The 115,343-nt window shown below is 71.8% G+C and carries 96 protein-coding genes, 3 rRNA genes and 2 pseudogenes (2 of these 101 cut by a window edge); 68 read left to right on the forward strand and 33 right to left on the reverse strand.

The window, feature by feature from the left end; genetic code table 11:
• The 6 genes from CRYAR_RS12230 to CRYAR_RS12255 all read left to right on the forward strand — a co-directional run.
• Positions 1 to 876 (forward strand): 16S ribosomal RNA (locus CRYAR_RS12230); it begins 639 nt to the left of the window's first position.
• 400 nt (positions 877 to 1,276) lie between these two features.
• Positions 1,277 to 4,395: ribosomal RNA gene (locus tag CRYAR_RS12235) — 23S ribosomal RNA — on the forward strand.
• Positions 4,396 to 4,487: 92 nt separating this feature from the next.
• Positions 4,488 to 4,604 (forward strand): 5S ribosomal RNA (gene rrf, locus CRYAR_RS12240).
• The 16S, 23S and 5S rRNA genes sit together here, the layout of an rRNA operon.
• A gap of 2,007 nt (positions 4,605 to 6,611) precedes the next feature.
• The gene (locus tag CRYAR_RS42990; protein ID WP_157017606.1) at positions 6,612 to 7,973 is read left to right on the forward strand and encodes a hypothetical protein; all 1,362 of its coding nucleotides are present in this window, start codon (positions 6,612 to 6,614) and stop codon (positions 7,971 to 7,973) included.
• 49 nt (positions 7,974 to 8,022) lie between these two features.
• A complete protein-coding gene (locus tag CRYAR_RS12250; protein WP_063725704.1) occupies positions 8,023 to 8,580 on the forward strand; it encodes a tetratricopeptide repeat protein in 558 nt (185 codons plus the stop codon).
• Positions 8,577 to 9,602, forward strand: a complete 1,026-nt coding sequence (locus CRYAR_RS12255) for an HAD-IIA family hydrolase (RefSeq protein WP_035850691.1) — start codon at positions 8,577 to 8,579, stop codon at positions 9,600 to 9,602. The genes CRYAR_RS12250 and CRYAR_RS12255 overlap by 4 nt, the downstream gene beginning before the upstream one ends.
• A gap of 59 nt (positions 9,603 to 9,661) precedes the next feature.
• Here CRYAR_RS12255 and CRYAR_RS12260 read toward each other — a convergent pair whose 3' ends face one another.
• Positions 9,662 to 10,000, reverse strand: coding sequence for an SCP2 sterol-binding domain-containing protein (locus tag CRYAR_RS12260; protein ID WP_035850692.1), 339 nt, complete (start codon positions 9,998 to 10,000; stop codon positions 9,662 to 9,664).
• Positions 10,001 to 10,283: 283 nt separating this feature from the next.
• A complete protein-coding gene (locus tag CRYAR_RS42995; protein WP_157017608.1) occupies positions 10,284 to 12,023 on the reverse strand; it encodes a hypothetical protein in 1,740 nt (579 codons plus the stop codon).
• A gap of 483 nt (positions 12,024 to 12,506) precedes the next feature.
• On the opposite strand from CRYAR_RS42995, the gene CRYAR_RS12280 reads away from it, so the two are divergent.
• From CRYAR_RS12280 to CRYAR_RS12340, 13 genes and pseudogenes are all read left to right on the forward strand, one after another.
• The gene (locus CRYAR_RS12280) at positions 12,507 to 13,316 is read left to right on the forward strand and encodes a TlyA family RNA methyltransferase (RefSeq protein ID WP_035850693.1); all 810 of its coding nucleotides are present in this window, start codon (positions 12,507 to 12,509) and stop codon (positions 13,314 to 13,316) included.
• A gap of 1 nt (position 13,317) precedes the next feature.
• Entirely contained in the window at positions 13,318 to 14,238 is a 921-nt protein-coding gene (locus CRYAR_RS12285; protein ID WP_051570074.1) for an NAD kinase, read from the forward strand.
• 10 nt (positions 14,239 to 14,248) lie between these two features.
• Positions 14,249 to 16,018 carry a DNA repair protein RecN gene (gene recN, locus CRYAR_RS12290; protein ID WP_035861983.1) on the forward strand — a complete coding sequence of 590 codons (1,770 nt, stop codon included), beginning with the start codon at positions 14,249 to 14,251 and terminating at the stop codon, positions 16,016 to 16,018.
• Positions 16,015 to 17,238 (forward strand): GNAT family N-acetyltransferase, encoded by a 1,224-nt coding sequence (locus CRYAR_RS12295; protein ID WP_035850694.1) that lies wholly within the window; start codon positions 16,015 to 16,017, stop codon positions 17,236 to 17,238. The genes recN and CRYAR_RS12295 overlap by 4 nt, the downstream gene beginning before the upstream one ends.
• 88 nt (positions 17,239 to 17,326) lie before the next feature.
• Entirely contained in the window at positions 17,327 to 18,511 is a 1,185-nt protein-coding gene (gene steA / locus CRYAR_RS12300) for a putative cytokinetic ring protein SteA (protein WP_035850696.1), read from the forward strand.
• Positions 18,508 to 19,440, forward strand: a complete 933-nt coding sequence (locus CRYAR_RS12305; protein WP_035850697.1) for a copper transporter — start codon at positions 18,508 to 18,510, stop codon at positions 19,438 to 19,440. The genes steA and CRYAR_RS12305 overlap by 4 nt, the downstream gene beginning before the upstream one ends.
• A 32-nt stretch (positions 19,441 to 19,472) precedes the next feature.
• On the forward strand, positions 19,473 to 20,447 hold the full coding sequence (locus CRYAR_RS12310) for a hypothetical protein (RefSeq protein WP_211247404.1): 975 nt from the start codon (positions 19,473 to 19,475) through the stop codon (positions 20,445 to 20,447).
• Positions 20,444 to 22,153: a murein biosynthesis integral membrane protein MurJ gene (gene murJ, locus CRYAR_RS12315; RefSeq protein ID WP_211247405.1), complete on the forward strand. Its 1,710-nt coding sequence runs from the start codon at positions 20,444 to 20,446 to the stop codon at positions 22,151 to 22,153. The genes CRYAR_RS12310 and murJ overlap by 4 nt, the downstream gene beginning before the upstream one ends.
• Positions 22,150 to 23,255 (forward strand): annotated as a pseudogene (locus tag CRYAR_RS12320) (glycosyltransferase family 4 protein); the annotation flags it as partial. The gene murJ and the pseudogene CRYAR_RS12320, both read left to right, overlap by 4 nt.
• Positions 23,241 to 25,808: a hypothetical protein gene (locus tag CRYAR_RS12325; protein ID WP_051570075.1), complete on the forward strand. Its 2,568-nt coding sequence runs from the start codon at positions 23,241 to 23,243 to the stop codon at positions 25,806 to 25,808. The pseudogene CRYAR_RS12320 and the gene CRYAR_RS12325, both read left to right, overlap by 15 nt.
• A complete protein-coding gene (locus CRYAR_RS12330; RefSeq protein WP_051570076.1) occupies positions 25,805 to 27,979 on the forward strand; it encodes a hypothetical protein in 2,175 nt (724 codons plus the stop codon). The genes CRYAR_RS12325 and CRYAR_RS12330 overlap by 4 nt, the downstream gene beginning before the upstream one ends.
• A 52-nt stretch (positions 27,980 to 28,031) precedes the next feature.
• Positions 28,032 to 29,741, forward strand: a complete 1,710-nt coding sequence (locus CRYAR_RS12335; RefSeq protein WP_035850699.1) for a CTP synthase — start codon at positions 28,032 to 28,034, stop codon at positions 29,739 to 29,741.
• Positions 29,738 to 30,346, forward strand: a complete 609-nt coding sequence (locus CRYAR_RS12340) for an NUDIX domain-containing protein (protein WP_035850702.1) — start codon at positions 29,738 to 29,740, stop codon at positions 30,344 to 30,346. The genes CRYAR_RS12335 and CRYAR_RS12340 overlap by 4 nt, the downstream gene beginning before the upstream one ends.
• Positions 30,347 to 30,459: 113 nt before the next feature.
• Here CRYAR_RS12340 and CRYAR_RS12345 read toward each other — a convergent pair whose 3' ends face one another.
• Positions 30,460 to 30,786: an NINE protein gene (locus tag CRYAR_RS12345; protein WP_084700387.1), complete on the reverse strand. Its 327-nt coding sequence runs from the start codon at positions 30,784 to 30,786 to the stop codon at positions 30,460 to 30,462.
• Between the two features lie 196 nt (positions 30,787 to 30,982).
• Here CRYAR_RS12345 and ald point away from each other — a divergent pair, with 196 nt between their 5' ends.
• The 8 genes from ald (at position 30,983) to scpB (ending at position 37,598) form a co-directional block, all read left to right on the forward strand.
• The gene (gene ald, locus CRYAR_RS12350) at positions 30,983 to 32,098 is read left to right on the forward strand and encodes an alanine dehydrogenase (protein ID WP_035850704.1); all 1,116 of its coding nucleotides are present in this window, start codon (positions 30,983 to 30,985) and stop codon (positions 32,096 to 32,098) included.
• Between the two features lie 22 nt (positions 32,099 to 32,120).
• The gene (locus CRYAR_RS12355) at positions 32,121 to 33,047 is read left to right on the forward strand and encodes a site-specific tyrosine recombinase XerD (RefSeq protein ID WP_035850707.1); all 927 of its coding nucleotides are present in this window, start codon (positions 32,121 to 32,123) and stop codon (positions 33,045 to 33,047) included.
• 121 nt (positions 33,048 to 33,168) lie between these two features.
• Positions 33,169 to 33,861 (forward strand): DUF4097 family beta strand repeat-containing protein, encoded by a 693-nt coding sequence (locus CRYAR_RS12360; RefSeq protein WP_157017610.1) that lies wholly within the window; start codon positions 33,169 to 33,171, stop codon positions 33,859 to 33,861.
• A 167-nt stretch (positions 33,862 to 34,028) separates the two neighbouring features.
• Positions 34,029 to 34,916, forward strand: coding sequence for a ParA family protein (locus CRYAR_RS12365; RefSeq protein WP_211247960.1), 888 nt, complete (start codon positions 34,029 to 34,031; stop codon positions 34,914 to 34,916).
• Positions 34,917 to 34,957: 41 nt separating this feature from the next.
• A complete protein-coding gene (locus CRYAR_RS45190) occupies positions 34,958 to 35,353 on the forward strand; it encodes a hypothetical protein (RefSeq protein WP_245620444.1) in 396 nt (131 codons plus the stop codon).
• 1 nt (position 35,354) lies between these two features.
• Entirely contained in the window at positions 35,355 to 36,035 is a 681-nt protein-coding gene (locus CRYAR_RS12375) for a hypothetical protein (protein WP_035850711.1), read from the forward strand.
• Positions 36,036 to 36,060: 25 nt separating this feature from the next.
• Positions 36,061 to 36,999, forward strand: a complete 939-nt coding sequence (locus CRYAR_RS12380; RefSeq protein WP_051570077.1) for a segregation and condensation protein A — start codon at positions 36,061 to 36,063, stop codon at positions 36,997 to 36,999.
• A complete protein-coding gene (gene scpB / locus CRYAR_RS12385; RefSeq protein WP_084700393.1) occupies positions 36,996 to 37,598 on the forward strand; it encodes an SMC-Scp complex subunit ScpB in 603 nt (200 codons plus the stop codon). The genes CRYAR_RS12380 and scpB overlap by 4 nt, the downstream gene beginning before the upstream one ends.
• On the opposite strand, the gene CRYAR_RS49520 is transcribed toward scpB, so the two are convergent.
• Entirely contained in the window at positions 37,582 to 38,292 is a 711-nt protein-coding gene (locus tag CRYAR_RS49520; RefSeq protein WP_051570078.1) for a hypothetical protein, read from the reverse strand. The genes scpB and CRYAR_RS49520 overlap by 17 nt on opposite strands.
• Before the next feature lie 3 nt (positions 38,293 to 38,295).
• Here CRYAR_RS49520 and CRYAR_RS49525 point away from each other — a divergent pair, with 3 nt between their 5' ends.
• The 4 genes from CRYAR_RS49525 to CRYAR_RS12410 all read left to right on the forward strand — a co-directional run bounded on the left by CRYAR_RS49525 (position 38,296) and on the right by CRYAR_RS12410 (position 41,378).
• The gene (locus tag CRYAR_RS49525; RefSeq protein ID WP_035862016.1) at positions 38,296 to 38,997 is read left to right on the forward strand and encodes a pseudouridine synthase; all 702 of its coding nucleotides are present in this window, start codon (positions 38,296 to 38,298) and stop codon (positions 38,995 to 38,997) included.
• Positions 38,998 to 39,053: 56 nt separating this feature from the next.
• Positions 39,054 to 39,416 (forward strand): chorismate mutase, encoded by a 363-nt coding sequence (aroH, locus tag CRYAR_RS12400; protein WP_035850714.1) that lies wholly within the window; start codon positions 39,054 to 39,056, stop codon positions 39,414 to 39,416.
• Positions 39,413 to 40,120, forward strand: coding sequence for a TVP38/TMEM64 family protein (locus CRYAR_RS12405; protein WP_051570079.1), 708 nt, complete (start codon positions 39,413 to 39,415; stop codon positions 40,118 to 40,120). Before aroH ends, CRYAR_RS12405 begins: the two co-directional genes overlap by 4 nt.
• A gap of 445 nt (positions 40,121 to 40,565) precedes the next feature.
• The gene (locus tag CRYAR_RS12410) at positions 40,566 to 41,378 is read left to right on the forward strand and encodes a class I SAM-dependent methyltransferase (protein ID WP_035850716.1); all 813 of its coding nucleotides are present in this window, start codon (positions 40,566 to 40,568) and stop codon (positions 41,376 to 41,378) included.
• A 4-nt stretch (positions 41,379 to 41,382) separates the two neighbouring features.
• Here CRYAR_RS12410 and CRYAR_RS12415 read toward each other — a convergent pair whose 3' ends face one another.
• The 3 genes from CRYAR_RS12415 to CRYAR_RS12425 all read right to left on the reverse strand — a co-directional run bounded on the left by CRYAR_RS12415 (position 41,383) and on the right by CRYAR_RS12425 (position 44,097).
• Positions 41,383 to 42,405, reverse strand: a complete 1,023-nt coding sequence (locus CRYAR_RS12415) for an alpha/beta fold hydrolase (protein ID WP_035850718.1) — start codon at positions 42,403 to 42,405, stop codon at positions 41,383 to 41,385.
• Positions 42,402 to 42,866 carry an NUDIX hydrolase gene (locus CRYAR_RS12420; protein WP_035850720.1) on the reverse strand — a complete coding sequence of 155 codons (465 nt, stop codon included), beginning with the start codon at positions 42,864 to 42,866 and terminating at the stop codon, positions 42,402 to 42,404. Before CRYAR_RS12420 ends, CRYAR_RS12415 begins: the two co-directional genes overlap by 4 nt.
• 73 nt (positions 42,867 to 42,939) lie before the next feature.
• Positions 42,940 to 44,097, reverse strand: a complete 1,158-nt coding sequence (locus CRYAR_RS12425) for an erythromycin esterase family protein (protein ID WP_157017614.1) — start codon at positions 44,095 to 44,097, stop codon at positions 42,940 to 42,942.
• A gap of 119 nt (positions 44,098 to 44,216) precedes the next feature.
• Here CRYAR_RS12425 and CRYAR_RS12430 point away from each other — a divergent pair, with 119 nt between their 5' ends.
• The 5 genes from CRYAR_RS12430 to arfA are packed head-to-tail and all read left to right on the forward strand — an operon-like array spanning position 44,217 to position 49,851.
• Complete coding sequence (locus tag CRYAR_RS12430; RefSeq protein WP_281174688.1) at positions 44,217 to 45,212, forward strand: LacI family DNA-binding transcriptional regulator; 996 nt, start codon at positions 44,217 to 44,219, stop codon at positions 45,210 to 45,212.
• Between the two features lie 18 nt (positions 45,213 to 45,230).
• Positions 45,231 to 46,547, forward strand: a complete 1,317-nt coding sequence (locus tag CRYAR_RS12435; RefSeq protein WP_035850724.1) for an extracellular solute-binding protein — start codon at positions 45,231 to 45,233, stop codon at positions 46,545 to 46,547.
• Between the two features lie 13 nt (positions 46,548 to 46,560).
• Positions 46,561 to 47,463 (forward strand): carbohydrate ABC transporter permease, encoded by a 903-nt coding sequence (locus tag CRYAR_RS12440; RefSeq protein ID WP_035850726.1) that lies wholly within the window; start codon positions 46,561 to 46,563, stop codon positions 47,461 to 47,463.
• Between the two features lie 2 nt (positions 47,464 to 47,465).
• Positions 47,466 to 48,347, forward strand: a complete 882-nt coding sequence (locus tag CRYAR_RS12445; RefSeq protein ID WP_035850728.1) for a carbohydrate ABC transporter permease — start codon at positions 47,466 to 47,468, stop codon at positions 48,345 to 48,347.
• 4 nt (positions 48,348 to 48,351) lie between these two features.
• Positions 48,352 to 49,851: an arabinosylfuranosidase ArfA gene (gene arfA, locus CRYAR_RS12450; RefSeq protein ID WP_035850730.1), complete on the forward strand. Its 1,500-nt coding sequence runs from the start codon at positions 48,352 to 48,354 to the stop codon at positions 49,849 to 49,851.
• Positions 49,852 to 49,920: 69 nt separating this feature from the next.
• Here arfA and CRYAR_RS12455 read toward each other — a convergent pair whose 3' ends face one another.
• Genes CRYAR_RS12455 through CRYAR_RS12470 form a run of 4 tightly spaced genes read right to left on the reverse strand, consistent with a single transcriptional unit; the run spans position 49,921 to position 54,618 of the window.
• Positions 49,921 to 51,228: an AAA domain-containing protein gene (locus CRYAR_RS12455; protein WP_035850732.1), complete on the reverse strand. Its 1,308-nt coding sequence runs from the start codon at positions 51,226 to 51,228 to the stop codon at positions 49,921 to 49,923.
• Positions 51,225 to 52,667: a hypothetical protein gene (locus tag CRYAR_RS12460; RefSeq protein WP_035850735.1), complete on the reverse strand. Its 1,443-nt coding sequence runs from the start codon at positions 52,665 to 52,667 to the stop codon at positions 51,225 to 51,227. The genes CRYAR_RS12455 and CRYAR_RS12460 overlap by 4 nt, the downstream gene beginning before the upstream one ends.
• On the reverse strand, positions 52,664 to 53,761 hold the full coding sequence (locus CRYAR_RS12465; protein WP_035850738.1) for a hypothetical protein: 1,098 nt from the start codon (positions 53,759 to 53,761) through the stop codon (positions 52,664 to 52,666). Before CRYAR_RS12465 ends, CRYAR_RS12460 begins: the two co-directional genes overlap by 4 nt.
• 41 nt (positions 53,762 to 53,802) lie before the next feature.
• A complete protein-coding gene (locus tag CRYAR_RS12470) occupies positions 53,803 to 54,618 on the reverse strand; it encodes a hypothetical protein (RefSeq protein WP_035850742.1) in 816 nt (271 codons plus the stop codon).
• A gap of 104 nt (positions 54,619 to 54,722) precedes the next feature.
• On the opposite strand from CRYAR_RS12470, the gene cmk reads away from it, so the two are divergent.
• The 5 genes from cmk to CRYAR_RS12495 all read left to right on the forward strand — a co-directional run bounded on the left by cmk (position 54,723) and on the right by CRYAR_RS12495 (position 61,155).
• Entirely contained in the window at positions 54,723 to 55,445 is a 723-nt protein-coding gene (gene cmk / locus CRYAR_RS12475; protein ID WP_245620445.1) for a (d)CMP kinase, read from the forward strand.
• Complete coding sequence (gene der / locus CRYAR_RS12480) at positions 55,442 to 56,860, forward strand: ribosome biogenesis GTPase Der (protein WP_035850745.1); 1,419 nt, start codon at positions 55,442 to 55,444, stop codon at positions 56,858 to 56,860. The genes cmk and der overlap by 4 nt, the downstream gene beginning before the upstream one ends.
• A complete protein-coding gene (locus tag CRYAR_RS12485; protein ID WP_035850748.1) occupies positions 56,857 to 57,453 on the forward strand; it encodes a sulfite oxidase-like oxidoreductase in 597 nt (198 codons plus the stop codon). Before der ends, CRYAR_RS12485 begins: the two co-directional genes overlap by 4 nt.
• 43 nt (positions 57,454 to 57,496) lie before the next feature.
• On the forward strand, positions 57,497 to 58,192 hold the full coding sequence (locus tag CRYAR_RS12490; RefSeq protein WP_211247406.1) for a ferredoxin reductase: 696 nt from the start codon (positions 57,497 to 57,499) through the stop codon (positions 58,190 to 58,192).
• A gap of 65 nt (positions 58,193 to 58,257) precedes the next feature.
• Positions 58,258 to 61,155 (forward strand): YfhO family protein, encoded by a 2,898-nt coding sequence (locus tag CRYAR_RS12495; protein ID WP_157017616.1) that lies wholly within the window; start codon positions 58,258 to 58,260, stop codon positions 61,153 to 61,155.
• On the opposite strand, the gene CRYAR_RS12500 is transcribed toward CRYAR_RS12495, so the two are convergent.
• Genes CRYAR_RS12500 through CRYAR_RS12510 form a run of 3 tightly spaced genes read right to left on the reverse strand, consistent with a single transcriptional unit; the run spans position 61,096 to position 64,380 of the window.
• Positions 61,096 to 61,806: a GNAT family N-acetyltransferase gene (locus tag CRYAR_RS12500; protein WP_035862026.1), complete on the reverse strand. Its 711-nt coding sequence runs from the start codon at positions 61,804 to 61,806 to the stop codon at positions 61,096 to 61,098. The genes CRYAR_RS12495 and CRYAR_RS12500 overlap by 60 nt on opposite strands.
• A 58-nt stretch (positions 61,807 to 61,864) precedes the next feature.
• Positions 61,865 to 63,196, reverse strand: a complete 1,332-nt coding sequence (locus CRYAR_RS12505; protein WP_035850757.1) for an NtaA/DmoA family FMN-dependent monooxygenase — start codon at positions 63,194 to 63,196, stop codon at positions 61,865 to 61,867.
• Positions 63,193 to 64,380 carry an LLM class flavin-dependent oxidoreductase gene (locus CRYAR_RS12510; RefSeq protein ID WP_035850760.1) on the reverse strand — a complete coding sequence of 396 codons (1,188 nt, stop codon included), beginning with the start codon at positions 64,378 to 64,380 and terminating at the stop codon, positions 63,193 to 63,195. Before CRYAR_RS12510 ends, CRYAR_RS12505 begins: the two co-directional genes overlap by 4 nt.
• Positions 64,381 to 64,500: 120 nt before the next feature.
• Between CRYAR_RS12510 and CRYAR_RS12515 the strand changes: the two genes are divergently transcribed.
• Entirely contained in the window at positions 64,501 to 64,923 is a 423-nt protein-coding gene (locus CRYAR_RS12515) for a hypothetical protein (RefSeq protein ID WP_035850762.1), read from the forward strand.
• Between the two features lie 332 nt (positions 64,924 to 65,255).
• Here CRYAR_RS12515 and CRYAR_RS12520 read toward each other — a convergent pair whose 3' ends face one another.
• Positions 65,256 to 66,269 (reverse strand): medium chain dehydrogenase/reductase family protein, encoded by a 1,014-nt coding sequence (locus CRYAR_RS12520; RefSeq protein ID WP_035850765.1) that lies wholly within the window; start codon positions 66,267 to 66,269, stop codon positions 65,256 to 65,258.
• A 134-nt stretch (positions 66,270 to 66,403) separates the two neighbouring features.
• Between CRYAR_RS12520 and CRYAR_RS12525 the strand changes: the two genes are divergently transcribed.
• Complete coding sequence (locus CRYAR_RS12525) at positions 66,404 to 67,639, forward strand: serine hydrolase domain-containing protein (RefSeq protein WP_035850768.1); 1,236 nt, start codon at positions 66,404 to 66,406, stop codon at positions 67,637 to 67,639.
• Here CRYAR_RS12525 and CRYAR_RS12530 read toward each other — a convergent pair.
• The 4 genes from CRYAR_RS12530 to CRYAR_RS12545 form a co-directional block, all read right to left on the reverse strand.
• A complete protein-coding gene (locus tag CRYAR_RS12530; protein WP_211247407.1) occupies positions 67,615 to 68,826 on the reverse strand; it encodes an MFS transporter in 1,212 nt (403 codons plus the stop codon). The two genes, CRYAR_RS12525 and CRYAR_RS12530, sit on opposite strands and share 25 nt — an antisense overlap.
• Positions 68,827 to 68,872: 46 nt before the next feature.
• Entirely contained in the window at positions 68,873 to 69,313 is a 441-nt protein-coding gene (locus CRYAR_RS12535; RefSeq protein ID WP_051570081.1) for a hypothetical protein, read from the reverse strand.
• A gap of 182 nt (positions 69,314 to 69,495) precedes the next feature.
• Positions 69,496 to 70,275 carry an LLM class F420-dependent oxidoreductase gene (locus tag CRYAR_RS12540; protein WP_035850771.1) on the reverse strand — a complete coding sequence of 260 codons (780 nt, stop codon included), beginning with the start codon at positions 70,273 to 70,275 and terminating at the stop codon, positions 69,496 to 69,498.
• Positions 70,276 to 70,331: 56 nt separating this feature from the next.
• Positions 70,332 to 71,396, reverse strand: a complete 1,065-nt coding sequence (locus tag CRYAR_RS12545; RefSeq protein ID WP_211247408.1) for a lysylphosphatidylglycerol synthase transmembrane domain-containing protein — start codon at positions 71,394 to 71,396, stop codon at positions 70,332 to 70,334.
• Positions 71,397 to 71,574: 178 nt separating this feature from the next.
• On the opposite strand from CRYAR_RS12545, the gene CRYAR_RS12550 reads away from it, so the two are divergent.
• The 3 genes from CRYAR_RS12550 to CRYAR_RS46970 all read left to right on the forward strand — a co-directional run bounded on the left by CRYAR_RS12550 (position 71,575) and on the right by CRYAR_RS46970 (position 74,278).
• The gene (locus tag CRYAR_RS12550; protein WP_051570082.1) at positions 71,575 to 72,576 is read left to right on the forward strand and encodes a hypothetical protein; all 1,002 of its coding nucleotides are present in this window, start codon (positions 71,575 to 71,577) and stop codon (positions 72,574 to 72,576) included.
• Between the two features lie 31 nt (positions 72,577 to 72,607).
• Positions 72,608 to 73,267 carry a TetR/AcrR family transcriptional regulator gene (locus tag CRYAR_RS12555; protein WP_035850774.1) on the forward strand — a complete coding sequence of 220 codons (660 nt, stop codon included), beginning with the start codon at positions 72,608 to 72,610 and terminating at the stop codon, positions 73,265 to 73,267.
• A 219-nt stretch (positions 73,268 to 73,486) separates the two neighbouring features.
• Positions 73,487 to 74,278: a hypothetical protein gene (locus tag CRYAR_RS46970; RefSeq protein ID WP_157017618.1), complete on the forward strand. Its 792-nt coding sequence runs from the start codon at positions 73,487 to 73,489 to the stop codon at positions 74,276 to 74,278.
• A 124-nt stretch (positions 74,279 to 74,402) separates the two neighbouring features.
• Here CRYAR_RS46970 and CRYAR_RS12565 read toward each other — a convergent pair whose 3' ends face one another.
• The 7 genes from CRYAR_RS12565 to CRYAR_RS12595 all read right to left on the reverse strand — a co-directional run bounded on the left by CRYAR_RS12565 (position 74,403) and on the right by CRYAR_RS12595 (position 82,160).
• Positions 74,403 to 74,750 (reverse strand): histone-like nucleoid-structuring protein Lsr2, encoded by a 348-nt coding sequence (locus tag CRYAR_RS12565; RefSeq protein WP_035850780.1) that lies wholly within the window; start codon positions 74,748 to 74,750, stop codon positions 74,403 to 74,405.
• A gap of 125 nt (positions 74,751 to 74,875) precedes the next feature.
• Complete coding sequence (locus CRYAR_RS12570; protein WP_035850782.1) at positions 74,876 to 76,078, reverse strand: MFS transporter; 1,203 nt, start codon at positions 76,076 to 76,078, stop codon at positions 74,876 to 74,878.
• A gap of 47 nt (positions 76,079 to 76,125) precedes the next feature.
• Complete coding sequence (locus CRYAR_RS12575; protein WP_211247409.1) at positions 76,126 to 77,463, reverse strand: GH1 family beta-glucosidase; 1,338 nt, start codon at positions 77,461 to 77,463, stop codon at positions 76,126 to 76,128.
• Between the two features lie 8 nt (positions 77,464 to 77,471).
• Positions 77,472 to 78,311 carry a carbohydrate ABC transporter permease gene (locus tag CRYAR_RS12580; RefSeq protein WP_035850786.1) on the reverse strand — a complete coding sequence of 280 codons (840 nt, stop codon included), beginning with the start codon at positions 78,309 to 78,311 and terminating at the stop codon, positions 77,472 to 77,474.
• Entirely contained in the window at positions 78,304 to 79,272 is a 969-nt protein-coding gene (locus CRYAR_RS12585; protein WP_035850789.1) for a carbohydrate ABC transporter permease, read from the reverse strand. The genes CRYAR_RS12580 and CRYAR_RS12585 overlap by 8 nt, the downstream gene beginning before the upstream one ends.
• Positions 79,273 to 79,333: 61 nt before the next feature.
• A complete protein-coding gene (locus tag CRYAR_RS12590; protein ID WP_035850791.1) occupies positions 79,334 to 80,626 on the reverse strand; it encodes an ABC transporter substrate-binding protein in 1,293 nt (430 codons plus the stop codon).
• 241 nt (positions 80,627 to 80,867) lie between these two features.
• The gene (locus CRYAR_RS12595; protein ID WP_035850793.1) at positions 80,868 to 82,160 is read right to left on the reverse strand and encodes an ABC transporter substrate-binding protein; all 1,293 of its coding nucleotides are present in this window, start codon (positions 82,158 to 82,160) and stop codon (positions 80,868 to 80,870) included.
• 215 nt (positions 82,161 to 82,375) lie between these two features.
• Here CRYAR_RS12595 and CRYAR_RS12600 point away from each other — a divergent pair, with 215 nt between their 5' ends.
• Entirely contained in the window at positions 82,376 to 83,533 is a 1,158-nt protein-coding gene (locus CRYAR_RS12600; RefSeq protein ID WP_035862036.1) for an ROK family protein, read from the forward strand.
• 4 nt (positions 83,534 to 83,537) lie between these two features.
• Here the strand turns inward: CRYAR_RS12600 and CRYAR_RS12605 are convergent, their stop codons facing one another.
• Positions 83,538 to 84,881 (reverse strand): NAD(P)/FAD-dependent oxidoreductase, encoded by a 1,344-nt coding sequence (locus tag CRYAR_RS12605; protein ID WP_035850795.1) that lies wholly within the window; start codon positions 84,879 to 84,881, stop codon positions 83,538 to 83,540.
• Positions 84,882 to 84,884: 3 nt separating this feature from the next.
• Positions 84,885 to 86,519, reverse strand: a complete 1,635-nt coding sequence (locus tag CRYAR_RS12610) for an amidohydrolase (RefSeq protein ID WP_035850797.1) — start codon at positions 86,517 to 86,519, stop codon at positions 84,885 to 84,887.
• Positions 86,520 to 86,577: 58 nt separating this feature from the next.
• Between CRYAR_RS12610 and CRYAR_RS50665 the strand changes: the two are divergent.
• From CRYAR_RS50665 to CRYAR_RS49535, 3 genes and pseudogenes are all read left to right on the forward strand, one after another.
• Positions 86,578 to 86,829, forward strand: a pseudogene (locus tag CRYAR_RS50665) (nitrilase-related carbon-nitrogen hydrolase); the annotation flags it as partial.
• A gap of 556 nt (positions 86,830 to 87,385) precedes the next feature.
• Positions 87,386 to 87,532: a hypothetical protein gene (locus CRYAR_RS49530; RefSeq protein ID WP_169744968.1), complete on the forward strand. Its 147-nt coding sequence runs from the start codon at positions 87,386 to 87,388 to the stop codon at positions 87,530 to 87,532.
• Positions 87,529 to 87,975, forward strand: coding sequence for a nitrilase-related carbon-nitrogen hydrolase (locus tag CRYAR_RS49535; RefSeq protein WP_051570083.1), 447 nt, complete (start codon positions 87,529 to 87,531; stop codon positions 87,973 to 87,975). Before CRYAR_RS49530 ends, CRYAR_RS49535 begins: the two co-directional genes overlap by 4 nt.
• On the opposite strand, the gene yidC is transcribed toward CRYAR_RS49535, so the two are convergent.
• Complete coding sequence (gene yidC / locus CRYAR_RS12620; protein WP_211247413.1) at positions 87,962 to 88,672, reverse strand: membrane protein insertase YidC; 711 nt, start codon at positions 88,670 to 88,672, stop codon at positions 87,962 to 87,964. The two genes, CRYAR_RS49535 and yidC, sit on opposite strands and share 14 nt — an antisense overlap.
• A gap of 810 nt (positions 88,673 to 89,482) precedes the next feature.
• Positions 89,483 to 89,761 carry a DUF6412 domain-containing protein gene (locus tag CRYAR_RS12625; protein ID WP_051570085.1) on the reverse strand — a complete coding sequence of 93 codons (279 nt, stop codon included), beginning with the start codon at positions 89,759 to 89,761 and terminating at the stop codon, positions 89,483 to 89,485.
• A 559-nt stretch (positions 89,762 to 90,320) separates the two neighbouring features.
• Between CRYAR_RS12625 and CRYAR_RS12630 the strand changes: the two genes are divergently transcribed.
• The 3 genes from CRYAR_RS12630 to CRYAR_RS12640 are packed head-to-tail and all read left to right on the forward strand — an operon-like array spanning position 90,321 to position 93,647.
• Entirely contained in the window at positions 90,321 to 90,755 is a 435-nt protein-coding gene (locus tag CRYAR_RS12630; RefSeq protein ID WP_035862045.1) for a PPOX class F420-dependent oxidoreductase, read from the forward strand.
• 51 nt (positions 90,756 to 90,806) lie between these two features.
• The gene (locus CRYAR_RS12635; RefSeq protein WP_084700403.1) at positions 90,807 to 92,849 is read left to right on the forward strand and encodes a sensor histidine kinase; all 2,043 of its coding nucleotides are present in this window, start codon (positions 90,807 to 90,809) and stop codon (positions 92,847 to 92,849) included.
• Between the two features lie 51 nt (positions 92,850 to 92,900).
• Positions 92,901 to 93,647 carry a dienelactone hydrolase family protein gene (locus CRYAR_RS12640; RefSeq protein ID WP_035850799.1) on the forward strand — a complete coding sequence of 249 codons (747 nt, stop codon included), beginning with the start codon at positions 92,901 to 92,903 and terminating at the stop codon, positions 93,645 to 93,647.
• Here CRYAR_RS12640 and CRYAR_RS12645 read toward each other — a convergent pair.
• The gene (locus CRYAR_RS12645; RefSeq protein WP_051570087.1) at positions 93,644 to 94,636 is read right to left on the reverse strand and encodes a LacI family DNA-binding transcriptional regulator; all 993 of its coding nucleotides are present in this window, start codon (positions 94,634 to 94,636) and stop codon (positions 93,644 to 93,646) included. The two genes, CRYAR_RS12640 and CRYAR_RS12645, sit on opposite strands and share 4 nt — an antisense overlap.
• A gap of 441 nt (positions 94,637 to 95,077) precedes the next feature.
• Here CRYAR_RS12645 and CRYAR_RS12650 point away from each other — a divergent pair, with 441 nt between their 5' ends.
• The 9 genes from CRYAR_RS12650 (at position 95,078) to CRYAR_RS12690 (ending at position 108,063) form a co-directional block, all read left to right on the forward strand.
• On the forward strand, positions 95,078 to 96,058 hold the full coding sequence (locus CRYAR_RS12650) for an ABC transporter substrate-binding protein (RefSeq protein ID WP_035850801.1): 981 nt from the start codon (positions 95,078 to 95,080) through the stop codon (positions 96,056 to 96,058).
• A 62-nt stretch (positions 96,059 to 96,120) separates the two neighbouring features.
• On the forward strand, positions 96,121 to 97,671 hold the full coding sequence (locus CRYAR_RS12655; protein WP_035850802.1) for a sugar ABC transporter ATP-binding protein: 1,551 nt from the start codon (positions 96,121 to 96,123) through the stop codon (positions 97,669 to 97,671).
• Positions 97,668 to 98,735 carry an ABC transporter permease gene (locus CRYAR_RS12660; RefSeq protein ID WP_051570088.1) on the forward strand — a complete coding sequence of 356 codons (1,068 nt, stop codon included), beginning with the start codon at positions 97,668 to 97,670 and terminating at the stop codon, positions 98,733 to 98,735. The genes CRYAR_RS12655 and CRYAR_RS12660 overlap by 4 nt, the downstream gene beginning before the upstream one ends.
• Positions 98,736 to 98,740: 5 nt before the next feature.
• Entirely contained in the window at positions 98,741 to 99,751 is a 1,011-nt protein-coding gene (gene yjfF / locus CRYAR_RS12665; protein WP_051572023.1) for a galactofuranose ABC transporter, permease protein YjfF, read from the forward strand.
• Between the two features lie 74 nt (positions 99,752 to 99,825).
• Positions 99,826 to 101,304, forward strand: a complete 1,479-nt coding sequence (gene araA, locus CRYAR_RS12670; protein ID WP_035850803.1) for an L-arabinose isomerase — start codon at positions 99,826 to 99,828, stop codon at positions 101,302 to 101,304.
• An 85-nt stretch (positions 101,305 to 101,389) separates the two neighbouring features.
• Entirely contained in the window at positions 101,390 to 103,027 is a 1,638-nt protein-coding gene (locus CRYAR_RS12675; protein WP_063725706.1) for a methyl-accepting chemotaxis protein, read from the forward strand.
• Between the two features lie 53 nt (positions 103,028 to 103,080).
• Positions 103,081 to 105,387: a hypothetical protein gene (locus CRYAR_RS12680; protein WP_051570089.1), complete on the forward strand. Its 2,307-nt coding sequence runs from the start codon at positions 103,081 to 103,083 to the stop codon at positions 105,385 to 105,387.
• Positions 105,387 to 106,862, forward strand: a complete 1,476-nt coding sequence (locus CRYAR_RS12685) for a GGDEF domain-containing protein (protein ID WP_051570090.1) — start codon at positions 105,387 to 105,389, stop codon at positions 106,860 to 106,862. The genes CRYAR_RS12680 and CRYAR_RS12685 overlap by 1 nt, the downstream gene beginning before the upstream one ends.
• 79 nt (positions 106,863 to 106,941) lie before the next feature.
• Complete coding sequence (locus CRYAR_RS12690; RefSeq protein ID WP_035850804.1) at positions 106,942 to 108,063, forward strand: 5-methyltetrahydropteroyltriglutamate--homocysteine S-methyltransferase; 1,122 nt, start codon at positions 106,942 to 106,944, stop codon at positions 108,061 to 108,063.
• On the opposite strand, the gene mftF is transcribed toward CRYAR_RS12690, so the two are convergent.
• A complete protein-coding gene (mftF, locus tag CRYAR_RS12695; RefSeq protein WP_035850805.1) occupies positions 108,060 to 109,469 on the reverse strand; it encodes a mycofactocin biosynthesis glycosyltransferase MftF in 1,410 nt (469 codons plus the stop codon). The genes CRYAR_RS12690 and mftF overlap by 4 nt on opposite strands.
• Positions 109,466 to 110,137, reverse strand: coding sequence for a mycofactocin system transcriptional regulator (gene mftR / locus CRYAR_RS12700; protein WP_084700407.1), 672 nt, complete (start codon positions 110,135 to 110,137; stop codon positions 109,466 to 109,468). The genes mftF and mftR overlap by 4 nt, the downstream gene beginning before the upstream one ends.
• A 104-nt stretch (positions 110,138 to 110,241) precedes the next feature.
• On the opposite strand from mftR, the gene mftA reads away from it, so the two are divergent.
• The 6 genes in view from mftA to CRYAR_RS12730 are tightly spaced (at most 60 nt apart) and all read left to right on the forward strand, a layout consistent with a single transcriptional unit that may run on beyond the window.
• Entirely contained in the window at positions 110,242 to 110,358 is a 117-nt protein-coding gene (gene mftA / locus CRYAR_RS12705) for a mycofactocin precursor MftA (RefSeq protein ID WP_035850806.1), read from the forward strand.
• A gap of 12 nt (positions 110,359 to 110,370) precedes the next feature.
• Positions 110,371 to 110,685 (forward strand): mycofactocin biosynthesis chaperone MftB, encoded by a 315-nt coding sequence (gene mftB / locus CRYAR_RS12710; protein ID WP_035850807.1) that lies wholly within the window; start codon positions 110,371 to 110,373, stop codon positions 110,683 to 110,685.
• Positions 110,682 to 111,953, forward strand: a complete 1,272-nt coding sequence (mftC, locus tag CRYAR_RS12715; RefSeq protein WP_035850809.1) for a mycofactocin radical SAM maturase — start codon at positions 110,682 to 110,684, stop codon at positions 111,951 to 111,953. Before mftB ends, mftC begins: the two co-directional genes overlap by 4 nt.
• A 4-nt stretch (positions 111,954 to 111,957) precedes the next feature.
• Positions 111,958 to 113,916, forward strand: a complete 1,959-nt coding sequence (locus CRYAR_RS12720; protein ID WP_035850811.1) for a mycofactocin system FadH/OYE family oxidoreductase 1 — start codon at positions 111,958 to 111,960, stop codon at positions 113,914 to 113,916.
• A gap of 60 nt (positions 113,917 to 113,976) precedes the next feature.
• Positions 113,977 to 114,789 (forward strand): mycofactocin-coupled SDR family oxidoreductase, encoded by an 813-nt coding sequence (locus CRYAR_RS12725; RefSeq protein ID WP_035850813.1) that lies wholly within the window; start codon positions 113,977 to 113,979, stop codon positions 114,787 to 114,789.
• A 14-nt stretch (positions 114,790 to 114,803) separates the two neighbouring features.
• Positions 114,804 to 115,343, forward strand: the 5' portion of a protein-coding gene (locus CRYAR_RS12730; RefSeq protein WP_035850814.1) for a mycofactocin-coupled SDR family oxidoreductase. 300 nt of this gene lie beyond the right edge of the window; 540 of the gene's 840 nt are visible here — the first part of the coding sequence; its start codon is at positions 114,804 to 114,806; its stop codon lies off the right edge, out of view.

The raw sequence follows: 115,343 nt of genomic DNA on the forward strand, positions 1-115,343 counted from the left end.
GACTGGAATTCCTGGTGTAGCGGTGAAATGCGCAGATATCAGGAGGAACACCGGTGGCGAAGGCGGGTCTCTGGGCCGTAACTGACGCTGAGGAGCGAAAGCGTGGGGAGCGAACAGGATTAGATACCCTGGTAGTCCACGCCGTAAACGTTGGGCGCTAGGTGTGGGACCCTATCCACGGGTTCCGTGCCGCAGCTAACGCATTAAGCGCCCCGCCTGGGGAGTACGGCCGCAAGGCTAAAACTCAAAGGAATTGACGGGGGCCCGCACAAGCGGCGGAGCATGCGGCTTAATTCGATGCAACGCGAAGAACCTTACCAAGGCTTGACATACACCGAAAACTCGTAGAGATACGGGGTCCTTCGGGGCGGTGTACAGGTGGTGCATGGTTGTCGTCAGCTCGTGTCGTGAGATGTTGGGTTAAGTCCCGCAACGAGCGCAACCCTCGTTCCATGTTGCCAGCACTTCGGGTGGGGACTCATGGGAGACTGCCGGGGTCAACTCGGAGGAAGGTGGGGATGACGTCAAATCATCATGCCCCTTATGTCTTGGGCTGCACGCATGCTACAATGGCCGGTACAGAGGGCTGCGAAACCGTAAGGTCGAGCGAATCCCAAAAAGCCGGTCTCAGTTCGGATCGGGGTCTGCAACTCGACCCCGTGAAGTCGGAGTCGCTAGTAATCGCAGATCAGCAACGCTGCGGTGAATACGTTCCCGGGCCTTGTACACACCGCCCGTCACGTCACGAAAGTCGGTAACACCCGAAGCCCGTGGCCCAACTCTTCGGAGAGGGAGCGGTCGAAGGTGGGACTGGCGATTGGGACGAAGTCGTAACAAGGTAGCCGTACCGGAAGGTGCGGCTGGATCACCTCCTTTCTAAGGAGCACTCGGCACCGGTCCTCTTTTGAGGCGGTGTCCAGATGCCGTTTATCGAGCGCGACCTTGTTCATGTAGGGATGAGGCAAGTTTCGATGCGGTTGCTCGGGTGGATCACTAACTAGTTCGAGTGCATGGATGTAGAGGGTCGTTTAGTACAGCATCTTTGGGTGCAGGAACGGGGCCGGCTAGATCGATGGCTTGTAGAACACACTGTTGGGTCCTGAAATAACACACGCAGGGTGCTCTTTGCTGAGCGGCGTTGTGGGATTTCAGCCGGACCATTCCACACCACATCGACGGACACTGGGTTTTGGGTGTTTGGGCTGGTGGTGAGCGCGGGGTGGGTGCTGGTCGTTGTTTGAGAACTGCACAGTGGATGCGAGCATCTTATCTTTGTGGTCAAGTTGTTAAGGGCGCACGGTGGATGCCTTGGCACCAGGAGCCGATGAAGGACGTGGGAGACCGCGATAGTCCTCGAGGAGCTGTCAACCGAGCTGTGATTCGAGGGTGTCCGAATGGGGAAACCCGGCAGCAGTTATGTGCTGTCACCCGCACCTGAACACATAGGGTGTGTGGAGGGAACGTGGGGAAGTGAAACATCTCAGTACCCACAGGAAGAGAAAACAAGAGTGATTCCGTGAGTAGTGGCGAGCGAAAGCGGATGAGGCTAAACCAGTGACGTGTGATACCCGGCAGGGGTTGCGTCGTTGGGGTCGTGGGACGGCTATTCGTCAGTCTGCCGGCTGATGGGGAAGTAAGAAAATCATGTGGTTAGTCGAAGGTTCTGGGAAGGACCGGCGTAGAGGGTGAGACTCCCGTAGACGAAAACCTGTGATCTTCCTTTAGTTGTTCCCAAGTAGCACGGGGCCCGTGAAATCTCGTGTGAATCTGGCGGGACCACCCGCTAAGCCTAAATACTCCCTGGTGACCGATAGTGCACTAGTACCGTGAGGGAAAGGTGAAAAGTACCCCGGGAGGGGAGTGAAATAGTACCTGAAACCGTGTGCCTACAAGCCGTCGGAGCAGATCTTCGGAGATGTGACGGCGTGCCTTTTGAAGAATGAGCCTGCGAGTTAGTGGTACGTGGCGAGGTTAACCCGTGTGGGTAGCCGTAGCGAAAGCGAGTCCGAATAGGGCGTGTGAGTCGCGTGCTCTAGACCCGAAGCGGAGTGATCTATCCATGGGCAGGGTGAAGCGCCGGTAAGACGGCGTGGAGGCCCGAACCCACCAGGGTTGAAAACCTGGGGGATGACCTGTGGATAGGGGTGAAAGGCCAATCAAACTCCGTGATAGCTGGTTCTCCCCGAAATGCATTTAGGTGCAGCGTTGCGTGTTTCTTGCCGGAGGTAGAGCACTGGATGGCCTAGGGGGCCCACAAGCTTACTGAAGTCAGCCAAACTCCGAATGCCGGTAAGTGAGAGCGTGGCAGTGAGACTGCGGGGGATAAGCTTCGTAGTCGAGAGGGAAACAGCCCAGATCTCCAGCTAAGGCCCCTAAGCGTGTGCTAAGTGGGAAAGGATGTGGAGTCGCAGAGACAACCAGGAGGTTGGCTTAGAAGCAGCCACCCTTTAAAGAGTGCGTAATAGCTCACTGGTCAAGTGATTCCGCGCCGACAATGTAGCGGGGCTCAAGTACACCGCCGAAGCTGAGGCATTGACACGTATAGTCTGGTTTGAATTCCTGCGGGACTCTTATTGGATGTGTTGATGGGTAGGGGAGCGTCGTACGACGGAGGAAGCTGCCGAGTGATCGAGTGGTGGACGTCGTGCGAGTGAGAATGCAGGCATGAGTAGCGAATGACGGGTGAGAAACCCGTCCGCCGAATGACCAAGGGTTCCTGGGCCAGGCTAATCCGCCCAGGGTGAGTCGGGACCTAAGGCGAGGCCGACAGGCGTAGTCGATGGACAACGGGTTGATATTCCCGTACCCGCGAAGGATCGCCCATGATGAACCTACTTTGTGCTAACCACCCAAGCCGGCCGATTCCTTCGGGAAGGAGCTGGGGAGGCTGGGATCCCGGGTGGTAGTAGTCAAGCGATGGGGTGACGCAGGAAGGTAGCTCATCCCGGTGAATGGTGGTGCCGGGCTAAGGGTGTAGGACGAGGCATTGGTAAATCCGTGCTTCATATAGTCTGAGACCTGATGGGGAGCCGTTGTGGCGAAGTGAGTGATCCTATGCTGCCGAGAAAAGCCTCTAGCGAGATCCGAGCGGCCCGTACCCTAAACCGACACAGGTGGTCAGGTAGAGAATACCAAGGCGATCGAGCGAACTGTGGTTAAGGAACTCGGCAAAATACCCCCGTAACTTCGGGAGAAGGGGGGCCGGAGACGTGATCCCACTTGCTGGGGGAGCGTTGTATGGCCGCAGAGACCAGGGGAAAGCGACTGTTTACTAAAAACACAGGTCCGTGCGAAGTCGTAAGACGATGTATACGGACTGACGCCTGCCCGGTGCTGGAACGTTAAGGGGACCGGTTAGTCCGTAAGGGCGAAGCTGAGAACTTAAGCGCCAGTAAACGGCGGTGGTAACTATAACCATCCTAAGGTAGCGAAATTCCTTGTCGGGTAAGTTCCGACCTGCACGAATGGCGTAACGACTTTCCTACTGTCTCAACCACAGGCTCGGCGAAATTGCACTACGAGTAAAGATGCTCGTTACGCGCGGCAGGACGGAAAGACCCCGGGACCTTTACTATAGCTTGGTATTGGTGTTCGATTCGGCTTGTGTAGGATAGGTGGGAGACTGTGAAGCGGGCACGCCAGTGTTCGTGGAGTCATCGTTGAAATACCACTCTGGTCGTATTGGATGTCTAACCCGGGCCCCTGATCGGGGTCGGGGACAGTGCCTGGTGGGTAGTTTAACTGGGGCGGTTGCCTCCTAAAATGTAACGGAGGCGCCCAAAGGTTCCCTCAGCCTGGTTGGCAATCAGGTGTTGAGTGCAAGTGCACAAGGGAGCTTGACTGTGAGACTGACAGGTCGAGCAGGAGCGAAAGCTGGGACTAGTGATCCGGCACTGGCTGGTGGAAGCGGTGTCGCTCAACGGATAAAAGGTACCCCGGGGATAACAGGCTGATCTTCCCCAAGAGTCCATATCGACGGGATGGTTTGGCACCTCGATGTCGGCTCGTCGCATCCTGGGGCTGGAGTAGGTCCCAAGGGTTGGGCTGTTCGCCCATTAAAGCGGTACGCGAGCTGGGTTTAGAACGTCGTGAGACAGTTCGGTCCCTATCCGCCGTGCGCGTTGGAGATTTGAGAAGGGCTGTCCCTAGTACGAGAGGACCGGGACGGACGAACCTCTGGTGTGCCAGTTGTTCCGCCAGGAGCATGGCTGGTTGGCTACGTTCGGAAGGGATAACCGCTGAAAGCATCTAAGCGGGAAGCCTGCTTCGAGATGAGGTCTCCCACCACCTTGAGTGGTTAAGGCCCCCGAGTAGACGATCGGGTTGATAGGCCGGATGTGGAAGCCTGGTAACAGGTGGAGCTGACCGGTACTAATAGGCCGAGGGCTTGCCCACAAAGTATGACGTTGAAAGTAAGTAGTCGCATCCACTGTGTGGTTCCCAGACCACGAACAGCATTGGTTTCTGTTCAGTAGGTCTGATCAGGTTCCGGTGGTTATAGCGAGGAGGAAACGCCCGGTCCCATTCCGAACCCGGAAGCTAAGCTCCTCAGCGCCGATGGTACTGCACTGGTGATGGTGTGGGAGAGTAGGACGCCGCCGGACTTTTCTTTGTCGGTAACGCCGTTATCGACCCTGATGATTACCCGTTTTCACGGGATCAGGGGTCGGTAGCGGCGTTACTGCTATGTGGGCCCGTGTCGTTCTGTCGGCGACGCCCAGTACGTTGTTGACCGGAGGTGCGGAGTGGCCGACGCAGGTAGGTACGGACGCGGGGACGCGGGCGGGGACGACCGGCGCGGTGACCGCGCGGGCCCACGTGATGGCGCCCCACGCGGCGAACGGCGCTCCGGTCCCGGTTCCGCGGACGCCCGGGGTGACCGCGGCGCCCCCCGGCGCGACGCCACCTCCGGCGGTGAAGGGCGGCCGGCTCGTGCCGGTCGGCCCGGCGGACACAGCAGCGCCGGCGGTGGCGCACGCTCACCGCGCCCCCAGGGAGCCAGCTTCTCCCGCGGCGCACGCCCCCACGACGGGGCTCGCGGCACCAACGATCGCCGCGCGTCCCGCGACGGCGACGACCGCTCGCCCCGCTCCGACGGCCCCCGCAACTCCTCCGGCGGCACCTCCTCCCGTGGTGAGGGCGGCAGCAGCGGCAGCGCCCGAGGCGACGGTGACCGCAATTTCGGTGACCGCAGTTATGGTGGCCGCGGCTCCGGTGACCGCAGTTTCGGTGGCCGTAGCGTCGGCGACCGCCCGGCCCGAAGCGATGGCGCCCGCAATTTTGGTGATCGCTCGTCCCGGAGCGATGGCGCCCGCAATTTTGGTGACCGCTCGTCCCGGAGCGACGGCGCTCGCGATTCAGGCGACCGGCCGTCCCGCGGCGAGGGCACCCGCGGCTCCTACGGCGATCGCCCCTCGCGCGGCACCAGCGACCGCGGCTCTAGCGACCGCGGCTCTAGCGCTGGAGCTCGCGGCTCCTACGGTGATCGCCCCTCGCGCGGCGACAGTGACCGCGGCTCTTCCGGTGACCGCTCTTCTTCTCGCGGCGATGGCTCGCGGGGCTCCTACGGTGATCGTCCCTCGCGCGGCGACGGAGACCGGCGCTCGTTCGGCGACCGGCCGGGTCGGGACGCTCGTTCCTCCTCGGGCGATCGTGGATCTCGCGGGGACCGTCCGTCCGGCGGCGACCGCTCTTCGAACTACGATCGCTCCTCGAACAACGATCGCTCGTACGGCGACCGTCCGTCTCGCACCGACCGCCCGGCTTACGGCGATCAGCGCGGGGGCGACCGGTCGCGTGGCGGGGGTCAGTCGGGGGAACGGTCGTTCGGTGACCGGCCGTCCCGTGGCGACCGGCCGGGTGGCGGTGACCGCTCCTTCGGGGACCGGCCGTCGCGTGGCGATCGTCCCTCCTACAGCGACCGCAACGCGGGCCGCGGGCGCCCCGGCGGCGACCGGCCCTCGAGCGGCGATCGTCCCGGGGGCGGCGATCGGTTCCGGAGCGGTGGCGGTCCTGGAGGCGGCGACCGGGCTGGGGGCGCAGGACGCTCCGGCGGCGACCGTTCGTACGGGGATCGGTCGGCGCGTGGGGATCGTCCCGCCTACGGCGACCGGGGAGCCGGCGGTGGTTCGTACGGCGACCGGCCGGCGCGCGGGGATCGGCCTGCGTACGGCGAGCGTGCCGGGGGAGACCGTCCCGGTGGTGGGCGCGGTGCCGGTGGCGGGCGGCCGTCGTCCGGGGAGCGCGGTGGCCGGGATGGCTACCAGGACCGGAACTCGCAGGGCGACCGTGGTTCGCACGGGGACCGGGGTTCGCAAAGCAGTGGTTCGTTCGGAGACCGGAACTCGCGTGGCGACCGGAGCTCGTACGGGGACCGGAGCTCGCAGGGCGACCGTTCGTACGGCGATCGGGGCTCGCGGGGCGACCGGTCCTACGGCGACCGGGGCTCGCAGGGCGAGCGTTCGTATGGGGACCGGGGCCCGCGCGGCGATCGGGGTTCGTCCGGGGACCGGGGCTCCTACGGTGACCGGCAGCGGCCGGGGCGGGGTGGACGGCCGGACTCGCGGGGTGGTGCGTCCCGGTCGGCGCGGCCGGGGTCCAGTGGGCCGATCGTGGTGGGGTCGACGGGGCGGCCGCGGCCGCCGGGTCCGGACATTCCCGCCGACATCGAGGTGCGCGACCTCGACCGTGAGGTGCGGGCGGAGCTGCGTGCGCTGCCGAAGGGCGCGGCGGACACCGTGGCGCGTCACCTGGTGGCCGCGGGGCGGTTCCTCGACACCGACCCGGCGCTGGCGTTGGAGCACGCTCAGGCGGCGCGTCTGCAGGCGGCGCGGATCGCGTCCGTGCGGGAGGCCGTGGGGATCGCGGCCTACCACGCCGGGGAGTGGAAGCTGGCGATCGGCGAGCTGCGTGCGTGGCGGCGGCTCACCGGTTCGGATGCGCACCTCGCGGTGATCGCGGACTCCGAGCGGGCGCTCGGCCGGCCGGAGAAGGCGATCGAGCTCGCGGCCAGCCCCGAGGCGGCGCGGCTCGACACCGAGACACGGGTCGAGCTGATGATCGTGGCCGCCGGGGCCCGGCAGGACCAGGGCGACCTCGAGGGTGCTCTGGCGACGCTCGACGTGCCCGAGTTGCGGACGCAGCGGGCGTCGGACTGGCTCGCGCGGCTGCGGTACGCCTACGCCGAGTTGTTGCTCGCCGCGGGGCAGGTGGACACGGCGCGGGAATGGTTCGTGCAGGCCGCTGACGCGGACGTCGACGGGGCTACCGACGCCGACGAGCGGGTGCTCGACCTCGACGGGTTCCTCTTCACCGAGGAGGGCACCGAGCACGACGACGCCGACGACGAGCGCGACCTGGTCGAACCCTTCGACGAGGACGAGTCCGACGATGCCGACGACGCCACTTCCCTCGACGAGAACGCCACCCACGACGACGCCCAGGACGACGACGCCCAGGACGACGCTTCGCGCGCGCAGGAGGACGCCCCGAGCGATCGGGACGACGCTCCGAGCGCGCAGGACGGCGACGGGAGTGACCAGGACGACTTCGCGGACGAGCGGGACGACGCCTACGAGGTGGACGCCCGGGAGGACGACCTCGGCGCTGAGGTGCTGCTCGACCGTGAGGTGAGCGGCGACGACGACTGGGATGACGACGAGGACGTGGCCGATCGGCCCACCGATGAGCAGATCGCAGCTCGTGATGACCAGCCCGTTCGTGACGACCAGGACGGTCGTGACGACCAGGACGGGCGTGACGACGAGGGTCGTCGGGGCGACGTCGCTGGGTTGGTGGCCGGGGCGGACGGGGCTCTCGTGGACGAATCGGGGTCGGTCGGCGAGGGTGGCGATGGCCGGACCGGTTCCGCCGGGACGGCGTCAGGGGAACCTTCGTCGCCTGCGGTGGTTCGCGGTGTGGCGTCGGAAGAGAACGAACAGGACCACGACGGCGGGGGACGTACCGCGGGGTAGCCGGCGGGACGCCGGCGTTGCACACGACGTGTACTTCGGAGGCTGACGCATGACTGAGACGCCGGATCCGGGCTCGCCGACCGGGGAAGCGTACGACTGGTTCCGTCGCGGGGAGGAGTTGCTCCGTCAGGGCAACGCCGCGGCGGCCGCGCAGCTGTTGCAGCGGGCGCTCGCGGCGGACCCGGGCTCGCGGTCCGCGCGGGAGTCGCTGGCGCGGGCGCTGTTCGATTCCGAGCAGTACGCGGAGGCCCGCGAGCTGTTCGCGCAGATCGTGGCCGACCACCCGTCGGACGACTACGCGCAGTTCGGGCTGGGCCTGGCGGCGCTGCGCACGGGCGATCCCAAGGTGGCGGTGGAGCACCTGTCGCTGGCGGTCGCGATGAAGCCGCACGACCACCACTACGCGACCGCCCTGCGTAACGCGCGGGCGCAGAACGCGGTGGATCCGGTCGGGGGGCCGGCGACGGCGGGCGCTCCGGTCGAGGAGCAACGGCCCACGCGCGGGTCGACGGTGAACGTGCCGGTCGAGATCGAGGAACTGCTGCGCGGGATCGAACGCAGCGACGGGGCGCCGGACGACGACGCGCCCAACGGTGAGGTGCGATGACCGGGCTGCGCGGTACCGACGAGCCGCTGAGCGCGCTCTACGACGCGGCGCTCTTCGACCTCGACGGAGTGCTCTACCTGCAGGAAGATCCGATTCCGCAGGCTCCGGATGGCGTCGCGGCCGCGCGGGCGGCGGGGATGCGCATCGGGTTCGTGACGAACAACGCGTCGCGGCGGGCGCCGACCGTGGTGGCGTTGCTGGGGCGGGTCGGCGTGAAGGCGACCGAGGACGAAGTCGTGACCGCGGCGCAGGCGTCCGCGGCGCTGCTGGCCGAGGAGTTGCCGGCCGGTTCCGCGGTGCTGATCGTCGGGGCGCAGGGGCTGGCGGACGAGGTCGCGGACGTCGGGCTGCGTCCGGTGCGCTCGGCGGACGAGAAGCCCGCGGCGGTCGTGCAGGGGTTCGCGAAGGAGGTCGGCTGGGAGCAGCTGGCCGAGGCGGCGGTGGCGCTGCGGTCCGGGGCCCGGTGGGTGGCGACGAACCGGGACTTCACGATCCCGTCGACGCGGGGTCCGTTGCCGGGGAACGGTTCGCTGGTGGCCGTGCTCACCACCGCGCTCCGGCGGGAACCGGACGTGATCGTCGGGAAGCCGCATCCGCGGCTGCACCAGGAGTCGGTGCGCCGGATCGGTGCCGACCGGCCGCTGGTGGTGGGGGATCGGCTCGACACCGACATCGCGGGCGCGGTGAACGGTGGCGCGGATTCGCTGCTGGTCATGACCGGCGTGACCGACGCGTCCGGCCTGCTCGCGGCCCGGTCCGGCGAACGGCCGACGTACGTGGCCGCCGACCTGCTCAGCGGGCTCACCGAGCCGCACCCCGCGGTGCCGGCGGGGTGGACCGTCACGGCCGACGGCTCCGGTCTGGTGCTCGGCGGCGCCGGGTCCTCGCTGGACGCGCTCCGCGCGCTGGCGACGGCCGCGTGGGCGTTGCCGGGCGCGGACGACGACGCGTGGCCGGGGCCGTCCGCGGTGCGCGCGGACGGTGCGGCGGCGCAGGAGGCCCTGGACTCGCTCGGCCTCTGAACAACCCCGAACAACGACGAGCCGGGCGCCCTGCGCCCGGCTCGTGGTCGTCACCGGAGCTAGAGCAGCTTGCGGACCTGGAGCATGTCCTTGATGCCGGCCTGGACCTTGATCCGGCCGCTGACCCAGGCCTTGGCGAAGTCGAGCTCGCCGCGGCTGAGAGCCACCAGGTCGTCGCTGGAGAGCGTCAACGCGATCTGCGCCTTGGGGTCGTCGCCGTCGGTCAGGTTCTGGATCGTGCCGCCGGCGAGGCGACCGTGGAACCCGGTGCCGAGGTCGGTGATCCGGCATGCCAGCGAGCGGTCCAGTTTCGGCGGCTGACGGTCGCCGGTGTCGCCCGAGGCGATCCGGTCGGCCACGTCCTGCAGCGCTTTGCGGCACTCCTCCAGCGTCGCCATGGGTTCCTTCCGCTCGTTCGGTTCGGGTGTTCACCCGGCTCGGACGGTACCCCGGCGAAACCAACGCGGCGGGTCGCGGTGCCCGTGGTCGCGCTGCGTGTCCGGGCGGCGGATTCGCGGGCTCCGGCGTGTCCGGCCGATGTGGGCGATCAGCAGGGCTTCGACGTGCGAATCTGTGTGCTGCCGCCGGGCCGCCGTCACCGGCGGTGTGCTGGGAACTGGGACCAACGGGTAGCGTGAGGTGACTCGGCCGCGTGGGCCAACGCGGCGCAGCGGAAGGTGTCTACCCCATGCAGGAAGCACTCAAGACGTATCTCGCCCTCGCGACCGGGCTGGCCGACGTGCCGAAGAAGCAGGCCAAGGCAGCCGCGAAGAAGCTCGCGAAGAGCGGTGGCGCCACTGTCGAGCAGGTCCAGGCGCTCACCGAGGACCTCCTCAAGACCAGCCTCGAGAACCGTGAGGCGCTGACCAACCTGGTTCGGGCGGAGATCGAGAAGTCGCTGAACCGCGTCGGGTTGGCCACGGCCGATGAGGTCGGCCAGCTGACCGCTCGCATCAAGGAACTCGAGGCCGCGCTGAAGGCCGCGCAGGGTGGGGCGGGTACGTCGGCCGGTGGGCCGCAGGGTGACCCGCTCGCCGACGCCGCGGCGGGGAAGAAGGCCCCCGCGAAGGCGCCGGTCAAGGTTCCGGCCAAGGCGCCCGCGAAGGTCGCGGTCAAGAAGGTCGCGGCGAAGAAGGTGGCTCCGGTTCCGGCGGTGAAGGCGGTCACGCCGTCGGTGGCGAAGGCGGCGGCGAAGGCCACGTCGGCTTCGGAGTCGACGTCGGGGACGCAGGGTGATGCGCTGGCCAGCGCGGTGAAGTCGGCGCCGGCGAAGACCGCGAAGGCTACGGCGGCCAAGAGCGTGCCCGCGAAGAAGGCTCCGGCCAAGGAGGCGCCTGTGCCTGCGCCTGCGAAGAGCGCGCCTGCGAAGAGCGCTCCAGCCAAGAGCGCTCCGGCCAAGAGCACGCCGGCCAAGAGCGCTCCGGTGAAGGCGACGCCGGCCACGGCGACGACCACTGCGGCGACGACGCCCGCTGCTGCGCCTGCTGCGACGGCGGCGCCTTCGGTGAGCGCGTCTCCGGCGGGGGCTGTGACTCCGGCGACGACGGCGCCGGCCACGACCACCCCGGCGAAGACGGCTCCGGCGACCAAGGCGGCGAAGGCCTCCGCGGCCAAGGCGACGCCCGCGAAGTCGACGGCGGCGAAGTCGACGCCTGCGAAGGCCGCGCCTGCGAAGGCCGCTCCTGCGAGCACGCCTACGAGCACGCCTACGAGCACGTCTGCGAGCACGACGCCTGCCAAGACCGCGCCTGGGAAGAGCGCGTCTGCGAAGGCGACGCCGGCCAAGTCGGCGCCTGCTAAGAGCGCGGCGGCGAAGAGCGCGCCGGCCAAAACGGCTCCGGCCAAGACGGCTCCGGCGAAGCCCGCGTTCGCGTCGGCTCCGGCTGACTCCGCGACGGGTACCTCCGCGACCGGCGCCTCCCCGACGGGGGCTCCGGCGACGGGCACGGGCACGACAGGCACGGGCACTCCGGCGACAGGCACGGGTGCTCCGGCGACCGGCGCTCCGGTGACCGGTGCGAGCGGGGCCAGCACTCCCGCCGTCGAGGCGACTCCGGCCACTACGCCGCCCGCCACCACCACCCCGGCCAAGACGGCTCCGGCGACCAAGGCAGCCAAGGCCGCGGCCGCGAAGACGACCCCCGCGAAGACGACGACTCCCGCCAAGACGACTCCCGCCAAGACGACTCCCGCCAAGACGACCTCCGCGAAGGCGACGGCGGCGAAGTCGGCTCCCGCCAAGACCACCGCGGCGAAGTCCACCCCCTCCACCACCTCCGCGGCCAAGACCACAGCCGCCAAGGCGACCCCGGCCAAGTCGACGCCGAACGGCACCGCCGCGAAGAGCACCGCCGCGAAGAACACCGCGGCCAAGGCGACCCCGGCGAAGAGCACCGGCAACACCGACACCAACAACGCCACCGGCCCCACCGGCAACGCCGCGCCGGCCGGCGGCTCCTCGGACTCGTGACGTCCGGACCGGACCACCGAGGCTTCGGCGCGTTCGCGCCGAAGCCCGGCCCGCCCACCCCGAAACCCACTCCGCCACCAGCCCCGAGCGGCCCCACCCCGGCGAACGCCAACCGGGCGAATGTCGGCCCGGCGAACGCCAACCCGGCGAATGCCGGTCCGGGGAGCGCCGGTCCGGGGAACGCCAGCCCGGGGAACGCCGGTCCGGGGAACGCCGGTCCGGGGAACGCCGGTCCGGGGAACACCGGTCCGGGGAACACGGCCCCGGCGGACACCCCCACCCACATCGACGCCGGCGTGGCCGAGACTCAGGTGGCATCCGTGCTCGCTGAACTCGACGACCTCGAAGAGCGGCCGGTGTCCGAGCACGTCGCCGTGTACGAAGCCGTGCACCGCACGCTGCAGGACACGCTCGCCGCGGTCGACGGGAGCTGAGTGGCCCGCCGTACACGTCTGGACGCCGAACTCGTCCGCCGGGGCCTCGCGCGTTCCCGTGAGGACGCCGCGACCCTCATCGCGGCCGGAGCGGTCAAGGTCGACGGGCGGGTCGCGGCCAAAGCGGCGACCGCCGTCGACCCGGCCTCGGCGGTGACCGTCACCGAGGACACCGGCCCGAAGTACGTCTCGCGCGGCGGCCACAAACTGGCGGGCGCGCTCGAGGCCTTCCAGGTCCCGGTCAAGAACCGGCGCTGCCTAGACGCCGGCGCCTCCACCGGTGGCTTCACCGATGTGCTGCTGCGCGCCGAAGCCGCGCACGTCGTCGCCGTGGATGTGGGTTATGGGCAGTTGGCCTGGTCCCTGCGGACCGACGACCGGGTGACGGTGATCGACCGCACGAACGTCCGGACGCTCGAACCGGAGGCGATCGGCGGTCCGTGCGACGTCACGGTGGCCGACCTGAGTTTCATCTCGCTCGGGCTGGTGCTGCCCGCGCTCGCGGCGTGCACGACGCCCGACGGCGACCTCGTCCCGATGGTCAAGCCGCAGTTCGAGGTCGGCAAGGAACGGCTGGGTGCGGGCGGTGTGGTCCGCGACAAGTCCCACCGCGTCGAGGCGGTGCTCGGGGTCGCGAACCAGGCTGCGACGATGGGCCTGGGCGTGGCCGGGGTAGTGGCCAGCCCGCTTCCCGGCCCGTCCGGGAACGTGGAGTTTTTCCTCTGGCTGCGGCGGGACGCTCCGGCGGTCGACCCCGAGGCGGTCAGGACAGCGGTCGAACAAGCACCAGAGCCAGGGAGAGCTAGCTGAGATGAGTCGGCAGGCACTGATCGTCACCCACGCCGGCCGAGCGCTCAACGTCGTGCACGCCCGCAGAGTGGCGGCACAGCTCTCCGCCGCCGGGTTCGGCCTGCGGGTGCTCACCGACGAGGCGCCCGACCTGAACATCGACGCGCAGGTCGTCCGGCCGGACGAGAAGGCCGCGGTGGGCGCGGAGATCGTGTTCGCGCTCGGCGGTGACGGCACCGTGCTGCGTGGCGCCGCGCTCGCCCGCCCGGCCGGTGCCGCGCTGCTCGGCGTCAACCTCGGCCGGGTCGGGTTCCTCGCCGAGACCGAGGCCGAGCACCTGGACGAGACCGTGCGCCGGGTCGTCGAGGGCGATTACGTCGTCGACGAGCGGATGACGCTGGAGCTGACCGTCGGCCGCCCGGACGGCACCACCGCGCACGGATGGGCGCTCAACGAGGCGTCGGTGGAAAAAGCGATGCGCGAGCGGATGCTCGAAGTGATGGTGTCGATCGACGGCCGGCCGCTGTCGCGGTGGGGGTGCGACGGCGTGGTCTGCGCCACGCCGACCGGCTCCACGGCCTACGCGTTCTCCGCCGGTGGCCCGGTCGTGTGGCCCGACGTGGAGGCGATGCTCGTCGTGCCGATAAGCGCCCACGCGCTCTTCGCCCGGCCGCTCGTCACCGCTCCGACCTCGACGATCATGATCGAGGTGCTCGCCGAGGGCGTCCCAGCCGTGGTGTCCTGCGACGGGCAGCGGGTGGTGGCGATGCCGCCGGGAAGCCGGGCGGTGATCCGCCGGGGAAGCGACCCGGTGCGTGTCGTCCGGATGAGCCCGCGGCCGTTCACCGATCGCCTGGTGGCGAAGTTCGGGCTGCCCGTTCAGGGGTGGCGCGGCGACGCGGAAGCGGCCCGCAACGAGCGGGCTGTCGGTGGGGCTGGGTAGCCTCTGCCACGTGCTGGAGGAAATCCGAATCACCGGACTGGGCGTCATCGAAGACGCGACGCTGGAGCTCGTTGACGGATTCACTGTCGTCACCGGCGAGACCGGTGCCGGCAAGACGATGGTGGTGGCCGGGCTCGGCCTGCTGTTCGGCGGCCGCGCCGACGCCGGGCGGGTCCGTCGTGGCAGCGGCCGGGCGCTGGTGGAGGGGCGGCTGCGGTTCGAACCCGACGACCCGGCGCAGAAGCTCGTGCTCGACCGGGTGGCCGAGGCCGGCGCCGCGCCCGACGAGGACGGCACGTTGCTGCTCGCGCGCAGCGTCGCCGCGGAGGGCCGGTCCCGGGCCCACGTCGGCGGCCGCACGGTGCCGGTGGGCCTGCTCGGCGAGCTGGCCGAGCAGATGCTGGCGGTGCACGGTCAGTCCGACCAGCTGCGGCTGCTCTCGGCGGCCGAGCAGCGCGCCGCGCTCGACCGGTACGCGGGTGAGGAAGTCACCGCGCTGCGCGAGCAGACGAGCCGGCAGTACCAGGCGTGGCGGAAAACCGTCGGCGAGCTCACCGACCGCACGAACCGGGCCCACGAGCGCGCGCAGGAGGCCGACGCGCTGCGCTTCGGCCTCACCGAGATCGAGGCGGTCAACCCGCTGCCGGGCGAGGACGAGGAGCTGAAGGCCGAGTCCCAGCGCCTCGAGCACGCCGAGGAACTGCGGATCGCGGCCTACACCGCGCACCAGGCGCTGGCCGGTGACCCCACGGCGGAACAGGAGTCGGCCGACGTCGCGGCGCTGCTCGGCGTCGTCCGGCGGTCGCTGTCCGCTGTGGCCGGTCACGACGCGGTCCTGGCCGACGCGGGGCGCCGCGCCGACGAGCTGGCCGCGCTCTGCGGCGAGCTGGGCACCGAGCTCGCGTCCTACACCGAGAACCTGGACGCCGACCCGGCGCGGCTCGCGGCCGTGCACGAGCGGCGCGCGCAGCTGGCCGGGCTCACCCGCAAGTACTCCGACTCGATCGACGGTGTGCTGGCCTGGGCCGAGCAGGCCGCCGGGAAGCTCGCCGACCTCGACACGTCGGAGGAGGCGCTGGACGCGCTGCGGGCGCGGCGCGACGAGCTGGCCGCCGCGCTGGCGAAGTCGGCCGTCGCCCTGAGCAAGGCCCGGCAGGCCGCCGCCACCCGGTTCGGCGAGCAGGTCACCGCCGAGCTCACCGGCCTGGCGATGCCGCACGCGCGGGTCGTCGCCGCGGTCTCGCAGAAGGACGCTTCGGAGGCGGCGCCGTCGGTGGAGATCGACGGCCGGCGGCTGGCGGTCGGCCCGGAGGGCATCGACGACGTCGAGCTGCGCCTGGCGTCGCACCCGGGCGCGCCGGAATTGGCGTTGCACCGGGGGGCCTCCGGTGGTGAGCTGTCCCGCGTGATGCTCGCGATCGAGGTCGTGTTCGCCGGGGCCGGTGGCCCTCCGACGATGGTGTTCGACGAGGTGGACGCCGGCGTCGGGGGCCGGGCCGCGGTGGAGATCGGCAAGCGGCTGGCCCGGCTGGCCCGCACCCACCAGGTGCTCGTCGTCACGCACCTGCCGCAGGTCGCCGCGTTCGCCGACCACCACGTGGTCGTCGTGAAGGACTCGGACGGGTCGGTGACCACGAGCGGCCTGCGGTCGCTGTCGGCCACCGAGCGCCCGCGTGAACTCGCGCGGATGCTGGCCGGGTTGGACGACAGCGATCTGGGGCTGGCCCACGCCGAGGAACTGCTCGCGGTCGCCCAGGCCGAGAAGGACGCGGCGGCATGATCGAGATCGTGCGGCTCACGCCCGAGGACACCGCGCTGACGAAGGCCGGTTCGCAGCTGCTGCGCACCGCGTTCGGCCCCTGGCCGCCGCGCGCGGCCGCCGACGAGGACAGCGACCGGTACCGGCGCAGCACCGAGAACAACGTCGTCTTCGCCGCGGTGGAGGGGCGCGACCTGCTCGGGGTCACCTCGATCCGGCCCGACGGGCAGTGGTTCGCCGGGCGCGAGCTACCGATGGGCGGCATCTCGGCGGTGGCGGTCGCGGCGCACGCGCGGCGGCGTGGTGTCGCCCGTAAGCTGCTGACCCGCGCGATCGAGCAGATGCACGGCGACGGGCGGCCGGTGAGCACGCTCTACCCGTCGATCCCGCCGGCGTACCGGTCGTTCGGGTGGGAGGTCGCCGGTCAGCTCGCGGTCATCGATCTGCCCACGGCGGTCCTGTCGGCGGCCGGCCTGGCCGGTCCGGCCGGCGTCAAGCCGAGTACCGACGTCACGCTGCGCGCGCTCGACCGCTCCGACCCCGCCGACGCCGACCTGCAGGCCGTGCACGCGCTCTACACCGCGGCCGCGCGCCCGGCGGTCGGCCCGCTCACCCGTACCGGCCCGCACTTCCGGCTCGCGAAGCTCGCCGAGCTGGACGGCGTCGTGATCGCGTCGGTCGACGGTACGGACGCGGGGTACGCGAGCTGGAGCCGGGCGGCGGCTTCGGACGGTTCGACGCGGCTCGAGGTGCACGACCTGATCGCCGACCGGCAGGACGTCCGCGACGCGCTGCTGACGGTCGCCGGCTCCTGGCAGACGTCGATCCGGAACACCCGGGTGCGCTTGGCCGACCCGGTGCTCGGCGGGGTCGGGCTGCCCCGCGGCGGTCACACCCTGCACGAGCCCTGGATGCTGCGGCTGATCGACGTGGCCGACGCGGTCGCCGGCCGGGGCTTCGGCCCGCTGGGCGGCGAGGTCGACCTGGAGATCACCGACCCGCAGGCGCCGTGGAACGACGGGCGGTGGACGCTGTCGGTCGCCGAGGGGCGGGGCACGTTGACGCCCGGCGGCACCGGCGCGGTGAAGCTCGGGCCGCGTGGCCTGGCCGCGGTGTTCACCGGGTACGCCGGAGCCGCCGCGCTGCGCTCGGCGAACCTGGCCGATGGCGACGAGACCGCGGTGGCGCGACTCGCGGCGCTGTTCGCCGGCCCTGCCCCCTGGATGCTCGACGACTTCTAGTACGGCGATTAGTGCCCTTTGTGGGGGTTCGTGCCAGGAGGGCGCGTCGCTGCCAATCCTGTAGGTGCGCGGTGAGAGGATGCAGGGGATGCGCCTCCCGACTCTCCGACGCCCCCGCGCTGCCGATGGTGACTCCGCCACGGCAGGGCCGGCGCGACTCGACCGCCGCACCAAGCGGCTCACTCAGCGGCTCAAGCCGGGTGACGTCGCGATCATCGACCACGTCGACATCGACCGGGTCGCCGGTGACGCGCTCGTCGCGTCCGGTGTCTCGGCGGTGATCAACGCGGCACCGAGCATCTCCGGCCGCTACCCCAACCTGGGGCCCGAGGTCATCGTCGCCGCGGGCATCACGCTCGTCGACGCGGTCGGCCAGGAGATCTTCGACCGGGTCCGGGAAGGGCAGCGCGTCCGCGTCGACGGCGCGAACGTCTACCTCGGTGACGAGATCGTCGCGACCGGGCAGCGCCAGGACACCGAGACCGTCGCGGCCGCGATGACCGAGGCCAAGGCCGGGTTGTCGGTGCAGCTCGAGGCGTTCGCGGCGAACACGATGGAGTACATGAAGCGGGAGCGCGAGCTCCTGCTCGACGGCGTCGGCGTGCCGGAGATCCGCACCCAGATCGACGGCAGGCACTGCCTGATCGTGGTGCGCGGGTACGACTACCGCGAGGACCTCGACGTGCTCGGCTCGTACATCCGCGAGTTCCGGCCGGTGCTGATCGGCGTCGACGGCGGGGCGGACGCGCTGGTCGAGGCCGGGTACACGCCCGACCTGATCGTCGGCGACATGGACTCGGTCTCCGACGACGTGCTGCGCTGCGGCGCCGAGGTCGTCGTCCACGCCTACCCCGACGGGCGCGCGCCCGGCCTGGCCCGCGTCGACCGGCTCGGCGTCCGGGCCGTGGTGTTCCCGGCCGCGGCCACCAGCGAGGACATCGCGATGCTGCTGGCCGACGAGCGGGGCGCGACGCTCATCGTCGCGGTGGGCACGCACGCCACCCTGGTCGAGTTCCTCGACAAGGGACGGGCGGGCATGGCCTCGACGTTCCTCACCCGGTTGCGGGTCGGCGGCAAACTGGTGGACGCCAAGGGGGTGAGCCGCCTCTACCGGCAGCGGATGTCGTCGATGTCACTGTTCGTCCTGATCGCCTCGGGGCTGTGCGCGATGGCGGCCGCGCTGGCGATCTCCACCGTCGGCCGCACCTCCCTGCAACTGCTCGCCGAGCAGTGGGACAACCTGGTCTTCCAGCTGCAGAGGCTGTTCTCGTGATCAACTTCCGGTACCACGTGGTCTCGTTGACCGCGGTCTTCCTCGCGCTCGCCGTGGGTCTGGTGCTCGGTACGGCGGCCCTCAACGGCACCGTGCAGAACCAGCTCAACGAGCAGGTCAGCGGGCTCCGGAACAGCAACGGCCAGCTGCGTGACCAGGTCGAGGAACTGCAGACCAGAGCGGCCTCGCAGGACGAGTTCGTGCGCCAGATCGCGCCGGGCCTGCTGGCCGGGACGCTCACCGGCCGGTCCGTGCTGGTGGTCAGCGGCCCGACCGCCGACAACGACGACCGCGACCAGGTCGTGAAGATGCTCGCGCTGGCCGGCGCGAAGCCCACCGGTCAGGTGCGGCTGCGCAAGGACTTCACCGACCCGAACAAGGACGACGCGCTGCAGGACCTGGCCGCACGCGTCACCCCGGCCAGCGTCACGACGCTGCCGAACAACGGGGTGGGGGTCGAGACGTCCTCGGCGCTGCTGGCCAACGTCCTGCTGGCCGATCCGGCGAAGATCACGACCGCGAACCGCACGACGATCCTGCAGGCCTACGAGAGCCTGGGGGTGCTCGATCTGGACGGTGAGGTCACCGCGACCCCGGCGACGGCCGTCGTGATGCTGACCGGCGCCCCGGAGACCGGTACCGGCTCGGCCGACCGCAACAAGGCGTTCACCGAGATCGTGAAGCAGTTCGACACCGTGGCCGGGCAGATGGTACTGGCCGGGACGACGGCGGCGGGGGCGGGCAACCCGGTGGCCGCGGTTCGCGACGACGGTACCCTGGCCAAGGCGATCTCGACCGTGGACGGGGTCTCGCTCGCGGAGGGGCAGGTCGCCACCGCCATGGCGCTGGCCGAGCAGTTCACCGGCCGCGTCGGGCACTACGGCACCGGCAGCGGCGCGAGCGCGCGGATCCCGACGCTACGCAGCTGATTCCCCGGCAGTTGCCCGACGAGGAGGACGGCGTGCCCCCCGCACGGAGGTTCGGCACCGCGACCCTGGCGGTCGCGACGACGTTCGCGTTGCAGCGCGCGGCGGCGCGGCTCCCCGCGTCGATCAGCGACGCGTTGGCGCGGACGAACCACCGCGGTGAGCCGGTGACGCTCGCCGAAGGCCCGGTGACGGCGCTGGGCGCCACGCTCGCGGCCGTGATCGGCGTCGCGGTGGTCGCACCCCGGGTAGCGGCCGCGGCCGGCGTGGCGGGCCTCGGAGCGGCGGCGGTGGGGGCGTACGACGACGTCGTGGGCGCCCGGCCGGACCAGCGCACCGACAAGGGCTTCCGCGGGCACCTCGACGCGCTGCGCGCGGGCCGGGTGAGCGCCGGGGCGGTGAAGGTGGCCGGTATCGGCGCGAGCGCGCTCGTCGCGGGCGCGCTGCTGCCCCGGTCGCGCTCGCCGCTCGGCGCGGCGGCCGACACCGTGCTGGCCGCCACCGTCGTCGCGGGCACGGCGAACGTCGTCAACCTGTTCGACCTGCGCCCGGGACGGGCGTTGAAGGTCGGTCTGCTGGCCGCCGCTCCGCTGCTGGCCGGCGACCGGAACGGCTCCGCCGTCGTCGCGTCCGCGGTCACCGGTGCGGCCGTCACCGCGCTGCCCGACGACCTGGGCGAGCGGAGCATGCTGGGCGACGCCGGGGCGAACGCCCTGGGAGCGTTGCTGGGCGTGGCCGCGGCGGCGCGGCTCGGGCGCACCGGGCGGGTGCTGACCGCCGCCGGGCTGATCGGGCTGATGGCCGCCAGCGAGAAAGTCAGCTTCACCGCGGTGATCGCGCGCACCCCGGCGCTCGACGCGCTCGACCGCTGGGGCCGCCGCCCGCCCGCGGCGCCCACCACCGAACCTGCCGCCGGAGTGCCAACCGCTGGGGAACCGGCGGCCGAGGTCACGGCGGCACCAACGTCCTCCCGGACGGGGGAGCCGGGGCACGCCGCCGGAGAGCGGTGAGCGTGCCAGACACCGCGGCGGCCCCGGACGACACCGGGTCGCCGCCGCCCCGGGCCCGCCGCACCCGGACGCTGCTCGGCGCGGCCGGTCTGATCGCCGGGCTCACCGTCGTCGCCCGGATCGTCGGGTTCGGCCGCATCTTCGTGTTCGCCGGTGCCGTCGGCGTCACCTCGGTCGGCAACATCTACCAGGCCGTCAACACGATCCCGAACATCGTGTTCGAGATCGTCGCCGGCGGCGCGCTCGCCGCCGTGGTCGTGCCGCTGCTGGCCGGTGCCGCCGACCGGGGCGACCGGGCGACCGTCGACCGGATCACGTCCGCCCTGCTGACCTGGGCCGTCCTGCTGCTCGCGCCGCTGGCCGTCGTGATCGCGGTCGCGGCCGGGCCGATCGTCGACGCGTTGCTCCCCGGCGCGAGCGCCGCCGACGGCGAGTTCGGCCGCCTGCTGCTGCGGATCTTCGCGCCGCAACTTGTGCTCTACGGCGTCGGCATCGTGCTGACCGGTGTCCTGCAGGCGCACCGCCGGTTCGCCGGTCCGGCGCTGGCGCCGTTGCTGTCCAGCGTGACCGTGATCGCGGCCTACCTGGTGTACGGGTGGACCGAGGGCGGCGCCGCCACCGCGTCCGACGTGGGGCTGGGCGGACAGCTCGTGCTGGCGGTGGGCACCACGCTCGGCGTCGTCGTGCTCTCGCTCAGCCTGCTGCTGCCGCTGCGGGGCACCGGCGTGCGGATCCGCCCCACGCTGCGGTTCCCGGCGGGGGTCGTCGGCCCGGCGCGGCGGATGGTGGGCAGTGGCGTCGCCACGGTCGCCGGGCAGCAGGTCGCCCTGCTGGTCGTGCTGGTGCTGACCCAGGAGAGCCGGTCGGCTCCGGTCGGTTCGCTCGTCGTGTTCACCATGGCGCAGACGGTGTTCCTGCTGCCCTGGGCGGTGTTCGCGGTGCCGCTGGCGACCTCGGCGTACCCGCGCCTGGCGTCGGCCTGGGAGGGGTCGGACCGCGCCGGTTACCGCGACACGCTGCGCACGACGCTCCACGGCACGCTGGTGCTCTGCGCGCTGGCCACCGCGGCGCTGATCGCCGGCGCCGGGCCGATCGCCGCGGTGGTCACCGCGGCCGGGAACGCGGACGCCGGCCGGGCCGCGGTGGCGACGGGGATCGCGCTCTTCGCGCCGGGCCTGCTCGGCTACGGGTTGTTCGCGCTGCTCTCGCGCGCGCTCTACGCGGCCGGGCGGCCGTGGCCGGTCGCGACCGCGGTGCTCGGCGGGTGGGCGGTGACCGCGGTCGCCGACGTCGTGCTCGCGTTCGCGCTGCCGGCCGGAGACCGGGTGGCCGCGCTCGCCGCCGGCAACACGATCGGCATGACCGTGCTCGGGGTCGCGCTGCTCGTGCTCACCGCGCGGACCGCCGGGACCGGGGCGTTCCGGGGCCTCGGGCGGCTGGCCGCCGCGCTGGTGCCCGCGACCGTGCTCGCCGCGACGGCCGGGGCCTGGGTGGCCTCCGTGCTGCCCGGGGCGGGTGTGTTCGCCGCCCTCGGCGCCGGCGTCGTGACCGCGATCGTCGTCGCCGGTCTTTTCCTGGCGGTGTTGCGGCCGGTCGGACGGCTGGTCGGCGCCGAGACCGGCATCCCGCTGCGGCGACCCCGGCGCGTCGTGTCGGACCGACCAGGCATGCTGGACCCCATCGTCGATGAAGGAGAGAAGGCGTGAGCAGCGGACGGCCCCGGGTAGCGCTGGTGCTCGCGTCGAGTACGGGTGGAGTCGGGAAGCACGTGCGGTCGCTGGCCGGGCACCTGGTCGCGTCCGGGCACCGGGTCGACGTCCACGGTCCGGCCGCCACCGAGGAGCTGTTCGCCTTCCGCTCGGCCGGTGCGGGGTTCTCGCCGGTCGAGATCCCGGCCCGCCCGAACCCGCTGAAGGACGCCACCGCGCTGGCCACCCTGCGTCGCCGGCTGCGCGCCGACCGTCCCGACGTCGTGCACGCCCACGGGCTGCGCGCCGGGCTCGTCGCCGCCGCGGCCGGTCGCCGCCCGCTCGTCGTCACCTGGCACAACCTGCTGATGGCCGGCAACCCGGTGCTGCGCGGGCTCGAGCGGGTCGTCGCGCGCTCGGCCGACGTGACGCTCGCGGCGTCCGACGACCTGATCGGGCGCGCGCTGCGGCTCGGCGGGCGCGACGTGCGTCCGGGGCCGGTGGCCGCGCCGACGCTCGAGCCGCCGGTGACCTCGCGGGACGAGGTGCGCGCCGCGCTGGGCGTCGAAGGGCCGCTGGTGCTCACGGTCGGGCGGCTGCACCCGCAGAAGCGTCTCGACGTGCTCGTCGACGCGTCGGTGCGGTGGGGCGGGGCCACGGTCGTGGTCGCCGGCAGCGGGCCGGAGGAGGCCGCGCTGCGTGCCCGCGCCACCGCGAAGAACGCACCGGTGCGTTTCCTCGGCCACCGCACGGACGTGGCCGACCTGCTGGCGGCCTGCGACGTCGCGGTCGTCACCAGCGACTGGGAGGCGCGCCAGCTGTTCGCGCAGGAGGCGCTGCGGGCCGGGCGCCCGCTCGTGGCCACCGCGGTCGGCGGGGTACCGGGCCTGGTCGGCGACGGGGCCCGGCTGGTGCCGTCCGGGAACGTGGACGCGGTGGCCGGTGCGGTGAGCGCGCTGCTCGCCGACCCCGGCGAGGCGTCGGCGCTGGCGGCGCGCGGCGCGCGGATCGCCGCCGGCTGGCCCGACGAGGCCACGGTCGCGGCCCACGCGGCCGCCGTCTACGCCGAGCTCGCCGGCGCCGACGTCCCCAGTCAGGCGCCCTCGTGACGGGGGAGCGGACGATCACGCTGCTGCTCCGGGTCGCGGTGGTGTGCGCGGTGGTGGTGATCGCCGCGATCACCGGCATGACCGCGGTGCCGGGGTTGCCGGTGGCCGCTCCGGCTCCGGTCACGCCCGCGACCGCCCACGTCGTCGTGGTCGGCGTCCCGGGGCTGCGCTGGGACGACGTCGACGCGCAGCGCACGCCCGCGCTCTGGCGGCTGCTGCGCGCGGGCAGCGCCGGGGCCCTGTCGGTACGCGCCGCCGGGCCGCTGACCTGCCCGGCCGACGGCTGGGTGACGCTCGGCGCCGGGAACCGGGGCCGCGGGCCCCGGCACGGCACCACCTGCCCCGACCAGTTCCCGCTGGCCGCGCCCGACCTCGCCGCCGACGGCGGGGCCCCCCGCGAGACCGGGGCCCGGCTACCGCAGCAGGCCGACATCATCGCCCGCAACAGCGCGCTGACCCAGGGCACCCGCCCCGGAGCACTGGCCGACGGCGTGCGGTGCGTCACCGCGGTGGGGCGGGGGGCCGCGGTCGCGGCCGCGCACCCGAGCGGCCGCATCGACAGGTACGCGGCGATCCTGCCCGGCGACCCGTCCGAACTGCTCACCCGGTGCCCGGTGACGATCGTCGAGGGCCCGTCGATCTCCGACCGCAGCGGCGAGCCGACCCGGCACCGCGTGGCCGCCGCGGCCGACGCGATCGTCGCCCGCGTCGACGACGCCCGCCCGACCGGCTCGGTGCTGCTCGTCGTCGGGATCTCCGACACCGGTGACGTCCCCCGGCTGCACGTGGCGGTCGCGGTGGGGCCCGGGTTCACGCCCGGGGCCGAGCTCACCTCGCCGACGACCGGCAAGGCGCCGTTCGTCCAGCTGATGGATCTGGCGCCCACCGCGATCTCCGCGCTCGGCCTCGACCCGGTGGCGTCGATGAACGGCGTCGCGATCGTCTCCGCCGGTGCGCAGGCCGCCACCCCGGCCGGTCAGGTCGCCCGGCTGACCGACCACGACCGGGCCGCGGGGGCACAGCGGCCGCTGGTGCAGCCGTTCTTCACGATCATGGTCGTCGCCGTGCTCGCCTTGATGCTGGTCTCCTGGTGGCTGGTGTTCCGCCGCTGGCACACCGTGGTGGCCGAGTCCGGCCCGCCGGCCACCCTGCGGCCCAGCGCCCTGCGCGGCGGCGCGAGCGGCGCGGGCCTCCGCGTGGTCCCCGGCGCCGACGGAGCAACCGGAGCGGCCCCGGCGAAGGCCGGTCGGGTGCGGTGGCCGCGGGCGATCGAGGTCGTCGAGGTGCTCGCGGTGACGCTGGCGACCGTGCCGGTGGCGGCGTTCGCCGCGAACGTCGTGCCGTGGTGGCGCTCCGACCATCCGCTGTTCGTGCTCGTCGCGCTGATCCTGGCCGGGGTCGCGGCGCTGACCGGCGTCGCGTACGGCGGGCCGTGGCGCGGGCGCCCCACCGGCCCGATCGGCTGCGTGGCGATCGGCACCACGCTCGTGCTCGCCGCCGACGTGCTGACCGGCAGCAACCTCCAGCTCAACGCGGTGCCCGGCTACTCGCCGCTGGTCGCGGGGCGGTTCACCGGGTTCGGCAATCTCGCGTTCGGCGTCTACGCCGCCGGTGTGCTGATCGGCGTCGGCTGCCTGGCCCAGGCCACGCCCGGCTGGCGGCGGCCGACGCTGTTCACGGTCGCCGGCGCGGCCGCGGTGCTCGTCGTCGGGGCGCCCGGGTGGGGTGCGGACATCGGCGGCATCCTCGCGCTGACGCCGGCCGTGCTGCTCGCCGCGGTGCGGCTGTCCGGGCGCCGGGTGTCGAGCGGGGTCGTCGCCGGTGCGGCGGTGGCCGCGCTGGGTGCGGTCTCGGCGTTCGCGGCGGCCGACTACGCCCGCCCGGAGGCCGACCGTTCGCACCTGGGCCGGTTCGTCGCCCAGCTGCTCGACGGCGAGGCCGGCACGGTGATCCAGCGCAAGGCCGAGGCGAACGTCACCCTGCTGCTCACCAGCCAGCTCACGATCCTGGTGGTGGCGGTCGCGATCTTCGTGACGTTCGTGCTGCTGGTGCCCACCGCGCGGCTGCGCCGGGTGCTGGGCCTGTACCCGGCGGTGCGGGCCGGGCTCACCGGGCTCGCCGTCGCCGCGGTGCTCGGGTTCGCGCTGAACGACTCGGGCGTGGCCGTGCCCGCCTTCGCCGCGATGGTGGCGGTACCGCTGGCCATCGCGCTCACGATCCGGGTGGCGCTGGCCGGTCGCCGGCCGGCGCGCCGGGATCTGCCGGTGTGGAACTCCTCGGCTCCTTCCGCCCCGCCTCCGCCGTCGCCCGGACCGGGCTCCGGCGGGGCACCGGACGACCCGTCCGACCCGTCCGACCCCGAGCCGCCATCCGGCTCGTCGCCGGGCGAACCCCCTTCGACCGGCGGAGACCCCGTTGTGCCTGCGCCCATCACGGTGAGCGAAGCCCCACGCCCCGACCCGGAGACCCCGCCCGACGCCGACGGCTCGCCCCGGGTGCCCCGGGCGCGGACGGAGGCCGGGGAGGACGAGACCGTGGCGACCCAGGGACGGGTGTCGCGGTGAGAGGCCACCCCCGCCTCGTCGGTGGGCTCGTCGGTGCGGCCGCGGCGGTCGTCGCCGTGCTGCTCACCCCGTCGTCGGTCGCCGCGCGCCCGGCCACCGAGACGATCCGGTCGGACGCGGTGATCGTCGTCGGCGTGGCCGGCCTGCAGTGGACCGACGTCACCGCCGACCGCACGCCCACGCTGGCCAAGCTCGCCACCAGCGGCTCGGTCGGCACGCTGTCGGTCCGGGCCGCCCCGGCCGTCACCTGCGCCGGTGAGGGCTGGCTGACGCTCGGCGCCGGCCGGTCCTCGGCGATCGTCGAGCCGTCGGAGATCGACACCGCCGAGGGCTGCGGCCCCCGCACCGCCCCGCCGGTCAGCGCCCGTCCGAAAGGCTCCGGGGCCGCGGTCGACGGCTGGGAGGACCTCGCCGCGCTCAACCGCGGCCTGCGCTTCGGCGCGAAACCGGGGCTGATCGGCACCCGGCTCAACTGCACGGGCGCGGTCGGCCCGGGTGCCGCGCTGGCCGCCGCCGACTCGTCCGGGAACGTCGACGTCTACCGGCCGGCGCTGCCCGCCGACCCCGGTCCGCTGCTGCGCGCGTGCCCGTTCACCGCGATCGACCTCGGCATCCTGCCCGACCCCGCCGGCTACGCGGCCCGGCGGGCCGAGGCGCTGCGCCTGCTCGACTCCGCGCTGGCCCAGATCGAGGCCACCCGGCCGGTCAACTCGACGCTGCTCGTCGTCGGCGTGTCCGACACCGACGCGACCGACGGCCGCCTGCACGTCGCGATCGCCGACGGGCCGGGCTTCGAGGCCGGCTGGCTGCGCTCGCCCAGCACCGGCCGCGAGCCGTACCTGCAGCTGGTGGACATGGCCCCGACCGTGCTCGCGGTGCTCGGCGAAGCGGTCCCCGACGACATCGCCGGGCGGCCGGTGATCCGGTCGGACACCGAGCGCCCCGGCTTCGACGCCACCCGCGAGGAACTCGTCGACGCCGACACCGCGGCGGTGTCGCGCAAACACCTGGTCGGCACGTTCCTCGCCGGGTTCGCCGGGCTGTGCGCGATCGTCTACGGCGTCGCGGCCTGGCTCATCCGGCGGCGCGAGCCGGCGGCGCCGGCGCGGCGCCACGGCGCGGTCGCGGTGACCGCGCTCGGCACGTTCCCGGTGGCCACGTTCCTGGCCAACCTGGTGCCGTGGTGGGCCGCCGACCCCACCACCCCGGCGCTGGCCGGCGCGGTGCTCGGCGCGATGACGCTGGTCACCGCAGTCGCGGTCGGGCCGCCGTGGGGCCGCACGGCCACCGGGCGGCTGGCCGCGATCTCCGCGATCACCGTGCTGGTGCTGCTCGCGGACGTGGCGACCGGGGCGCGTCTGCAGTTGAACAGCCTGCTCGGTTACACCGCGCTGGAGGGCGGACGCTACGTCGGGTTCGGCAACGTCGCGTTCGCGGTCCTCGGCACCGCCGCGGTGCTGCTCGCGGCCGCGCTGGCCACCGGACGCCCGGCCCGGTCCGCGGTGGCCGTCGCGCTGGCCGTCGCCGTGCCGGTGATCGTCGTCGAGGGCTCACCGGGGCTGGGCACCGACTTCGGCGGCATCCTCACGCTCGTGCCCGCGTTCGGCGTCCTGACGCTGCTGGTCGCCGGGCGGAAGGTCACGACCGGCAAGGCCGCGGCGGTGCTCGGCGGGGGCGCCGCGCTGGTCGCCATGCTGGCGATCGCCGACTACCTGCGCCCCGAGGAGGACCGCACGCACTTCGGGCGGTTCGTCGCCACCGTGCTCGACGGCAACGGGCTGGCCACCGTCGACCGGAAGATCCGCGCGAACCTCGACCTGCTGTTCGCCGGCCCGCACACGGTCGTGGCCGCGCTGCTGCTGGTCGTGGCGGCCGTCGCGGTGTTCCGCCCGCCGGCCGGGCTCCGGGTCGCCTACCGGGCCCACCCGGGGCTGCGCACCGGCCTGCAGGTCGTCGTGGTGCTCGGGCTGCTCGGGTTCGCGGTCAACGACTCCGGTATCGCGATCCCGGTGAACGCCGCGCTGATCGCGCTGCCCGCCGCGGTGGCGGCGTGGCTGCGTCCGTATCCACCGAGCAAACTCGGAGCGACTACGGAGAGTGCCCCCGACGACGAGAAAACGTCGGACACGCCCGCACGCTCCGCAGAGGCCACCGCAGACGTGTTACCGTGAAATTCCGTGGGCGCGCGGGCCACCAGGCCGCGCCATTACCGCGGGAGTCCCCTTGTCGCTGTCGTCGCAGGCGACCACGCACGTCTTCGTCACCGGGGGAGTCGCATCCTCGCTCGGCAAAGGCCTGACCGCGAGCAGCCTGGGCAATTTGCTCAGCGCACGCGGGTTGCGGGTGGTCATGCAGAAGCTGGATCCGTATCTCAACGTCGACCCCGGCACGATGAACCCCTTCCAGCACGGAGAGGTGTTCGTCACCGAGGACGGGGCCGAGACCGACCTCGACGTCGGTCACTACGAGCGTTTCCTCGACACCCAGTTGCGGGCGAACGCGAACGTGACCACCGGTCAGGTGTACAGCCGGGTGATCGCCAAGGAGCGTCGCGGTGAGTACCTGGGCGACACCGTCCAGGTCATCCCGCACATCACGAACGAGATCAAGGAGCGGATCCGCGGCATGGCCGCGGCCGGTCCCGACGGGGTCGTCCCGGACGTCGTGATCACCGAGGTCGGCGGCACCGTCGGCGACATCGAGTCGCTCCCGTTCCTGGAGGCCATCCGGCAGGTACGCCACGACGTCGGCCGCGACCGGGTCCTGTTCCTGCACGTGTCGCTGGTGCCCTACCTCTCGCCCAGCGGCGAGCTGAAGACCAAGCCGACCCAGCACTCGGTGGCCGCGCTGCGCAACATCGGTATCCAGCCCGACGCGATCGTGTGCCGGTCGGACCGGGAGATCCCCGAGGGGCTCAAGCGCAAGATCAGCCTGATGTGCGACGTCGACGCCGACGCCGTGATCTCCTGCTCCGACGCCGCCTCGATCTACGACATCCCGAAGGTGCTGCACCGCGAGGGCCTGGACGCGTTCGTCGTCCGCCGCCTCAACCTGCCGTTCCGCGACGTCGACTGGGCCCGTTGGGACGACCTGCTCGACCGCGTGCACCGCCCGCACCACTCGGTGACGATCGCGCTCGTCGGCAAGTACATCGACCTGCCCGACGCCTACCTGTCGGTGACCGAGGCGCTGCGCGCGGGCGGGATCTCGAACTACGCGAAGGTCGACATCCGCTGGGTCGCGGCCGACAAGTGCGCCACGCCGGCCGGTGCGGCGGCCGCGCTGGCCGACGTCGACGGCGTGCTGATCCCCGGCGGGTTCGGGGTACGGGGCATCGACGGCAAGCTCGGAGCGATCACCTACGCCCGCCAGAACCGCATCCCGACGCTGGGGCTGTGCCTCGGGCTGCAGTGCATGGTGATCGAGGTGGCGCGGTCCCTGGCGAAGCTGGAGGGCGCGGACTCGGCCGAGTTCACGCCCGACTCGCCGCACCCGGTGATCTCCACGATGGCCGACCAGAAGGACGTCGTGTCCGGTGACCGCGACATGGGCGGCACCATGCGCCTCGGGGCGTACCCGGCCGCGTTGACGCCGGGGTCCCTGGTCGCCGACGCCTACGGGGCCACCAGCGTCTCCGAGCGCCACCGCCACCGCTACGAGGTCAACAACGCCTACCGCAAGCAGCTGACGTCGGTCGGGCTGGAGTTCTCGGGCACGTCGCCGGACGGCAAGCTGGTGGAGTTCATCGAGCTCGACCGCGAGCAGCACCCGTACTTCGTCGCCACGCAGGCGCACCCGGAGTTCAAGTCGCGGCCGACCCGGGCGCACCCGCTGTTCCGCTCGTTCGTGGCGGCGGCGCTGGACTACGACAACGCCAGCCGGCTGCCGGTCGAGGTGCCGGTGCAGGACACCCCCGCGGGTGCCCTGTCGTGACGTACGAACTCGTGTCGCGCACGCCGCAGTTCACGTCGGGGCGGGTGATCGACGTCGTCACCGACGAGGTCACGATGCCGGGCGGGAACACGCGGCTGCGTGACTGGATCATCCACCCGGGCGCGGTCGGCGTCGTGGCGCTCGACGCCGACCACCGGGTGTTGCTCGTGCGGCAGTACCGCCACCCGGTCGGCCGGGAGCTCTGGGAGCTCCCGGCCGGCCTGCTGGACGTCGACGGCGAGCCCGCGGTGGTGTCGGCGGCGCGTGAGCTGGCCGAGGAGGCCGACCTGCGGGCCGGGCGCTACGACACGCTCGTGGACCTGCTGACGACGCCCGGCGCGTCCAACGAGGCGATCCGGATCTACCTGGCGCGGGAGATCTCGCCGGTGCCGGAGGCGGAGCGCTACACCCGGTTCGATGAGGAAGCCGGAATGACGACGGCGTGGTTCGGGCTGGACGAGGCCGTCGACATGGTGCTGGCGGGGCAGATCGAGAACGCGGCGGCGGGGGCCGGGGTGCTGGCGGCCTTCGCGGCCCACGCGCGGAACTGGAAGGGCCTGCGCGGTCCGGACGCTCCCTGGGCGGCCCGGCCCTCGCGGGTCTGATTCCCTCCTGGGCTCACGCCCGCCCGGAGAGGCCCGGGGAGCCGTCGTAGGCCCGGAAAAGTAGAGCGCCGCGCCCCCTGAACGGGGCGCGGCGCTTGGGGAACAAGCGGGCCTTAGTTGGGGCGCAGCGGGCGGCCCTGGGCGTCCGTGCCGCCGTTGACGAGGATCATGATCCCGTCGATCAGCGGCCACAGGGCACCGAGGCCACAGGTCAGCCACGTCGCCGCGATCTGGCCGATCGCGATGCCGGTGTGGCCGGTGTAGAACCGACCGGCGCCGAAGCTACCGAGAAGGATGCCGAGCAGGCCGGCGATGAGCTTCGACTTGTCGGAGTAGGGCAGGCCGGTCGCCGGGTCGACGGCGCCGTATCCCGGCTGACCGCCGGGGTAGCCGCCCGGCTGACCGCCGGGGTACTGGCCAGGAGGTGGTGAGTAGGTCATGGCGCCGCAGCGTAGTGGGCTTTGGTTACGGTGCACGATCGGGTAGGCGACACCGGTAAATTCCTGTCGCCTTTGTGGGTAAATGCCGAGCGGTATTTCCGTTTCGTCGAGCGGTTTTACTCGCGTTGACCGATGCAACCAGTGATCACTGCGCGTCGCCGCCCCCGGAGTGCCTCCCGGGCTTAAGATCGCTGAGATGAGGATCGGTGTCCCGGCAGAAGTCAAGAACCACGAGTACCGGGTCGCGCTGACGCCGGCCGGCGTGCAGGAGCTGGTGCGCCACGGGCACTCCGTCGCCGTGCAGGCGGGCGCCGGGCTCGGCTCCTCGCTCGCCGATTCCCTGTTCGCCGAGGCCGGAGCCGAGATCGTCGAGGGCCCCGACGCGGTCTGGGGCGAGGCCGAGCTCGTGCTGAAGGTCAAGGAGCCGATCGCCGAGGAGTACGACCGGATGCGTGCCGGTCAGACGCTCTTCACGTACCTGCACCTGGCCGCGTCCAAGGAATGCACGGACGCGCTCGTCGACCGGAAGGTCACCGGGATCGCGTACGAGACCGTGGAGCTGGCCGACCGGTCGCTGCCGCTGCTCGCGCCGATGAGCGAGGTGGCCGGGCGGCTGGCGCCGCAGGTCGGCGCGTACCACCTGATGCGCTCGGGCGGCGGCCGCGGGACGCTGATGGGCGGCGTGTCCGGCGTCTACGCGGCGAAGACCGTGGTCATCGGCGCCGGGGTGTCCGGGATGAACGCGGCCGCCATCGCGCTGGGCATGCAGGCCGAGGTGCTGCTGCTGGACACCAACATCGACAAGCTGCGCGCCGCCGACCGCATCTACCAGGGCCACCTGCAGACCGTGGCGTCGAACAGCTACGAGATCGAACGGGCGGTGCTCGACGCCGACCTCGTCGTCGGCGCGGTGCTGGTGGCCGGGGCCCGGGCGCCGAAGCTCGTCTCCAACGCCCTCGTCGCCGAGATGAAGCCCGGCAGCGTGCTCGTCGACATCGCGATCGACCAGGGAGGCTGCTTCGAGGATTCGCGTCCCACCACGCACGACGACCCCACCTACCGGGTGCACGACTCGGTGTTCTACTGCGTCGCGAACATGCCCGGCGCGGTGCCGCACACCTCGACCTACGCGCTGACGAACGTCACGCTGCCGTACGTGCTGCAGCTGGCCGACCGCGGCTGGAAGGACGCGCTGCGGGCGGATCCGGCGCTGGCGCTCGGGTTGAACACCTACGACGGGCACGTGGTGTCCGAGCCGGTCGCGGCCGCGCACGGACGCACCGCGCTGGCGCTGGCCGACGCGCTGGCCTGACCCACCGGTTACCGTCGCGGGCGTGGAAGCGCTGGAGCGGGCCGTGCGTGGCTATCTCGACCACCTCGCGGTCGAACGCGGCCTGGCCCGCAACACGCTGTTGGCGTACCGGCGCGACCTCACCCGCTACCTGGGGTTCCTCGAGGCCCGGGGCATCGACGGGCTGGCCGGGGTGGGGGAGCGCGACGTCGGCGAGTTCCTGGCCACCCTGCGCGCCGGTGACGACGAGCACCCGCCGCTGGCCGCGTCGTCCGCCGCGCGGGCCGTGGTGGCGGTCCGCGGCCTGCACCGGTTCGCGGTGCGCGACGGACGCGCCGGCTCCGACCCGGCCCGGGAGGTCCGGCCCCCCACGCCGCCGCGCCGGTTGCCCAAGGCGTTGCCGCTCGCCGACATCGAACGTCTGCTCGACGCCACGGGCGGCGGCGACGACGAGCCCCGCGCGGCGCGCGACCGGGCGCTGCTCGAGCTGCTGTACGGCACCGGCGCGCGGATCTCCGAGGCGGTCGGGCTGGACGTCGACGACGTGCCGGCCGGTGAACGGGACACGGTCGCGCTCACCGGCAAGGGCGACCGCACCCGCCTGGTGCCGGTCGGCTCATTCGCCCGGTCCGCGATCGACGCCTACCTGGTGCGGGGCCGCCCCGCCCTGGCCACCGCGGGGCGCGGCACCCCCGCGCTGTTCCTCAACGCCCGCGGCGGCCGGCTGTCGCGGCAGGGCGCCTGGGGCATCCTGAACGCCGCCGCCGAACGCGCCGGGCTCGCCGGCAGGGTTTCGCCGCACACGCTGCGGCACTCGTTCGCCACCCACCTGCTCGACGGCGGCGCCGACGTCCGGGTCGTCCAGGAGCTCCTCGGCCACTCGTCGGTGGCCACCACGCAGATCTACACGCTGGTCACGGCGGAGAAGCTCCGCGAGGCCTACGCGATGGCGCACCCACGAGCCCTCTGACGGCGGCCCGCGCCTCGGGGTGACCCGGAGGTGCGGAATCCGGGGTCGGTCAGGGTCGGTGCCGGATGGGCGGAGCGCTTCTTCCCGCCAGGCTGGAGGCCGACGCGAGAAGGGCGGACGAATGAACGCGCGCACGGGTGGACGGATCGGGGCAGTCGTGGGGCTGGTCGCGGTGGCGGCGCTGCTGACCGGCTGCGACCAACCGCTCCGGAACAAGAGCGAAGCGAACTACGACGTCACCGACACCGTCCGGACGCTGTCGGTGACCGGTGACGCGGTCACGCTCGACGTCGTCGCGGGGGACGGGCCGGTGTCGGTCGAGGAGGTCGTCCGCTACAACGGTGACAAGCCACGGACCAGCCACCGGGTGACCGACGGCGTGCTGAAGCTCGACTCCCCGGGGTGCCGGGGCACGAAGGCCTGCGAGGTCCGCTACCGGGTCACGGTGCCCGCGGCCACCGCGCTGGTGACCGACGTGGATGCCGGGAAGGTCGACGCCACCGGGCTCTCCGGCCGCTTCGACGTCCGCATCGACGTCGGGCAGGTCACCGCGGACCGCCTGCTGAGCCGGACCTCCGACGTGCGGGTGAACGTCGGCGACGTCGACCTGCGGTACGCGACCACACCGGACCGGGTCGGGGTCACCACGAACACCGGCGCGGTCTCGCTGCGGCTGCCCGGCGCCGGCCCCTACGCCGTGCGGACCCACGCCGACGTCGGCGACACCGACGTCACCGTGCCCCGCTCCGCGACCTCGAAGCACGCGGTGGACGTCACCGTCGACGTCGGCCAGATCACGGCGGCGTCCACATAGGAGGCACACGGCGAAGTTGCGACACGGCAACGACACGCCGAGCGACTTGCAGGTTTGTCGACATTCTTTGCTTTGGCCTCACCAGCTCCTTAGGGTTCACGGCAAGTTCGGCGGACTCTGCCGACGCAGACGCGGCGGGAGCTGGTGAGATGTCAACGAACCCCGTGATGAGCGACGACTCGGGCGCTCTGGAGCAGGCCACACTCGACCTGGCCACCCTGGGCATCGTGAACGAGCCGAGGAAAGCCCGTCGAGCCGAGGAGAGCCCGCAGTCCGAGAAGAGCGGCCACGGGCCCGCCCGGGTGATCGCCCTCTGCAACCAGAAGGGCGGCGTCGGCAAGACCACCAGCACGATCAACCTCGGCGCGGCGCTGGCCGAGGTTGACCAGCGGGTGCTGCTCGTCGACTTCGACCCGCAGGGCGCGCTCTCGGTCGGCCTGGGCGTCAACGCCTACGACCTCGAGCTGACGGTCTACAACCTGCTCATGCAGTCCGGCATCCGCACCGAGGACGTCCTGGTCAAGACGAACGTGGCCGGGCTGGACTTACTGCCGTCCAACATCGACCTGTCCGCTGCCGAGGTGCAGCTGGTCAGCGAGGTGGCCCGGGAGCAGACGCTCGATCGTGCGCTCCGGCAGGTGCGTGACGACTACGACTACATCCTGATCGACTGCCAGCCGTCGCTCGGTCTGCTGACGGTCAACGCGCTCACCGCCGCGCACGGCGTCATCGTGCCGCTCGAGTGCGAGTTCTTCAGTCTCCGTGGTCTCGCGATGCTCATCGACACGATCGAGAAGGTGAAAGACCGGCTCAACCCGGATCTGGAACTGGACGGAATCCTGGCGACGATGTACGACTCGCGCACCGTCCACTCTCGCCAGGTACTGTCCCGCGTCGTGGAGGCATTCGGTGACAAGGTGTACGAGACCGTGATCTCGCGGACCGTCCGTTTCCCGGAGACGACGGTCGCGGGTGAGCCCATCACGACCTGGGCTCCCGGTTCGGGCGGTGCCAAGGCCTACCGGGCCCTGGCCCGCGAGGTGCTCGCCAGGTGAGGCGGCGGGTACAGCTCCCTGGCGCCTCCGAGCTGTTCCGGATGACGACGACCCCTTCGGGGGCGAGCACGGTCGAGGTGATCGGGGGGACGCCGGCAGCGGCGTCCCGTCCGTCCCCGCGTCCCGTGCGCGAGCCGTCCACCCGGTCCGGCCCACCGGCTACCGTGCGCTCCGGTCCGCCCGCGGACGTCACTCCGATCCGCGCGTCGCCGCGCCCCCCGAGCGGTCGGCAGCGGCACGATGAGAAGATCACCGTGTACCTGTCCTCCGGTGAGCTGCTCGAACTCGAGCGGACCCGGCTGGACCTACGGGCTCGTCACGGCATCGGCATCGACCGGGGCCGCATCGTCCGGGAGGCGATCGCCATCGCGCTAGCGGAGTACGACGCGAACGGGGAGCACTCGGTGCTGGTCCGTCGGCTCGCGAGCGGCCACTGACGTGCTCTTCGCGCTCGGTCGGCCGATCGCGCTGGCGGGTCTGGCGCTGGCCTTCGTGCTGGGCCTGATCATCCGGGTGCTCGCCATCCGGGCCGTGCAGCGACGCCGTGTTCCCGCCGGGTGGGGTACCTCCCGGCGGGCCGGCGGCAAGCTCGTCGACGTCCGGCGTGACGTCGACATCTTCGGGCTGGTCGCGGCCGTGGTCGGGGGGACCGGCTGGGGCAAGAAGGTCGAGGACACCGGGATGGCGCCGGCGCCGGTCCGGGTGCTGCTGGCCGGCCCGATCGCGGTCATCGCCGCCGCCCAGGCCGCGTTCCTGGCGTTCGTGCTGGCCTCCGAGCCGGTGTCGCTGGCGACTCTGAACTCCTCCAGCGTGCTGCGCGGCGAGATCGGCGGCGGCACCAGCGTGCAGATGTTCCTGCTCTCGCTCGCCGTCGGCCTGCTCTGTTTCGGGCTGCTCGACCTGGTGCCGCTGCCTCCGCTGGACGGCTGGGGGCTGCTGCGTCACGCGGTGAAACGGCCCGGTACCGGGTTCCAGAAGGCCCGGTACTGGCTCGAGGACCAGAACGTCGGAATCGCGATCCTGCTCGCCGGGATGCTGCTGCCGCTGTTCCGCGGCATCCCGCTGTTCCTTTACATCCTCGACCTGGTGACCTGGCCGTTCTTGGTTCTCTGGGGTTGAGCGCCGCGCGCGGTACGGTCATGCGGTGACCGAGACCGATGCTCCCGCTCAGGGATCAGGGTACGGCGAGAAGTTCCACATCCGGCTGGAGAACTTCGAGGGCCCGTTCGACCTGCTGCTGCAGCTGATCAGCAAGCACAAACTGGACGTCACCGAGGTGGCGCTCAGCCAGGTCACCGACGACTTCATCGCGCACATCCGGGGGATGGGCGACGACTGGGACCTCGGCCAGGTCAGCGAGTTCCTGCTGATCGCCGCGACCCTGCTCGACCTCAAGGCGGCCCGGCTGCTGCCGGCGGCGGAGGTCGAGGACGAGGAGGACCTCGCGCTGCTCGAGGCGCGCGACCTGCTCTTCGCCCGGCTGCTGCAGTACCGGGCGTTCAAGCAGGTCGCGTCGTTCATCGCGGAGCGGGAGCGCGAGGGGTCGACCCGGTGGCCCCGCGCGGTGCAGTTGGAGGAGCGGTTCTCGGCCGCGATGCCCGAGGTGCTGCTGGGGCTGACCCCGGAGCAGTTCGCCGCGCTGGCGGTGAAGGCGATGGCGCCGAGGCCGGTCCCGACGGTCTCGATCGAACACATCCACGCGCCCAAGGTGTCGGTGCGCGAGCACGCGGCGATCCTGCGGGAACGGCTGGCCCGGCTCGGGCAGGCGTCGTTCCGGGTGCTGTGCTCGGACTGCACGACGACGCTGGAGATCATCGCGCGCTTCCTGGCGCTGCTGGAACTGTTCCGCGAAGGCGTGCTCCAGTTCGACCAGGTCGAACCTCTGGGCGAACTCCACGTACGCTGGCTAGGGGGCAGCCGGGTAGAAGGCAGTGACCGCGTCGCGGTCGAGATCGACGAGTACGGCAGCGACGCGGACGCCCCGACCGCTGTCCCCGAGCAGAGCGGACCGGCGGATTCGTCCGCGCCGGCCGTGCCGGCCAGCCGTACGGCGCCGGAGATCGAGACGAAGGAACGCGGTTGAACGAGGAAACACCGGCCGGAGGCGCGTTGTTCGCTGTGCCCGAGGACGAGCGGTCCGACCGCATCGAGCCGGCGCTGGAGGCGATCCTGCTGGTCGTCGACGAGCCGGTCACCGAGGGGTTGCTCGCGCAGACGCTCGGCTGCGCGGTCCCGGCCGTCACCCGGTCGCTGCGTGGGCTCGCCGCCGAGTACGACGAGGCCGGGCGCGGGTTCGAGCTGCGTCAGGTGGCCGGTGGCTGGCGCCTCTACACTCGGTCGGAATACGCACCGTACGTCGAACGGTTCGTTCTGGAGGGCCAGCAGGCCCGGCTCACTCAAGCCGCGCTGGAGACGCTGGCGGTGATCGCCTACAAGCAACCGGTGACCCGGTCGGCGGTGTCGGCGATCCGCGGTGTCTCGGTCGACGGCGTGATCCGTACCCTGCTCACCCGCGGGCTGATCGAGGAAAGTGGTACTGACCCGGACACCGGTGGGTACCAGTACCGGACAACGACGCTGTTCCTCGAGAAGCTCGGCTTGAACTCACTGGAAGAATTGCCGGCGCTCGCGCCGCTCCTGCCCGGAATGGATGCCCTGGATGATGTCATCGCCGCGACGTAACCCCAACCCGCGTCGGGGTGACGGTCCGCCCCAGCGCGGTGAGTCCGCCGCGCGCGGCGGACCCCGCGGCGGCGACGGCCGCGGCGACGGCCCACGCCGCACCGGTGGTGGCGGCGGTTCCGGCCGTGGCTCCGGCGGCGGTGCCGGTGGTTCCCGCGGCGACAGCCGTGGTGCCGGTGGCGACAGTCGTGGTGCCGGTCGTGGTGCCGGTGGTGACAGTCGCGGTGCCGGTCGTGGTGCCGGTGGCGACAGCCGTGGCGTCGGCCGCGGTTCCGGCGGCGGTGACAGCCGTGGCTCCGGTCGTGGCTCCGGCGGCGGTACGGGTCGCGGCGAGTACTCCCGCGGCAGCGGCAGTGGCGGCGACAACCGTGGTTCCGGCCGCGGTGACGGTCCGCGCCGTGAAACCGGCGGCGCGCCGCGGCGAGGCGCCGACGGCGGTGCCGCCCGGACCGGAGGCGGACGCGGCGGTGCCCCCCGTTCCGGCTCCGCGCGGCCTTCGCGCGACTCCGAGGGACCGCGCATCGAACCGCTCGGCCGCGACGGCGAGCCGGCCCCGAAGCGCGCCTCGCGCACGGTCGGCCGGGGCAAGGCTGCTACCGACAACCGTCCCTACCAGGACATCTGGGAAGAAGAGGAAGGCGACCCGAACTGGGCCGCCAAGCTCGACGAACCCAAGGAGGGCGAGCGCCTGCAAAAGGTGCTCGCGTCGGCCGGGATCGGATCGCGCCGCGCCTGCGAGGAACTCATCGAGCAGGGCCGGGTCAGCGTCGACGGCAAGGTCGTCCAGGTCCAGGGCAAGCGCGTCGACCCGCTCACCGCGGTGATCCACGTCGACGGCCAGCGCGTCATCGTCGACGACCGCATGGTCTACATGGCGTTCAACAAGCCCACCGGTGTCATCACGGCGATGAGCGACGACAAGGGTCGGCTCAACATCGGCGACTACGTCCAGGACCGGGAAACCCGGGTGTTCCACGTCGGGCGCCTGGACACCGAATCCGAGGGCCTGCTGCTGCTCACGAACGACGGCGCGCTCGCCCACCGCCTGACCCACCCGTCCTACGGCGTGCTCAAGACCTACCTCGCCGAGGTGCCCGGCCCGATGAACAGCGACGTCAAGAAGCGGCTCCTCGAGGGCGTCGAGCTCGAGGACGGGTTCGTCAAGGTCGACAACTTCCGCGTCGTCGACAACCTGCCGGGCAAGCTGCTGGTCGAGGTCGTCATCCACGAGGGGCGCAAGCACGTCGTGCGTCGGCTCCTCGAGGAGGTCGGGCACCCGGTGAGCCGCCTGGTGCGCACGGCGATCGGACCGGTGCAGCTGGCCGCCATCAAGCCGGGCAAGGCGCGTCACCTCAGCCAGGCCGAAATCGGCCAATTGCACTCACAGGTCGGTCTTTAGCGGTGACTGGAGGGGCTCCGTTAGGCTCGCGGTAGCCGACGAGAGGAAGCTGCACGGTGGCGGTCAGGGCACTGCGCGGAGCCATTCAGGTCGATGAGAACTCGCGGGACGCGATCCTCGAGGGAACGACCGAGCTGATCAAAGCGGTCATGCACCGCAACACGATCACGCCGGACGACCTGATCAGCGTCATCTTCACCGCGACGCCGGACCTGGACGCCGAGTTCCCGGCGTACGCGGCCCGGTTGCTCGGGTTCACCGACGTGCCGCTGCTCTGCACGACGGAGATCGGGGTGCCGGGGGCGATGCCCCGGGTGCTCCGGCTGCTGGCCCACATCGAGACCGAGACACCGCGCTCGGGCCTGCACCACGTGTATCTGCACGGTGCCGCCGCACTCCGGAGGGACCTGCCGCAGTGAGTTCCCCGGCGGTCCGGGCGGTGGCGCTCGGCGTGATCCTGCTGATGTGCGTGGGGTTCCTGCTCACCTCCGGGGTTCCCGAGCCGGCCGAACTCCGCGCGTACGTGGCGCAGGCCGGGCCGTGGATGCCGTTCGGGGTGGCCGGCATCGCGGTCGTCACGTCGGTGCTGATGGTGCCCCGCGGCGTTCCGGCCCTGCTGGCCGGGCTGCTGCTGCCCGCGCCGGTCGCGGTGGTGGCGGCGCTGTGCGGCATCGCGCTCGGGGCGTCGGTGTCGTTCCTGCTCGGCCGTTGGCTCGGCCGTCCGTTCCTGTCCGGGCGTACCGCGGCCGCCGGGCCCGACGCGCGCCTCGCCCGCCTGCAGTCCTGGCTCGACCGGGACGGCACCCGCGCCGTGGTCTACGCGCGGATCCTGCCGGTCTTCCCGTTCGGTCTGCTCAACTACTTGTTCGGAGCGACGACGGTCAGGATGCTGCCGTTCGTCCTCGGCACCGCGGCCGCGATCGTTCCCAGCACCACCGCCTACGTCCTGGTCGGCGCGTCCGCCGAGCACCCCGGGTCGCCGGCGTTCTTCCTGTCGGTGGGGCTGGTGGCGCTCGTCGGGGCGCTCGGTCTGGCGCACGCCTGGTGGAGCCGCCGCCGTGGTCGCCGGATCGCGCCGCCGGAGGAGCCGGCCACCCCGGCGCTGTCGGCCAGCCGGTCCTGAGCCCCACCGGCTCCTGGCCGTCGGGGCGTAGGCGCCACCGGCTTCGGCTGGGCATCGGTGGGCCCCGCCGACTCCGAGCCACCGGGCCGCGGTAGGCGACGGCCGCTTCGCGGGGCGGCCGGTTCGCGGGCGGCCGTGTCGCGGGGCGGCGGGTTCACACGGCGGCGGGGCGCGCGGTGGCCGTGGCGCGCGGTGGCCGTGGCGCGCGGCAGCTGAGGCGCGCGGCGGTAGGGGCGCGCGGCGGACCTGTCACGAGACTGCCGGGTTAGGAGAGCGCTGGGCCGTGAGAGCGCTGGGGCCACAACAGCGCTGGGCCATGCGGCGGCCGGGCCAGGGGGCCACATGTGGAGATGGCCGGTTTGCGGGACGCGGGAGGCGGTGTCCGGCCCGGAGACTCGGATCGCCCCGGAATCGGGGCCTCCGCCACCGAGCCCGAAGGACCCTCATGACGCTCACCGACGCCGCCGACCGGGCGGGCTGGTACGACCGCCTCTTCGCGGCGATCTACGAACCGTTCCTGGCGCTGGGGGAGCGCCGGGGAATGGCCGCGCGCCGACGCGATCTCCTGGCCGGAGCGGTCGGGTCCGTGCTCGAGATCGGCGCCGGAACCGGACTGAACCTGCCGCACTACCCGGCGGCGGTCACCGGCCTCACCGTGTCCGAGCCGAACGCGGCGATGCGCGCGGTGCTCCGCCGCCGGCTCAGCGCTGACGCGGTGTCCCGCCGCGGGGGCGGAACTAGCGCGGTGTCCCGCCGCGGGGGCGGAACTAGCGCGGTGTCCCGCCGCGGGGACGGAACTGGCGCGGTGTCCCGCCGTCGGGACGGGACCGGTGCGGTGCTCCACCGGCAGGTCGGCGTCGACGCGATACAGATCTCTCCGGCGGCGGCCGAGGCGCTGCCGTTCCCGGACGGCACGTTCGACACGGTGGTCAGCACGCTGGTGCTGTGCACCGTCGAGGATCCGGTGGCCGCGGTCGCGGAGGTGAGGCGGGTCCTGCGGCCGGGTGGGCGTTTCCTGGTGCTGGAGCACGTGCGCGGTGAGCACGGCAGCCGGTTGGAGCGCCGGCAGCACCGGTTCGCCGGGCCGTGGGAGAAGTTCGCCGCCGGGTGCCGGTGCGACCGGGCGACCGCCGAGATCCTGGGCGACGCGGGCTTCGACGGCACGGCGCTGCGGCGGGAACGGTGGGCCGGCATGCCGTCGATCGTCGCGCCGCTCGTCGTCGGCTCGCTCCCGGTGGCCGGCCGGGGCGCGGGCTGAGCCGTCAGATCAAGCCGAGACGCACCGCGGCGGCCGCGGCGGCCGCGCGCGAGGGCTGGTCGAGCTTGCGCCGGATGTTCGCCACGTGCCGGTGCACGGTGTGGCCGCTAAGGAACAGCTCGGCCGCGATCTCGGAGTCGCTGCGCCCGGCCGCGACCAGCCGCAACACCTCCCGTTCCCGCTCGGTGAGCACGCGCCCCGGTGCGGTGTCGGCGGCGAGAAAAGGGAGCAGCGCGTCGAGGACGGGCCCGGAGTCGCCGAGCCAGGGTGGGTGGACGTCACCCTCCAGCGGGACGAAACGGGCGCCGGGGATGCCGGCGGCGACCTCGCGGCCGAGGGCGAACGGGATCGCCCGATCCTCGCGCCGGTGCAGGACCAGCGTGGGAGCCCGGACGCCGGCCAGCGCGCCGCGCAGGTCGGCGTCGTAGACCGAGGCCAGCACCGCCGCCGCGGTGCGGGCGTCGGTGGCCTCCCGCTGCAGGCGGGCGAACGCGTCACGCACCCGGGCGTCGACACCGGGCATCCAGACGTCGGCCAGCAACCGGGACCCCGCACCCCAGTGCGCGCGGACGGTGGCGAGGATCGCCGTGCGCAGCGCCTCGGGCGCCGTGCGGGCACCCTCGGCGTACCCGCCGAAGATCGCCAGCCGGGACACCCGCTCGGGCCGCGCGGACGCGTAGCCGAGCGCGGCGCACGCCCCGATCGAGAACCCGAACAGCGCGAACGACGCCAGCTCGAGCGCGTCGACGAGAGCGCCGAGCACCGCGGTGTCGTGCTGCACGCCGGTGCCGGGCCGCGCCGGACGGTCGGACAGGCCGCACCCGAGCCGGTCGTACCGGACGACCCGGTGCGTGCCCGCCAGCGCGGCGACGAACGCGCGGTACTCCGGCACCTCCCAGTCCCGCTCGAGGTGGCTCACCCAGGGCGTCGGCAGCACCAGTGGTGGCCCGTCGCCGACCTCGGCGTACGCGACCCGGCCCCCGGGCACCGCCCGGAAGCCGATCCGCTGGCCGGCCGCGCCGCTCACCCGAGGGACTCCCCGAGACGGTCGAGGAACGTGCGCTGGCCCTTGACGAGCTTCTCGCGCGCGGTGTCCAGATCGAACCAGCCGACCCGGTCGAGCTCGGGGAACTGCTGGATGCGCCCCGACTTCGGCGGCCACTCCAGGCCGAACGTGCCCGGGACGACATCGGCGGGGGAGAGGTCGCCCTCGACCGCCCAGACCGTCACGGTCTTGCCGCCGGACTGCTTCACCTCGCCGAGCGGCAGCAGCGGGCCCTCCGGCGCGGGCAGCCCGAGCTCCTCGGTGAACTCACGGCGGGCCGCCGCCTCCGGCGCCTCGTCGGGCTCGTACTCGCCCTTCGGGACCGACCAGGCCGCCTCGTCCTTCCGGGCCCAGAACGGCCCGCCCATGTGCCCGAGCAGCACCTCGACCCGGCCGCCGGCCGTGCGGTACAGGAGCAGCCCCGCGCTGCGCTTCGCCACCATGCGGTCAGTCTGCCCCGGCCCACCGACAAATTCGACCGTAATAACAAGCCCAGACCCCGAGCTCACCCCGAGCTCACCCCGCGAGAAACCCCGCCACCGTCGTCGACGGCACACCGACCACGAAGTCGTACGCCTCGGCCACCGGTCCCTCCACATAGGTGTGCTGCACCCGAATAGCGGTCGGCGCGTCCGGCAACCCCCGCGCCTCGCGCAGATCGAGCACCCCGAGCCGGCCCGGCAGCGCCGCCTCGATCGCGTCCGCGCGCGGCGGCTCCAGGTCGACGACCGTGACCTCGACGCCCCCCGGTGCGGACGGCGCCGGCCGCCGGGCCGGGGTGCGGCCACCCACCGCCGTGACCGCGACGGCCAGGTACTCCGGACCGAGGTGCGACGCGAGATGGTGCCCGGCCGGGGAGACCTCCAGGCCCGGGACGCTCAGCGGCGTCCGCTGGAGGTGGCCGTTCGCGGCGCCGAGCACGATCACCGCGTCCGGATGGCGTTCCAGCAGCCAGAGCACGGTTTCGGCCATCGCCCGGTCGCGGGCCGCGGCCGCGAGCGCCGAGCGTGTGGCGTGGCCGCGCAGCATCTGGTCGAAGAGCGCGCCGAGCCGGATCTCGTGCCGGACCACCGGGTCGAGGCCGGGTACCCGCACGTCGGCCCAGGCCGACAGCGAAGCCCACCGCGCGGTCAGCGCGTCCCGGTCGGTCTCGGCGAGCGCCGCGTAGGCCGCGTAGGTGTGCAGGGCGTGTTCGCTCGCGAACTTCTCGGTGCGGGTGATCAGGTCCTCGACGAACGGCAGCCCGGCCGGCAGTCGGTGCAGCGCCGGCAGCGGGGTCGCCGCCGAGCCGGGCAGGTCGAGCCCCGCGTAACCCACTCCGGCCGAGCGCATCCAGGTGAGCTGGTCACGCATCTCGGCGCACTGGCCCATCCGGTACGTGATGCCCTCGTCCGCGACCGACCGGACGTCGCCGGAGCCCCCGGACAGCCAGTCCGAGACGAGCTGACCCTCGGAGAACCCGGACTCCAGCGCGAAGACGACCGGGCCGCCCCGCGCCGCCAGCGCACGCAGTAACCGGTACCGGAACAGCGTGTATTCGCGCACCCAGTGGGCGCTCTCGCCGATCGCCACGACCCGTGCGCCGGTGAGCATCGGCTCGAGGTCGTCGAACGGCGGATCCGGTTCCACGGTCCTCAGCGGGCGGAAGTTATCGGTCACATACGTGGCGAACACCCGGCCACCCTAGCGAGCGAAGTGATCCTTGACACTGTCGTCGCCCGGAGAGCATCCTGCCGAAGGCGAACGTTCGCCTAACTTGTCGGTGTGACCGGTCACACAGGAGGTGGTCCCCGCTGTACGTCTCGCTCAAAGACGTCGCCGAGCGCGCCGGGGTCAGCTTCCAGACCGCGAGCAAGGTGCTCAACGGCAACTCCGGCGTCGTCTCCGCGACCACCCGCGAACGCATCCTGGCGGCCGCCCGCGACCTCGGTTACGTGCCGAACGCGCTGGCCCGCGGCCTGGTCCGCCGCGACTCGCTCACCGTGGGCATCCTCGCCGACGACTTCTCCGACGCGTCGCTGTCCCGCTTCGTCGTCGCGGCGCAGCGCACGATCGAGAGCCAGGGTCACGCCGCGCTCGTCGCCACGACGACGCAGGGCAGCGACGGCCCGCTGCGCCGGCTGCAGGAGTACCGGGTCAACGGCGTGCTGGTGATCGCGCCCAGCGTCGAGGAAGACGAGAGCGTCGGCGAGTACCTGCGCGGGCCGATCCCGGCGGTGACCCTCAACCACATCCCGGGCGGCGGGGTGCCCGCGGTCGGGTCCGACCATCGGCGCACCGGTGTGCTCGCGGCCGAGCACCTGCTCGCGCTCGGGCACCGGGCCATCGGCACGGTCACCGGCCCGACCGAGCGCCGGGTCGTCGTCAGCCGCACGAGTGGTTTCCGGGAGACGTTGCACGCGGCGGACGTGGAGCTGCCGGACCGGCGCGTGTGCGCGACCGAATGGGACGCCCGCAGCGCGGCCGCGGCCACCCACACGCTGCTGGACGCCGATCCGCACGTCACCGCGATCTTCGCCCACAACGACAACATGGCGTTCGGGGTGCTGGCCGCGCTGCGCGCCCGCGGGATCCCGGTGCCGCAGCGGTGCTCGGTGGTGGGGTGCGACGACCTGCCGCTGGCCGACTTCGCCGCGCCGCCGCTGACCACCGTGCGGGTGCCGTTCGACGAGACCGGGGCCCGCGCCGCCGAACTGCTGCTCGCCCGGATCCGCGGCGAGGACACCCCGCCCCGTGACCTGCTGCCGGTGCAGCTGGTCGTCCGCTCTTCCACTGCCCCACCCCCGTAACACACGGAAAGGACAGCGATGACCTTTTCCCGACGATCCTTACTCGCCGGCGCACTAGGAGCCGGAGTGCTGGCCGCGACCAGCGGCTGCTCGGTGGCGTCCGGCCTGACCACGGCCGGCGAACCGGCGAGCACGCTCCAGTTCTGGGACCTGTTCGGGGGCGGTGACGGCGTCCGCATGCAGTCGATGCTGGACACCTACCGCAACGCCAACCCCGACATCACGCTCAAGGGCACGACGTTCAACTGGGGCAACCCCTACTACACCAAGCTGTCGCTGGCGACCGTCGGGAACAAGCCGCCCGACGTGGCGGTCGCGCACCTGACCCGGGCCAAGTCGATGGTCGAGGGCGGGTTGCTGCAGGAGCTCGAGCCGGACGTGCTGGCGCGGGCGGGCCTCACGGCGGACAAGTTCAACGAGCGCGCCTGGAACGCGGGCCTCGTCGACGGCAAGGCCTACGCGATCCCGCTGGACACGCACCCGTTCGTGATGTTCTACAACACCGAGATCTGTCAGAAGGCGGGCCTGCTCGACGCCGACGGCGTGATCAAGCCGCTCAAGGGCGAAGCGGCCTTCATGGACGCGATGCAGAAAGCGAAGGCGGCCAGCGGCGGGTTCGCCGGTGCGATCGCGCTCGGCTCCGAGGTCGTGACCGCCTGGCGCGCGTACCAGTCGCTCTACGCCCAGCTCGGCGGCCAGATGCTGGCCGACAACGGCACCAAGGTCGTGATCGACGACGCGAAAGCGCTGAAGACGCTGACGTTCCTGCGGAACCTGACCAAGAGCGGCCTGTTCCCGGAGAAGACCGACTACCAGGGTTCGATCGCGGACTTCTCGGCCGGCCGGACCGCGTTCCTGTTCCAGGGCGAGTGGGAGATCACGACGTTCCAGACGGCGAAGACGCCGTTCTCGATGGCGCCGTTCCCGCACGTCTTCGACGAGGGCCCCTACGCGGTGCAGGCCGACTCGCACACGCTCGTCGTCCCGAAGAGCCCGAAGCTGACGCCGGACCGGCTCGACCGCGCGCTGCAGTTCATCCGCAGCCTGCTCGACCAGAGCAAGGCCTGGGCCGAGGGCGGGCACGTCCCGTCCTGGCTGCCGTTCCGCGACGGCCCCGAGTTCGCGGCCCTGCAACCGCAGGCGCAATACGCGAGCGCCGCCGACAGCGCGGCCTACGACCCGGAGGGCTGGTACTCCGGCTCCGGCTCGAACTTCGAGATCGTCACCGGCTCCGCGGTCGGGGCCACGCTGGCCGGCCTCACCGAGCCGCAGCAGGCCCTCGACGACATGCGGACGAACCTCGAGAACCTCGCCGCGACCGCCTCGCCGATCTGACCGGGAGTCACCGATGACCACACCCGCGCTGCGGCCCGGCCGCGCACCAGGGCAGGGGCGTTCGGCCGCTGCCTTCCTCGCCCCGTTCCTGATCCTGTACGTCCTGTTCATCGTCGGGCCCGCGCTCTACGGCCTGGTGATGAGCTTCTACGACACCAGCATGGTCAAGTCCGGCCTTTCGACCTTCGCCGGCCTGCAGAACTACATCGACGCGCTGGGCAGCTCCGACTTCTGGTCGTCGCTGTGGCACACGTTCTGGTTCACGATCCTCACCACGCCGCCGCTGGTGATCCTCGCGCTGGTGCTGGCCCTGCTGGCCAACCGCATCAACCGCGGCCAGTGGTTCTACCGCCTGGCGTTCTTCCTGCCGTACGTGCTGCCCTCCGCGGTCGTCGCGCTGATCTTCATGTGGATCCTGTCGCCCGGCATCGGGCTGCTCGACACCACGCTGGCCAAGATCGGCATCACCGCCCCGAACTGGCTCGGCAGCGAGACGTGGGCGATGCCGGCGCTGGCGATGACGACGGTGTGGTGGACGATCGGCTTCAACTTCGTGCTGTACCTGGCGGGGCTGCAGGAGATCCCGCGTGACCTCTACGAGGCGGCCGCACTCGACGGCGCCGGCCCCTGGCAGCAGATCCGGCACGTGACGATCCCGCTGCTCGGGCGCACCACGACGCTCGTCGCGGTACTGCAGGTCATCGCCTCGCTGAAGGTGTTCGACCAGATGTACATCATGACCTCGGGCGGGCCGAACTACTCCACCCGCTCGCTCCTGCAGTACGTCTACGACGAGAGCTTCACCAACTACCGCATCGGTTACGCGTCCGCGGTCTCGATGCTGTTCTTCCTCGTCGTGCTGGCGGTGTCGATCGTCTGGTTCCGGCTCGTCCGTTCGCAGCAGAAGGAGACCTGAGCATGGTCACCGAGACGTTGGCGCCGCCCGCGCGGGCCGATCGAACCGTGACGGTCGCGACCGTCGACCGGCGCGTCGCGATCTTCAACCGGATCTGCGTCGGCGTGCTCATCGCGTTCGCGCTTCTCTGGCTCGTGCCGATCCTGTGGGCGCTGGACACCGCGCTCAAGCCCAACGCCGAGACCGTCAACACCACGTGGTGGATCGACAACCCGACGCTCGCCGCGTTCGGCCGCGTCTTCACCGACACCGACATGCTGCAGTGGTGGGCCTCGACGTTCATCGCATCGGCCCTGTCGGCGGTGCTGACCGTGGCCACCGCGAGCCTGGCCGCGTTCGCGCTGTCCCGGATGCGCTTCAAGTACCGCACGCTGGTGTTCTGGTTCATCCTCGCGGGCATCATGGTGCCGTCGCAGGTGCTGATGGTGCCGCAGTTCCGGGAGTTCCAGTCGCTCGGCCTGCTGAACACGTTCTGGGCCGTCGCGCTGCCGCAGGCACCGACCGCGATCGCGGTCTTCATCTTCAAGCAGTTCTTCGACGGCCTGCCGGCCGACTTGGAGGAGGCGGCCCGCGTCGACGGCGCCGGCTTCTTCCGGGTCTACTGGCAGATCGTGTTACCGCTGGCCCGCCCCGCGGTCGCCGCGGTCTCGATCTTCACGTTCGTCTGGGCGTGGAACAGCCTGCTCTGGCCACTGCTGGTACTGACGAACCCCGACCTGATGACGATCCCGGTGGGGTTGGCGACGGTGCAGGGCGCGTTCGGTATCCGCTACGCCGACACGATGGCGACGGCGGTGTTGGGCGCGGTGCCGCTGGTCGCGGTGTTCCTGCTGTTCCAGCGGAACATCGTCGAAGGCATCGCCGGTACCGGAATCAAGGGGTGAGTTCGTGCTGCAGGCTTCACTGACGATCGATCCGGCGTTCACGGTCGGGGACGTCGATCCGCGGCTTTACGGGTCGTTCGTCGAGCACATGGGGCGGTGCGTGTACACGGGCATCTACGAGCCCGGGCATCCCCTCGCCGACGAATCCGGCTTCCGGACCGACGTGGCCGACCTGACTCGGGACCTGGGCGTACCGCTGATCCGGTATCCCGGCGGCAACTTCGTCTCCGGGTACAGGTGGGAGGACGGGATCGGGCCGGTCGACGAGCGGCCCACCCGGCTCGACCTGGCCTGGCGGTCACTGGAGACCAACCGGGTGGGCGTCGACGAGTTCCTGCCGTGGGCGCGGTCGGTCGGTGCCGAGACCATGATGGCCGTCAACCTCGGTACCCGGGGCATCGACGCCGCCCGCGACCTGATCGAGTACTGCAACCTGCCCGGCGGCACGTACCTGTCGGACCTGCGCCGGAAGAACGGTTCCGCGGAACCCCACGGGATCAGGACCTGGTGCCTGGGCAACGAGATGGACGGGCCCTGGCAGATCGGCCACAAGACCGCGTACGAGTACGGGCGGCTGGCGTCCGAGACCGCGAAGGCGATGCGGCTGGTCGACCCGTCGATCGAGCTGGTGGCCTGTGGCAGTTCGAACTCCTCGATGCCGACGTTCGGATCGTGGGAGGCGACGATGCTCGGCGAGACGTACGACCAGGTCGACTACGTCTCGATGCACGCCTACTACGAGCAGCGCGGCGACGACCGGGACAGCTTCCTGGCGTGCGCGGTCGACATGGACCGCTTCATCGACGCGGTGATCGCCACCGCCGACCACGTGCGTGCGGTGGGGCGCCGCAAGAAGCGGCTGAACATCTCGTTCGACGAGTGGAACGTCTGGTACCTCAAGCGGTTCGAGGGCGAGGCGAACCTGGCGATCCGGGAGGCGCCGCCGCTGATCGAGGACGTGTACTCGGTTACCGACGCGGTCGTGGTGGGCACGATGCTCAACAGCCTGCTGCGCCACGCGGACCGGGTGAAGATCGGCTGCCAGGCGCAGCTGGTCAACGTCATCGCACCGATCATGACGACGCCCGGCGGGGCGGCCTGGAAGCAGGCGACCTACCACCCGTTCGCGCTGACGTCGCGGTACGGGCGAGGCACCGTGCTGCGGGTGGAGCCGGCCTCGCCGCGTCACGAGACGAAGTGGCTGGGCGAGGTGCCGCTGCTGGACGCGGTGGCGGTGCAGAACGAGGACGGCGTCTCGCTCTTCGCGGTGAACCGGTCGCAGACCTCCCCGATGACCGTCGACGTGGACCTGCGGGCCTGGCCGGGCTACCGGGTGGCCTCGCACGTCATGATCGCCGACGACGACCCCGAAGCGGTGAACACCGCGGAGAACCCCGAGCGGGTGGTGCCGCGTCCGGTCGAGGTCCCCGCGGTGGACGGGGGGCGGGTCGCGCTGGAACTGCCCGCGCTCTCCTGGAGCCTGGTCCGCCTCGAACGCGCCTGACGCTCGCCGGTGCCGACCGGTCCGGTGTGGACACCGGGCCGGTCGGGCCGGGAGCAGGCAGCCGGGGGGCTACCAGCTGACGGTGTGGGGCTCCAGATGAGCGAGCATCGTCTGGTTGGCGGCCCAGCCGTCCGGGAACTTGACCGGGTCTCCCAGGTGCACCGGTGCGCTGGAGGGGTGGGCGTCGAGCAGGTCGCGGATGCCGGCGCGGGCCACGATGACGCACGCCTGCCGGTGGCGTGACGCGAGCACGCACAGGCGGCCCGCCTCGAGGTGGAACGCGGTCGCGTCGCGCCGGCCGGAGAGCGGGTGCAGGAAGACCGTGACGTCGTACTCGCGGCCCTGCAGGCGGTTCGCGGTGTCGACGACGATCTCCGGGTGGTTGAGCGCGGCCCGGATCGCGGCCACCTGATCGCGGTGGGCGGCGCCGACCGCGATCCGTGACGGGCCGACGGACGTCACCTCGGAGCCGTCCCGGGCGGTGGCGCCCCGCTCCAGCAGCCGCCGGGCGATCGTGGCGACCGCCTCCACGGCCTCACCGTCGGTGCGCAGCGTGTGCCGCCGGGGCAGCTCCACCAGGCTCCACCCGGTCTTGGCCGCCGTCGTCAGCACCGCGTCCTCGACGCCGTGTCCGGCGGTGCGGAAGCCCAGTTCGCGCTCGCCCGGCCCGGTGCCGGTACGGAACCCGGTGAACGGGTAGAACGCTTTCGCCACGACGTCCTGCGCCGAGTACGGCAGCCGCCACGAGACGGGCAGCCGGTGCACCGGAACGGTCGGGTTGTTGCGCAGCAGCACCGAGATCGCGCTCTGCATCGGATCCCAGGTCAGGCCGCGCCACCGGTCGTTCTCCACGGTGGAGAACGGGTCGAGCTGGCCCGGGTCACCCACGAACAGCGCCCGCTCGAACCGGGCCGCGAGCACGAGCAGCGCGTCCGAGCGCATCTGGTAGGCCTCGTCGACGATCGCCCACGGCCACACCGCGTCGCGCACGTGCGCCCACTTGGCCGCGGTCGCGATCGTCACGAGCGGATCGTTCAGGTCCGCGAGGGCACTGGACACGACGACGTTGGGCAGCGCGGCCAGCCGCGGCGGCGCGACGAACCCGCCCCGGGACAACCGGCCGATCCGCGCGTCCGGCCGCGCCTCGAACAGCGGCGCCGCGAGGCGCACGATCAGGTCGTCGACCTGCTCGTTGGTCTGCGCGACGATCATCAGCCGCTCGCCGGCCCGCGCGAGCTCCAGCGCGGCCCGCACGACGAGCGTCGACTTGCCGGCACCGGGCGGTGAGTCGACGACGATCCCGCGGTGCGCCCCCGAGCGCAGGTCGGTGAGGATCGCGTCGGTGGTCCGGGCGGCTTCGGCCGCGGGGTCGATCATTCCCACGTCTCCACGGCGTCCTCGTCGGTGGGCACGTACGGCTCCGGGGGGCCGCCGTGCGTCCAGGGCGTGTCCTCCACCGGCGGCAGGTTCGGTCCCCGCCCACCGGAGGACAGGACGCTGCTGTAGGTGAGGTCGTCGCCGACCCGGGGCAGCGCCTCGCGCAGTCCCTTGGCGATCTCGACGGTCACCAGCCCGTCGTCGATCTCCAGCACGCGGCCGGACTGCTTGGGCCGCGCCGGCGACCCGACGGCGGTGCCCACCGCCAGGTGCACCGGGTCCTCGGTGCGCACGACCACCAGCGGCCGCTTCACCAGGTTGCCGTTCTCGTTCTCGACGCGGCGCTCGGCGTCCACCTCGGTCACCGTGCCGCGGAACGCCTCACCGGTGACCCGGAAGTCGGCCATCACCCGGGGGTCGTCGAACGACCGTGACACCGCGTACTCCTGGTGGGCCCACTCCAGGCGCAGCAGCCGCCGCGCCGCGGCGACGGCACCGTCCCGGCGCGCCTGCGGCAGCCCGTCCTCGGCCATCCACCGGTGGAAACTCGCGTACTGACGAGCGTCGGCGGCCCACCGGCCCGCGACCGACCCGCCCGGCGTCAGCGTGCGCATCCGGTCGATCGCTCGCCACACCAGCTCCCAGGTCGGCTGGGTCTGGCCGCGGAGCGCGGATTCGAGACCGGCCAGCGCGCGCCGGCGCAGTGCGGAGCCGTCGGGGGACGAGCCGTAGGCCGAGATCGCCGGGGAGAGCACCTCGTTGTCGAACGTCGGATCGGTCGACGGGCCGGCCGGCGGCCACCGCAGCGCGTCCTCGGCGTCGCGGGCGGCCTCGCGGGCGGACCGGCCCGGCGGCGGGTCGATCCAGCCGAGCAGCGCCGCCAGGTTCGCGTCCTCCAGCGCGCTCTGCCCGGTGGCCCAGTGCGCCCCGAGCACCTCGGTCGCGGCCAGCAGCGTGCTCGCGCCCGGGTACTCCGACCGCTCGGCGAACCAGGTCAGCCACCGCCCGAGCACCGGCACCCCGGGCGCCACCGGGTAGGGACCGGTGGTGCGGCGGAAGCGCGTCGAGCGTCCGAACAGGCGCAGGAACGCGAACCCGCCGCGGTTGGGCACCCAGAGCTGGGGCGCGTCGTCGGCGGTGGGCTCGTCGCCCTCGGTGACCGGGAACCCCGACAGGTAGTCCAGAACGACGTCGGCCAGCGACGCGGCGAACGCGAACCGCAGCTGGCGGTCGCGGGGCTGCGGCACGATCAGCAGGCGGGGCGAGGCCGGGTCGGTGCCGACGAGCGCGGCCAGCGGCGCGTTGGCCTCACCGGCCAGCGCCAGCGGCACCAGCACCAGCGGGCGCGCCGCGACGTGCACGTGCGCGACCGTCGTGATCGGCTGCGCGACGCCTTCGACGACCGCCAGCGCCCGCGCGTACGCGGCGATCGCGCTCATGCGCTCTCGGAGAAGACGCGCGCGGTCGTCCGGAGCACCGCCGCGACCTCGGCCTGGTGCTCGTCGCCGGCCCAGGTTCCCTGGGCCAGCTGCAGCGCCTCGGCGATCGTGTCGACGCCGCCGAGCTGCTCGCGGACGGCGGTGCCGAGCGCGTCGGTGCACCCGGTGGCTTCGTCGCGGCAGAAGAAACCGAGCTCGCAGTGGCCCAGGCAGTCGGGGGAGTACCGGGCGGACAACTCGCCGAGCGACGCGGTGAGTTCGGCGACCGGGCGGGTCGGGGTGCCCTCGGGGTCCGGTGCGAGCCCGAGCGTCAGCCCGGCGGGAAGCGCGCTCAGCAGCGTGTCCACGTCGTCCATCCGGGTGAGCTGGTGGTCGAGCACGAGCAGCTGCTTGCGGACGTCGACCTTGGTGGCCACCGGCCGGTTGGAGAAGTCCTTCGGGCACACCAGGACGACCTCGTCCGCGACCGCCTCCGGGCGGCCGAGCAACTGCCGCAGCGCGTGCACGTAGACGGCCGACTGGATCGCGGCGGCCGCCACCTTGGCCGGGTCGGCCTGCCCGTCGATCACCGCGAACGACTTGATCTCGACGACGTGGTACACGCCGTGGTGCTGGAACGCCACCAGGTCGGGCTCCAGGTACACGCTCTGTCCGGCCACCACCAGCCGCAGCAGCGGGTGGTCGAACAGCGTGTTCTCGTCGCCGTGCGCGAGCCGCTGCTCGGAGTAGGTGTTGCGGGCGTTCTCGGAGACGTTGTCGCCGACGCTCTCCAGGTCGGCGTACGCGACCTCGGTGAGATCGAGGTCGAGGGTCTCGCGCAGCAGCGTCAGCAGCTCGGCGCAGCCGTCGGCCTTCAGCTGGGCCTCGAAGGCGTTCCCGCGGGTGATCGCGAACGACGACTGCCCGAACGGGGCCGGGAACTCGAGGTGGCGGGCCAGCGCGTCCTTGTCGATCCCGGCGGTGTCGAGCACCGCACGTCGGACGCAGCCCGGGTTGGTGGTCAGCGCCGCGATCGTGCGGGCGTTGTGGCGCTTCGGCGGCACGCCACCGCGCAGCTGGTCGAGCCGGGGATCGGGCGGGGGAAGCTTCGGCACGGAGGTCCTCGGGGAAGGCGTCTCTACGGGAACAGTGTGACTCAGGTGGCGCGGGCGTTGCGGCCGACGACGCCGAACTTGGTTCCGAACAGCTGCTGGGCCTCGTCCAGGCGGTCGCGCGCGCGGCGGGCGGCTTCGGCGCGTTGCCGCTCGTCGGTGTCGCGGTGCAGTTCGAGTTCGGCGAGCGCGGCGGCGGCCACCGCCGGTGCGGACGTCTGGTCGGGGCCGGCCGCGACTCCGGGGACGTTCCCGGCTCCGGGGATGTTCGCGGCGAACCGCCAGAGCAGCCGGCGCGCCGCCGGGCCCGGGTCGGCCAGTCGCTGGACGTGCTCGGCCAGCCGGGCGGCCGCGGTGAGGAAATCGACGCGTGGGCTGAGCGGACCGATGACACGCGCGGACATCGGCCAGGTGGACACCGCGAGCAGCCCGCGGGCCGGCGCGAGGAGGTCCGCGGTGAGCGCCGCGCACAGGTAGTACGGCCGCATCTGCGGCGCCGAGCGGAACGACCGCTCCTCGTCGCGCCGCAGGCTGGTCAGCCGGGCCGACGTGAGGCCGCCGGTGGAGAACGCCTCGTGCACCTGGACGATCAGCTTCGGCGCGGCCGGCGCTCCGAGCATCGTCAGCGCCTGGTGGACCTGCTCACGCAGGGGGAGCAGCGCGGCCGGAGCCGGTGCGGGCCCGGCGGGCTCGGAGTCCGGCGCCAGCGCTTCGAGGGCGGACTCCCACTCCCGCTCGGTGCGGTGGAGTTCGGTCCGCAGCGTGCGGGCGCGGGCCCGTTCGCCCGCGGTGACGGCCCGGCGGACCGCGGCGCGCAGGTCGTCGATGCGGCGCTCCAGTGCCTCGGCCGGTCCGGTCACGGCTCCGAATTTAGCTCGTTCCAGTATTCTCCAGCAAGACCCAGTGAATTCCACCCTCCACCACCGCGTTCCCCCGTTGCCGCCGGAGCGGGCATGATAGGAGGGTGTTCGGTTCACAGGAAGGCCAGTCGTTGAATACGGGTTTCCGGGGCGTCATCGCCGTCGACGGCCCCTCGGGATCGGGCAAATCGAGTGTCTGCCGGGAGGTGGCCCGCACGCTCGGCCTCCGCTACCTCGACACCGGCGCGATGTACCGGGCCGTCACCTGGGCCGCGCTCGACCGCGGGCTCGACCTCACCGATCAACCGGCGGTCGCCGCGCTCAGCCGGGCCCTGGTGCTCGACGTCGCGACCGACCCGGCGTCGCCCCGGATCGCCGTCGACGGCGTCGACGTCACCGCCGCCATCCGGCAGACGCGGATCTCCGAGAACGTCAGCGCGATCGCGACGAACCTCGACGTCCGGTCCGACCTGATCGCCCGGCAGCGGGCGCTGATCGAGGAGAAGGGCGCGGGGATCGTCGCCGAGGGTCGGGACATCACCACGGTCGTCGCGCCCGACGCCGACGTGCGCCTCCTGCTCACCGCGGACGAGAACGCCCGGATCGCCCGTCGCGCCCGCGAGCTGCACGGCAACGACGACGCGGCGTCGCTCGCCGCCACCCACGCCCAGATCGCGACCCGCGACGCGCGTGACTCCACCGTCGTGGACTTCCTCGTCGCCGCCGACGGTGTCGTCGAGATCGACACTTCCCCTTTGACGTTCGAGCAGGTCGTCGCCGCCGTCCTCCGCGTCGTCTCCGAGACCGCAGGAGCCCCGGCCCGATGAGCGACAACTGGACTCAGCTCGCTGAGGAATACGAAATCTCCGACGCCGAGCTGGCCTCGCTGGACTCCGACGAGGGCGGTGACGACGACGTACCGGGCGCACTGCCCGTGCTCGCGGTCGTCGGCCGGCCCAACGTCGGCAAGTCCACGTTGGTCAACCGTGTCCTCGGCCGCCGCGAAGCGGTGGTCCAGGACGTTCCCGGCGTCACCCGCGACCGCGTGGCCTACGACGCGCTGTGGAACGGCCGCCGCTTCACGCTCGTCGACACCGGCGGCTGGGAGCCCGACGCCCAGGGCCGTGCCGCGGCGATCGCCGATCAGGCCCGGTACGCGATGACGGTCGCGGACGCGGTCCTGCTCGTCGTCGACGCGCGGGTCGGCATCACCGAGACCGACGCGGCCGTGGCCCGGGTGCTGCAGCGCGGCGGCAAGCCGGTGGTGCTCGCGGCCAACAAGGTCGACGACACCAAGGGCGAGGCCGACGTCGCCGAGCTCTGGCGCCTCGGCCTCGGCGAACCCTGGCCGGTCTCGGCCCTGCACGGCCGCGGCTCCGGTGACCTGCTCGACAAGGTTCTCGAGGTGCTGCCCGAGGCGCCCCAGGAAGGCCGCTTCGGCACCGGTGGCCCGCGCCGGGTCGCGCTCGTCGGCCGGCCGAACGTCGGCAAGTCGAGCCTGCTCAACGCCGTCACCAAGGAGAACCGCGCGGTCGTCGACGCGGTCGCGGGTACCACCGTCGACCCGGTCGACAGCCTGGTCGAGCTGGGCGACGAGGTGTGGCGTTTCGTCGACACCGCGGGCCTGCGCAAGAAGGTCACGTTCGCCAGCGGCGCCGAGTACTACGCCAGCCTGCGAACCGCGGCCGCGATCGAGGCCGCCGAGGTGGCCGTCGTCCTGCTCGACGCCAGCGAGCCGCTGAGCGAGCAGGACCAGCGCGTGATCACGACGGTTGTGGAGACCGGCCGCGCGCTCGTGCTGGCGTTCAACAAGTGGGACCTGCTCGACGAGGACCGCCGCGAGCTGCTCGAGCGCGAGATCGACCGTGACCTGCAGCGGATCCGCTGGGCGCCGCGGGTCAACATCTCCGCGCGCACCCGGCGGGCCGTCGACAAGCTCGCGCCCGCGCTGCGTACCTCGCTGGAAGGCTGGGAGCAGCGCATCCCCACCGGGCGGCTGAACAGCTGGCTCTCCGAGCTGGTCGCGGCCCACCCGCACCCGGTGCGTGGCGGCAAGCAGACCCGCATTCTGTTCGCGACCCAGGCCGGCAGCAAGCCGCCCCGGTTCGTGCTGTTCACCAGCGGCCCCGTCGACGTGGCCTACACGCGGTACATCGAGCGGCGGCTGCGCGAGGACTACGGGTTCGCCGGCACGCCGATCCAGATCACGGTGCGGATCAAAGAAAAGAGAAAACGTCGATGAGCGTGATCTCGCCCGGTTTCACCGGACGGCGTCGGCACGACCGGGACTTACCGCCCGGCCAGTACCTCACCGAGGACTTCCCGGTGCTCACCTACGGCCCCACGCCGCAGGTGGACCTGGAGGAGTGGAACTTCGGCATCGTCACCGAGACCGGCGCGATCCACGGCTGGGGCTGGGAGGCCCTGCAGGCACTCCCGCGCGAGACGCCGCACGTCGACATCCACTGCGTCACCAAGTGGTCGAAGCTCGACACCGACTGGGAGGGCGTGTCGCTGGACACGCTGTTCGAGAACATCGAGACCGAGGCCGAGTACGCGAAGGTCTACTCCTACGGCGGGTACTCGACGAACCTGCCGCTGGAGGACCTGCTCGACGGCAAGGCCTGGATCGCGTTCGGCTTCGACGGCCAGCCGCTCGAACCCGAGCACGGCGGGCCGGCCCGGCTGCTGGTCCCGCACCTCTACTTCTGGAAGAGCGCGAAGTGGGTGCGCGGCATCCAGTTGCTGCTCGAGGACGAGCCCGGGTTCTGGGAGGAGAACGGCTACCACAACTACGGCGACCCCTGGCGCGAGCAGCGCTACGAGGGGGACTGAGGTGGTCAGGCGGCTGTCCTGGCAGGTGGGTACCGTCGCCGCGGTGCGCGACGAGACGGCCACCGCCCGCACGCTCGTGCTCGACGTTCCGGACTGGCCGGGGCACCTGGCCGGTCAGCACCTCGACGTGCGACTGACCGCTCCCGACGGGTACTCCACCGAACGGTCGTACTCGATCTCGTCCGCGTCGGCTCCGGGCCGGGTCGAGATCACCGTGCAGGTCGTGGACGACGGTGAGGTGTCGCCGTACCTGGCGCGGGTGCTCTCGGTCGGTGATCCGCTGGAGCTGCGCGGACCGGTCGGCGGGTACTTCGTCTGGCGTCCGGGGGCTGAGTCACCGACGGCGGCCGAGCCGGTGCAGCTGATCGCCGGCGGGTCGGGCATCGTGCCGCTGATGGCGATGGTCAGGGCCCGGGCCCAGGCGGGGTCGGATGCGCCGTTCAAGGTGCTCTACTCCGTGCGGAGCCCGGCCGAAGCGATCTACCCGTCCGAGCTGGCCGAACTCGGCGTCGAGGTCACCTACGCCTATACCCGGCGCACCCCGCCGGACTGGCCGCTGCCGCCGGGCCGGGTCGGTGCCGGGCTGCTCGCCGCCCACACCTGGACCCCCGACGACAAGCCGCGGGTCTACGTGTGCGGGCCGACGCCGTTCGTCGAGACCGTCGCCAACCTGCTCGTCGACGCGGGGCACGATCCGGCGTCGATCCGTACCGAGCGCTTCGGTCCTACCGGAAGGTAAAGCTTCTCCTATCTCAGTACGGTCCGTGCCGGTACCGTCGCACGGGAGTGGTAGCTTCCGCCCCGATGAGCGCGACGCAGCAACTCACCCCCCGGGCTTCCGAGAGCCCCGCCGAAGAAAAGTCCCCCCGCTGGTGGCGACGCCGACCGGATCCGTTGGTCACGATCGTCGTCCTCGCGATCGCCGCGTTCGCGCTCGGCGGCATCGGATCGCCGCTGTGGGGCGGCAGCTCGCTCACCGAGACCGGCCTGCTCGCGCGGGTCGCGCCGTACACCGACGGTGAGCTGCTCGGCGTCCAGCGCGAGACGCTCGACCTGGGCGACACGGTCGACTCCGCGATCCCGAACGCCGCGCTGTTCGGCGATGCGATCCGGTCCGGCGAGTGGGCCAACTGGAACCCGTACGCGCTCGGCGGCGGTTCGCTCGGCGGCACCCCGAACGCCGGGATGGCCTCGCCGGTCGCGCTGCCGTTCTGGTTCCTGCCGGCCTGGCTGGCGTCGGCGTACATGCTGCTGCTGCAGATCGTCGTCGCGGTCGGCGGCAGTTATCTGTTCCTGCGGCGGCTGAAGCTGGGGAAACCGGCCGCGCTCCTCGGCGGGCTCGCGTTCGCCACCAGCGCGTTCATGATCGTCTGGGTGAACTGGCCGCAGAGCCGGGTCGCCGCGTTCGTCCCGGCGGTGTTCTGGGCGCTGGAGTGCGTCGTGCAGAACCGCCGGCCGCGTGACGCGGCGCTGCTCGCGCTCACGTGTGCGGCGATGTGGCTGGGCGGCTTCCCCGCGGTCACCATGTACGCGCTGGTCACCGGGGCTTTCTACGTGATCGTCCGGTCGGCGGCCGAGCACGGGTGGACCCGGCGCACGCTCGGCGTCTGGCTGCGTGCCCTGGCCGGGGTCGGCACCGGCGTCGCGCTCGTCGCGATCCAGATCCTGCCCTGGGTGTCGATGATGTCCACGGTGCTGGTGCGTGGCCGCGAGCAGACACCCGACCAGCACATCCCCACCCAGGTGCTGCTGACCTCGATCGCGCCGTACGTGTTCGGCACCGTGCAGCCACCCGAGGGCCCGTACTGGTACGAGACGCGGATCTTCCTGGAGGAGGTCGCGTACGTCGGGGCCGGCGTCGCCGTGCTGCTGATCGCCGCGATCGCGCTGTTCCGCCGGGCGCGGGTGGCGCTGCCGAGGGGCGCGTGGTGGTTCTTCGTGGTGTCCACCGCGGTCTGGGGCGGCATCATCTTCCTCGGCGGGCCGCCGCTGGCGCTGTTGCAGAAGCTGCCGTACCTGTTCAGCGACAACGCGGTCGAGCGCGCCCGCAGTGTCCTCGGATTCGGCGTCGCGGTGATCGCGGCGGTGGGGTTCCAGCTGCTGCTCGACCGGGCTCGCGACCACCGGCCGCTGAGCGACAAGCGCCGCGCGGTGTGGGGCGGCGCGGTGTGGGCGGGCGTGGCCGCGTTCGGGGTCGTGCTGTACGTGTCGGCGCGCCGGTTCGCGCTGGTGCACGACGCCGAGTGGGGGTTCCCGGGCGGCGGGCCGCACCTCGGGTGGCTCAACCGCGAGCTGGCGATCGGCCTGATGTTCGTGTGCGCCGCGCTGGGCGCCGCGGGCTGGCTCTGGTTCGCGCCCAGGCACCGCGCGCTGCGCCTGGCCGCCGCCGCGCTGATCCCGCTCCTCGTCGCCGCGCAGGCGCTGCTGTGGGTGCACAACTACTGGCCGCGGACGCCGGTGAAGAACTTCTACCCGGTCACCGACACCCACCGGTACCTGGAGGCCAACCTCGGGCACGAGCGGTTCTGGGGTTCCAACGGCGCGGTGCTCGGCGGCGTCCACCAGCTCCACCGGCTGCGGGGGCTGCAGGGCCACTCGTTCGTCGAGGCCCGGTTCGCCGAGCTGCTCGAGGCGTTGCCCGGCTACCAGTTCAGCCCGCCGCCGAAGCCGGCGACGTTCCTGTGGCCGCAGCCGCTCAACGACGGCACGTCACCGACGAACCCGATCCTCGACCGGCTCTCGGTCGCCGAGTACGTCACGCCGGCCACGCAGATCCCGTACGGCGTCGAGAAGAAGGACGCCGGGGACGCCTCGACGTACACGTTGTCCCCCGGCCGGCCGGTGAGCGTGCCGGTGCCGGTCACCGGGCCGATCCGCGGCATCGGGGTGACGCCGGTGTCGCGGGACGTCACGGAGACGTACGCGCGGTGGATCGGTGTCGTCCTGCGGGACTCGAGCGGGCGCGAGGTGGCCCGGTCCGAGCGGGTCGACCGCGCCATCGCCGCCGACCAGCCGTTCTACGTGCCGCTCGCGGCCGAGGACGTGCCGGCCGGCACCCGCCTCACGGCCGAGATCTCGCTCCGGGGGGACGCGCCGCTGCTCGTGGCCGGTCGGTCCGGGGCGCCGGCGCTCTCGACGGTGGCACGCACCAACGACGGGCTGACGCTGGTGAAGGACGGCGACGCGATCGTCTACCAGCGCGCGACCGCGCTGCCGCGGGCGCGGTGGGCGTCGAGCGTGGTCGTGGAAAGGTCGTCCGAGCGTCGGCTGGGCCTGCTCGCGGACGGGGCGCTGGCGGCCGACGCCGTGGTGCTCGACGCGCCGGGCGGTGCCGCCGAGGGCAAACCGGCCACCGTGCGGTGGGTCGACGACGGTTTCGACGAGATGCGGCTGGCCGTGGACGCCGAGGGCGCCGGGTACCTGGTGCTCGCCGACGCGATCCAGTCGACGTGGCGGGTGACGGTCGACGGTCGTCCGGCCGACCTCGTCCGCGCGGACCACGGGCTCGCGGCGGTGCACGTCCCGGCCGGGACGCACACGATCGACTTCTCGTACGCCCCGAAGTACGCCGGCCTCGGCGCCTGGCTCAGTGCGGGCACCGCGATCCTGCTGGTCGCGGCGGTCACCGGCGAGTGGTGGTACCTACGCCGCCGGCGTGCGGATCGCGCTGAAGGTGGTGTTCCGGCGAAGGACGAAGCCTAGTTTCTCGTAGAGGGCGATCGCTCCGGTGTTCGTCGCGGCGGCGTGCAGGAACGGCACCTCGCCACGGGCCCGGATGCCGGCCGCGACCGCCAGCACGAGCCGGCTGCCCAACCCCTGCCCTCGGTGGGCGGGGTCGGTGCACACCGCGCTGATCTCGGTGTGGCCCGGTGGGCGCATCCGCTCACCCGCCATCGCGATCAGCGCTCCCTCGCGGCGGATCCCGAGGTAGGTGCCGAGCTCGATCGTCCGCCGCGCGAACGGACCGGGCCGGGTCCGTTCGACCAGCTCGAGCATCTCCGGCACGTCCGCCGTGGTCAGCCGGATCGCCTCCGGGTCCGTCCGGGCGTCGACGGTCGCGTCGATCAGCTGGACGCCCGGCGCCGAGAACTCGATGCCGAAGCTCTCCGGCGGGGTGACGTCCAGCGCCGTCAGCGACAGCACCGCGTCCGGGCCCAACAGCGCGATCACGTCGTCCCACACCCGGGCGTCCGCGCCGGGGGCGAGCACGCCGAGCGGGGACACGTCGGGCAGATAGCGGGCGGCCTGCCCGTGGATCTGCGCCAGGTGCCGGTGCGCACCGGTGAGCGAGGCCCAGGCAGCGTGGTCGAGCGGGTGCGGCTCGACGGTGGTGCCCGGCGGATTCTGGACGATGCTCACCGGATGAGCCTACGAGCGCCCGGGCCGATCCGCCCGGCCCGCGTGGCTCCGGTCACCGGGGAGCCAGGCCGAGGTGATCGCGCAGCGTCGTGCCCTCGTACTCGGTGCGGAGGACACCCCGCTCCTGCAGCAGCGGCACGACCGTGTCGGCGAACTCGTCCAGCCCACCCGGCGTGATGTGCGGGACGAGGATGAACCCGTCGCTGGCGTCCGCCTGCACGAGCGTGTTGATCTGCTCGGCGATCGTGGACGCCGAGCCGATGAAGTTCTGCCGCCCGGTCACCTCGATGACCACCTCGCGCAGGGAGAGCTTCTTTTCCGCCGCGAGATCACGCCACTGCCGCGCCACCGCGAGCGGGTCCCGGAACATCCGCACGCTGGCCCGCCCGCGCGAGATGTGCGAGTCACCGACGACCGGGTCGACGTCGGGCAGCGGACCGTCCGGGTCGTAACCGGACAGGTCCCGGTTCCAGAGCTGTTCGGCGAACTTGAGCGCGGTCTGGCCGCTCACCTGCTGGCGGCGGATCACCGCGGCCTTCTCCTGCGCGTCGGCGTCGGTGTCGCCGAGCGTGAACGTCGCCGCGGGCAGGATCACGAGCTGATCCGGCGTGCGCCCGTACCGGGCCAGCCGGCCCTTCACGTCGGAGTAGAACGCCTGCCCCTCGGCCAGCGTGCCGTACCGGCTGAAGATCGCGTCGGCGGTGGCGGCGGCGAACTCGCGCCCCTCGTCGGAGTCACCGGCCTGGAGGATCACCGGGCGACCCTGGGGCGACCGCGGCACGTTGAACCGGCCGTGGATGTCGAACTGGTCGCCCTGGTGCCGGAACGTGCCGGCGGCCGGGTCGCGCAGGAACGCCCCGGAGACCTTGTCGGCGACGATCTCGTCGCCGCGCCAGGAGTCGAACAGCTCGGCGGCGGTCGCGAGGAACTCCTTGGCCCGCGCGTACCGGTCGGACTGGTCGAGGAACCCGCCGCGGCGGAAGTTCTCGCCGGTGAACGCGTCCCACGAGGTCACGACGTTCCACCCGGCGCGGCCGGCCGACAGGTGGTCGAGCGACGCGAACTGGCGCGCGACCTCGTACGGCTCGTTGAACGTCGAGTTGATCGTGCCGGTCAGGCCGAGCCGGTCGGTGACCGCGGCCAGCGCGGCGAGCACGGTGAACGTGTCGGGGCGGCCCACGACGTCGAGGTCGTAGATCCGGCCGCCCTGCTCGCGCAGGCGCAGCCCTTCGGCGAGGAAGAAGAAGTCGAACTTCGCGCGCTCCGCGGTCTGCGCCAGGTGGACGAACGAGTCGAACTCGATGTGGCTGCCGGCCGCCGGGTCGCTCCAGACCGTGGTGTTGTTGACGCCGGGGAAGTGAGCGGCCAGGTGGATCTGCTTCACGACTCAGCCCTCGCGTACCGATTGGCGGGACGGGACAACCCCAGCAGGCCCCGGAGCGTGTCCGCCTCGTAGGCGCGGCGGAACACGCCCCGCTGCTGTAGTTCGGGCACCAGGCCTCGGGTGATTGCTTCCAGGTCGGTCGGGAGCACCCCCGGGCGCAGGCGGAAGCCCGACAGACCGGCGGCCTGCCACTCGAGCAGCAGGTCGGCCAGCTCGGCGGGTGAGCCGGTGAAGATCAGCGCGTCGGACCGGTACTCCTCGCCGGCCTGCTCGTCGAGGCGGGCCTTCCGGTCCCGGCCGTCGAGGAACACCACGAGGTCGGCGAAGACGTGCACGGTCTCGCCGGAGCGACCGGCCGCCTCCTGTTCGGCGCGGACCTCGGCGAGGATCGTCCTCGCTTCCTCGACGTCGTGCGGCGTCACGTAGACGACGTCGCTGCTGCGGGCCCCGAGGCGATACGGGATCGTCGCGTGCGCGAGTGCGGTGACGAGCGGCTGCCCCTGCGGTGGCCGCGGCGTGATCGACGGACCCTTGACGTCGAAGAACCGGCCTTCGAAGTTGATGTAGTGCAGTTTGTCGCGGTCGACGAAGCGCCCGGTCGCGGCGTCACGGATCTCCGCGTCGTCCTCCCACGAGTCCCAGAGGCGGCGGAGCACCTCGACGTAGTCGGCGGCCTCGTCGAACAGGTCGGCGAGCCGGTCGGAGCGCAGGTCCTCGACGCGCAGCCGCGGGATCTGGCGGCGGCCGAAGTGGTCGGCCTCGTGGGCGCGTGCGGAGACCTGCACGCGGAGGCCGGCCCGCCCTCGGCTGACGTAGTCGAGCGTCGCGATGGCTTTGGAGAGGTGGAACGGCTCGGTGTGGGTGACGGTGGCGGTGGGCACCAGCCCGACGTGCCGGGTGCGCGGGGCCACCCGGGACGCGATGAGCACCGCGTCGAGGCGGCCGCGGACCTGGTCGACCCGGTCGTCCTGGCGGTCGAAGTCGCTGGTCTGCAAGCCGACCGCGTCCTCGATCGTCAGGAAGTCGAGCCGGCCGGCCTCGGCTTCGGCGGCCAGGTCGACCCAGTAGCCGGCGGAGAGTAGATCGGCCGGGCGAGCCTCCGGCTCCCGCCAGGCCGCCGGGTGCCACCCGGCGCCGTCGAACGCGACCGCAAGATGTAAGGGCGCAGACACGTTTCTGACCATAACTCGGTACGAGGCTGATCGTCTAATCCCTATCGGGCAACTATGTTTTCGCAGTGGGTTATTTCGACGCGCCGGGGATATCCGTCCCTCATGATCGGTTCTAGGGTGGAATGAGAGGCGATGAGCGACAAGACCCGATTCACCGAGCGCGGCGTCGAGGAAGATCTCTCCGGGCCGGAGATCATGGCGACGTTCACCTGGGAGAACACACCGGAACTCCTCCATGTGGGGCTGAGCGACCTCTACTCCGGGGGTATGCAGGGCGGCAAGGTCGCGACGGTGTCGACGGTGTGGCTGCCGGCGAACCGGGCGATGGGCGAGGGCATTGCCGAGTACGAGACGCTCGTCAGCGGCCTGGCCGAACACCACGACGACTTCGGTGGGATCGAGCGCTGGCACTCCCGGGCGGAGGCCGAGGCCGGGCACCGATCGATGGTCGAGGCGACCCGGGACCGGCTGATGGACGCGCACTCCTACACCGAGATCCACGTCGTCGACCGCGATCACAAGTACCGCACGGACGGGCCCGAATTCAACGCCTGACCTCCGGTCCGGTTGAGGTCCGACGCTTGTGGCCCGCGGATCATCCAGGCAGCGGAGTGCGGCGGGCCCGAGGTTCTGGTTCCGGTGGAGGTGCCGGAGCCGGTGGGCGCGGTGCGGGCGAGCCGGCCCGGCGTGAACGCGCCGAGCGCTGCGGCGGCGCCGCACGACGCGGTGACCGCGCTGGCGTCGATCGAGGCCGCGGCGATCCGGCCGGGGGAGCGGGTGCTCGGTGGAGCCGCTGCCGGCCGGTGCCCACGCGGTCGGGGCCGCGCGCGGGGAACGGAAACTTCGAGCACGTGCGGGCGCTCGGGCCGTCGGGGGGAAGGCGTTGCTCACGGCACCAGGACGACTTTTCCGGTGACCGTGCCGGACTCGGCCAGGCGCAGGGCGTCGGACGCCTTGGCCAGTGGGACGCGGGCCGCGACCTGGGCGGTGATCGCACCGTCGGCGAGCAGGCGGAGGACCTGGGTGAGGTCTTCGCGCAGCCGGGCCTGGAACGCGGCGCGGCTCCGGCGTCCGGTCCAGATGTTGTAGAACATCGTGTGGTGCCCGTTCGGCAGCACGTTCCACCAGGCCAGCCGCGCGAACAGCCGCAGGACCGGTAGCTGGGAGTTGCCGGGGTCGTTCTTCGTCGAGGCGGTGCCGTACGCGATGAGCGCCCCACCCTTCGCGAGCAGCCGGTAGGAGTCGCGCACGCTCTTGCCGCCGATGTGGTCGAACACCGCGTCGACGCCGTCCGGCGCGAGTTCGCGGACCCGGGCCGGGACGTCGGAGCGGTAGTCGATCGGCTCGGCGCCGAGCGTGCGCACCGCGTCGTGGTTGCGTGCCGACGCCGTGCCCAGCACCCGGATCCCGGCGTGCCGGGCCAGCTGCACGAGCGTCGAGCCGACCCCGCCGTTCGCGCCGTGCACGAGGATCGTGCCGCCGGGGCGGACCTTCGCGTGCCGGTGCAGCATCTGCCAGGCGGTGACGCCGTTGACGACGACGGTCTCGGCGGCGGCCGCGTCCACCCCGTCCGGCACCGGGACCAGGTCGCCTTCGTCGACGATCGCGTCGCTGGCCCAGCCGCCGACCTTGATCAGGGCGGCGAACCGCCGGCCACGCAGCGCGGGGTCGACGCCGGGGCCGGTCGCGTGCACGGTGCCGACCGCGTCGTAGCCCGGGACGAAGGGGAACGGCGGCTGGTCGTAGTACTTGCCGCGGCGCATCTGCTGCTCGGCGAACGAGACGCCGCTGGCTTCGACGCCGAGGCGCACCTGGCCCGGGCCCGGCTCGGGGAGCGGGCGCCGGGACACGACGAGGCCGTCCGGCTCGACGATGCCGGGAAGGACGATTTCAGTCATCATGGCGGTCTCCTTGTAAGAGTGGTCAACCACTCACTCACATAGGAGTGATTGAACACTCACACCTGAAAGATGTCAACCGGTGGCTCCCGGCGCCTCCCGGCCGCGAGGATGAAATCCGGCGCCCGGGAGGAAACATGACGAACGCTGTAGTCGAGGTCGAGCCGCTCGCGGTCGGGTTGGACCCCGGCCGCCTCTCCCGGCTCGACCGGCACTTCGCCCGCTACGTCGACGACGGGCGGCTGCCGGGCTGGTCGGTACTGGTCAGCCGCCACGGGCAGGTCGCGCACACGAGCAGCTACGGGCTCCGCGACGTCGAGGCCGGGCGGCCGGTCACCGACGACACGCTGTTCCGCATCTACTCGATGACCAAGCCGATCACGTCGGTGGCGGCGCTGATGCTCTACGAGGAGGGCGCGTTCGAGCTGACCGACCCGGTCAGCCGGTACCTCCCGGCGTTCGCGGAGCAGCGCGTCCTCGTCGGCGGTACCGCCGCGAAACCGGTCACGGTGCCGGCGATCGAGCCGGTGCGGATCTGGCACCTGCTCACCCACACCGCCGGGCTCACCTACGGCTTCCACCACGTCGACGTGCTCGACGAGATCTACCGCGCGAACGGTTTCGAGTGGGGCACGCCGCGAGGGCTCGACCTGGCCGCGTGCGTCGACGCGTGGGCCGGGCTCCCGCTGGCGTTCCAGCCCGGGAGCGAGTGGAACTACTCGGTGGCCACCGACGTCCTCGGGCGTCTGGTCGAAGTGGTGTCGGGGCAGACGCTCGACACGTTCTTCGCCGACCGCATCCTCGGTCCGCTCGGCATGACCGACACCGCGTTCTCCGTGCCCGAACCCGAGGCCGACCGCCTGGCCGCGCTCTACACGCCGTCCCCGGCCGGTGGGCTGGTACGCAGCGACGCGATGGGGCGGGCGGTGCTCACGCCGCCGCGCTTCCTCTCCGGCGGCGGCGGCCTCGTCTCGACCCGGCACGACTACCACCGGTTCGCGCAGATGCTGCTCCGGCGGGGCGAGCTCGACGGCGTCCGCCTGCTCGGCGACCGCACGGTCCGCTTCCTGGGCGCCAACCACCTACCCGGGGGCGTCGACCTCGAGCAGTTCGGCCGGCCGCTCTTCGCCGAGACCCCGTTCCGCGGCGTCGGGTTCGGGCTCGGCGTCTCGGTGCTCCTCGACCCGGTCGTGACGCGCACGCTCGGCAGCGCAGGCGAGTTCGGCTGGGGCGGCGCGGCCAGCACCGCGTTCTGGGTCGACCCGGCCGAGGACCTGGTCGTCGTGTTCCTCACCCAGCTGCTGCCGTCGAGCACCTACCCGATCCGCAGCCAGCTGCGCCAGCTCGTCTACTCGGCGCTCGTCGACCGGTAGCTTTCCTGGCCGCCGGGCGGGCGCCACCGCGCCCGCCCGATCCCGGCGGCCACACCCACCGGCACGATCAGCACCGTCGCCACCGCGAACACCGAGCCGTACTCACCCCGGCCGGCCGGCCCGGAGGCCAGCAGCGCCGCCACCGCGCTCCCGGTGAACAGCGCCCCGGCGAACAGCGACACCACGGTCGCCCGCACCGCGGGCAGCACCTCGGTGACCCAGGTCTGCAGCGTCGAGTGCAGCCACGCCCAGGCCAGCCCGAGCAGCAGCGCCACCACGATCGCGGCGACCGGGGTCTGCGTCACCGCGACCAGGGCGCAGCCGACGAACGCGGCGAGCGCCCCGAGGGACGGCAGCTGCCACCGCCCGAGCCGCCGCGACAGGCTTCCGGCCACCCGCGCGAACACCAACATGCCCAGCCCGTAGAACGCCGTCACCGAGCCCGACAGGGCCGCCCCCGTCCCGGCCGCCTCCACCGCCGCCGGCAGCAACGTGAGGACGCCGAGCAGCACCACGCCGTCGCCGAACGCCAGCAGCAGCACCAGCAGCGCCCACCGCGACCGGGCGACCTGCCCGAGGGCCGCGCCCAGCCGCTGGCCCTGCCGGTCGCGCGGCGGCGGCGTCAACCAGCGCAACCCGAGCACCAGCACGAACGCGAACACCGAGGTGATCAGGAACGTCACCCGCCAGCTCGCGAGCTGAGCGACGATGCCGGCCCCGGAGGCCCCCAGCGCCGTACCGATCGCGCTGCCCGACATGAGGTTGGTGATCTCGCGCTGCCGGTCGGCCGGCGGCACGGTGTCACCGAGGTACACCAGCCCGGCGGGGATCCCGGCGCTGAACGTTCCGCCCGCGACGCCCCGCGCCAGCGCGAGCGATAACGGGCCGGCCACCAGCGCGGACACCGCGGTCGCCAGGCCGGCGATCAGCAGCGCGAACCGCATCGTGCGCACCAGCCCGACCCGGTCGGAGATCAGCCCCCACACCGGCTGCATGAGCCCGTAGGCCAGGAAGTAGACGCTCGCGGCCTGGACGATCCGCGCGAGCGGCGCGTCGAGATCACGCGCGATCGCGATCAGCATCGGCGGCATCGCGAACCGGTCGAGCGTGCTGACCAGCGCGGTGGCCTGCAGCAGACGCCGATCCCCGGTGACGCGGGACGGACGCCGAATCCCGACTTTGAGCACGATCAGTACGTTACCCGCACCCGGATCGTGCGAATGAATAGTGTTCTCAGCATTCCGCGCGGGCGATTACCAATTGCCTATTCGCGGCCGTGGTATCGAGTTCGGTGCTCGACAGATACACCCGGCGGGTGGCGTCGGCCAGGCTGCGGTACCGCTCGTCGCCGGCCGCGGCGGCTGCGCTCAGTTCTCCGGCCGTGCGAAGCTCCGCGCTCTCCGAGCGCAGCACGCGTTCGGCCGTGAACGCCGGCAGGTCGCCGAGGATGCGGCAGGCCGCGGCCGCGTCGTCGGCCGGGCCCGGTGCGGGTGGGTTGAGCAGGGACGTTCCGAACCAGGCGCCGCCGACGACGAGCGCTCCGCAGACCAGGCCGAGCGCGGCGGCGAGGTAGGGGCGGCGCCGGCGCGGGGGTGCCGGGGCGGGCGGCCAGCTGATCGGTGGGGGAGGCGACCACGTCTCGGTGGGGGCGTGATCGATCGTGTCGAGGCCCATCGCCGTCCTCCCTCGTCGATTGACCATGCGTTGTTCAGAATAGGAATTCAGTACGAGGGAAAGGGCTATTCGGTTCGTTACTTAAGCTTCCTTTAATGCACTGCGACGCCACGTTGAATAAGGTTCAAAACGCCATTCAAGGAGGTTCCGGGGGCAGCCCGGTCGAGCCGCCCCCGGGGTGGTCAGCCGTTGCGCTCGTCGCGCCAGGCCACCCATTCGCGCAGTGCGGACAGGTCGTAATCGGGGCCGCCGACCCCGATCGTGAAGAGCCGGACGCCCAGGTCGTAGAGGGTGTCGCCGGCGTCGGCGGGCTTGCCCTCGGCGGCCGTGGAGATCTCGATCTCGGCCGGGTCGCGCCCCACGTCGGCGCAGTGCTGACGCAGGATGCCGATCTTGCGCTCGATCGTCGGGGCGTCGCCGAAGCTGTGCCAGATGTCGGCGTGCTCGGCGACCAGGCGCAGCGTCTTCTTCTCGCCCCCACCGCCGATCAGCTTCGGGATGTCCCGGGTGGGCGCCGGGTTCAGCCGGCCGAGGCGCGACTCGATCCGCGGCAGCGCCTGGGCGAGGTCGGCCAGCCGCCCGCCCGCGGTGCCGAACTCGTAGCCGTACTCGTCGTAGTCCCGCTCGAACCAGCCCGCTCCGAGGCCCAGGATCAGGCGGCCGTCGCTGATGTGGTCGACGGTGCGCGCCATGTCGGCGAGCAGCTCCGGGTTGCGGTAGCTGTTGCAGGTGACCAGGGCGCCGATCTCGGCGCGCGAGGTCTGCTCGGCCCAGGCGGCGAGGATCGACCAGCACTCGAAGTGCTTGCCGTCGGGCTCGCCGTAGAGCGGATAGAAGTGGTCCCAGTTGAACAGGATGTCGGCGCCGATCTCTTCCGCCTCGGCGGCGGCCCGGCGGATGGACTGGTAGTCGGCGTGCTGGGGCTGGATCTGCACCCCGACGCGAATGGCACTGGTGCTCATCCCCTGAGCCTAATTCGATCCTCGATGTCCGGTTCGGGCGCCCGTGGCGCGGCGCGTCAGGGGATCGTGGCCGGCCCGCGCAGCGGATCGCGGCGTTGGCGCCGGCGGATGAGCAGCCACACGATCCACCCGGCCGTGATGATGAACCCGAGGCTGACGATCCGGTAGAGCACGACCGCCGCGATCGCCGTGCTCGTCACCAGCCCTCCGGCGACCAGACCGACGATGAGCGCGCCGTCGACGACGCCGAGGTTGCCCGGTACCAGCGGGATGCTGGCCGCCGCCATGCCGGCGCAGTAGGCCAGTACCAGCGCGACCACGGTGATGTGCGGCGCCCCGACCGCCCGGCAGCACAGCCACAGGCAGAGCGCGTCGAGCAGCCAGTTCGCCAGCGCGAAGTACGACGCGACCGCGAGGTCGAACGGCCGGATGCGCACGGAGGTGAGTTCGTCGACGAGCGCGACGAGACGCCCGCTCCGGCCGCCCGGCCGGTGCCGGACCCGGGCGGCCACGGACTCGATCGCACCGGCCACCGTCGTCAGCCACTGCGGGTGCCGGGCCATCGCCCGGACCGCCAGCGCCAGCGCCAGCCCGACGACCAGGTACGTCATCAGCGTGGACAGGCCGCCACCGCTCCCGGCCAGCAGCGCGCCCGCGGCGCCGATCAACACCAGCGCGACGCTCGAGAGCACGCCGCTGAGCGCGATGCACCAGGAGGCCGCGGCGGCCGAAGCGCCGTACCGCCGCATCTGCTGGAAGTTGTAGCGGGTCGAGAACAGGGGCCCGCCGGGCAGGCTCACCGACAGCGAGTGTGCGGCGAACGCCAGCGCGACGTGCCGCCCGAGGTGCACGGTGGTGCCGGCCGAGCGGAGCAGCCGGCGCTGCATCCGGGCGTAACCGCCCATCGAGACGAGCTCGGCGACGACGGCGAGCGTGACCCAGCCCCAGTGCGGGGTGTGCAGCTCGTCGAACGCGGCGGTCAGCGACGACCAGCCGACGATCGCCTCGACCACCAGGATCGCCGCGACGACCACGATCGGCACGGTTCGCCGCACCGACATCCGCCGCGCACCGCCCGGTTCGGCCCGGGTGGAGGCGAGGGAGGTCGTGTCGCCGTTCATCGGCATCGGCTCCCCTCGGACGTATTCCGACTATCTACGTTAATCGCCCACCGCGGCGAGCGGCCGCGAGGCTGGCACGGCAGGTTTCTCAACGGCTGTTGATTTAAGCACGACGCGGGTCTACCGTCGTGGTGATTCAAAAATCCACAGCTGTTGAATTAGACGAGGAGGAGCGGTCATGGAGACCGTCCGGAACCGGCGGGTAGGGGTGGAGGCGGCCGGCATCGTGCTCGGGCTCGCGCTCGTCGTCGGCCTGATGCTCGTGGCCTTCGGGTTGCCCGCGGTGAACGGCGGGCCGCACGACGTCCCGATCGGTGTCGTCGCCCCACCGGCCGGCGCGACGGCCGTCGAGCAGGCGCTGGACCGGGCGGCCCCGGGCGGGTTCGCGCCCCGCCGGTACGGCGACGAGCGGGCGCTGCGGGCCGCGATCGCCGACCGCGACGTGTACGGCGGACTCGTGCTCGGCTCCGGCGGTGTCACGGTGCTCACCGCGAGCGCCGCCAGCCCGGCGATCGCCCAGGGCCTCGGCAGCCTCGGCACCGCACTGGCCGGCCGCTCGGGTTCCACCGCGACCACCGTCGACGTCCGCCCCCTGCCCGCCGACGACGCCCGTGGGGCCGGGCTCGCCGCAGTCGGGTTGCCGCTGGTGCTCGGCGGGATCCTGCCGGCGCTGGTGCTCACCCGGCGGTTCCCCGGGCGCCCGTGGATGCGGGTGGGGGCGGCGCTGGCGTTCGCGCTCGTCGAAGGAGCCCTCGTCGCGTCGGTGCTGACCTGGTGGTTCGGGTCGGTCGACGCGAACTTCGCACCGGTGGCGCTCGGACTGGCGTTCGGGATGGCTGCGGTCTCGCTCACCGTGCTGGGGCTGGAGGCGCTGCTCGGCGTCGCCGGGTTCGGGCTCGGGGCGGCGACGTTCGTGCTGGTGGGCAACCCGCTGTCCGGGCTCGCGTCCGGGCCGGAGTTCCTGCCGTCCGGCTGGAGCACGCTCGGTCAGCTGTTGCCGCCCGGGGCCGGCGCGACGCTGCTGCGCGGCAACGCCTACTTCGACGGCGCCGGTACCGCCACCGCGCTGGCCGTGCTGACCGGCTGGGTCACCGTCGCCCTCCTGCTCAACGCCGTCGCCGCGTGGCGGACGCGAGCCGAGCCGCCGGCACCGGTCCCCGCGGACGCGTTGCCGGTCTGACCGGGACGGGGGAGTGGGCTATGTTTCGGCAATGGACGAGCCGGGCGGCGGGGGTGGCCGCCGGCGGGGGAGACGGCCGGGGTCGCCGAACACCCGGGAGGCCGTCCTGGCCGCGGCACGGTCGGCGTTCGCCACGCACGGCTACGGGAAAGCGACGATCCGCTCGATCGCCCGCGACGCCGGCGTGGACCCCTCGCTGGTCATTCAGTTCTTCACCAGCAAGGAAGATCTCTTCCGCGCCAGCCTCGAGCTGATCGTCGGCCCGCCCGAGGACGTCGCCGCGAGTGTCGCCGCGGCCGAGGGCACGCTCGGCACCCGGATGGCCACCTTCTACTTCGGTCTCTGGGAGCGCTCCGAGACCCGGCCCGCGCTCACCGCGATGGCGCTGAGCGCGGCGTCCGAGCCGGAAGCGCGCAACGCGATCCGGCAGTTGATGGGGCGCCAGTTCATCGGGCCGATCGCCGAGCACATCGGCGCGGAGCGCGCCGCGCGCCGAGTGCCGCTGGCCGCGACGCAGCTGCTCGGGATGGCGTTCCTGCGCTACGTGGTGCCGACCGACCCGATGGCGAGCATGCCGGTGGCGGACGTGATTCAGGTGGTCGCTCCGGTGATCGACCGTTACCTCACCGGCGACCTCGACGCGGTCCTCACCGCTGAGCTTCGCCCGTTCGGCGCCGCGGGGCCCGGGTGAACCGGCGAGCCGCGCGAGACATGCCGCGGAGTGCGGCGGCGATGCAGAAACGTGACTTGTGGCCGTAAATCGGTACGAAATAGCATGATGCCCGGAAGGCCGGGTACTTCCTGTTTACGGGTTGATCAGATATTGGGGTGGCGCAAGGGGCGAAAAGGTCGATATTTATCGGCCACGGCTGTCGACCGCGCTGCGGGTCTCGGTGGGGGGAGGTCCACGATGGACCATGCAATCTCCGGTTCGGTGGCGACGAGGCCGAGCGGCCGAACGTCCGGTAAGCCCGGCGCGGCGACGCGTCCGGGGCCCGGCCGGCCCCCGATCGCCCGCACCGGTCAGTCCCGCCCCGCGCAGCGCCTGAGTCTGGTGCCCGGCACCACCCGTCCGGCGCCCTGCGCCACCCCGCTGACCGAACCGCGGCCCACGTCGGCGGCAGCGCGGAACCGGCCCTGGGCGTTCGCGGCCGAGCGGCTGGCCGTCGCCCCGCAGACCCACGCGTCGATCGAGGTCGCGGTGCTGGCGTTCCTCCGGGGCCGGACGCCGTCCGCGGCTGCGCCGCGCCGCCGGAGAGGGTTCGTGGGTACCCGCGTGGCCGAGTTCGTCCTCGCCGGAACCGTCGGCGTGCTGGCCGTGCTCGTCGCGCTGGTCGCGGTCGCCACGCTGCTTCCGGGGGCCGCCGGAGCCGGTGCGGTCGGGCTGGTGTTCCTCGCCGCGACCGGCGGTCTCGCCGGCTACGCGTCGTGGCGCTGGGTGCGCTGGATGCGTGACCGCGCCGAGCGTCTGCACTGGTCGGTGATCGCGGCGGCGGGAGCGGCGACGACGGCCGCGGAACTCTACGCGGCGGCGGCGATCGTCGCCTCGCACTCCGGCTTCCTGGAGCGGATCGCCGCATTCGGCGGACTCGGTTTCGTGGCCGCGCTGACCATCGCGATCACCGGTGCGGCCACCCTGACGAGCTACCACCGTTCGGTGACGGATGCCCAGCTCATCCACTCGGCCCGGCGTTTCGCCTAAGGGCCGAATACTCGACGGGCCGGCCTCCGTGGAGGCCGGCCCGGGGAGAAATGCTCGATGCGCGATGCAGCGCCTGAATGGAAATCCGCCGTCCCCATCCCCACGAAATTACGGCGGAAAACCCTCAGGCAGCGGCGTGGTACTTCTCGATGATCTCGGCCGGGATCCGGCCGCGCTCACTCACTTGCAGTCCGTTTCGCTTGGCCCAGTCGCGAATCGCCTGGTTCTGTGCGCGGTCGGCACTCGGTGACGGCTTTGCGGGGCCGGCGGCCCGGCCGGTTTTACCCGTGCCACCACGACCGGCCTTTCGGGCGGATTCCACGTACTTCGCCAAGGACTCCCGAAACGCGGTGGCGTTCGTCGTGGACAGATCGATTTCGTAGTTCGCGCCGTCGAGACCGAACGACACGGTTTCGTCAGCAGTGCTGCCGTCGACGTCATCGACGAGGAGAACTTGCACCTTGCGAGCCATTGTTACCTCATGGAAAGAGAGGGGGACTTAAGCGCGGGGCCCACAATACTCTACGTGTTCAGCGCTAAGAGACTTCTCCCCGGTCCGCGCGTGGCGCAATTAGCCGAAGAAATTCCGCGCAATATTCAGGCGCGCTCGCGGGCGGCCGGGGTCGCGAAGCCGGCGACGATGATCAGCGCGAACACCAGCAGCAGCGCGTGGAGAAGGCCGACGCCGTCGCCCAGGAAACCGATCGAGGGCGGCCCGACCAGGAACGCGAAGTAACCGATCGTCGCGACGACGCTGACCCGGGCCGTCGCCGTGCGGCTGTCGTCGGCGGCCGCCGACATGCCGACCGGGAACCCGAGCGAGGCGCCGAGCCCCCACAGCACGACGCCCGCCGTCGCGAGGCCGGCCCACGGGGCGAAGATCACGATGAGCAACCCACCGGCGGCCAGCACGGTGGTCGTCCACAGCACCGGGACCCGTCCGTACCGGTCGAGGAAGAAGACGCCGGCGACCCGGCCGACGGTCATCGCGGTCACGAACACGCCGTAGACGACGGCGCCGGTCGAGTTGCTCACGTCGTGACCGTCGACCATGGCCAGCGCCAGCCAGTCGTTGGCCGACCCCTCGGCGAACGCCATGCCCAGCACGATCAGCCCGATCAGCAGCGTGCGCCGGTCGGCCCACATGCTCAGCCGCTCGCGCCAGCCCGGGTGCGCGGCGTCGTCACCGGCGCCGGCGAAGCCCTGGGCGTCCAGATGAAGGAACCGCACCGAGACGCCGAGCGCGGCCACCGACGCGACCGCGATCGCGCCGAAGTGCACGGCGGTGGAGACGTCGGCCCACTCGGCCAGCGCACCGAGGGCGGCACCGGCGATCGTGCCGCCGCTGAACGCGGCGTGGAACAGCGGCATCACCGTGCGGCCGAGCTCGCGCTCGGCCGCCGCGCCCTCCACGTTCATGGCGACGTCGCACATCCCCATGCCGCAGCCCAGCAGCGCCAGCCCGACCACGACGAACACCCCGTGCGTGGAGAGCGTCGAGCCGAGCCCCACCACCGAGAGACCGACGCAGCCCACGACGACGGCGGCGGCGATCGTCCGGCGCGAGCCGACCCAGGCCAGCACGTGGCTGGCCGAGGAGAGCCCGACGATCGACCCGGCGGCGATGCTGAAGACCACCCAGCCCATCTCGGCGGTCGAGGCGCCCAGGGCGTCCCGGACGGCGGGAACCCGGGACATCCAGGTCGCCAGCGCGAACCCGTTGATCGCGAACACCGCGAACACCGCGTTGCGCCAGGCGACGACGACCGACCGGGAGACGGCGGGGGCTTCTGCAGACATGGTGAAACCATTCAATCGGGGACCGCAGAACGGTAACCCGGGGACGTTTACCCCCGTGCGGCCCGGTGCTCCCGAACGATCTCCGCGTAGCGGCGCCCGCTGGCCTTCATCGTGCGCTGCTGGGTGGCGTAGTCGACGTGGACCAGCCCGAAGCGCTTGTCGTAGCCGTAGGCCCACTCGAGGTTGTCCAGCAGCGACCAGACGAAGTAGCCGGCGAGCGGCACGCCGGCGTCGACCGCCGCGTTGATGGCCTCGAGGTGTTGTTCGAGGTAGTCGATGCGGTCCTTGTCGGCGATCGACCCGTCCGGCTCCACGACGTCGGGCCAGGCCGAACCCTGCTCGGTGACGAAGATCCGCTCGGGGGCGTAGTCGGCGGCGATGCGCGTCAGGATCCGGGCCAGGCCGCCCGGATTGACCTCCCAGCCCATCGCGGTGTGCCGGCCGGACACCTCGACCTGCTTGGCGTAGGGCGCCGGGCCGGACGGATCGTCGGCCACCACGGCCCGGAAGTAGTAGTTCACGCCGAGGTAGTCGGTGGGCGTCGCGATCGTCTCGAGGTCGCCGTCGAGCACCGGCGGCTCGTACCCGTACGTCTCGACCATGTCCCGCGGGTACCCGCGCCCGTAGAGCGGGTCGAGCCACCAGCGGTTCGTGTGCCCGTCGGCGCGCACGGCGGCCGCGGCGTCCTCCGGTCGGTCGGTCGCGGCGTCGGCCGGGCTCGGGTTCAGCACGATGCCGACGTCGGCGCGCGCGCTCGCCGCCGCGCGGATCGCCTGCGTCGCCAGGCCGTGCCCGAGCAGCACGTGGTGCGAGGCGTCGATGGCGCGGTGCAGGTCACGCAGGCCGGGCGCCATCGTGCCCTCGAGGTGCCCGATCCAGGCGACGCAGAGCGGCTCGTTGACCGTGGTCCAGTCGGTGACCCGGTCGCCGAGCGCGCCCGCGACCACCGCGGCGTAGTCCGCGAACGCTTCCGCGGTGTGGCGGGCCGGCCAGCCGCCCTTGTCCTGCAGCACCTGCGGCAGGTCCCAGTGGTAGAGCGTGACGAACGGCCGGATCCCGGCGGCGAGCAACTCGTCGACGAGCCGGTCGTAGAACGCCAGGCCCTTCGCGTTGACCGCGCCGGTGCCGGTCGGGATCACGCGCGGCCAGGCCACCGAGAACCGGTACGCGTCGACCCCGAGCTCGCGGATCAGCCCGAGGTCCTCCGGCCACCGGTGGTAGTGGTCGCAGGCCACGTCGCCGGTGTCACCGTTGGCGATCGCGCCCGGAACGCGCCCGAAGGTGTCCCAGATCGAGGGCGAGCGGCCGTCGACGTCGACCGCCCCCTCGATCTGGTACGCCGCCGTCGCGACACCCCACACGAAATCCTGGGGAAGGTGGTGCACAGTAACCCTCACTTAACCGCGCCGGCGGTCAGACCCGCCACGAAGTACTTCTGCAGGAACAGGAATGCCGCGACGACCGGAACGCTGACGACGAGCGACGCCGCCATGATCTGGTTCCAATAGACGTCGTACTGCGTCGAATAGCCGGACAGGCCGACCGCGACCGTGCGTGTCGTCTCGTCGGTCATGACCGAGGCGAACAGCACTTCACCCCAGGCGGTCATGAACGCGTAGACCGTGACCGCGAGAATGCCCGGCACGGCCGTCGGGATCAGGACCCGGAACAAAATGCGCATCGGTCCGGCGCCGTCCACCGCTGCGGCCTCGTCCAGTTCCTTGGGAATCGCGTCGAAATAGCCGACGAGCATCCAGATCGAGAACGGCAACGAGAACGTCAGATAGGTGATGACCAGACCGGTCCGGCTCGCGTAGAGCTCGATTCCGGTGGCCCGGCCGACGTTGACGTAGATCAGGAACAGCGGCAGCAGGAACAGGATGCCCGGGAACATCTGGGTGGACAGCGCGCTGGCGAGGAACAACCCGCGGCCGCGGAAGCGCCAACGGCTCGTCGCGTAGGCGGCGAGGATCGCGATCGCGACCGAGAGCACCGCCGCCGCGGTCGACACGATCAGGCTGTTGACCAGGTACTGCCCGAGCGGAACGGTGTCCCACATGTCGACGAACGCTTCGAACGACAGCCGCTTCGGCAGCCACGTGAACGCGTCCCGGACGTCGCTGAGCGGCTTGACCGCCGTCGACAGCATGACGTAGAGCGGGACGAGCACGAACAGCGTGAGCAGCGTCAGGACGATCCGGCGCGACCAGCGCTCGGCGGTGGTCTCACGCATCGGCGCGCGCCTTCCTCGTCAGGAACAGGTAGATCCCCGAGACGACGCTCAGGAAGAGCAGCAACGCGACCGACATCGCCGAGCCGAGACCGAAGTTCCAGGTCACGAACGAACTCTCATAGATGTGGATCGAGATCAGGTCGGCCTGGTCCGGAGCTGCCTTACCGAACAGGACGTACGGGGTGTTGAAGTCGTTGAAGGTCCAGAGGAACAGCACCAGGAGCAGCACCTGGTTGACCGGGCCGAGCATCGGCAGCGTCACCGCGCGCAGCCGGCGCCAGAAGCCCGCACCGTCCATGTACGCGGCCTCGTAGAGGTCCTGCGGAATGCCCTGCAGCCCCGCCATCAGGCAGAGGAACGCGAACGGCCAGTGCCGCCAGACCATGACGATCACCAGCGACCAGAAGCTGTTGCCGCCGATCAGCCAGAACGGCCGGTCGTCGACGACGTGCAACTGGTCGACGAGAATGTGGTTGAGCGCTCCGGTGTCCCGCTGCAGCAGGAAGCTCCAGATGATCACCCCGGCGTAGACCGGCAGCGCGTAGGGCGTCAGGAACAGTGTCCGGAGGAGCGCCCGGCCGCGGAACGGGCGCTGCAGGAGCACCGCGGCGGCCAGACCGAGTCCGTACGACAGCCCGACGACCAGGATCGTGCAGAGGGCCGTCACCCAGAACGAGTGCAGCAGTTCCTTGCCGGTGGCGCTGTTGAAGTCCAGCGCGACCTTGTAGTTGTCGAGACCGATGAACGGTGCGCCGCTCCAGTCCCGGATGTGGAACTGGGTCAGCTCCTTCAGGCTCATCCAGATGCCGGTGAGCATCGGGATCACGTGCACCGCCAGCTCCAGCACGATCGCCGGAATCAGCAGTAAATAGGGGAGGGCCGGCGTTCGGCGCCGTTTGCGGCGGGGTGGTGAGCCGGGGTCGGGGGGCGCCTCGTCGGGCGCCGTGATCGTCGTTGCCATGCGGGATGTCCTTTCCCGACGAGGGCCCGGGAGGTGAGTCCCGGACCCTGGTCGCGGCGCCTTACTTGACCTGCTCCTCGGCTGTCTTCAGCTTCTTCTCGATGTCGGCGACCGACGGGGACTTGCCCTTGGCGGCTTCGGCGAAAAGGTCGTTCATGACGTTGCCGACGAGCGTTTCGTACTGGCTCTCCTCCGGCACCTGCGGCAGCGGGGCGGCCGTGGTGGCGAGCGTCTCCGCGATCACCTTCTGCTCGGGACCGGAGAACGCCGGGTCGTCGGAGACCGTGGTGACCGACGGCAGCGAGCCGTAAGCCTTGTTGAGGGCGATCTGCTCCTCGTCACTGGTCATGAACTTCACGAAGTCCAGAGCACCCTCCTGGTTCTTGGAGTGCTTGAAGATCGCGATGTTGATGCCGGCGACCATGCTGTTGACCTTCTTGCCCCCGGCCGGAGCGGTGGCCGGGAACGGAACCGGAGCGACGCCCCACTGCTCGGGCTTCATGCCGTGCAGGGCCAGCTGGTTGCCGGCCGCCTGCCAGAGCAGCATCGCGGCCTTGCCGTTGGCGAAGTCGTTCACCGACTCGTTCTGCGCGTACTCGGCGTTACCCGGGTTCGTGATCTTGTCGGCCGCCAGGAAGTCGACGTACCGCTTGATCGCCTGGGCGTTCTGCGGGGTGCCGAACGTCGGCTTGCCCGATTTGTCGAACCACTCGCCGCCGTACTGCTGCGAGAACGTGAACGCGTGGTGCGAGTGCGCCGAGATGTGCGCGCCCTCCTGCGCCAGGCCCCACTTGCCGCCCTTGCTCAGCTTCTTGCCGTCGGCGACGAGCTCCTCCCACGTCGCCGGAGGCTTGGCGATGCCGGCGTCGGCGAACATCTTCTTGTTGTAGTAGAGCGAGTAGGCCAGGGAGTAGATCGGCACCGCCGTCGGGGGCTTGCCCTCGGCGCCCGCCGCGGCCAGCGCGGACGGGACGAAGCGGCTCTTGCCGCCGACCTTCTCGATCGTGGCGTCGTCGAACGGCACGAACGCGTCGGTGGCCTGCAAGGACGCCGACCACGTGTTACCGATGTTGACGACGTCCGGGCCCTGGCCGCTGGTGGCGGCGGCGAGCAACCGATTGAGCAGATCCGACCACGGAACGACCTCGAACTTGACCTTGATACCGGTCTGCTTCTCGAACTTCGCGAGCTCCGGCTTCAGGATCTCGGCGTCCTTGTCGAGGCTGATGCTCTGATTGCTGGCCCAGTAGGTGAGGGTCTTGGCGTCGCTGCCCGAGTCACCCCCGCCACAGGCCGCCAAAGTGGATGCCAGTAAGCCGGCGGCGGCTACCGCGGCGATTCGTCGCTTGAACACACGCTGTCCTTTCCAGAGACGCCGGCCTACTCGGCTAAGGAGTCCTGGGTTCGAGGCGCGCGGAACCTAGGCCGAGTGACCAGCAGGTTTTGGAGCGGCGGAGTCCAAAGCGTAGGGATATTTCGACATTGTGTTCGTTGTGTTGCGGATCGGAGCGACGAACGGACGGTTACGAGCGCCGAAGTGTAAGCGCTTTCCTGTGAACGGCCCGGGGCGCACACCCGGGCCGCTCCGCAGCGTCCTACTTCACTTGCTCCTGAGCCTTCTTCAACTTCTCCTGGATCTCCGCGACCGACGGGGACTTGCCCTTGGCGGCTTCGGCGAACAGGTCCTTCATGAGCCCGCCGACGAGCGTCTCGAACTGGCTCTCCTGGGCGACCTGCGGCAGCGGGGCCGCGCTGGTGGCCAGCGTGTCCTGAATGGTCTTCTGCTCCGGCTTCGCGAACGCCGGGTCGTCGGAGACCGTGGTGACCGACGGCAGCGAGCCGTAGGTCTTGTTGAGCAGGGCCTGCTCCTCGTCGCTGGTCATGAACTTCACGAAGTCCAGAGCACCCTCCTGGTTCTTGGAGTGCTTGAAGATCGCGATGTTGATGCCGGCGACCATGCTGTTGACCTTCTTGCCGTTGGCCGGCGGGCTGGCCAGGAACGGCACGGGCGCGACGCCCCAGTCGTCGGCCGGCATGTTGCGCAGCGTGAGCTGCGATCCGACGGCCTGCCAGAGCAGCATCGCGGCCTTGCCGCTGGCGAAGTCGGCCACCGACTGGTTCTGCGCGTACTCGGCGTTACCCGGGTTGGAGATCTTGTCGACCGCGATGAAGTCGATGTAGCGCTTGATCGCCTGCGCGTTCTCCGGGCTGTCGAACGTCGCCTTGCCCGATTTGTCGAACCACTCGCCGCCGTACTGCTGCGAGAAGGCGAACGCGTGGTGCGAGTTCTCGGAGATGTGGGCGCCTTCGATCGCCAGGCCCCACTTGCCGCCCGTGGTCAGCTTCTTCCCGTAGGTGACCAGTTCTTCCCAGGTCGTCGGCGGGTTCGCGATGCCGGCCTCGGCGAACATCTTCTTGTTGTAGTAGAGCGAGTAGGCCAGGGAGTAGATCGGCACCGCCGTCGGGGGCTTGCCCTCGGCGCCGGCCGCGGCGAGAGCGGCGGGCACGAAGCGGCTCTTGCCGCCGATCTTCTCCAGCGTCGCGTCGTCGAACGGCACGAACGCGTCGGTGGCCTGCAGGGACGCCGACCAGGTGTTACCGATGTTGACCACGTCGGGGCCCTGGCCGCTGGTGGCGGCGGCGAGCAGGCGGTTGAGCAGATCCGACCAGGGAACGACCTCGAGCTTGACCTTGATACCGGTCTGCTTCTCGAACTTCGCGAGCTCCGGCTTCAGGATCTCGGCGTCCTTCTCCAGGCTGGTGCTCTGGTTGCTGGCCCAGTAGGTGAGGGTCTTGGTGTCTCCACCGGAGTCACCCCCGCCACACGCCGCCAAAGTGGACGCCAGCAACGTTCCGACGGCAACGGCGGCTAATCGTCGCTTGAACACACGTTGTCCTTTCAGTTCGGCCAGCACGGCCGAGGGACGCCGGGCGGCTCGGCGTGCGCTCCGGGCTCGGTGTGCGAGCGGAACCCGGGCCGAGCGGCCCAGAGGTTTGGTGCAGCGGAGCCTAAAGTGTTTTCGCGCACTTCGTTCACGACTTAATTCAAGGTGTTATTAAAGTGTTGCCGTAAGGTCGATCGAGGGGGAGCTCACCGGTGGACGTGCTGTCAGGCAGAACGACGAACCGAGCGCTGCGGCGGCAGAACCGCGCGACGCTGCTCTCGGCGCTCTTCCTCGACGGCCCGCTGAGCCGCCAGGACCTGACCGCGCGGTACGGGCTGAGCCAGGCCGCGGTCAGCAACGTCATCGCCGACCTGATGGACGACGGGCTTGTCGTCGAGGCCGGGGCGCTGGAGTCCGACGGCGGGCGCCCGCGGATCCTGCTGCGGGTGTCCCCCGACTACGCGTCGGTGATCGGCGTCGACGTCGGGGAGACGCGGGTGCGCGTCGAACTGTTCGATCTCGCGATGACACCGCTGGCGAAGGCGGACTACCCGCTGGAGGACCTCGATCCGCGCTCGGTGGTGCGTCACGTCCGCCACGGGATCGAGTCGGTGGCCGGCGGGAACGTGCTCGGCGTCGGCGTCGGGGTGTCCGGGCTGGTGGAGCAGGGTGACCAGGCCGTCGTGCACGCCCAGACGCTCGGCTGGGACGCGGTACCGCTGGAGCGCATGCTGCGTGAGGGCACCGACCTGCCGCTGCACCTGGACAACGGCGCCAAGACCTGGGCGCAGGCCGAGCACTGGTTCGGCGCCGGACGCGGAGCCCGCCACGCGGCGTTCGCGCTCGTGGGGTCCGGGGTGGGGGCGGCGATCGTCGCGGACGGACAGTCGTACCGCGGGGCGTCGAGCAGCGCGGGGGAGTGGGGACACACGACGCTGGTGTACGGCGGTCGGGCCTGCCGCTGCGGCGCGCGGGGATGCCTGGAGGCGTACGTCGGCGCGGAGTCGATCATCGCCCGCGCGCTCGAGGCCGGTGTGCGCGTCGAAGGGCCGGACGAGGAGACGCAGGTGGCGTCGGTGCTGGCCGATCCGGCCGCGGCGGGCGTGCTCGCCGAGACGGCCGCGTACCTCGGGGCCGGGGTGGCGAACCTGATCAACCTGTTCAACCCGGAGCGGGTCGTGATCGGCGGGTGGGCCGGGATCGCGCTGGGGCCGTTGCTGCCCCAGGTGCGCGAGGCGGCCGCCGCCCAGGCGATGCGGCGGCCGTTCGCGCAGGCGTCGATCGAGCTGTGCGCGCTCGGGACGGATGCGGTGGCGCTGGGGGCAGCGACGTTGCCGGTGGCGCGCCTGCTCGCCGCGGGGGGCGTCCGCGACTGACGGGTCAGCTGTCGAACCCCAGGCCCAGGGCGTCCAGGGTGCGGAGCCAGTGGTTGCGCCGGCCCTGGTTGCGGTCGGCGGCGGCCAGCGACCGGCGGGTGAGCTCCACCCCCGCGAAGCGCACCGGCTCGGGCGGGAACGGGACGGGCTTCGTCCGCACCATCCGCGGGCGGGTGCGCGGGGTGTCCTCCCCGCTCAGCAGGTCGAGCATCACCTCGGCCCCGAACCGGGTCGCGCCGACCCCGAGGCCGGTGTAGCCCGCCGCGTACGCCACCCGGCCGCCGTGCGCGGTGCCGAAGAACGCCGAGAACCGCGTGCAGGTGTCGATCGCACCACCCCAGGCGTTGGTGAAGCGCACCCCTTCCAGCTGGGGGAACGTCGTGAAGAAATGGTCGGCGAGCGTCTCGTACGTCGACGGGCGGGCGTCGTAGCGGTCCCGCACCCGGCCCCCGAAGTGGTAGATCGCGTCGTAACCGCCCCAGAGGATCCGGTTGTCCGCGGTCAGCCGGTAGTAGTGGAACTGGTTGGCCGAGTCGCCCACCCCCTGCCGGTTGCGCCAGCCGAGCTCACCGAGCGAGGCGTCGGAGAGCGGCTCGGTCACCAGCGCGTAGTCGTACACCGGGATCACGTACGGGCGCACCCGGACCAGCGGGGACGGGTACGCGTTCGTGCCCAGCGCCACCGTCCGGGCACGCACCCGCGCCTTCGGGGTGCGTAACTCGGTGCCGCGCAGCGACAGCACCGGAGTGTGCTCGTGCATCCGCACCCCGAGCCGCCGGCACACCGCCGCCAGCCCCCACACCAGCTTGGCCGGGTGCACCATCGCGACGCCACGCCGGTTCCACGTGCCGCCGAGGTACGTCGGCGAGTTCACCTCCGCGCGCACGGCGTCGCGGTCGAGGAAGTCGGGGCCGTGCAGGCCGGCCAGCTGGTACTCCTCGGTCGCCACGTCCAGCTCGCCGGTGCGCTCCCACTCGGCGTCGATCCCGTACCGGACCAGCGTGTCCTCGATCGCCTGCAGGTTCTCCATCCCCAGCCGCTCGAGCTCGGCGAACTCCGACGGCCAGCGCGCGAGCCCGTTCCCGGCGCCGTGCGTCAGCGACGAAGCGCAGAAGCCGCCGTTGCGCCCGGAGGCCGCGTGCCCGATCCGCGCGCCCTCGAGCAGGACGACGTCGAGCGACGGGTCGCGCTCCTTCGCGATCAGCGCCGTCCACAGGCCCGAGTAGCCCCCGCCGACCACGGCCAGGTCGCAGGTCGTGTCGGCGGTCAGCGGGGGCGTCGCCGCCGGTCGGCCCGGGTCCTCGAGCCAGAACGATCCGTGCTCGACGTCGGCCAGGGACTTGTGCATCGGTCATCCCTCGTAGACAAGCGTTCCGTCGACGTAGGTCAACGCCACGCTCGTGGCGCCGATCTCGTCGGCGGGGTGATCGAACGGATCACGGTCGAGGACGACGAGGTCGGCGCGGTTGCCCACGCGCAGCGTGCCGGTGTCGTCGAGGTGGTTCACGTAGGCGCTGCCCGCGGTGTACGCGGCCAGCGCGGTGCCCAGGTCGAGCCGCTGCTCGGGAAGGAACGGCGGCCGCTCCGACCCGGGCAGCCGCCGGTTCACCGCCACGTGCACGGCCTGGAGCGGGTCGGCGGTCGTGACCGGCCAGTCGCTCCCGGCGACCAGCGTCGCCCCGGCACGCAGCAGGTCACCGAACGGGTACTGGTGCGTGGCGAGGTCGCCGCCGAGGAACGGGATCGTCAGATCGTCCATCTGGGGTTCGTGGGCGGCCCAGAGCGCCTGCAGGTTCGCCGACGCGCCCAGGCGGCGGAACCGCGGAACGTCGTCGGGGTGGACGACCTGCAGATGGGCGAGGTGCGGCCGGGTGTCGCGGTAGCCGTTGGCCGTCCGGGCGGCCTCGACCGCGTCCAGCGCCTCGCGGACGGCTCGATCGCCGAGCGCGTGGAAGTGGACCTGGAAGCCCAGGGCGTCCAGCTCGGTCACGTACCCGCGCAGGGCGATCGGGTCGACGAAGCTCAGGCCGGCGTTCGTCGTCGTGCCCCCGCAGGCGTCGCGGTACGGGGCGGTCATGCCGGCGGTGAAGTTCTCGGCCACGCCGTCCTGCATGATCTTGATGCTTCCGCAGCGCAGGCGCCCGACCGTGTAGCGCTCGCGTTTCTCGACCAGACCCGGGATCTGCGACGCGTCGCCGTCGCGGTCCCACCACAGCGCGCCGACCACGGACGCGGTGAGCAGCCCCTCGCGCGCCGCGGTCAGGTACGCGTCGGCGATGTCGGGGTAGCCGTTCGTCGCGCCGACCATCGCGTCCTGCCAGGCCGTGACTCCGAACGAGTGCAGAAGGGCCTGGGCGCGCAGCAGGCCGGCGAGCCGGTCGGCCGCGGTGACGTCCGGGAGCAGCGCGCCGACCAGCGCCATCGCGCCTTCCTGCAGCGCGCCGACCGGGTTGCCGCCGACGTCCCGGTTGATCACGCCGTCGGACGGGTCGGGGGTGTCGCGGGTGATGCCGGCCCGTTCCAGCGCAGGGGTGTTGACCCAGGCGCCGTGGTGGTCCTTGTTCGTCAGGTAGACCGGCCGGTCGGCGACGATCCGGTCGAGGATCTCCGCCGTCGGGACGCCACCCGGGAAGCTCTCCATCGCCCAGCCGCCGCCCACGATCCACTCCGCGCCGGGGTTCGCGTCGGCGTACGCGCGGATCCGCCGGGCGTACTCGTCGCGGTCGGTGGTTCCGGTGAGGTCGCACAGACCGAGTTCGAGGCCGCCGAACACCGCGTGCACGTGGGCGTCCTGGAAGCCGGGGAGCAGCAGCCGGCCGTTCAGGTCGACGATTTCGGTTTTCGGGCCGCGGAGGGCGTGCGCGTCCGGACCGAGGGCCACGATGCGGCCGGCCCGCACGGCCAGCGATCGCGACCGGCTGCGGGCCGGGTCGGTGGTGAGTACCGGTCCGCCGGTGAACAGCAGGTCAGCGGGGGCTTCGCTCATGCGACGATCGAATCGGCAGCGGCGCCGAGAGTCAATGGTGTTGTCGTAAAGGGTGCCCATGCTGGTGGTGGCGGTCGCGCAGCCGGTGGTTCGGTCGTTGGACGTGGTGGCGAACGTCCGCGCACACGCGGAGGTGGTGCGCCGCGCGGCGGGAGCACGGGTCGTGGTGTTTCCCGAAATGTCGCTGACCGGGTACGAGTTCGCGGCGCCGGTGTTGTCGCCGGAGGACGCCCGGTTGGCGCCGCTGGTCGAGGCGTGCCGGGAGACGGGGGCGATCGTGTTGGCGGGAGCCCCGGTCGGCTTCCCGGCCGGTCTTCCGGCCGGTTCTCCGGTCGGTTCTCCGGCCGGTTCTCCGGACGGTTTTTCGGTCGGTTCTCCGGTCGGTTCTCCGGACGGTTTTTCGGTCGGTGGTTCGGCCGCGGTGTTTTCGTGCTGTGGGGCCGGGGTGCCTGCGCTTGGTGGGGGCGGAGCGCGTTCGCTTGCCGCGGATGGGGCGGGGGTGCCTGGGCTTGGAGCTGGCGAGGTGACTCGGTCTAGTGCTGGCGAGGTGTCCGCGCCCGAGGGTGGAGTGCCTTCCCTGGGGGAGGGTGGGGCGCTTCGCCTTGGTGCAGGTGAGGTGTGTGTGCCTGGCGGGGACGAGGTTGCTGGGCCTGGTGCGGGCGAGATGCCCGTGCGCGAGATACCCATGCCTGGTGTGAGCGAGATGCCCGTGCCTGGTGTGAGCGGGGTGTGTGTGCCTGGCGGGGACGGGGTGGCTGGGCCTGGTGCGGGAGAGAGGCCCATGCCCGGCGCGAGCGAGATGCCTGTACGCGAGGTGCCCGTACCTGGTGTGAGTGGGGTGCCCGTGCCTGGTGTGAGCGGGGTGTATGTGCCTGGCGTGCGCGGGGCTGGTGGGGACGGTGCGGGTGGGCCTGGTGCGGGTGGGCCTGGTGCGGGTGGGCCTGGTGCGGGTGGGCCTGGTGCGGGTGTGGAGTTCGTGGCCGGTGCGGGGGAGCCGGGTGCAGGCGGGGTGACGCGGTCGATCGGGATGTTGGTGGTGGACGGGACCGGGGCGCGGGTCGGGTACCGGAAGCAGTACCTCGGTGGGGGCGAGGGGGCGGTGTTCACGGCGGGGACGGGGCCGGCCGTGATCGAGGTCGACGGGTGGCGGCTCGGGCTGGCGATCTGCAAGGACACCGGCGTGGAGCAGCACGCCGCCGACACCGCCGCGCTCGGCATCGACGTGTACGTCGCCGGTGTCCTGGAGACCGCCGAGGACTTCGACGTGCCCGCCGAACGCGCGGCCCGCATCGCCCGGGCGCACGGCGTGCCGGTCGCGATCGCGAGCTTCGCCGGATCCAGCGGCGAAGGCTTCGCCCGGGCCGCCGGCGGCTCGGGGGTGTGGGCCGCCGACGGCTCGCTACTCGCCCGCGCGGGTACCCGCACCGGCGAGATCGTTCAGGTCACGTTCGCCTGAGCCTATCGCGCAACACCGCGTTCTCAAGCGTTGTCCACAGTGTGCTCGTGAGCAGGTAGAGCACCGCCGCCAGCGGTACCGTGATCGCGAACACCACCGACACGTACGGCGCGAACCCCAGCCAGGCCGGCTGCCCCAGCCGGCGCAACCGCCGCGCACCCACGGTGGCGAGCACGAGGAACAGCCCGAACAACACCACAAAAACCACACTGTGGACGCCGAGCAGCGAGCCGTCGAGCCAATGGTCACCGAGCGGCACGCCGCCGAGTTCGTGCCCGAGCAGCCCGTTGGGCGCGCCGCCCACGGTGGGGAGGCGGAACAACGAGAACAACGTGAGGAAGAACGGGGCCTGGAGCACCAGCGGGCCCATCGTGGTGAGCGTGCCGACACCCTCGTCGCGATAGAGCGCCGACACTTCGGTCAGCGCACGAAGCGGATCGTCGGCGTGCCGGTCGCGGAGTTTCTGCACCCGCGGTGCGAGAGCGGCGCGACGCCGTTCCACCGCGATCTGCCGGAAGGTGAGCGGGAGCAGCAGGAGCCGCACCCCGAGCGTGGCGAGCACGATGGCGACGGCGGTCGCGGCACTCCCAGCCAGCGGTGTGAGCAGAGCACTACCCCACTCCACGGCGGCATGAGCGTACAAAATGGGCAGGTCGAACGGCATGAGACCCTCCGGGGTCGAGAACGGATCGGTCACCGGAAAGCCGCGTAGCGCTACCCGGGCACCCGTCCGCACCAGTCGCCCCCGGCCCACGGCGGCCGTGAATCGGACAGGGGTCACCGAGCGAACCGACCCGCTCTGTGAACAAGCTGGTCGCCGAGCGTGGCGCGCGGATCCGATAGGGCCTGCCACCAGTCCGAACACAAGCCACCGACTGCACGCGACCCGCTTCACGGCCGGGTTGCTCGCAGGACGTGGCGAGGGCCCGTCATGGCCCGCCACCAGTCCGAACCCATGCCATCGGCCACGCTCGACCCGCTCCACGACCAAGTCGGACGGAGGAATCGAGCGGGCTCGAAGCACTCTGCGACCGGAGTGGTCAGAGGCGGTGCGAGTCCGATCTGGTCCGCGGCCGGGCTGGGGGCCGGGCGCGCGGTGCGGGGTCAGGCACAGTCCGTACCGGGTGGGCGCAGGCCGTTGGCGGTCCTGATGCGGTCCGCGGCCCCGCCCGGATGCGACCGGCCCAACTTGGGACGGCTGGCAGGCGGCCCGCGGTAGTGCCTTCCTCGCGACCGATCAGGGCGGTGTTGGCCCTTGAGGGTGCCTCGGCCGATGGCGGTGCCTAGCCGGTGCCGGTGCTTGGGCGGTATCGGTGCCTAGCCGCTGGCGGTGCTTGGGCGGTGCGGGTGCCTGGCCGGTGCCGGTGCCTGGCCGGTGCTTGGGCGGTGCCTAGCCGATGGCGGGTGCCTAGCCGATGGCGGGCGCCTGGGCGTTGCGGGTGCCTGGGCGTTGCCGGTGGTTCGGGCGGACGGCGGCGGGCCTGGTGGGGCGGGCTCGGTGGGTGCGCTACGCGGCTAGGAGGGTGGTGGGCGCTCGGGGGCGGGAGTGGCCGCGGGCGTCGGGGTCTCGGTGGCGAGGGGCGCCTCGGGAGGCGGCGCGGCGGGCGCCGGCGGCGAGGCGGGGTGGGGTCAAGGTCGGGAGTTGGATGCCGACCCGGCGCAGAGCCAATGCCGCGAGAAGGGCGACGGCCACGAAGGCCAGCACGCCGGTGTTGGGCTGGAAGAGCACCAGTAGGCCGGCGAGTGCCCAGAGCGTGACCACCGCACGGGACCAAGGGCTGACCATGCCGTCAGCTTACGGCCGCCTCGCTACCCCGCCGTCGATATCCACAGCCTCGGATCCGATCGCTGCCGACTCTCCGCTTCGCGTCTCGCGCCACCCCGCGTTCCCAACCGCGTTGCGTACGCGTGCCGCGCCCCGTGCTGCGTACGCGCGCCGCGCCCCGTCCCGCGCTGTTACGCGTCCCGCGCCTCGCGTCCCGCGCCTCGCGTCCCGCGCTGTTACGCGTCCCGCGCCTCCGTCCCGCGCTGTTACGCGTCCCGCGCCTCCGTCCCGCGCTGTTACGCGTCCCGCGCTGCGTCCCGCATCTCGCGTCCGCGCCGCCTACGCGCTCGTGCCGCTACGCGCCTCGCGCCCGTTGACGCACCCCGCGTCCGGCACCCTTCATACGCCCTGTGTCGCGAACACGTCCCGCACCCGCAGACCACACACACAGTCCGAGCCCGATCCCAGCCCGACCACCCCCGAGCGGCCCCGAGCCGACAAACCCCACCCACACCCCACACCCCGCGAAAACTCCCGCGCACCCCCGAAATACCCGGCCCCTCTCCGGGGTTCCCGCGGTATGAGCGACGACACAGGGTTCGACCTGCACGGCCTCCTTGCCTCGGCTCGGCTCGGGGTACTCGCCACGATCAAATCCGACGGACGCCCCCAACTCTCCCCGGTGACCCCCTATTACGACCGTGAGAACGACACCATCTACGTGTCGATGACCGAGGGACGGGCGAAGACCGTCAACCTCCGGCGTGACCCTCGGGCCTCGCTCGAGGTCACCGCCGAGGACGGGTGGGCCTGGGCCACGGCCGAGGGCACCGGCACGCTCGTGGGGCCGGGTACCGACCCGGACGGGCCCGAGGTGGAGGCGCTCGTCGACTACTACCGCGCGGCCGCCGGGGAGCACCCGGATTGGGACGAGTACCGGTCGGTGATGGTGTCGGACCGACGCGTCCTGCTGAAGCTCCGGGTCGAGAAAGTCTACGGCGCCAAGATTAGGTGAGTAACCTACTCGATTGGGTACAAAACCTACCAATCGAGAAGGAGTGAGGCCGTGGCGGCACCAGCAGTAGCTCGAGCTGCCACCAGCGACGACCTCGACGCGGTGGCGCGCGCGGCGGCGGAGTCGGTCGACGTCCCGATCGGGCTGGTGACGCTCGTCGACGGGGAGTGGATGCGTTTCGCCGGCGCGTTCGGCCTGGTCGGGGCGCTGGCGGAGTCGCGGCGCATCCTGGTGTCCGAATCGTTCTGCCAGGACGTGGTGGCCAGCGACGCGCCGGTCGTCATGCGCGACACCGAGAACGACCCGCGCTCGCGGCCGACCGGCGCCGCGGTGCGGGTCGGCGCGTACCTGGGGGTGCCGCTGCGCGCGCGTGACGGCACGGCGTTCGGCGTCCTCTGCGCGATCGACGGGAGGCCCCGGGACTGGACGCCGGCCGAGGTCGGGGCACTCCGCGGTGTGGCCACCGCGGCGACGAACCTCCCCGGGCTGTTCACCGAGCTCCCCGCGGAGACCGCGCCCGCGGACGGGCCTCCGCACAGCCTCTTCCTGCAGGCTCTGCTCGACAGCCTCAACACCGCGGTCTTCGCGTGCGACGCCGCCGGCTACACGATGTTCGGCAACCCGGCCCTGCAGCGCATGCTCGACCTGGCCGAGGAGCTGCCCACCGACGCGGCCGCGATCGCCGGTGACCGGCTGCGCGACGCCGACGGGCAGCCGCTGCCGCACGACCGGCACCCGAGCGCCCGGGCGCTGGCCGGCGAACCGGTCCGCGACGTCGTGCTGCGCCTGGCCCGTCCCGGTCGCCCGCCGCGCACGCTGATCGCCAACGCGGAGCGCATCACGGTGGCCGGTGCGGTGCTCGGCGCCGTCGTCGCGCTGCACGACGCGACCGACCAGCAGCGGGCCCAGCGGTTCCGGGAGTGCTCGCTCGCCGTCTCCCGTGCGCTCGTCGAGGCCGACCGGGTCGCGGAGGCCGCGCGCCAGGTCGTCGACGCGGTGGCGCGGTCGCTGCACTGGCCGCACGCCGAGCTCTGGCTCGCCGATCCGGTCACCGACGTGCTGCGCCCGGCCGCGTCCTGGACCGACGGCGAGCTCGACCGGCCCGGCCTGATGTCCACGGCGCTCGGTCCGGGGGAAGGGCTGGCCGGGACGACCTGGCAGACCGGCGAGCCGGTGTGGGTGCCCGACATCGCCACCGAGACCCGGTTCGACGTCGAGGGCGCGGCCCGGCGCAAGCTGCGTACCGCGCTCGCCGTGCCGGTGCGCAGCGCCGAGGCCGTCGTCGGCGTGCTGGCGATCTACGCCGACACCCTCGACGAGGACCGGATCGCCCTGACCGCCCACCTGGTCGGCATCGCCGCCCACGTCGGCCACTACCTGGAGCGGCGGCGGGCCGAGGAGCTGGCGCTGCAGCTGGCCCGCACGAAGGACGACTTCCTCGCGCTCGTCGGCCACGAGCTGCGCACGCCGCTCACCTCGATCACGACCTACGCCCAGCTGCTCTCCGACAACCCGGACTGCTGGACGTCCGACGGGCCGCAGCTGCTCGGCGTCATCACCCGCAACACCCAGAGCCTGACCGCGATCATCGACGACCTGCTCGACCTGGCCGGGCTGGAGTCGGGTCACATCACGATCCGGCCGTCCGACACCGACCTGGCCGAGCTGACCCGGGAGGGCATCGAGACGGTCCGGGTCGCCGCCGACCGCCGGGAGATCACGGTCGAGGCCGATCTGCCGGAGCGGGTCGCGCTGCACGGCGATCCCCAGCGGCTGCGCCAGATGCTCGACAACGTCCTCTCCAACGCGGTGAAGTACAGCCACCGGGGCGGACGGGTGACGGTCGCGCTCGTCGAGGAGGCGGGGGTGGCGAAGCTGTCGGTCGCCGACACCGGCATCGGTATCCCGCCCGACGAACGCGACCGGCTCTTCCAGCGGTTCTTCCGGTCGTCGACGGCCCGGGACAACGGGGTTCCCGGCACCGGGCTCGGTCTGGTCGTGACCCGCGCGATCGTCGAGCGGCACGGTGGGCGGATCAGCGCCACCCACACCGACCCCGGCACCACGATGGTGATCCGCCTTCCGATCGCCTGACCCGGTCCGACGTGGGACATTTATCGATGCATAGCGCAACTAGGAGGGCCGATGGGCGCCAGGTCAGTGCAGATCCCCACCCCCGACGGCGTCGCCGACGCGTTCGTGGCCCAGCCCGACGGTGACGGTCCGTGGCCGGCGGTGCTCTTCTACATGGACGCGTTCGGCGTCCGGGAAGTGCTCACCGACATGGCCCGCACGATCGCCGACGACGGGTTCGTGGTCCTGCTGCCGAACCTCTTCTACCGCAGCGGCACCGCACCGCTCTTCGACACGTCCGGGCTGGCCACGCCGGAGGGCCGGAGGGAGGTCTTCGGGTCGGCCCGGCCGATGATCGCCGCGCTGACCGCGGAGGCCGTCAAGGGCGACGCGGCCGCCTATCTGGACTTTCTCGCCGCGGAGCCGTCGGTGAAGCCGGGCCCGGTCGGGGTCACCGGCTACTGCATGGGCGGCCGGTTGGCGGTGCGTACCGCGATCGCGTTCCCCGACCGGGTCGGCGCGGTGGCGAGCTTCCACGCCGGTGGGCTGGTCACCGACGAACCCGACAGCCCGCACCGGCAGGTCACCGGCGCCGGCGTCGAGTACTACTTCGCGCACGCCGAGAACGACCACTCGATGACGCCGGCGAACGTGACCGCGCTCAACGACGCGCTGGACGCCGCCGGTGTCCGGTTCAAGTCGGAGATCTACGAGGGCACCGAGCACGGCTTCACGATGTCCGACAGCGACGTCTACGACCCGATGAGCCTGGAGCGCCACTGGCGCAACCTGCTGGAACTGTTCGAGCGACGGCTCTAGGACGGTGGCCCGGTGCTGCCGCGCACGGTCAGCGTCGGCTCCAGCAGCACGCTCCCGTCGTTCCGCCCGGCCGGGGCGTCCTCGCGGAGCTGGTCGAGCAGCACCTCGAGGCTGCGCCGGCCGAGCTCCGCGAAGTCCTGCCGGACGGTGGTGAGCGGCGGCAGGAAGTAGCCGGCTTCCGGGACGTCGTCGAAGCCGACCACGCTGACGTCGTCCGGTACCCGGCGGCCGGCCTCGTGCATCGCGCGCAGCACCCCCAGCGCGACCGGGTCGTTCGCGCAGAACACCGCGGTCACCGACGGGTCGCGGGCCAGCGCCGCGCCGATCTCGTAGCCGGAGTCGGCGGTCCAGGCGCCGAACTCGGCCTCGGGCACCACGCGGTCGTTGGCGTAGAGCGTGGCCCGCCAGCCCTCGATGCGATCGCGGGCCTCCGGCCAGTCCGACGGACCGCCCACGTGGTGCACGGTCGCGTGCCCCAGATCGAGCAGGTGCTGCGTCGCCAGCGCCGCGCCGGCCCGGTTGTCGAACCGGACGCTGGCCACGCCGCTCTCGCCCGCCCCGCCGACGCCGACGGCGCCCAGCCCGTCGGGCACCTCGGCCAGCGCGTTCGCGGCCGACTCCTTGGGCGCGATCGCGACGATGCCCTCCACCGCCTGTGCGCACAGCCGGTCGATCGCCTCCAGCACCGCGGTGCGTTCGAGCGAGCGCACGGTGACCACGCTGACGAAATACCCGGCGGCGCGGGCCGCGTCCTCGATGCCGTACAACATGGACGCCGGCCCGTAGAGCGTGCTCTCGAACCCGACCAGGCCGAGGATCCCGGAGCGGCGGGTGGCCAGCGTGCGCGCGGCCAGGTTGCGTCGGTAGTTGAGCGCCCGCATGGCCTCCAGCACCCGCGCGCGGGTCTCCTCCCGCACGCTCGGATGCTCGTTCAGCACCCGGGAGACGGTCTGGTGGCTCACGCCCGCGAGGCGGGCGACGTCACGCATGATCGACGTCCGGGGACGCTCGGACGGCCTCTCGGGTGCGGACAAAGGACCCTCCAGTCGTGCCCTGTGATCGCTCACATCGTAACTATGCGGGTCGGCGGAGCTGGATCGTACCGGAGCGCCAACGGCTGTTCCGGCCGGATATCCACTGGACACGTCCGGTTGTGACCTGGTTGGGTGCCGCTTCGCAACAAGCCGGTAACGCAGGGTCGGATAGCTCTTGACGCGACGAATGAGAGCGGTAACACTCTCGGAACACGGCCGCGTGACCCGCGCCACACCGAGTTCCACCGCGATCCCGGACACCGCTCGGGGGCTTCTCCGCAAGGGATCCGGCTGCTCGACCAAGCTAGACCACCGACCGCTCGGGCTTGAGCGGTAACAAGCGATGTTAGCGGTCACATCGCTCGGGGCGTTTCTCGTTCGACTCGGGAGGACGAAGTGATCAGGAGAGTGTCCGCGGCGATTGCCGCCGGGTTACTCGTCGCCGCCGGCCTGGCCGGCTGCGGTGGCGACAGCGGAAGCGGAAGCGGCAACGACGACGGCAAGATCACGATGGGCTTCGCGCAGGTCGGCGCGGAGAGCGGCTGGCGCACGGCGAACACCAAGTCGATCCAGGAGTCGGCCAAGGCCGCCGGTATCGAGCTGAAGTTCTCCGACGCGCAGCAGAAGCAGGAAAACCAGATCAAGGCGATCCGCAGCTACATCGCCCAGAAGGTCGATGTCATCGCGTTCTCGCCGGTCATCGAGTCCGGATGGGACCAGGTCCTCAAGGAGGCGAAGGACGCGGAGATCCCGGTCATCCTGACCGACCGCGCCGTCGACTCCAAGGACACCTCCCTCTACGAGACCTTCATCGGCTCGGACTTCGTGCTCGAGGGCAAGAAGGCCGGCGAGTGGCTGGTCGAGGACTCGAAGGCCGCCAAGGGCCCGGTGAACGTCATCCAGCTCGAGGGCACCACCGGTGCCGCGCCGGCCAACGACCGCAAGTCCGGCTTCGCCGACGCCATCAAGGCCGACCCGAAGATCAAGGTCGTCGCGTCCCAGGACGGTGACTTCACCCGCGCCAAGGGCAAGGAGGTCATGGAGGCCCTGCTCAAGGCGCACCCCGAGACCAACGTGCTCTACGCCCACAACGACGACATGGGGCTCGGCGCGATCGAGGCGATCGAGGCGGCCGGCAAGAAGCCGGGCGTCGACATCAAGATCGTCACGGTCGACGCGGTCAAGGACGGCATGACCGCGCTGTCCGAGGGCAAGATCAACTTCATCGTCGAGTGCAGTCCGCTCCTCGGCCCGCAGCTGATGGACCTGGCCAAGCAGGTCGTCGACGGTAAGAAGGTGGAGAAGCGCATCCTCACCGAGGAGACCACCTTCACCCAGGAGCAGGCCAAGGCCGCTCTGCCCGAGCGCAAGTACTGAGTCATCCACCCGGGTGGGCCGCACCGCGGCCCACCCGGGGCTTTGCGTGGAATGGAGAGGTGATGGGGGAGCCCACACCGGCGGAGAAGCCGATTCTGGAGATGACCGGCGTCGGGAAGGTGTTTCCCGGCGTGGTCGCGCTCGCCGACGTGGATCTCCGCCTCTACCCGGGCGAGGTCCACGCGTTGATGGGGGAGAACGGCGCCGGGAAGTCGACCCTGATCAAGGTGCTCACCGGCGTCTACGGCATCGACGCGGGCTCGATCCGGCTGGGCGGTGAGGACGTCCGGTTCACCGGGCCGCTGCAGGCCCAGCGGGCCGGGATCAGCACCGTGTACCAGGAGGTCAACCTCTGCCCGAACCTGTCGGTCGCGGAGAACATCTTCATCGGACGTGAGCCACGCCGGTTGGGCGCGATCCAGTGGCGCCGGATGCGCCGCCGCTCCGCCGAACTGCTGCGCGGGCTCGACCTCGATCTCGACGTCACCGCGCTGCTGGGCAGCTACTCGATCGCGATCCAGCAGATGGTGGCGATCGCGCGGGCGGTGGACATCTCCGCGAAGGTGCTGATCCTCGACGAGCCGACGTCCAGCCTGGACGCCTCCGAAGTGGAGCAGCTGTTCGCGGTGATGCGCCGGCTCAAGCGCGAAGGCCTGGCGATCGTCTTCGTCTCGCACTTCCTCGACCAGGTCTACGACATCGCCGACCGGATGACCGTGCTGCGCAACGGCAGGCGCGTCGGCGAGTACCGGGTCGAAGAGCTCCCGCAGTCCCAGCTGGTCAGCAAGATGATCGGCAAGGAACTCGCGGTGCTGGAGGAGCTCGAGGAGCAGCAGAAGCCCTCGACCGCGGCGCTGGAGCAGGGCCAGCCGGTGCTCGCCGCCACCGGCGTCGCCCGCAAGGGCGCGATCGAACCGTTCTCGCTCACCATCCACCAGGGTGAGGTCGTCGGGCTGGCCGGGCTGCTCGGCTCCGGCCGCACGGAGCTGGCGCGGCTCATGTTCGCCGCCGACAAGGCCGACCAGGGCACGTTCTCGTTCGGCGGTGACACCGTGCCGATGCGTGGCCCGCGCACCGCGATGGAGCACGGCGTCGCGTTCAGCTCGGAGAACCGGCGCACCGAGGGTGTCGTCGGCGAGCTGACCGTGCGCGAGAACATCGTCCTCGCGCTGCAGGCCTCCCGCGGCTGGGCCCGGCCGATCCCGCGCGGGCGTCAGGACGAGCTGGTCGCCAAGTACATCAAGGCGCTCGACATCCGACCGGCGAACCCCGACACCCAGGTGCGCAACCTCTCCGGCGGCAACCAGCAGAAGGTGCTGCTCGCCCGGTGGCTGATCACCGAGCCGAAGCTGCTCATCGTCGACGAGCCCACCCGCGGCATCGACGTCGGTGCCAAGGCCGAGATCCAGCGGCTGCTCGCGCAGCTCTCCGGCGACGGCATGGCGGTGCTGTTTATCAGCGCCGAGCTCGAAGAGGTCTTACGCCTGTCGCACAAGATCGCGGTGCTCCGCGACCGGCGGCTGGTCGAACAGCTCGACAACACCGACGACGTGGACGTCGACCGGATCCTCGCGACGATCGCGAGCGGGTCGGCCACCGGGGAGGCCTCATGACTCGGCTGTCGCCGATCGTCCGGCATCGGCTTTTCTGGCCCGCCGCGGCGCTCGTGCTCCTGCTGGTCAGCAATCTGTTCTTCAGCACCGACTTCTTCGCCGTCCGGATCAAGGACGGCCACCTCTACGGCTCGCTCATCGACATCCTCCGCGGCAGCACCCCGTTGGTGCTGGTCGCGCTGGGCATGACGCTCGTCATCGCCACCGCGGGCATCGACCTCTCGGTCGGCTCGGTGATCGCGATCGTCGGCGCGGTGGCCTGTCTGCGGGTGAGCGAGCTCGACGACCAGAACAGCGTCACCGGAGTGCTCGCGGCGGTCGCCGTCGCGGTCGTGCTCTCGCTGGTGCTCGGGCTCTGGAACGGCGTCCTGGTCGCGGCGGTGGGCATCCAGCCGATCATCGCGACGCTGATCCTGCTGGTCGGCGGCCGGGGCATCGCGCAGCTGATCACCGACGGGCAGATCATCAACGTCCGCTCCTCGCCGTACCGCACGATCGGCGCCGGCTACGCGCTGACGATCCCGGTCGCGGTGATCATCGCGGCCGCGGTCGTCGCGGTCGCGGTGCTGCTCACCCGGCGCACCGCGCTCGGCCTGCTGATCGAGTCGGTCGGCAGCAGCCCCACGGCCAGCCGGCTGGCCGGCATCCAGGCCCGGCGGCTCACGCTCATCGTGTACGTGTTCTCGGGTTTCTGCGCCGGCGTCGCCGGGCTGATCTACAGCTCGAACATCTCCAGCGCCGACGGCAACAACGCCGGCAGCCTGATCGAGCTGGACGCGATCCTCGCGGTCGTCATCGGCGGAACGGCGCTGACCGGTGGCCGGTTCTCGATCGCCGGCAGCGTGCTCGGGGCCGTGCTCATCCAGACGCTGAACATCACCATCTACACCGCGGGCGTACCGGGACGGTTCACCCTGCTCTTCAAGGCGGTCGTCGTGGTCGTCCTCTGCCTGGCGCAGTCCCCGACGTTCCGGGCCAAGGTGTTCGGGCGGTGGCGCCGTTCGAAGCCACCGACGGCCGGGCCGACCCCGGGCGCACCGGCCCCCGCGGAGGTGGCGGCATGACCACGATGACCACCCAGTCCCCGTCGCCGGTCGAGCGGCCGAAGGTGGCCCGCGCCCGCCGGTACGGCCTCAACACCCGGTACGTCCCGGTGCTGGCCACGCTCGTGCTGTTCGGCCTGATGTACGGCATCGGCATCGCGAACTACGAGGGCTTCAGCGACACCCAGGTGCTGCTCAACGTCTTCATCGACAACGCTCACCTGCTGACGGTCGCGATCGGGATGACGTTCGTGATCCTGTCCGGGGGCATCGACCTGTCGGTCGGGTCGGTCCTCGCGCTCGGCACGGTGATCGCGGCCACGCTGCTGAAGGCCGGCTGGAACCCGTTCGTGGTCATCCTGATCGTGCTCGTCGTCGGCGCGCTGATCGGGCTGGCGCAGGGCGCGATCATCCACTTCTTCGACATCCAGCCGTTCATCGCGACGCTGGCGGGGCTGTTCCTCGCCCGCGGGATCGCCCAGCTGATCAGCACCAAGGCGGTCGGGATCACCGACGAGTTCTGGACGACGACCGCCACCGAGCGCATTCATTTCGGGGGATTCCGGCTCTCGCCGAGCGCGGTGATCGCGATCGTGCTGGCGATCGCCGCGGCGCTCGCGCTGGCCTACACCCGGTTCGGGCGCAACACCTACGCGGTGGGCGGGAACGCGCAGTCGGCCGAGCTGATGGGCCTTCCGGTCGCGCGGACCCGGGTGCTCGTCTACACGCTCTCGGGGCTGTGCGCGGCGCTCGGCGGCGTGCTCTACAGCTTCGAGACGCCGACCGGCAACAGCCTGACCGGGACCGGCATGGAGCTGGACGCGATCGCCGCGGTGGTCATCGGCGGAACGCTGCTGACCGGCGGTTCCGGCTTCCTGGCCGGCACCGTGCTCGGCGTGCTCGTGCTCGGCCTGATCCAGACGATGATCACCTTCCAGGGCACGCTGAGCTCCTGGTGGACGCGGATCTTCATCGCCGGCCTGCTGTTCGCGTTCATCCTCTTGCAGCGGATCGTCACCCGCCGAGAGCCGACCTAGGCCCCCACCGCACCGGCGAAAGCGGGTGCGGCGCAGAATGTGAACGTTCACAAGCGTCGTAGGAGGTACGTCGTATGGGCGAGATCTGGTTCCTGACCGGTAGCCAGGGGCTGTACGGCCCGGAAACGCTGGACCAGGTCGCCGAGCAGTCGCGGCGGATCGCCGACCAGCTCGGGGACGGCGACCTGCCGGTCTCGGTGGTCTGGAAGCCCGTCCTGACCGACTCGGCCGCGATCCTCCGGATCTGCCAGGAGGCCGACGCCAACCCGGACGTGGTCGGCCTGGTGGCGTGGATGCACACGTTCTCACCGGCCAAGATGTGGATCGCCGGCCTCGACGCCCTGCGCAAGCCGCTGCTGCACCTGCACACGCAGGCGAACGTCGCGCTGCCGTGGGCCGAGATCGACATGGACTTCATGAACCTGAACCAGGCCGCCCACGGCGACCGCGAGTTCGGCTTCATCCAGGCGCGCCTCGGCGTCTCCCGCAAGACCGTCGCCGGGCACGTCAGCGACCCCCGCGTCGGCCGCCGGGTGGCCGCCTGGGCGCGGGCCGCGCTGGGCTACGCCGAGATGCGGACGCTGCGCCTCGCGCGGTTCGGCGACAACATGCGTGACGTCGCGGTCACCGAGGGCGACAAGGTCGAGGCACAGCTGCGCTTCGGCGTCTCGGTGAACACCTACGGCGTCAACGACCTGGTCGAGGCGGTCGACGCGTCCTCCGACGCCGAGGTCGACAAGCTCGTCGCGGAGTACGAGGAGCGCTACCAGGTCGTCCCGGAGCTGCGCGCCGGCGGCGAGCGGCACGAGTCGCTGCGCTACGGCGCGCGGATCGAGCTCGGCCTGCGCTCGTTCCTGGAGGCCGGCGGCTTCCGCGCGTTCACCACGAACTTCGAGGACCTCGGTGGCCTGCGTCAGCTGCCCGGGCTCGCGGTGCAGCGCCTGATGGGCGACGGCTACGGGTTCGGCGGCGAGGGTGACTGGAAGACCTCGGTGCTGTTGCGGACGCTGAAGGCGATGGCGCCCGGCGGCACGTCGTTCATGGAGGACTACACCTACGACCTGACGCCCGGCTCGGAGCGCATCCTCGGCGCGCACATGCTCGAGGTGTGCCCGAGCATCGCGTCGGAGACCCCGAAGCTGGAGATCCACCCGTTGGGCATCGGCGGGCGCGAGGACCCGGTGCGACTGGTGTTCGACGCCACGCCCGGCCCCGCGGTCGTCATCGGCATGGCCGACCTGGGCGAGCGGTTCCGGCTGGTCGCCAACGAGATCGAGGTCGTCTCGCCGAGCGAGCCGCTGCCGAAGCTGCCGGTCGCGCGGGCGGTCTGGAAGCCGGCGCCCGACCTGGCGACGTCGGCCGAGTCGTGGCTGACCGCGGGCGGGCCGCACCACACCGTGCTCTCGGCGGCGGTCGGCGTCGAGGAGCTCACCGACCTCGCCGAGATGGTATCGACCGAGTTGGTCGTGATCGACGCGGACACCACGCCGCGGCGGCTCGCGAACGAGCTCCGGTGGAACCAGGCGTACTACCGCCTCGCCCGGGGGTTCTGAGTTCCTCATATTTCACCCCTTATGCCCGATATTGGGAGCAGTCCGGGTGCTGCTCGGGCGTACCAGGGGTGGAGAGAGGATCCGCATGGCGAGTTACCAGGCCGCCGGTTCGAGCACGGCAGCGCGGCGTAATCCCCTGGTGCGCTGGCTGGCCGACCGGCCGGTCAAGGTGAAGCTGATCATCGCGCTGGGCGTGCTGGCGGTGATCGCGATCGCGGTGGGGCTCGTCGGCATCCGCTCGCTGGCCGAGACGAACAAGGACTCGCAGCACCTCTACAACGAGAACGTGATCTCGATGATCGCGCTCGGCCGGGTCCACCAGGAAGAGCTGAAGACTCGCATGCTCGTCAACGGGCATGCGAGTGCCCTGGACGCGAAGACGATGGCCGAGTGGGAGACCAAGATCCAGGAGAGCGACGCCGAACTCGCCAAGTGGGAAGCGGAGTACGAGAAGGCGGGTCCGGAGGACCAGGCCACCTGGAACGAGTTCAAGGTGGCCTGGAAGAAGTGGCAGGACTACCGGGACAGCACGCTGCTGCCGCTGAGCCGCACCAACCAGAACGAGGCGTTCAACACCGCGCTCACCGGTACCTCCGCAGACCTCACCGGTGCCGCCGCCGACCTGCTCGACGAGCTCGAGGCCTACGACTCCGGCCTGGCCAAGCAGACCGCGGACAAGGCCGGTGACGCCTACCGCAGCGCCCGGATCGCGGTGATCTCGCTGCTGGTCATCGGGCTGCTCGTCGCCGGAGCGCTCAGCCTGGTGATCACCAAGCTGATCGTGGCGCCGCTGCGCCGGGTCTCCGGCGTGCTCGACGCGATGGCCGCCGGCGACCTCACCCAGAACGCGCAGGTGCACTCCAAGGACGAGGTCGGCCAGATGGCCGCCTCGCTGGTCCGGGCCCAGGACGGCGTCCGGCAGGCGATCACCGCGCTGGCGCAGAGCGCGGAGACGCTCGCCGGCAGCGCCGACGAACTCACGAACGTCAGCCAGCAGATCGCCGACACCGCGCAGGACGCGTCCAGCCAGGCCGGGGTGGTCTCCGAGGCCTCCGAAGAGGTCTCGCGCAACGTCCAGACCGTCGCCGCCGGTAGCGAGGAGATGGGCGCGGCGATCCGGGAGATCTCGCAGTCGGCCAACGACGCGGCGGGCGTCGCGTCGCAGGCGGTGTCGGCGGCCGCGGCGACGAACGCGACGGTCGCGAAGCTCGGTGAGTCGTCGGTGGAGATCGGCAACGTGGTGAAGGTGATCACTTCGATCGCCGAGCAGACCAACCTGTTGGCGCTCAACGCCACGATCGAGGCGGCGCGGGCCGGTGAGGCCGGTAAGGGGTTCGCGGTGGTCGCGAACGAGGTCAAGGATCTGGCGCAGGAGACCGCGCAGGCGACCGAGAACATTTCGAAGCGGGTGGAGGCGATCCAGGCCGACACCGATTCGGCGGTGGCGGCGATCGAGCAGATCTCGGGGATCATCGCGCAGATCAACGACTACCAGATGACGATCGCGTCGGCGGTGGAGGAGCAGACCGCCACCACCAACGAGATGAACCGCAGCATCAGCGAGGCGGCGATGAGTTCGTCGCAGATCGCCGCGAACATCTCCGGCGTGGCCGAGGCGACCCAGCAGACCAGCGGCAACGCCGGTGACGCCAAGGCGGCCGCCGAGCGGCTCAACGCGATGTCGGCCGACCTGCGTGCCCTGGTCGGACGCTTCCGATTCTGACTCTCTAGGGTTGGCCCGCCAGCGTGTCCGAATCGGATTTGTGGCGGGGTGCCATGCCGAAGGTCGTCGAACTACTCGTCCACGGGGTCGGCGGGGCGACGCCGATCGAACAGCTCGACGATCCGTCGCCGGCCCGGGTGTCCGGTGACCAGACGGTCGGCTTCTACCGGCACAAGAGCCCGCCGCCCGGCCTCATCCCGCCCGACGTGCTGCCGGGAACCGGCGCCGACGCCCCGGGCGAGCGCAGCGCCGCCGTGCGCTCCGAGCTCGTTCAGGAGGCGTACTGCTGGAGCGGGCTGACGTCGGCCTCCGCGAGTCGTGCGGCCTGGCTGATCCTGCTGCCGTTCACGCTGGTCAACGCGGCCGCCTGGATGCGTCCGACCGGCCCTCCCGGCCGCGCGGGCCGGATCGGCCGCGCCACCAACGACGCGGTGGCACGGCTGCTCGCGTTATCGCTCACCGGCACGTTCCTGCTGGCCGCCGGCGGCGTCGGCATCGATCTGATCGGCTGGCAGTGCGCGGCGCGGCCGCAGTGCGGCAGCCACTGGTCGGTGCTGGCGTTCCTGGCCGCGCCCGACTCCTGGGCCCACCCGGCCGGGCGGCGGCTCGCGCTGACCGCGCTGGTGCCGCTGGTGCTGCTCGGCCTGCTCTGGTTCCTGGCCCGGCGCAGCTGGGTGGCGTACGAGAGCGTGCGCTTCCGGGTCGACGTGGCCGAGGGTGACGGGGGGCTGTCCGAGCCGGGCTTCTGGGAGGGCGAGTTCCAGGTCGGCCGGCTGCGCACCCTGCACGTCTCGCTCGGGGTGGTCACGGTCGCGCTGATGCTGACCGTGCCCGCGCTCACCGTCGACGGCGACAGCACGTGGGGGCGCGTCCTGCTGGGCGTCGTCCTGGCGGTGTTGCTGTGGGTGGTGGCGGCCACGGCCGCGCAGAGCGGCACCCGCGCGGTCCCGGGGCTGGCCCTCCTGCGGCTGGCGGCGTTCGCGGTGCTGGTCGCGGCGGTGGTCTACGTGCTCGCGCCGCACGACTGGCCGGGCCCCGGCCACCGCCTACCCGGGTACGGGTCGCTGCTGATGCTCTGGGTGGCCGGTCAGATCGTCCTGCTCCTCGCGTCGGTCGTGGCGGTCGCGCTGATCGGCCGGGGCAGCAGCGGGCAGATGCTGCGCGGGTTCATCACGCCGGTGTTCGCCGCGCTCGCGTTGTTCCTCGGCATCGCGTACTCGGCGGCGGTGCTCACCCGCGTGTCGGACTGGCTCGGACACGTGGAGGGCACCGCGGTGCTGCTGGCCCGGCCACCCGCCGTGGTGTCGTGGGCGGCGGTGGCGTTCGGGCTGGAGATCGTGCTCGTCGTGCTGCTGGTGCTGTACCTGGTGGTGCGGGTGAGCTGGCGCGTCCGCCGGGGCTGGCGCGCGGTGCTCACCGAGTACGACGCGGTGCCCACCGCGCCCCACACACCCGGCAGCGGCCCGGTTCCGGAGGTCTCCAGCCGGGCCCGGGGGCAGGCGAAGAAGATCGTGCGGATGCGCGCGATCGCGACGCTCACCGAGAGCGCGGGCCGCTACCTGGCCGTCCTGGTCTCCCCGCTGGTCCTGCTCGCGTCCTACGGTGTCGTCACGACGCTCACCGACTGGGTGACACCACCGACGCCGCGCACGTACGCCACCCAGTACGTCAACCCGGTGCCGGGGATCGTCACGCTGCTCTACAACGCCGGCTCGTGGGTGGTGGGGCTGACCGCGGTGGGGCTGGTGACGCTGGTCTGGCAGGCCTACCGCAACGAGGCGCTGCGCAAGGTCGTCGGCGTGCTCTGGGATCTGGGCACGTTCTGGCCGCGGGCCGCGCATCCGCTCGCGCCGCCGTGTTACGGCGAGCGGTGCGTGCCCGAGCTCGTCGCGCGCATCACCCAGCTGACCGAGCAGGGACACGGGGTGGTCGTGTCCGGCCACTCGCAGGGAAGCGTGCTGGCCGCGGCCACGCTGCTGAAGTTGCCCGCCGAGCGCGCGTCCCGGGTCGCGCTGCTCACCCATGGCTCGCCGCTGCAGCGGCTCTACGGGCGGTTCTTCCCGGCCTACTTCGACGCCGGGCAGCTGGGCGTGCTGGCCGCGCGGTTACCGCGCTGGCGGAACCTGTGGCGGCTGACCGACCCGATCGGCGGCCCGATCGACCCGGTGGAGCGCCACGAGCCGCTCCGCGACCCGGTGCGGTTCTTCCCGACCGTGCACGAGGTGGCGTACCCGCCGGTGCGGTGGCACCTCGACTACCCGCTGGATTCCGCGTACGGCGACGAACTGGCCGCCGCCGCGGATGCGGTGGGGTCCGGCGAACCCCTCAGACGGACATCGCCAGGGCCGAATAGCGACTAGTGGGACGTGAACGCCGGCACCTGTGGGTCGCGATCACAGGCCTGGCGATGGCCGGGTACCTGGTCGTGCCGGACCACCCCGCACTGAACGGCTGGCTGGTCACCGGCTACAAGACGGTGTTCGGCTGCGTCGCCGGCGGAGCCCTGGTGGCCGGGGCGCTCGCACGTCGGCCACGCGCGCTGGCCGGCTGGCTGATCTTCGGCGTCGGGATCATCGCCAACTCCCTCGGCGCGCTCATCTCCGACGTCTACACCAAGGCGCTCGGTCAGGTCGGCTACCCGAACATCGCCGACCTGTTCTGGCTGACCCTCTATCCGAGTCTGTTCCTGGGCCTGGCCGTGCTGATCCGGGCCCGCGGTACCGCCCGGGACTGGGCCAGCATGGTCGACGCGCTGATCCTGGCCTGCGGCCTCGGGCTGCTCTCCTGGGTGTTCCTCATGGTGCCGGTGCGCTCGGACCACACCCTGCACACCATCGGCCAGGTCATCGTGCTGGCGTATCCGGTCGGCGACATCATGGTGCTGGTCATGCTGCTGCACCTGGTGCTGTCGGGCGGCGTGCGCAACGCGTCGTTCTGGCTGGTCTGCTCGTCGATGGGGCTCTTCCTGGCGGGCGACCTGAGCTGGGCGACGCTGTCCCAGCTGAGCCTGGTGCCGTCGGACTTCACCAGCCGACTGCTCGACCTGATCTTCCTGCTGGCCTACACGACGTTTGCCTTCGCGGCGTGGCATCCGTCGATGGGCGCGCTCAGCCGGCTGGGCACGGTGAAGCCGCCTCGGCTCACCCTGCTCCAGCTGGCTCTGCTGACGGCGGCGACGATGATCGCCCCCACCGTGCTCGCCTTTCAGGTGGCCCACGGAGAGGTGACCAACGGCGTCGCGATCGTGATCGGGTCGGTCGCGTCCTTCTCCCTCGTCGTCGCCCGGATGACCCAGCTGGTCCGGCAGGTCGAGCGCCAGGCCGACGAGCTGACCGCGCTGGCCCGCCGCGACCCGCTGACCGGCTTGCCGAACCGGCGCGCGTGGTTCGACGACCTGCCCGACGCGCTGGCCCGGTCGGCCCGGGGCGCCGAACCGGTAACGGTGGCGATGCTCGACCTCGACCACTTCAAGGCGTACAACGACGGCCATGGTCACCAAGCCGGTGACCAGCTGCTGAAGGGTGCGGCCTCGGCGTGGAGCGGTGAGCTCCGCGCGGTCGACCACCTCGCACGCTACGGCGGCGAGGAATTCATCGTGTTCCTCCCGGGTACCGGGGCCGACCGGGCGGCCGAGGCGATCGAGCGGCTACGCGCGGTCACTCCGAGCGGCCAGACCTTCTCGGCCGGCCTCGCCGTCTGGGACGGCCTGGAGACGTCGGACGAGCTGATCGGCCGCGCCGACCGGGCCCTCTACGCCGCGAAGGCAAACGGTCGGAACCGCACCGAGCTGTCCGGCGAAACGTCGGCGTCGGTCGACATCGGTGCGTCCCGGTAATGCCAAACACTTCTCGTCGCGGGCGGCACTGGAGAATGCTGTGATGCGGTAGCCGTCCGCGACGAAGGGGACCGAAGCGATGTCCGCACGAGTTCGTCCGCCGTTCCGCGCCGATCACGTCGGGAGCCTGCTGCGTCCGCCGCAGCTGCTCACCGCGCGGGCCGACTTCGCGGCCGGGAGAATTCCCGCCGAGGAACTGCGTGCCGTCGAGGACGACGCGATCCGCACCGTCGTTCGCGAACAGGAGAACGTCGGGCTGCGCAGCGCGACCGACGGGGAGTTCCGGCGCACGTCCTGGCACATGGACTTCATCTACCAGCTCGGCGGGGTGCACCGCGCCGACGAGCAGCTGACGGTGAAGTTCCGCAACGCGGAGGGCGGGATCGAGTTCACGTCCGCGGCGCTGCGTGTCGACGGCAAGGTCACGTTGCCCTCGCCGATCTTCGCGGACGCGTTCACGTTCCTGAAGGACCAGGTGGGCTCGGCGACGCCGAAGCTCACGATCCCGTCGCCGAGCATGGTGCACTACCGGGGCGGGCGGGCCGCGATCGACGAGTCGATCTACCCCGACCTGGACGAGTTCTGGGCCGACCTCTCCGCGGCCTACGCCGCCCAGGTCCGGGCGATCGCGGATCTCGGCTGCACCTACCTGCAGCTCGACGACACCAGCCTGGCGTACCTCAACGACCCGGCGCAGCGGGAGTTCATGGCCTCCCAGGGCGGCGACGCCGAGCACCAGCACGAGCGCTACATCGCCCAGATCAACACCGCGCTGGCCGGGCGTCCGGAGGGGCTGGCCGTGACGACGCACATGTGCCGGGGCAACTTCCGGTCGTCGTGGGCGGCCGAGGGCGGCTACGACTTCGTCGCCGAGGCGCTGTTCACGCAGCTCGACGTCGACGGGTTCTTCCTCGAGTACGACGACGAGCGGTCGGGGGACTTCTCGCCGCTGCGGTTCGTGCCGCCGGGCAAGCAGGTGGTGCTGGGCCTGGTGACGACCAAGCGCGGGGCGCTGGAGAGCAAGGAGACGCTCAAGCGGCGCCTGGAGGAGGCCTCGAAGTACGTCGACCTGGAGCAGGTCTGCCTGTCGCCGCAGTGCGGGTTCTCCTCCACCGTGGAGGGCAACGCGCTCACGGCCGAGGAGCAGTGGGCGAAGCTGCGCCTGATCGTCGAGGTCGCGGAAGAGGTCTGGGGCGTCTAACCGCGCCGGGTGCCGGCGGGGAGGAGGGGGCCTGCGGTTCCGGCGCGGAGGCTCCCCTCCCAGGTGCCCGCGGTGCTGACCACGTCGTCCAGGAGCCGGGCCGCGAGGAAACGGTCGAGGCGGGGCCGGCGGCCCGCGTTCCACCAGTCGGAGAGCACCGGCGCGGCCAGCGCGGCGACCAGCGGGGCACGCAGCCGCGGGACCGCGACCGCCGCGGGCACGGCGAGCGGCCACCAGACCCGCCCGACCGCCCGGGCCAGGCCCATCGCGGTGACCGGGAGGCCGTTCGCCACCAGGCCGGCGGCCTCGGTCACCGGGTCGGGCACGACCGGTCGCAGCTGGCGGGCCAGCAGCCCGACCCCCACCGCGGCGGCCGCGGCCGCCACGACCGGGCGCCGCGTGGCCAGGGCCAGCGCCGTCGCGGCCAGCGCCGGGCTCACCCGGGCCGCCGGCAGCGAGCCCGGGTGACGTCGTTCGAGGAGGCCGATCGAGCGGGCGTACAGCCGGCGGCGGGCGACGAACGGGCGCAGGCGGGTGCGGTGCTCGTGGCCGATCGTCACGCTCGGGACGTAGTGGACGTTCCAGCCGGCGTCGACGAGCTGCCACTCGAAGTCGACGTCCTCACCGATCGGCAGGTCGGTGTCGAACGTGCGGCCGCGCACCGCGTCCATGCGGACGAGCAGCGTCGCGGTGGGCACGTACGGCACCAGCGCCCCGGCGCGGACCAGGCCGGGGGACGCTCCCATGTCGAGCGGGGAGTGCGCCGACTCGTACTCGCCGAGCCAGCCGCTCCCGTCGCCGTGGCCGGTGACCCGGGGCGCGACCGCTGCGGCCTTCTCGTCGCCGAAGTAGGGGCGCAGCGCGTGCAGCCAGCCGTCCGGAACCACCACATCGGAGTCGACGAGCGCCGCGAACGGGGTCTCGACCGCGGCCAGGCCGGTGTTGCGGGCGGCGGAGGGACCGCGGTTCCCGGCGTGCGACACCAGCCGGGCGCCGAACCGGGCGGCGATCCCGGCGATCCCGGCGTCGGCCGGCGACCCGTCGTCGACGACCAGGACCGGGACCCCGGGGGCGGTGCGCCGGACCGCTTCCAGGCAGCGGGCCAGCTCCACCGGCCGGGCGTAGGTCGGGACGACGACCGTGACGTCCTCGACGTTCTCCGCGGGGGCCCAGACGGGGTGGGCCATCCCGGCGTCGAGGAGGCGGCGGGCGAGCGCGCGGTGCGAGTCCGCGGCCCCGACCGCGGCGCCGTCGCGCCACTCCCGGATCAGCGGTACCGCCGCTTCCGCCACCCGCAGCAGCCGCCCCGGTGAACCCCCGAGCAGGGTCCGGCCGTCCGGGCTGATCCGGAGCGCCTCGTCCAGCCGGAGCCGGATCCCGGCCGGCGCGAGCTCCCGCCCGCTCACGGCGCGTCGGCCGGGGCGGTCCCGTGGTCGGTGAACCCGGCGGCGGTCTCGGAGCCGGCGCGCTTCTCGTGGCCGGCGAAGCCGGTGGCGAGCTCGGCGATCGCCTCGTCGAGCAGCGGCTCGAGGTCGGCGTCCTCGTGGTGCAGCCAGTCGGTGTAGGCGGCGATCGCGCACCCCAGCGCGGCGTGCGCGACGAGCTGGGGGAGCAGGGCGCCGCTCGGCCGCCCGACCCGCACACCGACGAACTCCGCGATCACGTCCCGCCAGCCGGTGAACCGCAGCGTGGAGTGCGCGAACAGGCTCGGCACCCCCAGGATCAGCGCCATCCGGCGGCGGTGCAGCGCGACGTGGGCGGCGTCGACCCGGTTGAACGCGACCACCGCCTCGCGCAGCGCCGCCATCATCGGAACGCTCGGCGGGGTGGCGGCGAGGCGCTCACGTAGCCGGGACAATTCCGCGTCGAAATCCCCCCAGACAAGATCATTCTTGGACGTGTAGTAACGAAAGAACGTCCGACGGCTGATTCCCGCGGCCCCGGCGATCTCGTCGATCGTCGTCTCTTCGAACCCGCGGGTGGTGAAGAGTTCCAGCCCGATCCGCTCCAACTCGTCGTGCGACGTCGCCGGTGGCCGGCCCATTCGCACTGCTGGAACGGGGTCGTTCGCCATCTCCTCTTCCTTTCTGCATCCAGTGTCATTAGTGTTGTGCCTGTTCCGGAGATGATGCCCGCTGTTTCAACGGCGAGCTCCCCATCAGCGCAAAGGAGCTTTTCATGCCTGTCGAGACTCTGGAGAGCACGGCTGCGACCGAGACTGTCGAGGTCGACCTGGTGGAGGAAGACCTGCTGGTCGAGGACGTTTCGATCGACGGTATGTGCGGCGTCTACTGAGCCGGTGACGTCATGACGGCCGTACCGGAAAGCCCTGCGGCCCTGACGAGCTTCGACCTGGACCGCGCCTGGGGGGTCCACCCCTCGGTCGCGGTCCGGCCGGAGCCGTTCGGCGCCCTGCTCTACCACTTCGGCACCCGCCGGCTCTCCTTCCTCAAGGACCCGACGCTGCTCTCCGTGGTCACCACGCTGGCGGACCACCCGTCGGCCCGCGCCGCCCTCGCGGCGAGCGGCGCCGACGTGACGCAGCAGCGACGCCTCGCCCGTGCGCTGGCGACGCTCGCCTCGACCGAGATGATCACCGAACGGACGGAGGCGTCCCGATGACGGCACCGACAGCCACCCGGCTGATCGACCACTTCAAGCTCGGCCTCGACGCGCCGATCTGCCTGACCTGGGAACTGACCTACGCGTGCAACCTGTCCTGCGTCCACTGCCTGTCCAGCTCCGGACGCCGTGACCCGCGCGAGCTGACGACCGCGGAAGCCAAGGCCGTCATCGACGAGCTCGAGCGGATGCAGGTCTTCTACGTGAACATCGGCGGTGGCGAGCCCACCGTCCGCTCCGACTTCTGGGAGCTCGTCGACTACGCGACCGAGCACAAGGTCGGCGTCAAGTTCTCCACCAACGGCGTGAAGATCTCGCCCGAGGTGGCCGAGCGCCTGGCCGCCAGCGACTACGTCGACGTGCAGATCTCACTCGACGGCGCGACCGCCGAGGTCAACGACCACGTGCGGGGCCCGGGTTCGTACGCGACGGCCGTGCGCGCGATGGAGAACCTGAAGAACGCCGGGTTCAGCGGCTTCAAGCTCTCCGTGGTCTGCACCCGGCAGAACGTCGGCCAGCTCGACGAGTTCAAGGCGATCGCCGACAGGTACGGCGCCCAGCTGCGCCTCACCCGGCTGCGTCCCTCGGGGCGCGGCGCGGACGTATGGGACGAGCTGCACCTCCTCCCGCACCAGCAGAAGGAGCTCTACGACTGGCTGGTCGCGCACGGCGAGCAGGTGCTCACCGGCGACTCGTTCTTCCACCTCGCCGCGTTCGGCGACGCGCTGCCCGGTCTGAACCTCTGCGGCGCGGGTCGGGTCGTCTGCCTGATCGACCCGGTCGGCGACGTCTACGCCTGCCCGTTCGCGATCCACGAGAACTTCCTCGCCGGGTCGGTGCGTGAGCCCGGGGGCTTCCAGGGGGTGTGGCGCGACTCGGAGCTGTTCCGGGAGCTGCGTCAGCCGCAGACCGGGGGTGCCTGCCAGTCGTGCCAGCACTACGACGCCTGCCAGGGCGGGTGCATGGCGGCGAAGTTCTTCACCGGGCTTCCGCTGGACGGGCCCGACCCCGAGTGCGTCCAGGGGTACGGCGAGTCCGCACTGGCCGGGGTGGTGGCGGGGTCGGCCCCGAAGCCGTCGCTGGACCACTCGCACCGCACCACGCGCAAGTCCCGTCCGGTGGCTCTGACGCTGAGCCGCCGCCCACCCGCGCTGCTGCCTCAATCGGCTCCCCCCGGGCGGGCGTGCGACGAGAGCCCGCTCTCCGGGTTCGAGCTGATCGGTCCGTCGTCGGGCTCCGGGTGCGCGTCCGGCGCCTGCGGCTGCTGACGCCATGAGAACCCCGGCGACCGGCTCGCTTCTCACCGAAGCGGTGCCGGTCGCCGGTGCCCTGGCCCCGTCCCGGGTCGTGTTCGGTCCGCACGAGACCAACCTGGCCCGGGACCGGGCGCCGGGCGAGGAGGCCAGCGCGTACTACGCCGCCCGGGCCGCGGGCGGCGCGGGTGTGGTGATCACCGAGATCGCGTCGGTGACACCGGACGACTGGCCGTACGAGCGGGCGCCGCTGGCCGGCTCCTGCGGCCCGGGCTGGGCCGCGATCGCGGACGCCTGCCGCCCGTACGGCACGGTCGTGCTGGCCGGGCTCGGGCACGCGGGCCTGCAGGGGTCGAGCGCGTACTCGCAGTCGGTGCTGTGGGGGCCGTCGCCGGTCGCCGACGTCGTGACGCGGGAGCTGCCCGCCGTCCTGGAGCCGCCGCAGATCGACGCGGTGATCGACGGGTTCGCCGCGGCCGCGGCGCTTGCCGTGTCGTCCGGGCTCGCCGGGGTCGAGCTCAACGCGGGCACGTATTCGCTGGTGCGTCAGTTCCTCTCCGGCCTCACGAACACGCGGTCGGACGCGTACGGCGTGGACCGTTGCCGTTTCCTGCGTGACCTGGTCGCCTCGGTCCGGGCCGCCGTCGGCCCGGACCGAGTGCTCGCCCTGCGCCTGTCCGCGGACGAGGACGCCCCGTGGGCGGGGATCACGCCGTCGCTCGCCGCTTCGGTGGTCGACGAGGTGGCCGGGAGCATCGACCTGCTGACCGTCGTGCGCGGCGGGCACTACTCGTCGACGCGGTACCGGCCGGTCGCGCGGGTCGAGCCCGGGTTCAACCGGGAGCTGTGCCGCGCGCTGCGGACCGTCGCGGCCGGGAGGGTGCCGGTGGTGCTGCAGGGCAGCGTCGTCTCCCCGGTGATGGCCCAGGAGGCGCTGGACTCCGGGGTCGCCGACCTGGTCGAGATGACACGGGCGCAGATCGCCGAGCCGCGGCTCGTCGCGCTGGTGCGGGCCGGTTCGGCCGACCGGATCCGGCCGTGCCTGCTGTGCAACCAGGCGTGCCAGGTGCGCGACGTCCGCAACCCGGTGGTGAGCTGCGTGGTCGAGCCCGGCGCCGGCCACGAGACGCGCGAACCCGCGGCGGCGGATCCCGGCTCCGGTGAGGTGCTCGTCGTCGGGGGCGGGCCCGCGGGGCTCGAAGCGGCGCGGGTACTGGCGTTACGGGGGCACCGGGTGCGGCTGGCCGAGCGCTCCGGGGTGCTCGGCGGTGCGCTCCGCGCCGCCGCCACCGGCCCCGGCCGGGAGCGCCTGGCCGCGTTCACCCACTGGCAGGAGGCCGAGTGCCGGGCGCTCGGCGTACGCATCGCGCTGCACACCGAGGTGACCCCGGCCGACGTCGCCGCGGCCGAGACCCCGGTGGTCCTGGCCACCGGCTCGCGCTCGGCCACCCCGGCCCGCGCCGAAACCTGGCGCACGGGCGGAGCGGTGGTCGTGGACGTCCTGGACCTGCTGGCCGGGAACGCGGAGGTGCCACCGGGAGCCGTCCTCGTGGACGACCCCACCGGGGGGCCGATCGGCGTCGGGGTCGCCGAGCTGCTCGCCGGGCGCGGCCACGCCGTGCACGTCGTCACGCCGGACCCGGTCCTCGGCGCGCGCACCCCCGAACTGGCCGACGCCAACTTCCGGCTCGAGGCGCTCGGCGTCCACCGTGAACTGCGTACCCGCATCCGCGCCGTGGGCGACGGCGAGGCCGAGCTCGAGCACGTCTGGACCGGTGCGCGGCGCGTGCTCGCCTGCGCCGCGGTCGTCGACTGCGGCCACCGCCTTCCCGACGACACGTTCGCCGCGCTCGACGACGTCCCCCGCGCCGGCGACTGCGTCGCTCCCCGCACCCTGCTCGAAGCCGTCCTGGAAGGCCGCCGGGCGGCCACCCGAACTCGCGGGGCGTCAGCCCCGCGTCTCAGCACGGCGCGGTGACATCGATTACCGCGCGGTGCGTCCCCCAGAAATACGCAATACAGATAGAGGAGGCGCGCGATGGGGCGTGTCGAAGGAAAAGTCGCATTCATCACCGGTGCCGCGCGCGGACAGGGTCGTAGCCACGCGATCCGGCTCGCCGAGGAGGGCGCCGACATCATCGCGGTGGACCTGTGCGCGCCGGTCCGCAACGTGCCGTACCCGGCGGCCACGCCGGACGACCTCGCCGAGACCGTCAAGCTCGTCGAGGCCCTGGACCGCCGCATCATCGCGACCCAGGTCGACACCCGCGACCGCAGCGCGTTGAAGACCGCGATCGACGCCGGCGTCGCCGAGCTCGGCAAGCTCGACATCGTCGTCGCGAACGCCGGTATCTGCATCATCGGCGGCTGGGACCAGATCACGCCCGAGGTCTGGCAGGACACGCTCGACGTCAACCTGACCGGCACCTGGAACACCGTCCAGCTCGCGGCGCCGCACTTGGTCGCCAACGGTGGCGGCTCGGTCGTCATGACCAGCTCCGCCGCCGGCCTCAAGGGGCTGCCGTTCCTGACGCCGTACGTCGCCAGCAAGTTCGGTGTCACCGGCCTCGGCAAGGCGTTCGCGCACGAGCTGGCCGAGCACAACATCCGGGTCAACACCCTGCACCCGACCGGCGTGGAGACCCCGATGGGCAGCAGTGAGGGCACGTCGGCGTTCGGCGAGCTGCTGGCCGCCCACCCCACGCTGGGCGGCATGCTCGCCAACAGCCTGCCGATCGAGACCACGCAGCCGGTCGACCAGAGCAACGCGGTGCTGTTCCTCGCGTCCGACGAAGCGCGCTACATCACCGCGCTGAGCATGACCGTCGACGCCGGCAACACCCAGTACTAAAGGAGGAACGACGAATGGGACGAGTCGAGGGAAAAGTAGCCTTCATCACCGGCGCCGCGCGCGGCCAGGGGCGTAGCCACGCGCTCCGGTTGGCGCAGGAGGGCGCGGACATCATCGCGATCGACGTCGCCGAGGACATCCCCAGCGTCACCCGGTTCTACCCGGGCGCCACCGAGGCCGACCTCGCCGAGACCGTCGCCCAGGTCGAGGCGCTCGACCGGCGGATCGTCGCCAGCAAGGTCGACGTCCGCGACTACGACGCGCTCAAGGGCGCACTCGACACCGGGGTCGCCGAACTCGGCCACGTCGACATCGTGAGCGCGAACGCGGGCATCTTCCTGCACAGCGACAAGACGCACGAGGTCAGCGACAGTGACTGGGACGACGTGCTGGACATCAACCTCAAAGGCGTCTGGCACACGGTCAAGGCCGCGATCCCGCACCTGATCGCGCAGGGCACCGGCGGTTCGATCGTGCTCACCAGCTCGACCGCGGGCATCAAGGGCACGCCGAACGTCGCGCCGTACACCGCGAGCAAGCACGGCGTCGTCGGC

The organism is Cryptosporangium arvum DSM 44712, from assembly GCF_000585375.1.
Classification (GTDB): domain Bacteria; phylum Actinomycetota; class Actinomycetes; order Mycobacteriales; family Cryptosporangiaceae; genus Cryptosporangium; species Cryptosporangium arvum.

Bases quoted from the DNA above. Each gene is read 5' to 3' on its own strand.
- CRYAR_RS12250 (WP_063725704.1), top strand. From the start codon at position 8,023: ATGACTGAGACGCCGGATCCGGGCTCGCCGACCGGGGAAGCGTACGAC.
- CRYAR_RS12255 (WP_035850691.1), top strand. From the start codon at position 8,577: ATGACCGGGCTGCGCGGTACCGACGAGCCGCTGAGCGCGCTCTACGAC.
- CRYAR_RS12260 (WP_035850692.1), bottom strand. From the start codon at position 10,000: ATGGCGACGCTGGAGGAGTGCCGCAAAGCGCTGCAGGACGTGGCCGAC.
- CRYAR_RS12285 (WP_051570074.1), top strand. From the start codon at position 13,318: ATGAGTCGGCAGGCACTGATCGTCACCCACGCCGGCCGAGCGCTCAAC.
- CRYAR_RS12295 (WP_035850694.1), top strand. From the start codon at position 16,015: ATGATCGAGATCGTGCGGCTCACGCCCGAGGACACCGCGCTGACGAAG.
- steA (WP_035850696.1), top strand. From the start codon at position 17,327: ATGCGCCTCCCGACTCTCCGACGCCCCCGCGCTGCCGATGGTGACTCC.
- CRYAR_RS12345 (WP_084700387.1), bottom strand. From the start codon at position 30,786: ATGACCTACTCACCACCTCCTGGCCAGTACCCCGGCGGTCAGCCGGGC.
- ald (WP_035850704.1), top strand. From the start codon at position 30,983: ATGAGGATCGGTGTCCCGGCAGAAGTCAAGAACCACGAGTACCGGGTC.
- CRYAR_RS12360 (WP_157017610.1), top strand. From the start codon at position 33,169: ATGAACGCGCGCACGGGTGGACGGATCGGGGCAGTCGTGGGGCTGGTC.
- CRYAR_RS12365 (WP_211247960.1), top strand. From the start codon at position 34,029: ATGAGCGACGACTCGGGCGCTCTGGAGCAGGCCACACTCGACCTGGCC.
- CRYAR_RS45190 (WP_245620444.1), top strand. From the start codon at position 34,958: ATGACGACGACCCCTTCGGGGGCGAGCACGGTCGAGGTGATCGGGGGG.
- CRYAR_RS12410 (WP_035850716.1), top strand. From the start codon at position 40,566: ATGACGCTCACCGACGCCGCCGACCGGGCGGGCTGGTACGACCGCCTC.
- CRYAR_RS12420 (WP_035850720.1), bottom strand. From the start codon at position 42,866: ATGGTGGCGAAGCGCAGCGCGGGGCTGCTCCTGTACCGCACGGCCGGC.
- CRYAR_RS12435 (WP_035850724.1), top strand. From the start codon at position 45,231: ATGACCTTTTCCCGACGATCCTTACTCGCCGGCGCACTAGGAGCCGGA.
- CRYAR_RS12440 (WP_035850726.1), top strand. From the start codon at position 46,561: ATGACCACACCCGCGCTGCGGCCCGGCCGCGCACCAGGGCAGGGGCGT.
- CRYAR_RS12445 (WP_035850728.1), top strand. From the start codon at position 47,466: ATGGTCACCGAGACGTTGGCGCCGCCCGCGCGGGCCGATCGAACCGTG.
- CRYAR_RS12455 (WP_035850732.1), bottom strand. From the start codon at position 51,228: ATGATCGACCCCGCGGCCGAAGCCGCCCGGACCACCGACGCGATCCTC.
- CRYAR_RS12460 (WP_035850735.1), bottom strand. From the start codon at position 52,667: ATGAGCGCGATCGCCGCGTACGCGCGGGCGCTGGCGGTCGTCGAAGGC.
- der (WP_035850745.1), top strand. From the start codon at position 55,442: ATGAGCGACAACTGGACTCAGCTCGCTGAGGAATACGAAATCTCCGAC.
- CRYAR_RS12485 (WP_035850748.1), top strand. From the start codon at position 56,857: ATGAGCGTGATCTCGCCCGGTTTCACCGGACGGCGTCGGCACGACCGG.
- CRYAR_RS12495 (WP_157017616.1), top strand. From the start codon at position 58,258: ATGAGCGCGACGCAGCAACTCACCCCCCGGGCTTCCGAGAGCCCCGCC.
- CRYAR_RS12510 (WP_035850760.1), bottom strand. From the start codon at position 64,380: ATGGTCAGAAACGTGTCTGCGCCCTTACATCTTGCGGTCGCGTTCGAC.
- CRYAR_RS12515 (WP_035850762.1), top strand. From the start codon at position 64,501: ATGAGCGACAAGACCCGATTCACCGAGCGCGGCGTCGAGGAAGATCTC.
- CRYAR_RS12520 (WP_035850765.1), bottom strand. From the start codon at position 66,269: ATGATGACTGAAATCGTCCTTCCCGGCATCGTCGAGCCGGACGGCCTC.
- CRYAR_RS12525 (WP_035850768.1), top strand. From the start codon at position 66,404: ATGACGAACGCTGTAGTCGAGGTCGAGCCGCTCGCGGTCGGGTTGGAC.
- CRYAR_RS12535 (WP_051570081.1), bottom strand. From the start codon at position 69,313: ATGGGCCTCGACACGATCGATCACGCCCCCACCGAGACGTGGTCGCCT.
- CRYAR_RS12540 (WP_035850771.1), bottom strand. From the start codon at position 70,275: ATGAGCACCAGTGCCATTCGCGTCGGGGTGCAGATCCAGCCCCAGCAC.
- CRYAR_RS12545 (WP_211247408.1), bottom strand. From the start codon at position 71,396: ATGAACGGCGACACGACCTCCCTCGCCTCCACCCGGGCCGAACCGGGC.
- CRYAR_RS12550 (WP_051570082.1), top strand. From the start codon at position 71,575: ATGGAGACCGTCCGGAACCGGCGGGTAGGGGTGGAGGCGGCCGGCATC.
- CRYAR_RS12555 (WP_035850774.1), top strand. From the start codon at position 72,608: ATGGACGAGCCGGGCGGCGGGGGTGGCCGCCGGCGGGGGAGACGGCCG.
- CRYAR_RS46970 (WP_157017618.1), top strand. From the start codon at position 73,487: ATGGACCATGCAATCTCCGGTTCGGTGGCGACGAGGCCGAGCGGCCGA.
- CRYAR_RS12565 (WP_035850780.1), bottom strand. From the start codon at position 74,750: ATGGCTCGCAAGGTGCAAGTTCTCCTCGTCGATGACGTCGACGGCAGC.
- CRYAR_RS12570 (WP_035850782.1), bottom strand. From the start codon at position 76,078: ATGTCTGCAGAAGCCCCCGCCGTCTCCCGGTCGGTCGTCGTCGCCTGG.
- CRYAR_RS12580 (WP_035850786.1), bottom strand. From the start codon at position 78,311: ATGCGTGAGACCACCGCCGAGCGCTGGTCGCGCCGGATCGTCCTGACG.
- CRYAR_RS12585 (WP_035850789.1), bottom strand. From the start codon at position 79,272: ATGGCAACGACGATCACGGCGCCCGACGAGGCGCCCCCCGACCCCGGC.
- CRYAR_RS12605 (WP_035850795.1), bottom strand. From the start codon at position 84,881: ATGCACAAGTCCCTGGCCGACGTCGAGCACGGATCGTTCTGGCTCGAG.
- CRYAR_RS12610 (WP_035850797.1), bottom strand. From the start codon at position 86,519: ATGAGCGAAGCCCCCGCTGACCTGCTGTTCACCGGCGGACCGGTACTC.
- CRYAR_RS49530 (WP_169744968.1), top strand. From the start codon at position 87,386: ATGTGCCTGGCGTGCGCGGGGCTGGTGGGGACGGTGCGGGTGGGCCTG.
- CRYAR_RS12625 (WP_051570085.1), bottom strand. From the start codon at position 89,761: ATGGTCAGCCCTTGGTCCCGTGCGGTGGTCACGCTCTGGGCACTCGCC.
- CRYAR_RS12630 (WP_035862045.1), top strand. From the start codon at position 90,321: ATGAGCGACGACACAGGGTTCGACCTGCACGGCCTCCTTGCCTCGGCT.
- CRYAR_RS12640 (WP_035850799.1), top strand. From the start codon at position 92,901: ATGGGCGCCAGGTCAGTGCAGATCCCCACCCCCGACGGCGTCGCCGAC.
- CRYAR_RS12645 (WP_051570087.1), bottom strand. From the start codon at position 94,636: ATGCGTGACGTCGCCCGCCTCGCGGGCGTGAGCCACCAGACCGTCTCC.
- CRYAR_RS12655 (WP_035850802.1), top strand. From the start codon at position 96,121: ATGGGGGAGCCCACACCGGCGGAGAAGCCGATTCTGGAGATGACCGGC.
- CRYAR_RS12660 (WP_051570088.1), top strand. From the start codon at position 97,668: ATGACTCGGCTGTCGCCGATCGTCCGGCATCGGCTTTTCTGGCCCGCC.
- yjfF (WP_051572023.1), top strand. From the start codon at position 98,741: ATGACCACCCAGTCCCCGTCGCCGGTCGAGCGGCCGAAGGTGGCCCGC.
- araA (WP_035850803.1), top strand. From the start codon at position 99,826: ATGGGCGAGATCTGGTTCCTGACCGGTAGCCAGGGGCTGTACGGCCCG.
- CRYAR_RS12675 (WP_063725706.1), top strand. From the start codon at position 101,390: ATGGCGAGTTACCAGGCCGCCGGTTCGAGCACGGCAGCGCGGCGTAAT.
- CRYAR_RS12680 (WP_051570089.1), top strand. From the start codon at position 103,081: ATGCCGAAGGTCGTCGAACTACTCGTCCACGGGGTCGGCGGGGCGACG.
- CRYAR_RS12690 (WP_035850804.1), top strand. From the start codon at position 106,942: ATGTCCGCACGAGTTCGTCCGCCGTTCCGCGCCGATCACGTCGGGAGC.
- mftR (WP_084700407.1), bottom strand. From the start codon at position 110,137: ATGGCGAACGACCCCGTTCCAGCAGTGCGAATGGGCCGGCCACCGGCG.
- mftA (WP_035850806.1), top strand. From the start codon at position 110,242: ATGCCTGTCGAGACTCTGGAGAGCACGGCTGCGACCGAGACTGTCGAG.
- mftB (WP_035850807.1), top strand. From the start codon at position 110,371: ATGACGGCCGTACCGGAAAGCCCTGCGGCCCTGACGAGCTTCGACCTG.
- mftC (WP_035850809.1), top strand. From the start codon at position 110,682: ATGACGGCACCGACAGCCACCCGGCTGATCGACCACTTCAAGCTCGGC.
- CRYAR_RS12720 (WP_035850811.1), top strand. From the start codon at position 111,958: ATGAGAACCCCGGCGACCGGCTCGCTTCTCACCGAAGCGGTGCCGGTC.
- CRYAR_RS12725 (WP_035850813.1), top strand. From the start codon at position 113,977: ATGGGGCGTGTCGAAGGAAAAGTCGCATTCATCACCGGTGCCGCGCGC.